Origin of the sequence: Streptomyces sp. NPDC058335 (genome assembly GCF_042723915.1) — a bacterium.
GTDB lineage: Bacteria > Actinomycetota > Actinomycetes > Streptomycetales > Streptomycetaceae > Streptomyces.
In genome coordinates this window covers 340052-441664 of sequence record NZ_JBHXHX010000008.1, presented here as the reverse complement: position 1 = coordinate 441664, position 101613 = coordinate 340052, and the positions used below count along the sequence as shown (strand labels likewise).

The following is a 101613-nucleotide window of genomic DNA, read 5'->3' as shown; positions in this document are numbered from 1 at the left end:
CTGCCTCCTCGGGGGGGGGTTCTTCCTCCCCGCCGGGCCCTCTGCGTTTGCCGTTGCCCCGGCGGGGGGGGGCGCCCCCCCCCCCCCCGGCGGGCCCCCCCCCCCACGGCGTTCGCGCGCCCTCAACGGGAGCTGGTTTCCGTGGCAGGGTGGAGCGGGCAAGCCACAGGGGGCCGACTGCAGAGGGGGAAACGTGACCGTCGTCTGGATCAACGGCGCGTTCGGTGCGGGAAAGACGACCACCGCACGGGAACTGATCGACCTGATCCCGAACAGCACGCTCTTCGACCCCGAGGTCATCGGAGCGGCGCTCCCGCAACTGCTGCCGCCCAAACGACTCGCCGAGGTCGGCGACTTCCAGGACCTGCCGATCTGGCGCCGGCTCGTGATCGACACCGCGGCCGCGCTCCTCGGCGAGCTGGGCGGCACCCTCGTCGTCCCCATGACGCTGCTGCGCCAGGAGTACCGCGACGAAATCTTCGGTGGCCTCGCAGCCCGCCGGATCGCCGTCCGGCATGTGCTGCTGGCCCCGGCGGAAACGATCCTGCGCGAGCGAATAGCCGGGCGCGAACTCCCGCCCGACCTCCCCGACGCCGAGATACGGGTACGGCAGTGGTCGTACGACCACATCGAGCCGTACCGCGCCGCCCTCGTCGGCTGGCTCACCGCCGACGCCCACCCCGTCGACTCCAGCGACCTCACCCCCTACCAGACCGCCGTCCGGATCGCGGAGGCCGTCGGCAGCGGGTCGGTGGGCGCCTGCGACATCGTCCAGACCCCCGAACCGACCGCCGAGACGCTGGCCGCCGGGGTACTGCTCTTCGACGAGCGGGACCGGGTGCTTCTCGTCGACCCGACCTACAAGCCCGGCTGGGAGTTCCCCGGCGGTGTCGTGGAGCCGGGCGAGGCGCCCGCGCGCGCGGGTATGCGCGAGGTCGAGGAGGAGACAGGCGTCCGGCTGGACGACGTACCCCGGCTGCTCGTCGTCGACTGGGAGCGGCCGATGCCTCCCGGATACGGCGGACTGCGCCTGCTCTTCGACGGCGGCAGGCTCGACTCCGCGGCGGCCGAGGGGCTGTTGCTGCCCGGCCCCGAACTGCGCGGCTGGCGCTTCGTCACCGAGGAGGAGGCCGCCGACCTGCTGCCCCCGGTCCGCTACGAGCGGCTGCGCTGGGCGCTGCGGGCGCGTGAGCGGGGCGCCGCGCTCTACCTGGAGGCAGGGGTCCCCGTCGGCTGACTTCACGCGGCCACGGCGCGGCGCAGTTCCTCCGCCGGGTACGGGGTCGACCGGCTCTCGTCCCGCAGCCGCCGCTCGAAACCGGACATCACGTCGGCCACGCGCGCGTGGCGGACCAGGAGAGCGGCGGTCGCGTCCGGGATCCCCTCGGGCCGCAGACCCTCGGAGCAGGCGCGCACGAAGGCCGCGCGTTCCTCGCCGCGGTATCCGTGGAGGTCGGCGGCCAGCCACTTCATGAGGTAGGCGGTGGTGTAGTCCCGGTGGCGGTCCAGGAAGTCCCGTTCCCGCCCGGTGAGCCGGAAGCGGGCCGAGAGGGCGAGGCCGTGGTCGGTGAGGTAGAGCCGCCGTCGGTGAGGATGTTGCGGAAGTGGGCGTCGACGTGCGTGAGCCGCCGCTCGCGCAGGAAACCGGTCAGCGCCGTCAGCTCCCGTTCCACCAGGGCGCAGGCGGCGTCGGCGTCGTCCGTGCGCAACCGGGCGCTCAGCCAGTCGTGGAGGGTGGTCGGGAGGTACTCCAGGAGCAGCGTGAGGCGGGCCGGTGCCGCGCGCAGTGCCTCGGTCCGCGCGCGCAGCGCCGGGTCCCCGCCCCAGTAGGCCCCGCCCGGTCCGCGTCGGCCAGTTCCGCGTACAGCGGCTCCGGTTCGGCGGGCAGCACCCGCCAGTGGTGGGTCAGGGAAGGTTCGGGAGCCGGCCGGACAGGACCCAGCCGGCGGTCATGGTGTGCACGGCCGGTTCCCGCCACGCCGTGGCGCCGGGGCTGGGGATGTCACCGATGCCGTAGTGGCAGAACGGCGGCGGGCCGGACAGGTTCGCCGTGGACCGGGTGCGGCCGGGAGCGAGTTCGGTGTCCGTGACCCGGACGCGCTTCACGAAGACGGGCCGGCCCTCCACGTCGACCCGCAGCGCCCCGTCCGCCGACGCCGGTGCCGAGGGGCACTCCGGTCGCCACGAGAGCCGCCGGCTCGCGGTCGCTCAGCAGGGCGAGGGTGGTGGCGAGGGCGTGATGAGCGGTGAGACGCGGGGACAGGAACATGATCCCCATCCTCAGGGCGTGGGGGGATGGCTGTCAGCCGCTTCGCGCAGGGCGGCCGAGGCCCGCTCGGTCACCGGGTCGCCGTGGCCGAAGCAGGCCACCTCCGCGTCGAGGGCGGCGAGCCGGTGGAGTGCGGCGACGGTCAGGGACCGGTCCAGGTTGAACACGCCCGGCATCACCGACCCGTCGACGGGCGAGGCGGCGACCGTGTCTCCCGTGAACAGCACGCCGTGGTCCGGCAGATGGAGCGCGATGCTGCCGTCGGTGTGGCCGGGCACGTGGATCACGCGTGTTCCTCCGCCGAGGGCGAGGACATGGCCGTCGGTCAACTCCGTGATGACGGCGGGAGGTTCGACGTCACGCACGGGCAGGTGTCGCAGCGCGGCGGCGTGCAGCGGGCGTTCCCACTCCTCCAACACCGGTTCCGGGGCAGGGACTTCGCGGCGCAGTACCGCCGCGTCCGCGGTGTGCGCCAGCACCTCCGCGCCGGTCAGGGCAGCGAGTTCGGCCGCGCCGCCCGCGTGGTCCTCGTGGAAGTGGGTGAGCACCACCCGCCGTACGGCCGCCGGATCGTGCCCCAGGGCGGTGACCGCGTCGGCGATCGCGCGGCCCGAGCCGGGGGGTCCGGCATCGACGAGCGTCAACTCGTCGGCGTCGCGCCAGAGGTAGGCCTGGCCGACCGGGAAGCGCAGCAGGTGCAGACGGGGGAGGAGCGCGATGACGTCCATGGGACGACCGTAGAGAGGGCCCCGCCCGCCGGGCGAGGCCCTCTGCCGAGAGCAGAGCGTGCGGCTCAGCTCGCCGCGTACGTGCGCAGGAACAGGGCCTCCGCCACCGACAGGCGCTCCAGTTCCTGCGGGGACACGCTCTCGTTGACCGCGTGGATCTGGGCCTCCGGCTCGCTGAGACCGATGAGGAGGATCTCCGCGCGCGGGTAGAGCGCCGCGAGGGTGTTGCACAGCGGGATGGAGCCGCCCTGGCCGGCGTACTGCATCTCCTGGCCGGGGTAGGCCACCGCCATCGCCTCGGCCATCGCCGCGTACGCCGGGCTGGTGGTGTCGGCGCTGAACGGCTGGCCCTGACCGATCTGCTCGGTCTGCACCCGCGCGCCCCACGGCGTGTGCGCCTCCAGGTGGGCCTGGAGCAGCTTCGTCGCCTCGGCCGCGTCCACGCCCGGCGGCACCCGCAGGCTGATCAGCGCACGGGCGCTCGACTGCACCGACGGGGTGGCGCCGACGACCGGCGGGCAGTCGATGCCGAGGACGGTGACCGCCGGGCGGGCCCAGATACGGTCGGCGACCGTGCCGGAACCGATCAGTCCGACACCGTCGAGGACCTTGGCGTCCTCGCGGAACTGCTCCTCGTCGTACTGGAGTCCCTCCCACGCGGGGGCGTCGGTCAGGCCGTCCACCGTCGTCGAGCCGTCCTCCGCGCGCAGCGAGTCCAGCACGCGGATCAGCGCGCCCAGCGCGTCGGGGGCGGCGCCGCCGAACTGGCCGGAGTGCAGATTGCCCGCGAGGGTGTCGATCCGGACCCGCATCATGGTCATGCCGCGCAGCGTGGAGGTGACGGTGGGCAGACCGACCCGGAAGTTGCCCGCGTCGCCGATCACGACGGTGTCGGCGGCGAGCAGCTCGGGGTGTTCCTCGGCGTACCGCTCCAGGCCGCCCGTGCCCTGCTCCTCCGAGCCCTCGACGATCACCTTCACATGGACCGGCACCCCGCCGTTCGCCTTGAGGGCGCGCAGGGCCAGCAGGTGCATGATGAAGCCGCCCTTGCAGTCGGCGGTGCCCCGCCCGAACCAGCGGCCGTCGCGCTCGGTCAGCTCGAAGGGCGGGGTGACCCAGCCGGCCTCGTCCAGCGGCGGCTGCACGTCGTAGTGCGCGTACAGCAGAACCGTTTTCGCGCCCTCCGGTCCCGGCAGGAAGCCGTACACCGACTGCGTGCCGTCCGGGGTGTCGAGGAGGGCCACGTCCTGGAAACCCTCCGCGCGCAGGGCGGCGACGATCCAGTTCGCCGCGGCTTCGCTCTCGGTGCGCGGGAACTGGTCGAAGTCCGCCACCGACCTGAACGCCACCAGTTCGGTGAGCTCCGCCTTCGCCCTGGGCATCAGCGAGGCGACGGTCTCGGCGACCGGATTCGACGACATGGGCACGCTCCTTGTGGGTGCGACGTTGTGCAGATGGGTGTTGCCGATCCTCCCACAGCCGACCGTGGCGATCTCGGTCGTAGGATGCGGGGGACAGGTGCGGCAGGCGGCTTGATCGGGAGCAGTAGACCATCGTGAGCAGCGAGAACTCTTCGGCGGACGACGTGCAGCGGGTGTGGGACGTCGTCGTGGTGGGCGCGGGACCCGCGGGGGCTTCGGCCGCCTATGCGGCGGCGGTCGCGGGGCGGCGCGTCCTTTTGCTGGAGAAGGCGGAGCTGCCCCGCTACAAGACGTGCGGCGGCGGCATCATCGGTCCCTCCCGTGACGCCCTCCCACCGGGCTTCGAGCTGCCCTTCCAGGACCGGGTGCAGGCGGTGACGTTCTCGAACAACGGACGCTTCACCCGCACCCGCCGCTCCCGGCAGATGCTGTTCGGGCTGATCAACCGGCCCGAGTTCGACCAGCAGCTCGTCGAGCACGCCCAGAAGGCCGGCGCCGAACTGCGCACCGGCGCCACGGTCACGCGGGTCGAGCAGCACGGCTCGGCCGTGCCCGACCGGCGGACGGTCGCGGTCGTCCTCCAGGGCGGCGAGGCGGTGCTGGCGCGGGCGGTCATCGGCGCCGACGGCAGCGCGAGCCGCATAGGGGCACACGTCGGCGTGAAGCTCGACCAGGTGGATCTCGGCCTGGAGGCGGAGATCCCGGTGCCCGAGACGGTCGCCGAGGACTGGAAGGGCCGGGTCCTCATCGACTGGGGCCCGATGCCCGGCAGTTACGGCTGGGTGTTCCCCAAGGGGGAGACACTGACGGTCGGGGTGATCTCCGCGCGCGGCGAGGGCGCCGCCACCAAGCGGTACCTGGAGGACTTCATCGGCCGGCTCGGCCTCGCCGGCTTCGAACCGAGCATCTCCTCCGGCCACCTGACCCGCTGCCGCGCCGACGACTCGCCGCTCTCGCGCGGGCGGGTGCTGGTGTGCGGGGACGCGGCGGGCCTGCTGGAGCCGTGGACCCGCGAGGGGATCTCCTTCGCGCTGCGCTCGGGCCGGCTCGCCGGCGAGTGGGCGGTCCGCATCGCGGAGGCGCACGACGCGGTGGACGCCCGCCGACAGGCCCTCAACTACGCCTTCGCGATCAAGGCGGGCCTCGGTGTGGAGATGAGCGTGGGCAAGCGGATGCTGGCCCTCTTCGAGCGGCGTCCCGGCCTGTTCCACGCGGCTCTCACCGGCGTGCGCCCGGCCTGGCGGGCGTTCACGGACATCACCCGCGGCCGGACGACCCTCGGCGAACTCGTGCGCTCCCACCCGCTCGCCCAGCGTGCCCTCAACGCGGTGGACCGGCGGCAGGCGGCCGCGGGTGCGGGCGCGGACACGGATCGGGCCGAGGAGGCCGGTTCCTGAGAAGCCCGTCCGGCCCCGTGACGGACGGCGCGGGCCGGTTCCCGGCGCGTCCGGCCCCATGCATGCTGAGCGGGCCGGACGACGCGGGTCACCGGCTCTGGGTGACGGTGATCCGGAACACCGGGTGGTCGGGGGCGATGCGGCGCAGGCCGGCGTCGGGGGAGTCGGGGCCGACGCCGTTGAAGAAGACGCCGACCTCCGCCTTCCAGTGCTCGGGGTAGGCGCGCAGCAGCGGCACCGTCTCGTCGTCGTCGCCGACCTCGGCCGCGGTGGACTCGTCCACCTCTCTGCCGAGGTGCAGTTCACCTCCTCCGATCGCGCGCATGTTGTGCGTCCACTGGACGTGCCCGCCCGGCGCACGAGGTACTGCTGACCGTCGACCGTCAGCAGGTTTCACCGGCGTGGCCCGCCACCGACCGCTCTCGCGGCCGCGCACCGCCAGGTCGCATGGTCGAGGACCGCGAGCCGTTCTTCCCCGATGCGGTGACGGGGCTGGCCAGGGGAGTGGGGCTGGAGTAGGGGAATCGATCCCAGGGCGGGATCACGGCTGCTCCGTGCGTCCCGTCGTACTTCACGGGGAGTACGCGCGACCACCTCGTCCGGCCGACGTCCGTCCTGGCCGGAGACGTCTAGCGTGGCGGGCATGGACGAGCAGCGGGTGCGCGAGCGTGGCGGACCGGTGCGGTGGTGGCGGCACGGTCCGCCGTGGCCGGGACACCGCGAGGACGAGGAACAGGGCAGCCACTGGCCTTGGCGGTCCACCGTCCTGCTCACCGCGTTCGTGCTCATCGGCTCGAACTTCGCCGCCCACGAACAGCAGGGCGAACGTGCGGCGCTCGATCCGTTCGCGCGTGTGCTGCTGCTCGTCGCCGCGGGCCTGCTGCTGTGGCGGCACCGGCATCCGGTGCCCGTCGTGTTCGGCACGGCCGCCGTCACCGCGGTGTACCTGGGCGTCGGCTACCCGTACGGGCCGGTCCTGCTGACCGTCGCCGTGGCCTGCTTCGCCGCCGTCGTCGCGGGGCACCGACGGGCCGCCTGGACGGCCCTGGGCGTGCTGTGGGCCGCACACCTGCTGGTCGCGCACTGGCTCTACCGGTGGCTGCCGCCGTCCGGGGACCGGCCCGCCTCCTTCGCCCAGGAGATCGTCGTCGCCACCTGGGTCGTGGTCATCGTCGCCGTCTCGGAGCTGGCCCGGACCCGGCGCGAGCAGTGGGCCCGGGAGCGGGCCGAGCGCGCGCAGGCCGCCCGGCGGCGGGCCGACGAGGAGCGGCTGCGTATCGCCCGCGAGCTGCACGACGTCCTCGCCCACAGCCTCTCCGTCATCAACGTGCAGGCGGGGGTGGGCCTCGCGCTCCTCGACTCCGATCCGGAACAGGCGCGCACGGCGCTCACCACGATCAAGTCCGCCAGCAAGGAGGCGCTCGGCGACGTGCGGCAGGTGCTCGACACCCTGCGCACCCCCGGCGACGCCCCGCGCGCCCCCGCACCCGGCCTGGACCGGCTGCCGGAGCTGGTGGACCAGGCGGCGCGGGCCGGGCTCACCGTCGACGTGACGGGGAAGCCGCCCCCGCTGCCGCCCGGCACGGACCTCGCCGCGTTCCGCATCGTCCAGGAGGCCCTGACCAATGTCGTACGGCACTCGGGGTCCCGCCACGCGCGCGTGCACCTCGATCAGGCGGGCGGGGCGCTGCGGCTGAGGATCGACGACGACGGGCCGGCGGTCGGCACGGACGCGGGCGGCAGCGGCAACGGCCTGGCCGGAATGCGGGAGCGGGCCGCGGCGCTGGGTGGCACGATCGAGGCGGGCCCGAGGGACGGCGGCGGCTTCCGCGTGGTCGCCGTCCTGCCGTCGACATCCGGGCCGGAGCGGTGAGCCGCCCGCTGCCGTCCCCCACCGACACCGAGGAGGTCCCGGTGATCCGCGTACTGCTGGCCGACGACCAGTCACTGGTCCGCGCCGGGTTCCGGGCGCTGCTCGACGCCCAGCCGGACATCGAGGTGGCCGGGGAGGCCGCCGACGGCGAGGAGGCGGTGCGGCTCGTGCGCGGACTGCGGCCGGACGTCGTCCTGATGGACATCCGGATGCCGCGCCTCGACGGACTGGCCGCGACCCGGCGGGTCACCGGCGACCCTGCCCTCGACGACGTCAAGGTGGTCATGCTCACCACCTTCGAGCTCGACGAGTACGTCTTCGAAGCGATCCGCTCCGGCGCCTCGGGCTTCCTGGTCAAGGACACCGAACCGGAGGAACTCCTGCGTGCCGTACGGGCGGTGGTGGCGGGGGACGCCCTGCTGTCGCCCGGGGTCACGCGGCGGCTCATCGCGGAGTTCGCCGCCCGTTCCAAGGAGCCCGCGGCCGCCCCCGAGCTGGCCAGGCTCACCGAGCGGGAACGGGAGGTGATGGCGCTCGTCGGGATCGGTCTGACCAACGAGGAGATCGCCCGCCGTCTGGTGGTCAGCCCGCTCACCGCGAAGACCCACGTCAGCCGCACCATGGTGAAACTGGGCGCCCGCGACCGGGCCCAACTGGTCGTACTGGCCTACGAGACGGGGCTGGTCCGGCCCGGCTGGCTCGGCTGACCACCGGGGCGTCCGGTCTCGCCGTCGGTGCGGTCGGTCGTGGCGTCGGTGTGGCCGCCCGTGCCACCGATGGGCCAGGTCGTGGCGTGGGTGTGGCCGGTGGTGTTGTCGGCGGTGCGCCCGGGAGTCGTGGCGGTGGCGCCGGCGGTCGGCGCGGCCGTGGTGCCGGTGTGGCCGGCCGTGCGTTGCTCAGGGAACCGGATCAGCACACTCACCACCCGGACGGCGAACACCACGGGCGTGACCGTGAGTCCCACCCGCAGGAGCACCTTCTCGACGGCGTCCGGGAGTTCGAACAGCAGTGCCGGCCCGGCGACCGCCCCGAACAGCACCGCCGCCGCGAAGGCCGCGCTGAGCACCGCGTACCCGATCTCGACGGTGATCGCGTCCCGTTCCGCCTGCGTGCGGCGTCCCCCGTAGCCAGTCATGCGGGGAGTCTCACAGGAGGGCGCCCGGCGGGCAACAGCCGGCCGGGCGCCCTCCGGAGGCGTCCCCCTAGTCGCGGACGGGAACCCGTTCCGCGCTCGCCTCCTCCACGGTGGACTTGGCGACCAGGACCGAGCCGCGGGTGCGGCGGGTGCGCAGGCCGGGGAGGGTGATCAGGAGGCCGAGGGCGGCTACGCCCGTGACCACCATCAGACCGGGGCGGTAACTGTCCAGTACGGCCTGCGGGGTGGGGTCGGCCGGGGCGCCCGCGGTCACCACCGCCGTGACCACGGCCAGGAAGATCGCGCCGCCGACCTGGACGGAGGTGTTGAGCAGGCCGGAGACCATGCCCTGCTCGTGGTCCGCCACACCGTTCGTGGCCTGGATGTTGAGCGAGGGGAAGACCAGCGCGCAGGCCGCGCCGATCAGCAGCATGCTGGGCAGGATGACCGCCGCGTACACCGGGTCGAGGTCGACGCGCAGGAACAGCGCGTAGCCGACGACCATGAAGGCGAAGCCCGTCACGATCAGCCGAGGGGTGCCGAACCGGTCCACGACCGAGCCGACCTTGGTCGAGGACAGCGCCACCAGCGCACCCGCCGGCAGGAAGGCCAGCGCGGTGTGCAGCGCCGACCAGCCCAGCAGGTTCTGCATGTACATCGTCGCCAGGAACTGGAAGCCCACGTAGGAGCCGAAGAACGCCATCGCCCCGAGCTGGGCGCGGATCTGGCTGCCCGAGCGCAGCACGCCGAGCCGGATCAGGGGGCCCGGCGAGCGCCGTTCGACCAGGACGAAGACGGTCAGCAGGACGGCGACGGTCAGGAAGGACAGCAGCGTGCGGACCGAGGTCCAGCCGGCCTCGGGTGCCTGGACGACGGTGAAGACCAGCAGCAGCATCGACGCGGTGCCGAGGACGGCGCCGGGGATGTCGTACCCGCTGTGGCCCTGTTCGCGTTCGCTGCGCGGCAGCAGCTTCAGGCCCACCACCAGGGCGACCAGGGCTATCGGCGCGGGCAGCAGCATGGTGAGGCGCCAACTGGCCTCGGTGAGCAGGCCGGAGAGGACCAGGCCCATGGAGAAGCCGGTGGCGGCGCAGGTGGTGTAGATGGAGAGCGCGCGGTTGCGCAGCGGGCCCTCCGGGAACGTCGTCGTGATGATCGACAGGCCCGCCGGGGCGGTGAAGGCCGCGCTCAGGCCCTTGATGAACCGGCTGGCGATCAGCAGCGGACCGGAGTCGACGAGGCCACCGAGCAGGGAGGCGAGCGCGAAGACACCGAGGGCGACGAGGAAGACCTGGCGGCGGCCGAGCAGGTCGGCCGTGCGTCCGCCGAGGAGCAACAGGCCGCCGTACCCGAGGATGTAACCGCTGACGATCCATTGCAGGGTCGAGGTGGACAGGCCGAGGTCGGAAGCGATGGACGGCAGGGCTACGCCGACCATCGACACGTCCAGAGCGTCGAGGAACATCGCGGCGCAGAGCACCAGCAGCGTGCCCCACAGCCGGGGAGTCCAGCGAACCGCCGAGGACGGGGTCGCGGGGGAGGGGAGCGGAGAGGTCATGCCGGAGACACTACATGCGCATGCATTGGATGCAAGGGCATTTAATTCCAGTGCAATGATTCAGGTTCTCTGCTACGGTGCCGCCATGGCGGCGGACAAGGTCGAACGGGCGCTCGTGGAACAGTGGCGGGAGATGCTCGCCCTGCACGCCCGCACCCAGTGCGAACTCGACCGCGCACTGCACGGACACGGCCTGTGTGCCAGTGACTTCGAGGTGCTCGACGTCCTCTCCGGAACCGCCCCGGCCGGCGCGTGCGACTTCCGCGTCCAGGAGATCGCCGAGCGGGTCCATCTGAGCCAGAGCGCGCTGTCACGGCTGATCGCCCGGCTGGAGAAGGACGGCCTCGTCGAGCGCTCGATGTGTTCCGAGGACCGCCGGGGAGTCCGGGTGGCGCTCACCGACAGAGGGCGCGTGCTGCACGGCGAGGTGCTCCCCGTGCAACGCTCGGTGCTCACACGCATGCTGACCGACTCCGACTGACCGCGCGTCAGCTCCAGGTCACGGCAGACCTCTCCCGCCACAGCCGCGCCAGCGAGACGTCTCCGCTGACGGCGGGGTACGGCAACCGGTTCCACAACGACAGATAGAGCAGCGCCGCGGGTCCGGACACCTCGCAGTCCGCGTCCCCCTCGCCGCCACGCTCCGTCGCCGGCGGCTCCGCGGACAGGCGTACGGTCCACACCGCGTCGTCCGCGTCCGTCGCCCGCACCCGCAGCACACGACGCTCCTCGGTGCGCACCTTGCTCTTGGGGCGGGCGTGGAAGCCGCGCAGCAACTCGTCGATGCCGTCCGCCGCGAAGTCGCGGGGAAGCGCGGCCGCGATCTCCTCGGGTGCCACTCCGCGCGCCGACTCCGCGTCCACGCGGTGGACGGCCGTCTCGTGCGCCTGGCGCCTGGCCCAGAACGCCAACGGCGAGGGCGCGGGCAGGAAGTGCCAGCACTCCACGTCCGCCGGCGCGGAGGCGAGCGTGTCGACCAGCCGTCGGTGGCCCGTACGGAACCAGTCCAGCAACTCGCCACCGTCGAGGTCCGGGAGACCCTCTCCGGGCTGCGGCGCGGTACGCCCCTCGGCGACGAACGACGTCGCCCACCGGTGCACCATGCCCGTGTGCCGCAGCAGGTCCCGGACATGCCAGTCCGGACAGGTCGGGACCTTGGCCCCGGGCCCCGCCTCGCCCGCCGCGGCGGCGAGGGACCGGCCCTCCTGATCGAGGATCCGGATGAACTCGACGGTCTCCATGCGGGTGAGTGTGCCCGATGGAGTGCGGTCGAGGCGAAGGGAGGTGCCGGTGCCGGCGGGGGCCGAAGCTCCTCCCTCGTGGGCGACCGGCGTCATGACCTCGGCCAATGCGCCACAGCGCACGGGGCCGTGGCACTCGCCGTGCCGACTGCCGTCCGGCCTTGGCCCGATCACGCTCGGCGGATGAACCCCGGCCCCGCCAATCCTGCCGGGACGGCACCGACGCCGATCAGCGCGACCACGAGTCACGACGTGCCGCGTCATGACCAGCACCCCGGCGATATGCGGCCAACCCGCCCTGCGCCCCCGGCCGGACGCCGTGAACTCCCTCCTGAGGGAACACGAGACCGCGCGCGTCGTCCCGTTCGCACGCCGACGACTCACCATCCGCCTCCGCTGCGCGAGCGCCTGGACGACGACCTGATGCGGTGCGGCCTCCACCGGTTCCGCGCCGGACTGCCGGAGCCACCCGGCGAAGACCCCGTCCGGTACTACCGGTACATCTCCCCGTCCTTTCCTGAGTCCCCCTGACCGCGCCGTCCGCTCCTCATTCGCTCGCCGTGTGCCGCATGGTGAGGCCGATCAGTGCCGCGATCGCCGCCAGTGCCGCGACGCTGGTGAGAGCGGTGGGGAGGGAGAACCAGTCGGCCATGAAGCCGATGGCGGGCGGGCCGAGGAGCATGCCGCCGTAGCCGAGGGTGGAGGCGACGGCCACGCCGGTGGGGCCGGCGAGGGTGCCCGCGCGTTCGACGGCCACCGGGAAGAGGTTGGCCAGGCCGAGTCCGGCGACGGTGTAGCCGACGAGGGCCGCCCAGGGGACCGGGGCGAGGGCGCCGAGCAGCATGCCGACGGCCGCGACGGTGCCGCCGGCGACCACCGTGCGGGTGCGGCCCAGCCGTTCCAGGAGGGTCGTGCCGGTGAGCCGGCCGACGGTCATCGCGAGCGCGAAGCAGGAGTAGCCGGCGGCGGCGAGGCCGGGGGAGGCGTCGAGGTCCTGCTGGAGGTGCAGGGCACCCCAGTCGGCGAGCGCCCCTTCGCCGTAGGCCGTGCACAGGGCGATCAGGCCGAAGACGACGACCAGGCGGCGGGTGCGGGCGGTGAGGCGGGTGGGTTCCGCGGGGCGCGCGTCCGCACCGGTTCGGGAGGCCGTGCCGGCGGGTGCCTGGCGCAGCAGTGCGGGTCCCGCCAGTGCCGTCACCAGCAGGCCGATGAGGCCGAGGCCCAGCAGGTGGCGGGTGGGGGAGAGGGAGCCCGCGACCAGTCCCCCGAGGCCGGCGCCGATCATGCCGCCGAGGCTGAACGCCGCGTGGAACGTGGGCATGATCGGCCTGCGCAGGGCCGTGACCAGGTCGACGGCGGCGCTGTTGAAGGCCACGTTGATCCCGCCGTAGGCCGCGCCGAAGAGGAGCAGTACGCCGCCCAGCGCGGCCGCGGAGTGGGTCAGCGGGGGCAGGGTGACGCTGAGGGAGAGCAGGACCGCGCAGACCACGGTGACGGTGTGGCTGCCGTACCGCCGACAGAGGCGGCCGGTGATCAGCATCGTCACCACCGCCCCGGCGGAGACGCCGAGGAGGGCCAGGCCGAGGCCGCTTGCGGAGGCGCCGGTCTGTTCCTTGATGGCGGGGATGCGCACGACCCAGCCGGCGAACACGAAGCCGTCGAGGGCGAAGAAGACCGTGAGGACGAGACGGAGCCGGCTCAGGGGGTGGCCCTGCCCGGCGGTGTGCGAACGGGCTTTGTTTATTAGCGGCACAAAATCAGGCTAAGCGGAACACCTTATCCCGGCAAGGTAGTTGATGCGTACATGCTTGCGGAACCTTCACGCCTCGCTCACCGGATCCGCTAGTTGCTTAAGTCAATCAAAAACCTCTACATTCAGGGGCGTCGTGCACACCGCATCCCCCGACCGGAGGCCCGGCCCCATGTCCCATGCGCACCCCCGACCCGACCGGACGGGGGAGGGGCCCGCCCCGCGTCCCGGCCTCGTCGCCGTCCTCGCCTTCGGCGGGATCGTGGTCTCGCTGATGCAGACCCTGGTCATCCCGATCGTCCCCGAACTGCCGAGACTGCTCGACGCCTCGGCCTCCGACGCGGCATGGGCGGTCACCGCCACCCTCCTCGCGGCCGCCGTCGCCACCCCGGTGACGGGCCGCCTCGGAGACATGTACGGCAAGCGCCGCATGCTGCTGCTCAGCCTGGGCCTGCTGGTCGCCGGATCGGTCACGGCGGCCCTCAGCGACACCCTCGCCCCGATGGTCGTCGGCCGTGCCCTCCAGGGACTGGCCTCCGGGGTCATCCCGCTCGGCATCAGCATCATGCGCGACGAACTCCCCGCCGAACGGCTCGGCTCCGCCACCGCGTTGATGAGCGGCTCCCTCGGCGTCGGCGGTGCGCTCGGCCTGCCCGCCGCCGCGCTGATCGCCGACCACTTCGACTGGCACATGCTCTTCTGGACCTCGGCCGCGCTCGGCGTCGTGACCCTCGTGCTCGTGCCCGCCGTCGTGCCCGAGTCGAAGGTGCGCACCGGTGGGCGGTTCGACCTGATCGGTGCCCTCGGAATGGCGGCCGGACTGGTCTGCCTGCTGCTGGGCGTCTCCAAGGGCGCCGACTGGGGCTGGACCAGCGGCACCATCATCGCACTGTTCGCCGCCGCGGTCGCCGTGCTGCTGCTGTGGGGCGTCTTCGAACTGCGTGTCGCCCAGCCCCTGGTGGACCTGCGGGCCACCGCCCGCCGACAGGTGCTGGTCACCAACCTCGCCTCGATGGCGTTCGGGTTCTCCATGTTCGCGATGTCCCTGGTCCTCCCGCAGCTCCTGCAACTGCCCGAGGCGACGGGTTACGGCCTCGGCAGGTCGCTGCTGGACGCCGGCCTGGTCATGGCCCCGACGGGCCTGGTGATGATGGCGACGGCCCCGGTGTCCGCCGCGATATCCCGGGCACGCGGCCCGAAGACGACCCTGATGCTCGGCGCGGTCGTCGTGGCCCTCGGGTACGGGCTCGGCATCGTCATGATGGAGGCTGTCTGGCAGCTCGTCCTGGCCTCCTGCGTCATCGGCGCCGGCATCGGCTTCGCGTACGGCGCCATGCCCGCGCTGATCATGGGTGCGGTGGACCCCTCCGAGACGGCCGCCGCCAACAGCCTCAACACCCTGATGCGGTCCATCGGCACCTCCACCGCGAGCGCCGTCGCCGGCGTGATCCTGGCCCGGATGACGACCCCCTTCGGCACCGTCGCGCTGCCTTCCGAGAACGGTTTCAAGGTGGTCATGGCCGTCGGTTCGGGCGCGGCCGTGCTGGCAGTTCTCGTCGCCGCGTTCATTCCGCGCCGACGAACGGGCGACGCCACCGAATCGGCAGCGGCGCGGGAGAGCGCCCTGGAGCCAGATGCTCCGCAGGCGGGCGCTGTGGAGCCGAGCGGTGTGGCGCCGGTCGCCGCCAGGAGTGCTGAGCAGGCCGTCGGCGCAGCCGTCGCCGTACCGCTGGCGCGTGCCGTCGCGGAGCTGGTGGCGACGGTTCCCGGACTGGCCGAGGGCGGGCCGGGCGGCGGTGGTCATCCGGTGCGCGGCCGGGTGCGGGGCGCGGAGGGTGCGCCCGTCGGAGGTGCCGCGGTCACGCTCATCTCCCTGGGCGGGCGGCAGTTGAGCCGCGCGGTCGCCGCACCCGACGGTTCCTATGCCGCCGAGGCGCCCGCGGAGGGAACGTACGTACTGATCGTCTCCGCCGACGGTCACCAGCCGCAGGCGACCACGGTCGTGGTCGGCGGCACGCCGGTGACGTACGACGTGCTGCTCAGCGGGAACAGCGGACTCGCCGGTGTGGTGCGGTCGACGGACGGCGGCGCGCCCGTCGCGGGGGCGGTGGTCATCGTCGCGGACGTGCGGGGCGATGTGCTGGCCACCGCGCAGACCGACGGCGTCGGTGAGTTCACCGTCACCGACCTGGTGCCGGGCCCGGTGACCCTCGCCGTCAGCTCGCCCAAGCACCGGCCGCTGGCACTGCCCGTCGAGATCGGCGGCACGGGCGTCACGCGGGTGGCCGTCGAACTGCGGCCCGGCGCGCAGGTGCGGGGCACCGTGCGAGGCGCGGGCGCGCCGCTCGGCGACGCCCGGGTGACCCTGGTCGACGCCGCCGGCAACGTCGTCGCGACCACGACCACCGGCAGCGACGGGGCGTACGCCTTCTCGGACCTCGACAGTGGGCCCTACACGGTCATCGCGACCGGCTATCCGCCGCGTGCCGCCGGGATCAGTGTCTCCGGCGGCGACGTCGACGGCCACGACCTCGAACTGGCGCACCCGGCCGACGAGGTCCTGTTTCTCCGCTCACGACCGGAGCCGTATGAGGCCGTTCGTGAGGACCACTTGTGAGCAGGGAGACAGGCCCTGGTTCCCCCGGCCGACCGGTTCACCTTCGCCGCGGAGACGGTCTCAGAAAATGCCCTGGCCCGGAACCAGGATCCCCTGCGGGTCGTACGTCTGCTTCGCGGCCTTCAGTGCCGGCCAGGCCGGGCCGAAGTGGGTTCGCCAGTCCGCTCGGGTGAAGGGGATACTGCCGACGGGGTACTGGGTGCCGCCGGCCGCGGCGGCGGCCTCGTAGGCGGAACGGTTGGCGGCCAGGCGGCCGTCGACGGCCGCGGTGTCGTCGGGCGGGGTCGCGCCCAGGATGTCGAAGAGGTACGACACCGGCTCGTCCGAGGTGCGCAGCAGCGGGGTGGTGAGACGCTCGCGCAGCAGAGGGTAGAAGAGGATGACGCCGGGGCCGAGGTCGGCCGGGGTGAGCGCATCCAGGAGCGGTGCGCTGACCCCGGCGGCGCACGTGCCGGGGATCATGAGGTTGAGCCACGGATGCGCGTACGTCCAGAGGCCGGCCCCCTTCAGCATGGCGACGAGAGGGGCCAGCCGGTCGAGGAAGTCGTGGTAGGACCGGTCCTCGTACCGCACGCCGGAGGGCGTGTGGCGCAGGCCGCGCAGCAGCGTCGCGTCGTCCGGGGCGGGGCCGACCGGGGAGCCGTAGGCCACCGCCTCCAGTGTGTAGACGCGGAAGGCTCCGGCGGCGTCCGAAGTGACCTGGCCCTCGACGTAGTCGAAGCGGCCGTCCTGGACGAGGAGGCGCTGGTCGTCGAGGAAGGTTTCCAGGTCGTCGTAGGTCAGGTGGTAATGGCGTACGGTCTCGGGCGCGGGCACCAGGCGCAGGGTGGCCTCGACGATGATCCCGCACTGGCCGAGGCCGGCCAGGACGGCGTGGAAGAGGTCGGGGCGGCGGGTCGGGGAGCAGCGGACCAGCTCGCCCGCTCCGGTGACGACCCTCAGTTCGGTCACGTTGTCGACCTGGGCGCCGTGCCGGTGGGTCTGGCCGCCGAGGCCGCCCACGGACAGGGTGCCGCCGACGGACAGTTCGATGTAGTCGGTGAGGACGGGCGGGGTGAGGCCGTGGGCGAGGGTGGCTCTGGCCACCTCGCTCCACCGTGCGCCCGCGCCGACGGTGACGGTGGTGCTGTCCGGTCCCACCGGACCGATGGCCGCGAGGGGCGCGGTCTCGACGACCAGGCCGCCCCGCACCTGCGCCTGCCCGAACGGGGCGTGCCCCTGGCCGCGCGGCGCGACCGGCACGCAGTGCTCGTGGCAGAACCGGACCATGGCGACGACATCGCGGACCGAGCCCGGCCGGAGGACGGCCGCGGGGCGGTGGTGCACGATGTGCCCGTAGTCGTCCGACGCGGCGCTGAGCGAGGCGTCGTCCCTGACGAGCGTGCCGTCCAGACGCGGGATGCCGGCCAGTCGCGCGTCGGTCTCCGCCGCGTCCGAGGCCCAGGCGCGGGCGGCCGGGTCGAAGCCGACCACGGTCGCTCCGGTGACCGTGAGTCCGCGCAGAACGGTACGTCTTGACGGTGTGCGGGACATGCGCACTTCCACCTCTCTACCTCCACGAAGTCTTCAAAATCGTCAGATCTTGAAATCCCCGACAGGGTAGGGGAGTTCGGTCCGTCACGTACGGTGTTTCGCCGGTGATCCCGTGTGTTCCTCCGCGCACGCCCGGCGCGGTCACACCGCGATGACCCGCATCCCGGCCTCCTCGAACCGCCGTACCGTCCGCGCGTCGGCCGCCGCGTCCGTGACCAGCGTGTCCACGGCGTCGGCCGTGCAGATCCGGGCGAACGCGCGGCGGCCCAGCTTGCCGGAGTCGGCCGCGACGACGACCCGTACGGCGCGCTCGCACAGCAGCCGGTTGACCGCCGCCTCGGCCTCGTCGTGCGCGGCGGCACCGTGCGTCACATCGAAGGCGACGACGCCCAGCACCGCCACATCCAGCGTGATCTGCCCCAGCACACCGTCCGCGAGCGGCCCCACCAGCTCGTACGACTGCGCCCGCGCCACCCCGCCCGTCACCACGATCTTGAACTGGGGCCGCACCGCCAACTCGGCGGCGATGTTCAGGGCGTTGGTGACCACGGTCAACGCCGGGGCGCCGGCGGCCAGATCACCGCGCACGGCGAGCGCGCGGGCCACCTCCGTGGTCGTCGTGCCGCCGGTCAGCCCCACCGCCTCGCCGGGCGCCACCAGTTCCGCCACCGCCCGCGCGATGCGCTGCTTCTCCGAAGCCCGGCGCGCGGTCTTGTACCGCAACGGCAGCTCGTACGACACCCCGTGCACGACCGCGCCGCCCCGCGTACGCACCAGCATCTGCTGCTCGGCGAGCTGGTCGAGGTCCCGGCGGATCGTGGCCGCCGACACCCCCAGCTCCGCCGCCGTCTCCTCGACATCCAGCCGGCCGCGCTCCACGAGCAGGTCCAGCAGCGTCTTCCACCGGGTGTCGCGGGACATGGAGACTCCGTTCGCATGCTTGAAGTTGCTCGAAAGGTGGCTCTATCTTGCATGAACCATCACCGTCGGGAGGGTGGGACATGACCCACGTCGAGGACGAGCTGACCGGCCAGCCCGCGTGCTGGGCCCGCGCCGCAACCGAAGTCACCCGGTTCCACCGCGAGTTGCCGACCAAGGGCGAACGCGTCGCGTTCGTCGGATGCGGTACCTCCTACTTCATGGCCCGGTCCGCCGCCGCCCTGCGAGAAGGCGCGGGCCACGGTGAGACCGACGCCCACGCCGCCTCCGAGTTCCCGTACCACCGGGCCTACGACCGGGTCGTCGCCCTCACCCGCTCCGGCACCACCACGGAGGTCGTCGACCTGCTCACCCGGTTGCGCGGACACACCCGCACCACCGCGATCACCGCCGATCCCGGGACGCCCGTCATGACCTCGGCCGATCACACCGTGGTCCTCGACCACGCCGACGAACGCTCGGTCGTGCAGACCCGGTTCGCCACCACCGCGCTCACCCTGCTCCGCGCCCACCTCGGCCTGCACACCGACGCCGTGGTCGCCGACGCCCGCACCGCCCTGGCCGAGCCGCTGCCCGAAGGGCTCCTGGAGTGTGGGCAGTTCACCTTCCTGGGCCGCGGCTGGGCCGTCGGGCTGGCCGACGAGGCCGCCCTGAAGATGCGGGAGGCTGCGCTCGCCTGGAGCGAGGCGTACCCCGCGATGGAGTACCGCCACGGCCCCATCAGCGTCACCACCGAAGGTACGGCGACCTGGATGTTCGGCGAGGCGCCGGACGGGCTGGCCGAACAGGTGCACGCCACCGGCGCGTTGTGGATCCAGGGCGCCCTTGACCCCCTCGCCGAACTCGTGCGTGCCCAACGCCTCGCCGTGGCGGTCGCCCAGGCCCGCGGCCTCGACCCGGACCGGCCGCGCCACCTCACCCGATCGGTGATCCTCGCGCCCTGAAGTGCCCCCTTGCCCCCTGTATCCCTTGCCTTCTGCATCCCTTGCCGCCCGGAATCCCTGAACGAGCCCGCTGCCCCCGCATCCGCAGCACTCGGAGCCCCGCCGCCTCTCCGGACGAGGAGACCCCGTGCCCCTCACCACCACCGGTGCCCTGGTCGCCAGGGCCCGAGCGGCCCGCACCGCCGTCCTCGCCTTCAACATCATCACCCTCGAACACGTCGAGGCGGTCATCGCCGGCGCCGAGAGCGCGGGAGTGCCCGTCGTCCTCCAGGTGAGCGAGAACGCCGTGAAATTCCGTCACGGCCGCCTCCGCCCGCTCGCCCGCGCGGCCGTTGCCGCAGCCGAAGGGGCCGCCGTACCCGTCGCGTTGCACCTGGACCACATACGGACCGGCGCCCTCCTCCAGGAGGCGGCGGACGCCGGCTTCAGCTCCGTGATGTACGACGCCTCGCACCTCCCCTACGACGACAACCTTGCCTCGACCCGTGCCGCAGCCGACCGGGCGCACGCGCAAGGGCTCTGGATCGAGGCGGAGTTGGGGGAGATCGGTGGCAAGGGCGGGGGACCCGCGCGCGGCGCCCACGCGCCCGGAGCCCGCACCGACCCCGCCGAGGCCCGCGCCTTCGTGACCGACTCGCACGTGGACGCCCTCGCCGTCGCCGTCGGCAGCGTGCACGCGATGACCACCCGCACCGCCACCCTCGACCACGAACTCCTCCAGCGGCTGCGGGCCTCCGTGGACGTTCCGCTCGTCCTGCACGGCTCCTCCGGCGTGCCCGACACCGAGCTGAGGGCAGCCGTCGCGGGCGGCATCACCAAGGTCAACATCGGCACGGCCCTCAACCAGGCCATGACCGGAGCGATCCGTGACTACCTCGCCGCGCACCCCGACGAGGTCGACTCGCGCGGCTACCTCGCCGTCGGACGGGAGGCGATGGCGCACACCGTGGAGCGGATCAGCAACCGGCTCAACCCCGCTTGACGGCCTTCAGCACCACGAACTTCGGGTCACCGGCCACCAGTCGGCAGTTGCCGAACAGGCGCCGCAGCTTCACGTGATACCCGAGGTGCCGGTTGCCCACCACCCACAGTTCGCCGCCCGGCCGCAGCACACGCCGCGCCCCGGTGAACATCCGCCAGGCCGTGGCGTCCGTCGTGGCCTGGTGGGAGTGGAAGGGCGGGTTGTTCAGCACGAGATCCACACTGTCGTCCGCCACCCCCGCGAGCCCGTCCCCGACCCGGAACTCGCCGTGCCCCGGCACCCCGTTGGCCCGGTACGTCGCCTCCGCCGAGGCGACCGCCTGGAACGACTCGTCCGTGAACAGCACCTCGGCCTGCGGGTTGGCCAGTGCCACCGCCGTCCCCACGACGCCGTTGCCGCAGCCCAGGTCGACGACCCGCTGGGCGCCCGCCGTCGGCGGCAGATGCCCGAGGAGGAACCGGGTGCCGATGTCGAGCCGGTCCGCGCAGAACACCCCCGCGTGGTTGACGACCGGCCGACCGGACAGCGGACCGACGTCGGCGGGGAGGTCGTAGCCGTACGGCCACGGGTTGGCGGGACGTTTCAGCGCGGGCTCGGGAGCGCAGAGGATCAGCCGGGCCTTCTGCTCGGCGAGGGAGGTGCGGGTGGGGCCGAGGATCCGCTCGAACAGCTGGAGGGTCGAGGTGTGGATCTCCTTGACCATGCCGGTGCCGACCACGACCGTCCCCGCGTGCACCGAGGGCGCCAGCCGCAGCAACTGGTCCTCCAGCAGCGCGAGGCTCTTCGGTACCCGTACCAGCAGCACGTCGACGCGCTCGGGCGGCGGGTCCTGCGTGGTCAGCAGCCGCACGGAACCGGGCTCGACACCGTTGCGGGCGAGGTTCGCCCGGGTCGCCTCCTGCCCCAGCCAGGAATCGGTGATCTGCGTGGGCCGGTGCCGGGCCAGCGCCGTCACCAGAGCGCCCCAGCGGTCACCGAGCACGACGACCGTGCCGGACAGCGGAACGTCCTGCTCGGCCAGGTGGCGCAGCAGATACGCGTCGGAGGCGTCCCAGGCGCGCAGCCTGTCACGCGGGTCCTCGGGGTTGCGGGCCAGTGCGACCTCGCCCCACGGCGTCGTCATACGGTCGTTCATCGTGGGTCAAGGCTAGCCCAGCCGCAGCTCAGACCTGGTGGGGCAGGATGGTGCCATGGACACCGAGCTGTTTCCCCGGGAACGCGCGGAGGTCGCGCCGGGCGCCCTGCACCTGCCGGACTGGCTGGACCCGCCCGCTCAACGGGAGCTGCTGGCGGCCTGCCGGGACTGGGCGCGCCCGCCCGCCGGACTGCGCACCGTCCGCACACCCGGCGGCGGCACCATGACCGCCCGCCAGGTCTGTCTAGGCCTGCACTGGTACCCGTACGCCTACGCCCCAACGGTCGTCGACGGCGACGGCGCCCCCGTGAAGCCCTTCCCGGCCTGGCTCGGCGAGCTGGGCCGGCGGGCGGTGACCGACACGCTCGGCCCGGAGGCGGCCGGACGGGCGGCGTACGACATCGCGCTGATCAACTTCTACGACGGCGACGCGCGCATGGGCATGCACCGCGACGCCGACGAGAAGTCGGACGCCCCCGTGGTGTCCCTCAGTCTCGGCGACACCTGCGTGTTCCGCTTCGGCAACACCGAGACCCGTACCCGCCCCTACACCGACGTCGAGCTGCGCAGCGGTGACCTGTTCGTGTTCGGAGGACCCTCCCGGCTCGCCTACCACGGCGTCCCGCGGGTGTGTCCCGGGACGGCTCCGGCCGGGCTGGGCCTGACCGGCAGGCTGAACGTCACCCTGCGGGTCGGCGGCTTCCCCGACGCCACCTGGAGCCCCGGACCGGGACCGATCCGATCCGAACGAAACGGCCTGACGGATCATGGGAGACTCGCCCTCATGAGCGGCAAGGCGGACCCCCGGCCGGCGGGGGAAGGGACCACCTCGAGAGCGCGGTTGGACCGGGGGCGCGGTGCGCTCGGCCCCGCGCTGGAGCTCGTGCACACCGGGCGGGCGCCGACCCGTGCGGTGCTCACCGCCGAACTCGGGGTCACCCGTGCCACGGCCGGCGCGGTCGCGGCGGAACTGGAGGCGCTGGGGCTGATCCGGGTCGACGCGCGGCCCGGCGCCGCCGCCGGCTCCCAGGGCAGGCCCTCCCACCGCCTCGAGGTCGACGAGGACGGCCCCGTCGTGCTGGCCGCCCAGGTGCACGCCGACGGCTTCCGGGCCGCACTGGTCGGCCTCGGCGGGCGGATCGTCGCCACGACCCCCAGCTGCGAGGCCGTCGACGCCGACCCCGCCAAGGTGCTCGGCGCGGCCGTGGACGCCGGGGCCGACCTGCTGCGCCGGACCGGCCGGCGCTGTGTGGGCGCCGGACTCGCCGTGCCGTCCGCGGTGACCGCACCCGAAGGCCTGGCGCTGAACCCGCTCCACCTCGCCTGGCCGGCGGGGGCGCCGGTACGGGAGATCTTCTCCGAGCGGGTCCGGGCGGCCGGCGTCGACGGTCCCGCCTTCGCCGTCAACGACGTCAACGCCGCCGCCCTCGCCGAACACCGGCACGGTGCCGGACGCGGCGCCCGCGATCTGCTGTGCGTGGCCACCGGGCACCGCGGGGTCGGCGGCGCGCTGGTCCTCGACGGGCGCCTGCACACGGGCAGTTCCGGCCTCGCCCTCGAAGTCGGGCACCTCACCGTCAACCCCGAGGGCCGCCCCTGCCACTGCGGCAGCCGCGGCTGCCTCGACGTCGAGGCCGACCCCCTGGCCCTGCTCAGCACAGCCGGCCGCGAGCCCGGCCCCGAGGGTTCCCTGCTCCAGCAGGCCAACGAACTGATCCGCGAGGAGTACGCCGACCCCGTCGTCCGTACGGCCGCGGAGGCCCTGATCGACCGCCTCGGCCTGGGCCTCGCGGGACTGGTGAACATCCTCAACCCCGACCGCATCATCCTCGGCGGCCTGCACCGCACCCTCCTGGACACCGACCCCGACCGGCTCCGCGTGGTCGTCGCCGACCGCAGCCTGTGGGGCCGCAGCGGCGGCGTCCCCATCCTCGCCTGCTCCCTCGACCACAACAGCCTGGTCGGAGCGGCGGAGCTGGCCTGGCAGCCGGTGCTGGACGATCCGCTGGCGGCGCTGAGCGGCAGATAGCGGGGGAGCGGCCGCCGCTTCGGCCGCGCGACCCCGCGGAAGTCCTCCATCGACGCCGTCAGCCAGCCGTCGCGGCCGGCGCCCGGTGCGTCGTCACCCGCGAAGTGGCGCGCCTGGTCCGGCGCGAGTTCGGTCCGTCGGGCGGGCGTGTGGGACACGCCGGCTCGTCGACGCTCCAGCCCTCGCGTCCGGCGTACGACGTGACACCGTCGACAGGGTCGTGACGGACCATCGGCACGCCGACCGGTCGTCCGACCACGTCACCGTGATGCCGGTGGCCTGACCACGGCCCGCGTCTGGACCTTCCTCGTCGACACCTCCGAGTGGGAGGGCGACTACGACGATGTCGCCGACACCTCCTTCCCGCAGGGCGGCGGCCCGCGGCTGACCGACGGCCTGGCCTTCGGCTTCGGCACCTTCGGCTTCCCGCCCCTGGACGCCCACGTCGTCCGGCTCCGGGCGCCCGCCGAGGGCGTCCCCGGGGGCCTGTCCTGGACGGCGAAGCAGGACGGCGGCCCGAGGAGCGGCTGGACGTGCTGCATGCCTGGCTGGTGGAGGACCTGCCCGGTGGCCGCGTGCACATCCTGACCCAGGAGACGCAGATCGGCGCGCCCGCCGCCGCCCTGGCACAGTTGCGGCCCGATCCGATGCTCAACGGTCATCAGGCATGGCTGGACGGCCTGGTGCGTGCCGCGTCGAAGTGACGCCGCCTCGTCCCGTACCGTCCGAAGTACCCCCGCTCGATGGATCAGGAAGTTGACGTCATGACCGACAAGCTGACCGTGAGTGTGCTGGGCACCGGCATCATGGGTGCCGCGATGGCCCGCAACCTCGCCCGCGCCGGACACACCGTCCACGCCTGGAACCGCACCCGCGCCAAGGCCGAGCCGCTGGCCGCCGACGGCATCGCCGTCGCCGACAGCCCGGCCGACGCCGTCCGTGACGCCGACGTGGTGCTGACCATGGTCCACGACGGGCCCGCCGCCCTGGAGGCCATGCGTGCGGCGGCCCCCGGACTGCGGGCCGGCACCGCGTGGGTGCAGTCGACGACCGCCGGAGTCGACGCCGTCGAGGACCTGGCCGCCTTCGCCCGCGACCACGGCCTCGTCTTCTTCGACGCGCCCGTGCTGGGCACCCGCCAGCCCGCCGAGGCCGGTCAGCTGACCGTGCTGGCTGCCGGACCGGACGCCCACCGCGCCGCCGTGCGGCCCGTTCTGGACGCCGTGGGCGTCCGCACGGTGTGGACCGGCGAGGACGGCGCGGCCGGCACCGCCACCCGCCTGAAGCTGGTCGCCAACAGCTGGGTGATCGCGGCCACCGCCGCGGCCGGCGAGGTACTGGCCCTGTCCAAGGCCCTCGACGTCGACCCGAACGACTTCTTCGAGCTGATCGCCGGCGGTCCCCTGGACATGGGCTATCTGCGCGCCAAGTCCGCACTGGTCCTCGAAGACCGGCTCACACCGCCGCAGTTCGGCGTGGCGACCGCGGCCAAGGACGCCCGTCTGATCGTCGAGGCGGGCGCCAAGCGCGGTGTCCGGCTGGACGTGGCCGCCGCCGGCGCCGACCGCCTGGAGCGCGCCGTCGTCCAGGGCCACGCGGACGAGGACATGGTCGCCGCCTACTTCGCCAGCTTCGAGGACCAGCCGCCCGCCTGACCGGCCGGCGAGCCGTGTCCCGCCCCAGCCCCCGAGGAGGAGCCGCATGTCCAAGCCGCCACTGCCGCCCGAGGCCGTCGCACTGCTGAACCGCCCGAACCCCTGCGTGATGGCGACCCTGCGTTCCGACGGCACCCCCGTGTCCACGCCCACCTGGTACGTGTGGGACGACGGCCGGGTCCTGATCAGCCTCGACGAGAGCCGGGTCCGGCTGAAGCACCTGCGCCGCGACCCCCGCGTCACACTCACCGTCCTGGACGGCGAGAACTGGTACACCCACGTCACCCTCATCGGCCGCGTGACCGAGCTGCGCGACGACGAGGGCCTTGCCGACATCGACCGCATCTCCGCGCACTACACCGGCAACCCCTACCCGGACCGGGTCCGGGCCCGCGTCAGCGCCGTGATCGAGGTCGACCGCTGGCACGGCTGGGGCGCGATGAAGGACAGCGACCAGCCGTCCTCGTGACGGGACGGCCCGGCCGCAGCGTCACGCCGGTACGGCGCGGCGCGGCCGGGCCACCAACTCGCCCCCGCAGTTGGGCAGACGTGCCCCATGGCCTCGGCGCACGGCACGCAGAAGGTGCACTCGTAGGAACAGATCCGGGCGGGTGCGTCGTGCGGCAGGGCCGCCGTCGTACAGCGCTCGCAGCGGTCGCGCATCTCCAGGGCCATGGCCGGGCGCTCCTCGTGGACGGCGTGTCGGGTCGCAGCCCATCCTCGGCGCGCCCGCCCCCCACGGCAGCCGCGCGGCGGGCCGGAGATCGACACGATCGGGCCATGGCCCCCCTCTGTCGGGCAAGGGCTACTTCCACCGCACGCCGAAGGCCCGCCCGGGATTCTCCGTCAGCATCCGCCGCACGACCTGCTCGCCCACGGCGACGGCGAGCCGCGGAGCCACCCGCCGCAGCAGATACGGCATCCCGGGGCCGCCGTCGACGGAGCGGGCCCCGGCGGTCGTGGTGTCGCCGCCCAGGAGCAGCCGGTCGCCGAACCCGGCCTCGACGAGGGCATGTACGGCCTCCGGCATCCGCCAGTCGGTGGCGTGATGGGCCCGCGACGGACCGTCGAAGGCCAGATAGCAGCCCGTCGCGGCGGCCTGCCGGTGCACCACGCCGTCGGGGGAGCGGTTGAGGTGTCCGAGGACCACCCGGTGCGGCGGCACGCCCAACGCCCCGCACAGCAGGTCGAGTACGTCCAGCGCGCCGGTGCCCAGTTCCAGGTGGACGGCGATCGGCGCGCCCGTCGCGTGGTGGGCCTCGGCCGCCGCGGTCATGGTCCGCCGGGCGTACGCGTCCAGGCCGTGGAACCCGCCCGCGACCTTGACGAACCCGGCCCGTACCCCCGACGTGCCGATGCCCTCGGTCAGTTCCGCCACGAACACCTCGGCCGGCCGCCCCCGCAGTCCCGCGCGCGTGGCCTCGTCGTAGTGCGCGTCCTGGTGCAGTCCCGTCGCGGCCACGAAGTGCACCCCCGACTCCCGTGACAACGACGGCAGATCGGCCGCGCGCCGCCCGAGCCCGTACGGCGTCCACTGGACCACCGCGCCACCGCCCTCGGCGCGGAACGCGGCCAGCTCGGCACGGGCCGCAGGCACGCTCCGCAACTCCTGGCCGGGCAGCAGCGCACTGCCGAAGAAAAGGTGGTCGTGCGCGTCGCACACGCCCAGCCGCTCGGGCGGCACGTCCCCGAGGACCGTACGGACGGTGGTCACCACTGGCGGCCGGCGGGCAGGGCCGAGCGCCCCGGCGCCGACAGGTGCAGCACCTGGAACAGGTCCCCGTCCGCCTTCGGCGTGCCGTGCTCCCACAGCGAGAAGTGCACGGTCTCCCACCGGCTGGTGTCGACGGCCGCCGCCGCGAGGACCGCCCCGTCCTGCCGCGCCAGCCGCCCGGCCTCCTCGGCCGCCTCCCGCGCCACCTCGGCGTGCACCGCCCCGTCCGGCACCGGCGCACGGCGTCGTACGGCGAACAGGGCCGGGGAACCGGCGGCGGCGCCCTCCTCGTACGCCAGGCCCGTCCACTGCCGTACCGCAGGACGCCCGAAGTCGTCGCTCAGGCCCTGGAAGGGGCCGCCCCACAGGAAGGCGTTCATGCCCTCCGTCGTGTTCCACAGGTAGAACGGCGCGTACTGGCTGACCGGCGATCCGTGCACCCCGCGCTCGCGCAGCAGGTAGGCCTTGACGCCCAGGCCCTCCCAGTCGTCCAGGAGGTGTCCGACGCGGGCCACGCGCGCGCGGACGATCCCGGTGTCGTAGTCGGCGGGCAGCGTCAGCTCGTACTGCATCGCGTGCATCGGGACTCCTCAGACGGTGGGGTGGTCCTGGGGGCGGAGGAGGGAGAGCAGGCCGCGGACGCCCGCGTCGAAGGCGGCGGGCGAGCCGGACGCGCGCGCGAGGACGTACCCGCCCTGCACCGTCGCGAGGACGGCCGCCGCGATCGCCTCGCCGTCCAGCTCCGGCCCGAACTGGCCCTGCTCCTTGCCCTCCTCGACGATCCCTGCGATGCGCTCGCGGATCGCGTCGAGGGTCTCGTCGACCGGCGCGCGCAGCTCGTCGCTGGCGATGACGTCCGGGTCCATCGTCAGCCGGCCGACGGGGCAGCCGCGCAGCACGTCCCGCTCGCGGCGCAGATAGGCCTCGATGCGCTCGTACGGGGTTCCGGGCCCGTCGAGCACGCCCTGGGCGGCAGCCCGCAGCTCCTCGGCGGTCCGCCGGATCGCCGCCAGGGCGAGGTCCGGCTTCCCCGTGAAGTGGTGGTACATGCTGCCCTGCCCGGCGCCGGCGCGCTCCAGGATCGCCTTGGGGCTGGTGCCCACATAACCGCGCTCCCAGAGCAGCTCCCGGGTGGACTCGATCAGTCTCTCCGCAGTGCTCACAGCCCAACTGTACATACTAGTAGTTACAGAAATCGAGCACGAGTCGAGCACGCGGGGAGCAGCCGGCACGCACGCGCGTACTCCCCGGGAGGTAGCCGTACTGCCGCTGCCCGTACGACGACCCGACCCCCCTCCCGGCGGGAGTCTCGAGGCATCACCGGAAGACCTACCTGGGAGATGACCCGACATGCAGACCCTGGCGAACTGGGACGGCGGCCCCGGCCCGTGGATCCTGTTCTTCCCGCTGATCTGGGCCGCTGTCGTGATCGGCATGGTGACCCTCCTGCGCCGCACGGTGTGGCGCGGCCGCCGTGGCCCCTGGGCCGCCGACCTCCGCCCGAAGGGCGACTCGCCCCTCGCGGTCCTCGGCCGCCGTTTCGCCTCCGGCGAGATCGACGAGGACGAGTACTGGCGCCGGCTGTCCGTCCTGGACGAGCAGTTCGGCCGCGGGGCGGGTGCGTGATGCCGACGGCCACCACCACCCGGACCGCCGCCCGGGACACCGACGCCGTGAAGGTGTACGGAGCCGGCCACACCGCCGTACGCGCCCTGGACGGGGCGACCGCGGCCTTCCCGGCCGGACGGCACCCTCATCCTCGCCGTCCACGAGCGCACCCGTGAACCAGGCGTGCCGCGTGCCGTCGGCCGGACCCGGTCCCAGCCGCGGGCCATGCTCCGCCGGGAGTCGGTCCTGGTCGCCGGGTTCGGCACCACGGGCGCCTGCTGCTCGGCACCTTCCTCGGCGGGGTTCTCGTCCGGGCCTCCGACGGGGCGAGCGACAGCGCGTTCGCCTTCGCACTCCCGCCCGCACAGCTCGCCGTCGGGGCCCTGGTGGGCCTCGCCGCGGGCGCCCTGGCGGGCCTGCGCCCGGTCCGGCGCGCTGCATGCCCGGACGTACTGCGGGCCGTCGCGACGGAGTGATCCCGGTCGCGAAGGGCGGCGCCGAGCGCCCAGCCGCGTACATGACCCCGCCGCACGCGCGGATCACCACGTCGGTGACTCCGCCGTACGGCAAGGGGATCACCGCGCGGTCAGCCGACGACGGCCGGCCGGGCGGGAGTATGTGCGGGGCTGAGGTCGCCGACCGTCACGACCTCCGGGAACAGCCGGTCCGCGGCCAGCCGGCGTGGAGGCCGAGCCGTCCGCTCAGGTGCCACGACCGCCGCCGGAAGCGTGAACCAGACGACCTTGCCGGACTCGCCGTCCGGCCGGGCGCCCCAGTCCTCGCTGACCGCGGCAACCATGGCGAGCCCTCGCCCGCAGGTGGCGAACGAGTCGACCGCCTCGATGTCGTCGACCTCCGGAAGCCGGGGGTCGTGGTCGCGCACCGAGACCGTGAGCCGGTCGAGGAGCAGTTCCAGCTCCACGGTGCACGTCTTGTCGGGCTGGGCGTGCAGATGGACGTTGGTCAACAGCTCGGTCACGCCGAGTGCCGCCCGGTCTATGAGGGGATCGAGATGCCAGTAGCGCAGTTGCGCCGATACGATTCTGCGGACCTGGCCGATCCGCGACGGCAGGGCTTGGAGCTCTACCGTGCAATGCCTGCTTGGGTTACTGATCACGGCTGCGACTCCCCGACTTGAGGTCCGGAAGAACACGGAGTTCGGATCGATCGGAGCAGTACGTCTGCGCTAGGGCGGCCGCCTGCTGTCATGGCCGGCGGGCTGGTTCGCAGCGTTATCGCCGGTAAACCCAGAGTGACGTGAGACCAGCGTGGCGCAAGGGGCGGGAGAGCGCAACTCGCGGTGGCCGTGCGGCCACTCCGGGTCCGGTCGGCTGCCCGGCCCCGCAGGAAACGCGGCCCTTCGGCCCGCAGCGCCTCGACCGCCCTTCAGCCCTTGCGGCCCGCCGCCCTGCGCACGGCCTCGATGAACCGGCGTGCCGCGGGCGGCCCCGGCTCACCGGGTGCCGGGTCGTGGTCGCCGAGGGTCAGCAGGTACCGGTTGCCGTTGAGGTCGGCCAGCGCCCGGTCCTCCGGGGCGAACCAGGGCCGGGAGGCGCGTACCGCCTGCACCGGCGCGCTGTCGATCTCGCTGCCGTAGCTGGTGAGCAACTCCAGCCTGCCGTCGTTGATCCGGACCTGTCCGGCCCGGGTGAGCGAGCGCAGTCGCTTCCCGATCCGTACGCCCTTCGCCGTGAACTCCGGCTCCGCCATCCCCGCCCCCTTGCGCGTGGGTGTGCCGGCCCGTGCTACTGAGTGGGCCGGAAACCAGCTCGTGTCGTGTCCCAGTGTGCGTCCCCTTGCGGGGTGTCGTGATCAAGTGTGGATCGTCCCGTGCGGAACCTCCGTCCCGCCGGGTGCAGTCTGCCCGCGCAGGGCGTCCGGCACCAGTACGCACGACGCACGGTCCGGGGCGGCCGGAGCACTCGCGCGAATGCGCCCCCCCGTCGGCGGGCCCTCCGTCCCCAGGTCCTCCTTTGGGGCCCTCAAAGATGCGTTTATGCAGGTGAGAAGCGTGTGAAAGGTGCCTATGATCGAGGCTCCGGCCGTGTGAGGCGCCGCCGGAGCCCAGCACGAAGGAGCCCGCCGTGACCAGCCCCCAGCAGACCCGGACCGGCGTGACTCTCGACGTCGACCGCAGCGATTCCGCCTACCGCCGCTGGCTGAAAGAGGCTGTCCGCAAGGTCCAGGCCGACGCCAACCGCTCCGCCGACACCCACCTGCTGCGCTTCCCGCTGCCGGAGCGGTGGGGCATCGACCTCTACCTGAAGGACGAGTCGACCCACCCCACCGGCAGCCTCAAGCACCGGCTCGCCCGCTCCCTCTTCCTGTACGCCCTGTGCAATGGCTGGATCAGGCCGGACCGCCCGGTGATCGAGGCGTCCAGCGGCTCGACGGCCGTCTCCGAGGCCTACTTCGCCAAGCTGATCGGCGTGCCCTTCATCGCCGTCATGCCCCGCACGACGAGCCCCGAGAAGATCCGCCTGATCCAGTTCCACGGCGGACAGTGCCACTTCGTGGACGACTCACGGAAGATGTACGAGGAGTCCGCCCGCCTCGCGACCGACACCGGCGGCCACTACATGGACCAGTTCACCTACGCCGAGCGGGCCACGGACTGGCGCGGCAACAACAACATCGCCGAATCCATCTTCCGCCAGTTGGAGTCGGAGCGGTTCCCGGAGCCCGCGTGGATCGTCGCGACGGCCGGCACCGGCGGCACCTCCGCGACCCTCGCGCGCTACGTCCACTACACCCAGCACGACACCCGCATCTGCGTCGCCGACCCCGAGAACTCCTGCTTCTTCGAGGGCTGGACCACCGGCGATCCGGACGTCACCTGTGACTGCGGCTCACGCATCGAGGGCATCGGGCGGCCCCGTATGGAGCCCAGCTTCGTGCCCGGCGCCGTCGACCGGATGATGAAGGTCCCGGACGCCGCCAGCATCGCCGCCGTCCGTGCCCTGGAGGGCGCCATCGGCCGCAAGGCGGGCGGCTCGACGGGCACCGGCCTGTGGAGCGCGCTGAAGATCGTCGCCGAGATGGTGGCCGAGGGCCGACAGGGCAGCGTGGTCACCCTGCTGTGCGACCCGGGCGACCGCTACCTCGACAAGTACTACTCCGACACCTGGCTCGCCGAACAGGGCCTGGACATCGGCCCGTACAGCGCGGCGATCGACTCCCTGCTGGCGACGGGGGTCTGGGCGGACTGAGCGGGCACGCCGTCAACCGCTGCCCGGCCGCTCCTCACGCCCGCCCGGCGATCCGCCGGTCCAGTCGCGTCACCGCGTCCCGAAAGCTCCGCCCCATGCCCGGCCGGGCCAGCCGCAGCACCCCCCGGAAGGCCGCCGTCCCGTCCGCGGCGAACGTCCACCGCACCCGCGTCCCCGAACCGGCCGGCGCCAGCCGCCACTCCTCGACGAGGGCCCGCGTCCCCGGCGCGTTGGTGACGTCGACCCGGTAGGCGTACGCCTCTGGTTCCTTCGCCAGGAGGACGGATTCGCGGAACCGCGTCCCGCCCCTGAGCCGTACGTCGCGCCCCGCACCGTCGTCGACCGGCCGCGCCGACGTCACCGCGGGGAACCATGCGGCCCACCCGGCCACGTCCTCGGCCAGTGCGTGGAAGACCTGCTCCGGTGCCGCGGAGACCTCCTCCACGAAGACGAGCCGTACCGGCGCGGTGGTGAGGAAGCCGAGTCCTTCGGGACGCAGACGGTGAGCCATGCGGGCAACTCCTCAGGACCGAGGAAACGGGTGCGTCACCCTAACCGGCGTCCCGTCAGATGTCTGCACCGTCGGCGGGCTCTCCGGCGACGACCAGTCGCCGCAGATGCTCGGAGATCTCCGCGCGGGCCGCGCCCGGCAGCCCGGCGTCCGTCACCAGCGTGTCGACCTGCTCCAGCGCCGCGAACGAACTCAGCCCCACCACACCCCACTTGGTGTGGTCCGCGACCACCACGACCCGGCGCGCCGACTGCACCAGCCGCCGGTTGGTCTCGGCCTCCGCCAGGTTCGGCGTCGACAGACCGGCCTCGGCCGATATTCCGTGCACGCCGAGGAACAGCAGGTCGAAATGGAGCGCCGCGATGGCCTGGTCGGCGACCGGGCCCACCAGTGAGTCGGACGGCGTGCGTACTCCGCCGGTCAGCACGACCGTGGCCGCGCCCTGCCGGGGACCCGAGGAGCGCTGCGCCACGTGGAAGACGTCGGCCACCCGCACCGAGTTCGTCACCACGGTCAGATCCGCCACGTCCACCAGCTGATGGGCCAGCGCGTACGTCGTCGTACCGCCCGACAGCGCGATCGCGCTGCCCGGCACGACCAGCTCCGCGGCGGCCCGCGCGATGTCCTCCTTGGCGCTCAGCTCCAGGCCGGACTTGGCTTCGAAGCCGGGCTCGTGAGTGCTCGCCTCCACGATCGGGACCGCACCGCCGTGCACCTTCTCCAGGACACCCTGACGGGACAGCGCGTCGAGGTCGCGGCGCACCGTCATGTCCGACACGCCGAGCTTGCGGGTCAGCTCGTTGACCCGGACACCGCCCCGGCGCCGGACCTCGTCCAGGATGAGTGCGCGCCGCTGCTCCGCGAGGAGGTTCTGATTCTCACTCACGTACGCTCCGGTCCTCTCGACTCAAGCCGATCCACTCCGTCCGACACGCCCCCGCACCTGCCCCGACAAGGGCATTCTGCCGGTCGGCGGCGGCGCGGGCGTCCCATCCTCGCACGGGCCACCACCGGCCGTGCCACCACCCACCCGTCGCGCGCATGTCACGCCGGCGACACCCGACGGTCCCGTTCCCCACACGGAACGGGGGAGATTCGGTGACAACGGGTGTGCGCACATCGCTCAGCGGCGATCCTTGTGCCGCACGCACACAGAGCGACAGCGCGTCACGGGGGAAGTGCCAGAACAGTGGAACGTGCGCAGGAACGAGCCCAGACCGGCCCGGCGGCCGAAGCCGCCCTGGAACTCCTGGTCCACGGCGTGGGCGGAGCCACGCCCGAGAAGATGCTGAACGATCCGCGCACGGTGCGGATCACCGGCGACGACACGGCCGCCGTGTACCGGCGCGAGGACGACGTGGACGCCGAGGCGGCGGACGCGGCGGCCGGCGGCCCGGGGGACCGGCCGGTGCCCGAGGCGTACGTCTGGTCCAACCTCACCTCCGGCAACGGCACCCGCGCCCTGTGGCTCCTGCTGCTGCCGTTCATGGTCGTCAACCTCGCCCACTGGATGCGCCCCGCCGCCCGGGAACGCACCCGCACGGTCCGCCTGTACGGACTGCTGGTGCGGCTCACCGGCCTGACCCTGACGGTCCTGCTCGTCGCCGCCGCCTGCGAGGTCGCCCTGGACCTGACGGCCTGGCAGTGCGCGGGCACGCGCGCGTGCGCCGAACGGCACTCCTGGCTGGGCTTCCTGTCACCGGCGGTGTCCGACGGCGGCTGGTGGAGCCTGCCCGGCCGCCGCCTCGCCCTGGCGGCCGTCGTCCCGACCGCCCTCACGGTCCTGCTCTGGTACCTGTCCCACCGCACCTGGCGGGCGTACGAGTCCCAGGAGCCGCCGAACGGCGGGACGGAACCGGAGGACGTGCTCGGCCACACCGCCCTCGGCCGCCCCGGCTTCTGGTACGGGCGCCGCCTGGTCGCCCGGCTCCGCGCGGCCCACACCGCGGCCGGCCTGCTCACCGTGGCCGCCGCCGTCGGCACCGCCGCCGCACGCCAGGACCGCGCGCCCGGCGGACCCGCCCTGCTGGACGTCCTCGGACGGGCCCTGGAGGCCGCCCTCGCGGCCGGCGCGCTCGCCACGGTCTGGGTGGTGTGCCGCCGGGGCCGCAGCGAACACCGCCTGGACCGCCGCCTCGACGCCCACCTCGTACGGCGCCTGCCCCTGGCCGCCCTCGTCCTGCTCGCCCTCACCTCCGTGTACGCCGGGTGGGAGCGCCCCGAGTGGCGGTCGGCCGGCCGGCTCCCGGGCGACGTGACCTTCGGCGGGATCGCCCTCCTCCAGGGCGCGCTGGTCATCGCCCTCGCCGTCGTCGCCTCGACCCTGTACCGCGGGTCCGGGAGCGATCCGGACGGCCGGGCCGCCCTGCACGGCCTGGGCGGACCCGCCGTCGCGATGCTCGCCTGCGCCCTCGGCGGCGTGATGTCCGGCGGGGTGTCCCAGCGCGTCTCGGACTGGTTGGACGGCACCGGGACCTACCTCGCCGGACCGCCGGTACTGCTGACCTGGCAGGCGTCCGTGATCCCGGCGCTGCTGATCGTGCTGCTCGCACTGTGCGCACTGCTCGCCCGCGGAGCCCTGCGGCTGGCCCGCGCCGAGCGGGTCGCGGTGGCCCACGAGTACGGCGCCGAGCCCGGCGACCCGGCCCGCACCCAGCGCATCGCCCGCGCCCGCGCCATGGCCACGCTCACCGACCGGGCCCCGCTCCTGGTCGCCGTCACGTCCACCGCGACCCTGCTGCTCGGGGCCGGCGCGCTCGTCGGCGCCTTCGCCACCGGCAGGACCCCCGACCGGGCCGCCGAGGACGCCCACCCCTTCGTCCACGGCGCCGCCCAGACCGGCCAGGCACTCGGCTCCTGGCTGATCGGGCTCGGTTTCATACTCTTCGTCACCTGGGGCCGACGCGCCTACAAGGACGCCTCCGCGCGGCGCACCATCGGCATCCTCTGGGACGTCGGCACCTTCTGGCCGCGCGCCGCGCACCCCTTCTCCCCGCCCTGCTACGCCGAGCGCGCGGTGCCCGACCTGACCTGGCGCATGGCCACCTGGACCCGCGCGACCGGCGGACGCCTCGTGATCTCCGGCCACTCCCAGGGCAGCGTCCTCGCCGCCGCGGCGGCCTGGCAGCTCAGCCCCGCCGACCGCGGCCGCGTCGCCCTCCTCACCTACGGCTCCCCGATCGAGCGCCTCTACGGCCGCTGGTTCCCGGCCCACTTCGGTCCGGCCGCGCTGCACGCCCTGCACGAGGACATCGACTGCTGGCGGAACCTCCACCGCCCCACCGACCCCATCGGCGGCCCGGTCCGGCTGTCCGGCGACGACTGCGGTCCCGAGGTCGACCGAGCCGCCCTCGCCGACCCGCTGGCCTACGGCCGTACCGAGGCGCACCCCCTGCCCTCACCGATCCTCGGCCACTCCGACTACCAGGCGGACCCGGCCTTCGCGGAGGAACGCGAACGGCTGCTGTCCCGCCTGCACCCGGAGGTTCCGGCGCAGCGCGCGCAGGCCGGGGGCTAGCCGGGCAGTTCCGGCAGATCCTCCGCGTACAGGAGGGTCAGGTCGTCCGTGCTCGGGTCCGGGACGTGGGCGACGCGGCTCGCGTGGCGCTCCACCATCGCCTCGAAGGTCTGGCGTGCGGTACGGCCGTTGCCGAAGGCGGCCCCCTTGGGGATCTCCGTGAAGTACTTCAGGAGGGCCTCCGCGGTGCCCGGTGCCAGCCGGTACTCGTGCTCCTCGGCCTGCTGCTCGACGATCCGCAGCAGTTCGTCGGGGCCGTAGTCGCCGAAGGTGATGGTCCGGGAGAAACGGGACGCCACACCGGGGTTGACCGACAGGAACCGCTCCATCTCGGCCGTGTACCCGGCGACGATCACCACCACGGCGTCCCGCTGGTCCTCCATCAGCTTCACGAGCGTGTCGATGGCCTCCTTGCCGAAGTCGCGCCCGGCATCCTCCGGCGAGAGGGCGTAGGCCTCGTCGATGAACAGCACACCGCCGCGCGCCCGTTCGAACGCCTCCTGGGTGCGGATCGCGGTGGAGCCGATGTGCTCGCCGACCAGGTCGACGCGCGACACCTCGACGAGGTGGCCCTGCTCCAGGACGTGCAGCGCGGCGAGGATCTCGCCGTAGAGACGGGCGACCGTCGTCTTGCCGGTGCCGGGGGAGCCGGTGAAGACCAGATGCCGCTTGACCGACGCCGCCTTGAGGCCGGCCAGTTGCCGGCGCCGGCCCACCTCGATCATGTCGGTCAGCGCCCGCACCTCGCGCTTGACGCTCTCCAGGCCCACCAGGGCGTCGAGTTCGCCCATGACGTCCTTGGGGGTACGCGCCTGCCGCTCGGGTTCGGCCGCGGCCGGCCGCGCCTCCGGCACGGTGGCACGCTGCTGGGGTAGCGCGCCGAGGAGCCCCGGCGAGTCGGGCGCCGCTTCCACGGCCGTCTCCCGCGCGCCCGGCGCCGGTACGCCGGCGCTCTCGTCGCTCGTGCAGTCCTCGATCACGGGTCCGGAACCGGCCGCGGCGTCCGCGCCGGCGTCCGCGAACTCGTACCCCCGGCGCGCGCAGCGCTCGGTCCGGCACCTGCGCAGCGTCGTACGAGAGCCGTCTATGACGTGGAAGCCGTAGCCGCCGCTGTTGGTGACCCGGCAGTTCAGGAAGCTGCCGCGGCCGCCGGCCGACACATAGAAGCCCGCCTCGGCGGGGGAGTCGACGGTGCAGCGCTCCACGGTGGGGTCGGCGCCCTTGGTGACGATCACGCCGGTCTGGGTGGCGTCCACGGTGCAGTTGTTGAGGGTGCCGCCGCTGCCGTGGTCGCGGAACCAGGCGCCGGTCGCCGCGTCCCGGATCCGGCAGTCGTCGAGCTGGGCGGTCGCGCCGTCGCTCACCGACACAGCCGTGTTGCGCACTTGGAAGAGGTCGCTGTCGACGACGTCCGCGCGCGAGCCGCGGTCGAGGACGAACAACGCGTCCGGCACATCGTGCACGCGGCAGGAGTCGAGGACCACGGTGGCGCCGTCGCTGACCCATACGGCCGGGTAGTCCCCGGTGCTGTCGAAGATCTCGCACTGGTTGGCGTCGACGCGGGTGCCCGGATCCCACACCGACAGGCCGTTGCGCCCGAACTGACGCACCGTCGTCCGCGTCAGCGTGAGGACGGAGCGCGAGCGAAGGTCGACCGCGTTCTCCGGGATGTCGTGGATACGGCAGTCGGCGAGGGTCAGCACGGCGTCCGTGTCGAGCGTGACACCGTCGGCGGTGGTGCGGTGCACATCGCAGTCGGTGAGGTGCGCGGTGGCGCGGGCGGTGATCTGCACGCCGCTGCCCCGGACCTCGTAGACCTCGCAGCCCACCGCCTCCAGCGCGGAGTTGTCGCCGGTCGCGCTCAGGCCGGCCCCGGAGGTGTGGTGCACCCGGCAGCGCTCCAGCCGCGGGTGGCCTCCGCCGCGCACGGCGACGCCCGCCTGCCCGGCCGCGACGACCTCGCACTCCTCGAAGACTCCGCCACCGCCGTCGACCACGGCGATGCCGATGCCCGCCGGGTTGTCGACGGTGCACCGCCGGACCGTCGGACGCGCGCCGCCGCGCACCTCGACACCGGCCGCGGACCGCGTGACGATGCGCAGGTCCAGCAGTTCCGGGGTGCCCTCCTCGACGAGCACCGCCGGCGCCGCCGCGTCCTGGCCCTCCACGTGCAGGTCCTGCACCACGGCCGAGGCCCGCACGGTCAACGGCACGCCGTCCAGGGGCGCGATGCGCACGGAACCGGGGGAGCCCTCGGGACCGCGCAGGGTCACCGCACGCTGCACGACGAGGTTCTCCCGGTAGGTGCCCGGGGCGATGGTGAGGACGTCGCCCTCGGCCGCGGCCTCCAGGGCGGCGGCGAGCGACGCGTACTCACCTGTGCGGCGCCGCCACCTCGATGTACCGGTGTGCGTCACCTGGACCGTGCCCTGTGCCATGGCGTTGCTGTGCCCCCACCTCGGTCTGTGCTGATCACTCGGTCGTCTGCGGGGCGCTCCAGCCGGGTCGCACCCCTACGGCTCCCTCGCGCGCGGGTCGATGCCGAATGCTCGGCCGGTCCACCGTAGCGTGCGCACGGGCGGTGGGTTGACCAGAGACGGAAGGCTGTCAGCTGCCGGTGCCGGTGCGGCCCCAGTCCGGGCCCGCGCGGTCCCACGCCTGGTCCCAACGGGCGTACCGGCGGCGGAGCATGCGCCGGACGACGAGTCTTCGGACTCCCTCGACGAGGCCCGCGGTGAGCAGTGCCGCGCCGAATCCGGCGAGGACGGCGTGGGTGGTCGCGGTGGCGGAGTCCAGGGGGCGGGCCACCAGACGGCCGTGCGTGTCCGTCCACAGCGGGAAGTGGTCGCCGCGGCGGGGGGACTTGAGGCCGGCGAGGACCGCGCCCTGGTGCGGGGTGCCGTCGGGAGCGGTCCAGTCGGCGAGGACGCGGGTGCGGCTCTCCCGCCCGGAGGCGGTCTCGGGATCCGCCTCCAGCAGTGAACCCTGCAGTTTGCGCACCACGGTCGCCGTGACCTGGTGGCGGGAGTGGCGCTGCTCGCGGACGGCCTGCTGCAACGTGTCCTGCGCGAGAGCGCCGACGAGGGACCCGAGGACGGGTGCCACCAGCAGGATCAGGAGCAGGGCCGTCAGCGCCACCCAGGCCTCGACCAGATCCGTCGCCCGACGCAGCGGATTGTGCCGCCAGCGCCAGAGTCCACCGATCGCTCGCACCACCCGCACCCCCTTCCCGCTCCGTGATAACCCCCCGTGGAGCCGTTCACGCGCGGGTCCGGGCGAAGAGAGAGCCAAATCACCTGCGGCCGGGTCCTCTCATGAACGGCTCACGAAAAGCACAACGGCCGGAGAGCGGGCGGAGGTTCCCACGACGGCACGGACCGGGAGCCCCGCCGGAAACCGGGGCATGACCTGCGGACTAGCCGACGATCTCGACCTGGTCGCCGACCCGGACGGTGCCGCGGGAGAGGGGCACCAGGTTCTGTCCGAACACCAGCTTGCCGCCGAGCCGCCGGTGCCGGCCCAGCGTGTGGAGGGGCTCCTTGCCGCGTTCCGCGGTGCTCTGGTCGGTCGTGGTGACCACGCACCGGCCGCACGTCTTGGCGACCCGGAAGCCGACGTCGCCGATGGTGAGGCGTGACCAGCCGTCCTCGGCCCACGGTTCCGTGCCGGCCACGACCAGGTTGGGGCGGAAGCGGTTCATCGGCAGCGGCCCCTCCGCGGCGTGCTCGCCCCGCGCGATCAGCGAGTTGAGGGCGTCGAGCGAGGCGGCGGAGGTGACCAGCAGGGGATACCCGTCGGCGAACGTGACGGTCTCGCCGGGCAGCCCGTACTCGGGATCGACGGCGCGGCGCGTCGCGGGGTCGTCCATGTGCACCAGACGCACGTCCGCGCCGAGATACGCACTGCACCAGGCGTGCGCGGCCTCGTCGGCGAGCACGCCCTCCACCTTGTCGCGGAACATCTCCAGCGACACCGTCCCTATCGGCTGCGGCACGGAGACGGTCAGCGGCTCCCGACCGGGTGCGGACAGACGGACGCCGCCGCCGGGCAGAAGCTCGGCGGCGGCGCGCGCGAGGCGCGGCTGCTGACGTTGCGTGACGACCCTTCCCCCGTGGTCGATCAGCGCCCAGCGTCGGTCTCCGGCCAGCCCCCAGGGCTCCACCACGGCCTCCCGGGGCGACTGCCCCCGGAACGCCTTGACCGGATGAACGTGAATCGACAGCAGTTCCGCATTCCCCATGGCCTCATCCTGCCAGGTGGCAGCGACTGTCCCCGGGTCGGCTCAGTAGCCGCGGTACTGCTGGTTGTTGTACGGGTCCTGGTACTGGGGCGCGGCGGGCCGGGGAGCCGCGGGGCGCATCGCGTCGTACCCCGTGCCGGGTGCGGCCGGGCGAGGCTGCTGCTGCATCTGCGGGCCGGGGTAACCGCGCGGCGCGGTGGCCTGCGGCGGGATGTACGCGGCCGGCGCCTGCTGGAGCGGGGCGGGCTGCTGCACCTGCGGGTAGCCGTAGGCGTACGGGGACGGGGCCGCCGGGAGGGCGGGCAGTGCCGACGGCAACGCGGGCAGGTTGCCGCCCGTGTCGTAGGCGGCGGGGACCCGGATCGGGGCGATCTGCGGGGCGCCCCGCTCGGCCACGAGCGAGTCGTAGATCGGGGTGTCCGGGAAGGAGGCGGAGTAGTAGCCGCCGCCATAGGTGGAGCGGGGGGAGGTCATGGCACATAAGTTAAGCCCACGATGTGCTGGTTGGGGAGACCGATAAGAGGGTTGTTTTCCGTGTCGGCGGTGACTCCGGATACCCAATGCGAGCGAACTTGGCAAAAAGGGGCGGCAATTACGGTCCAGATCGTGTAAAGGCCGAGCTCCCGGCGGGTTACCGGCGGTTGGGCAGGGATCTTCCGGCGCCGTGGATGGGAGTTCGCGGTCCGGGCGAATAGGTTGACGAGTAGACAACCCGAAGGGCGCCGGAGCGTGCGGTCCGGCCGGTCACAGGTGATGGGGGCGGACATGTCCATGCCGAAGGGATCCAATCTTCCGGTGCCGACGACGGCGCTGCGGGTCGAGGTGGGCCGCCGGTCGGGACCGGGCGTCCCCGACGCGGACGCCTCGGCCCTGCTGCTGGTCGGCGGAAAAGTCCGTTCGGACGCCGACTTCGTGTTCTACAACCAGCCGGGGCACTCCTCCGGCGCGGTCCGCCACGAGGGAAAGCAGGACACGGGCGGCAGGGTGACCGACACCCTCATCGTCGACCTCGCGCGCGTGGAGCCCGCGATCGAGACCGTCGTCCTGGCCGCCTCGGCGGACGGCGGCACCTTCGGGCAGGTGCCCGACCTCGCCGTCGAGGTACGGGACGCCGGAGCCAACACGGTGGTGGCCCGGTACGAGGCCACCGGCGCGACCGTCGAGACGGCGTTCGTGCTGGGCGAGTTCTACCGCCGCCAGGGTGCCTGGAAGTTCCGCGCCGTCGGCCAGGGCTACGACAGCGGCCTGGAGGGACTCGCGACCGACTACGGCATCACCGTCGACGAGCCGCAGCAGGCGGCACCGCAACCGGCCGCCGCACCGACGCCCCCGTCCGCCGTGCCGCCCTTCCCGGCCACCGTGCCCCCGCCCGTCCACACCACGCCGCCCGCGCCACCCGCCCCGCCCACGGCCCCGGTCCGCCTCACCAAGGTGACGCTCACCAAGGCCGCTCCGTCGGTCTCGCTGACGAAGCAGGGCGGCACCTCGGGCGCCCTGCGCGTGAACCTCAACTGGCAGACGCACCAGCAGTTCTCCGGCTGGGGCAGCAAGCGCGGCAGGGCGGTCGCGCGGCACAACGACCTCGACCTCGACCTGTGCGCCCTCTTCGAGCTGGCCGACGGACGCAAGGGAGTCGTGCAGGCCCTCGGCAACGCCTTCGGCGCCCTGCACCAGCCGCCGTACATCCTTCTCGACGGCGACGACCGCACGGGTGCGGTGGCCAGTGGCGAGAACCTCACGGTCAACCTCGACCACAAGAACGACTTCCGGCGCATCCTCGTCTTCGTCACCATCTACCAGGGCGCCCGCTCGTTCGCCGACCTGCACGCCACGGTGACCCTGCAGCCGCAGTTCGGCGCCGCGATCGACTTCTCCCTGGACGAGTGCACCGTCCCGTCGACCGTGTGCGCGCTCGCACTGATCACCCGCACCGGTGACGACCTCGTCGTCCAGCGCGAGGCCCGCTATCTGGTGCCCGAGCGCGGTGTGAGCCCCCAGCGGACCGTGGACCACGCCTACGGCTGGGGCATGAACTGGACACCGGGCCGCAAATAGCCCGCCGGACGGGCCGGGTCAGCCCTCGTCGGCCACCGCGTCCGGACGGGCGTAGGTGCGGCCCTTCCACGCCGCGCCCCGCCCCCGGTAGTGCTGCACCGCGGAATCCACCGTCATCAGGAGATAGAGGAAGGCGGTGAACGGCAGCAGCGGGGCGAGCCACAGCGGCTGACGGTAGTAGCGGAGCATCGGGACGTACGTCCCCGTCATCACCAGCCACGCGAGGCCGCCCGGCAGCGCGACGGCAGGGATTCCGAGGGCGAGCCCGCCGAGCAGTGCGAGGGGCGGCACCAGATAGACCAGGGCGAGGCCCAGCACCGTGCCGAGCAGCAGCAGCGGATTGTGCCGCAGTTGCGCGTAGGCGCTGCGCGAGACCATCCGCCACAGGTCGTACAGCCGCGGGTACGGGCGCACACTGTCCACCCGGTCGGCCAGCCCCAGCCAGATGCGGCCCCCCGACCCCTTCACCGCCCGCGCGAGCGCCACGTCGTCGATGACGGCGTGCCGGATGGCGTCCGGAACGCCGGCCCGTCCGGCCGCCGCGGTCCGCAGCAGGACGCAGCCGCCCGCGGCGGCGGCCGTCCGTGCCCCGGGCCGGCCGATCCGGCGGAACGGATAGAGCTGTGCGAAGAAGTAGACGAAGGCCGGCACGACCAGCCGCTCCCACACGCTCTCCACCCGCAGTCGTGCCATCTGGGACACGAGGTCGAAGCCCCCGGTGCGCGCCGCCGCGACCAGCTCCCGCAGACTGTCGGGCGCGTGCGCGATGTCGGCGTCCGTCAGGAGCAGATACTCGGGTTCACGCGCGCGTGCCAGCGCGATGCCATGGCGCACCGCCCACAGCTTCCCCGTCCAGCCCGCCGGCGGCTCTCCCGGCGAGTCCACGGTCAGCGGCAGCCCGCCGTTCCGCCGGGCCAGCTCGCGCGCCATTTCCCCGGTGCCGTCGGAGCTGCCGTCGTCGACGAGGAAGACCTCCGCCCGTCCCGGATAGTCCTGCGCGAGCAGCGAGGGGAGGCTGGCGGGCAGCACCGCCGCCTCGTCGCGCGCGGGGACGACCACGCAGACCGACGGCCACTCGCCGGGCTCCTCGCGCGGGGGCAGCCGGACATCCGTGCGCCAGAAGAAGCCCTGGCAGAACAGCAGCCACAGCCAGGTGGCGAGGGAAACGGCGGAGATCCACACGACGGCGCTCACGCGCGCAGTCTGCCCCACCGGACCGGGCCGCAAGAGCACATCGTCTATCGTGGCCGGGTGAAGATCGCGCTCATGGACTCCGGAATCGGGCTGCTGGCGGCCACCGCCGCGGTACGGCGCCTGCGACCCGACGCGGATCTCGTGCTCTCCCTGGACCCCGACGGCATGCCCTGGGGCCCGCGCACGCCCGAGGACCTCACCGCGCGCGCGGTCGCCGTCGCGGAGGCCGCCGCAGCCCACCGGCCCGACGCCCTGATCATCGGCTGCAACACGGCGACCGTGCACGCCCTGCCCACCCTGCGCGCCCGCCTCGAACCGGGCATCCCGGTGATCGGGACCGTCCCCGCGATCAAGCCCGCAGCGGCCGGCGGCGGCCCCGTCGCGATCTGGGCCACCCCCGCCACGACCGGCAGCCCCTACCAGCGCGGTCTCATCGACGACTTCGCCGGCGGCGTCACCGTGACCGAGGTGCCCTGCTGGGGCCTGGCCGAGGCCGTGGAGCACGCGGACGAGGCGGCGATCGACGCCACGGTCGCCGCGGCCGCCGCCCTGACCCCCGACGAGGTGACGACCGTCGTCCTGGGCTGCACCCATTACGAACTGGTCGCCGAGCGCATCCGCGCCGCCGTCCAGGGCGCCGGCCGCCCGCCGCTCGTCCTGCACGGATCGGCCGGTGCCGTGGCCGCCCAGGCACTGCGCCGCATCGGCTCCCGCCCCGAGCCCGGGGCGCGGGCCCTCGGCGCGGTCACGGTCATCCTCAGTGGCCGGGAGGGCGCGCTGCCGGCGCCGGCGCTCGCCTATGCGGAAGGCCGACTGCTCCAGGAGACCAGCCCCGTCCGGTGACCGGAGATCACCGGACGGACGGGCGCGGTCCGCTCGTCGTCCGGCCGGCCCAGTCACCCTGCGCGACACGGTACCGGCGGAGCGAAACCTGAGTAACCTCATAAATATGAGGGACCACCACCCCCACGAGGAGACCGCCCCGCATCCCGACGAGTGGCACGGGCGGGCCACCAACCGGTTCCAGTGGCTGCTCGCGCTGGTCGGAGCGGCCTGCGTGGCGCTCGGTATCGAACTGGCGGTCGTGTCCGCCTGGACGTCCGCCATCGCGCCGCTCGCCATGTCCGTGGTCGGGTGCATCGCCGCCGGAGTGCTCGTCCTGTTCGGCACCCTCGCCTTCGTCCATGTCGACCTCAAGCTCGACAAGGAGTCCCTCGAGGTGCGCTGCGGGCACATCGGTCTGCCGCGCCGCCGCATCCCGCTGTCCCATGTCGCCGGTGCCGACTTCGAGCCGCACGTCACCCCGCGCCACTGGGGCGGCTGGGGCTACCGCTGGCGCCCCGACAAAGGCACCGCCGTCGTCGTACGGCGCGGGGAGGGCGTGGTGCTGCGGCTCTGGGACGGACACACGTTCACGATCACGGTGGACGACGCCGAGTCCGCCGTACGGGTCATCAGGGCCCGGCTGCGGCAGGGCACACCCGACGTGACGCAGAGCCCCTAGGTCTTCAGGCGGCCGGACGGCCGTCGGGGGAGCGCTGGGCCGCCCTTCCGGAACGGGGTGTGACCACGCCCGGCGCCGGTTCGACGGCGAGGGGGCGGGCCGTGGCCAGACCCGCCAGCAGCCCCGCGCCGACCGAGACCGTGGTGAAGCTCAGCGCGTTGCCGACCGCGGCCACGGCAGCCAGACCCGTCAGCGCGGCACCCGCGCTCAGCACCACCGGTGTCGGACGCACGGCGCGCCACAGGGCGAACAGCATCCAGCAGAAGGCCGCGGCCAGCAGCAGCACGCCGACGACCCCCTGTTCCGCCGCCATCTGCAGCGGCGCGGAGTGCGGTTTGCCGTCCGAGAGGGTGGCCTGCGCAGCTGTCGGGCTCAACTCGCCGAAGCGTCCCGGCCCCACGCCGAGGCCGACGTCGTGCCGCGCCAGGTGCAGGGCGTCGCGCCACAGGCCGATCCGGCGGGGCGTGAGCTGGTCCTCCAACGAGGAGGCGAGTCCGCCGGGCAGCGCGCCGCCCGCCGTCGCCCAGGTCAGGCCCGTGACGGCGGCGGCGGTCAGAGCCAGCCCCGCCAGGCCGCGACCCCGGTGGGGCATCCGGCCGGCGGCCAGAGAGCACAGCAGGACGGCGCCGCAGGTCACCATCGCTATGGCCGACCCCAGCGCGGCCCCGGCCACCGCCATGCCACCGGCCAGCAGACGCAGAGCGAGCCGCGGCGCGGGCACGGGAGTGGCCCAGGCCGCGCAGCAGGCGGCTCCGGCCGACAGGGTGAGCACCGCCGCGGTGGCGCCCGCGTGGCCCAGCGGAGTGACGGTCTCGGGTCCAGGGACGAGCCGTGGCAGGGCCACCGTCAGGGAGAGCCCGGCGAGCGCCGCCGCACAGGGTGCCGCGACAGGCAGCAGCACTCCCAGGATCCGCCCCGCCGCGTAACCGGCGGTCACCGCCAGCACCGCGAGCAGGACGCCCTCGGGACGACCGCCGTTCACGGCCGCGGTGACCAGGGACCAGGTGGCACAGGCCGCGAGCACCACCACACCCACGGCGTCAGAAACGATTCGTCTCTCGCCGGGCCCGTCAGGAGCGGACTCGCCGTCCGCGGACGCCATCCCCCTGGACCCCACACCGTCCCCCGAACCCGGTCGCCCCACGACCGTGAAACCCTCCCCGGCCGCCCCACGCGACAGGAGCACTGCCACACCGTAACGGCTGGCGGGCGGTTTGGGCACGAGTCGTGCGGGCGGTACCGCGGACCGCCGCGCGGACCGTGCTGTCGGCCAAAAGGTGACCCGCCGTACACTCCCCGAGTGACCGTCACCGCAACTTCCGTGGACCGGCAGGACCAGCCGGAGCCCCCGACCGCGCCGCCGCGCGGCGCACGGCTCCTGCGGCTCGTCCCGGCAGCCACCGCGGCGCTCTCCGGAGTGCTCCTCTACGTCAGCTTCCCGCCGCGCACCCTGTGGTGGCTGGCCCTGCCCGCCTTCGCCCTCCTGGGCTGGGTGCTGCGCGGCCGTGGCTGGAAGGCGGGACTCGGCCTGGGATACCTCTTCGGCCTCGGCTTCCTGCTGCCGCTGCTGGTATGGACGGGCGTCGAGGTCGGCCCCGGACCGTGGATCGCGCTGGTGGTGATCGAGGCGGTCTTCGTCGCGCTGGTCGGCGCGGGCGTCGCCGCGGTGTCGAAGCTGCCCGCGTGGCCCGTGTGGGCGGCGGCGATCTGGATCGCCGGTGAGGCGGCACGCGCGCGCGTGCCTTTCCGCGGCTTCCCCTGGGGCAAGATCGCGTTCGGTCAGGCGGACGGCGTCTTCCTGCCGCTGGCCGCACTGGGCGGCACCCCGGTCCTCGGCTTCGCGGTCGTCCTGTGCGGCTTCGGCCTCTGCGAGGCCGTCCGGCTCGGGCTCCGCTGGCGCCGTACGCGCGAGGTGCGGCGATCGGCCGCCGCGGTCGCCCTGATCAGCATGGCCGTCCCGGTTCTCGCGGCCGTGGCCGCCCGCCCGCTGGTCAGCGACAAGGCGGAGGACGGTACCGCGACGGTCGCCGTCATCCAGGGCAACGTTCCCCGCCTCGGACTGGACTTCAACTCCCAGCGCCGGGCCGTCCTCGACTACCACGTGCGCGAGACGGAGCGGCTGGCCGCCGAGGTCAAGGCCGGCAAGGTGGCCCAGCCCGACTTCGTGCTGTGGCCCGAGAACTCCTCCGACATCGACCCCTTCGCCAACCCGGACGCCGCCGCCGTCATCGAGCAGGCGGCCGAGGCGATCGACGCGCCCATCTCGGTCGGCGGCGTCGTGGAGCGCGACGGCAGGCTCTACAACGAGCAGATCCTCTGGGACCCGGAGAAGGGCGCCACCCAGACCTACGACAAGCGGCAGGTCCAGCCCTTCGGCGAGTACCTCCCGATGCGCTCGCTCATCGGCGCCATCAACGACGAATGGACCTCGATGGTCCGCCAGGACTTCAGCCGGGGCAGCGAGCCCGGCGTGTTCGACTTCGGCGACGCCAAGGTCGGCCTCGCCACCTGCTACGAGGCGGCCTTCGACTGGGCCGTGCGCGACACCGTCACCCACGGCGCGCAGATCATCTCCGTGCCCAGCAACAACGCCACCTTCGACCGCAGCGAGATGACCTACCAGCAGCTCGCCATGTCCCGCGTACGTGCCGTCGAGCACAGTCGGACCGTCACGGTGCCGGTGACCAGCGGGGTCAGCGCGATCATCATGCCGGACGGGAAGATCACCCAGAGGACCGGCATGTTCGTCGCGGACTCCCTGGTCCAGAAGGTCCCGCTGCGCTCCTCGCAGACCCCCGCGACGAAGCTGGGCATCCTCCCCGAGATCGCCCTCCTGCTCGTCGCCGCGGGCGGGCTGGGCTGGGCGATCGGAGCGGGGATGCGCGGGCGGCGCGCCGGTGGCGTGTAGCCGTACGCCCGCCGAGCGCGTCCCCCACGCGCGCGGTGTCGCCGGACCGGCTCGTTAGGGTCGGTCCATGGCTACTCCTGACTTCATCCGCGAGATCCGGGCCGCCGCCGGCCACCATTTGCTGTGGCTGCCCGGGGTCAGCGCCCTCGTCTTCGACGACGCTGGTCGCGTACTGCTGGGCCGTCGCTCGGACACCCGCGAGTGGGCGGTGATCGGGGGCATCCCCGACCCCGGCGAGCAGCCGGCCGTCTGCGCGGTGCGGGAGGTCTTCGAGGAGACCGCGGTGCGGTGCGTCGTCGAACGGGTCGTCCTCGTCCAGGCACTGGAACCGGTCACGTACGACAACGGCGACGTCTGCCAGTACATGGACATCACGTTCCGCTGCCGTGCCGTGGGCGGCGAGGCCCGTGTCAACGACGACGAGTCGCTGGAGGTGGGGTGGTTCGCGGTGGACGCCCTGCCGGACCTGCACGAATTCGCGCTGTTCCGGATCAAGCAGGCCCTGTCGGACGAGCCCACATGGTTCGAGTCCATGAGTTCCAGCTGAAGTATGGGGGCTGACCACATGGGGTGAGGTCCCGGCGCTGCCTAGGGTCGAGACATGACCACGCCCCACGCCGCCCCTGGTCCCTCCGCCCCTTCCCTCTCCCTGGACCTGCACGGTCGAACCGCCCTCGTCACCGGCGCCGCCGGTGGAATCGGCCGCGCCTGCGTGCTGCGGCTGGCGGCCGCCGGGGCCAAGGTGCGGGCGGTCGACCGCGACGCGACGGGCCTGGAGACACTCGCCGAGAGCGCCACCGGTCTGCCGGGTCTCGTCGAGCCGCACGTCCTGGACCTCACGGACCTCGACGCCGCCGAACTCGCCGCCGCCGGCACCGACGTCCTGGTCAACAACGCCGGCCTGCAACTCGTACGGCCGCTGGAGGAGTTCCCGCCGGACGTCTTCCACACGGTGCTCACGGTGATGCTGGAGGCGCCGTTCCGGCTCATCCGCGGCGCCCTGCCCCACATGTACGGGCAGGGTTGGGGCCGCATCGTCAACGTCTCCTCCGTGCACGGACTGCGCGCCTCGCCCTACAAGTCGGCGTACGTGGCCGCCAAGCACGGGCTCGAAGGACTGTCCAAGACGGCCGCCCTCGAAGGCGCGCCGCACGGCGTCACCTCCAACTGCGTGAACCCGGCCTACGTCCGCACCCCCCTGGTGGAGAAGCAGCTCGCCGACCAGGCGCGGGCGCACGACCTGCCCGAGGAACGCGTACTGGCCGAGGTGCTCCTGCGGGACAGCGCGGTCAAGCGGCTCATCGAACCGGAGGAGGTCGCCGAGGCCGTCGCCTATCTGTGCGGCCCGCAGGCGTCCTTCGTGACCGGCACCTCCCTGGTCCTGGACGGCGGCTGGACCGCGCACTGACCTGCCGGGCGAGCGGCGGGTCCGGAGTTTTCCACAGGCCTGACGGGCCGGCCCGGTCATGAGGAATCCTGTGAGCATGTCCCGCGATCACGTGGAGCCGGTCGAGCGCTCCGTCAGCGATGCCGAGGCCGCCGTGCCCCGCTCCGAGGCGGCCCCCGGCGTGCCCGGTGGTGCCGAGGCGCCGTTCCTGGAACTGCTCGCCCGGGGCGCGTCCGCCGAGGCCTACGAACGGCCGGTGCTGCTCGCCCGCGCCGAGGGGCTGCCCGCCGAGCGGATCGCCGCGCTCGAACACGCCAAACTGCTCGCCCTGCGGGTGCGCTCCGAACTGGAGGGCCGCCGCCGACGGGAGGCCGAGCTGTCGGCGCTCTTCGCGACGGCCCACGACCTGGCGGGCCTGCGCGACGTGGACGCCGTCCTCCAGGCCATCGTGCAGCGCGCCCGTTCCCTGCTCGGCACCGACGTCGCCTACCTCAGCCTGAACGACCCGGTCCGGGGCGACACCTACATGCGGGTCACCGAGGGCTCGGTCGCCGCCCGCTTCCAGCAGCTGCGCCTCGGCATGGGGGAGGGGCTCGGCGGCCTGGTCGCCCAGACGGCCCTCCCGTACGTCACCGACGACTACTTCCGCGACGACCGCTTCCGGCACACCACGACCATCGACGCGGGTGTGCACGACGAGGGCCTGGTGGCCATCCTCGGCGTCCCGCTGATGCTGGGGGCGAACGTCATCGGGGTGCTGTTCGCCGCCGACCGGCGCGCCCGCGTCTTCGAGCGCGAGCAGATCGCCCTGCTCGGCTCCTTCGCCGCCTTGGCCGCGGCTGCCATCGACACCGCCAACCTGCTCACCGAGACCCGCTCGGCCCTGGCCGGCCTGGAGCGCGCCAACGAGATCATCCAGGACCGCAGCGCGGTCATCGAGCGCGCCTCCGACGTCCACGACCGGCTCGCCGAACTCGTCCTGCGCGGCGGCGGGGTGCACGACGTGGCGGCGGCCGTCTCCCAGGTCCTGGCCGGCGCCGTCGAGTTCACCGAGGCCGGCGCGGCCCCGGCCGGGGCCCTGGAGACCTCCCGCGCCGAGGGCCACGCCGTGCGGCACGGGGACGACTGGATCGCCGCCGTCACCGCGGGCGGCGAACTGCTCGGCGCCCTCGTCCTGCGCGGCCACCCCGGCCTCGACCCCGTCGACCAGCGCACGCTGGAGCGCGCCGCGATGGTCACCTCCCTGCTGCTGCTCGCCCGGCGCTCCGCCGCCGAAGCCGAACAGCGCGTCCGCGGTGAGCTGCTGGACGATCTGCTCGACGCCCGCGACCGCGACCCGCGCGTACTGCGTGAGCGTGCCTCCCGGCTGCGCGCCGACCTCGACGCCACCCATGTCGTCCTCGCCGCGCGGCTGGAGGCCGGCGCCGCCGACGCCGACCAGGAGGCGGCCGCTCGACGGCGTCTGTGGTCCGCCGCCTCCCACCTCGCCGCGACCCGGCACGGCCTGGCCGCCGCCCGTGACGGCGGCACCGTGCTGCTGCTGCCACTGGCACCGGGCGACACCGCGACGGAGCTGGCCCACCGCACCGCCCGCCATCTCGGCACCGCCGTCCACGAGGCGGTCACCGTCGGCGCCTCCGCCCCCGTCCAGGACATCGCCACCCACCCGGACGCGGTGGTCGCCGCCTACGAGGAGGGCCGCCGCTGTGTGGAGGCCCTGCGGCTGCTCGGCCGCTGCGGTGACGGGGCGGCCGCCGACGACTTCGGCTTCCTGGGACTGCTGCTCGCCGGCGACCGGGACGTGGCGGGATTCGTGGAGCGCACCATCGGCGAGGTCGTCGCCTACGACGCACGGCGGGGCACCGATCTGGTGCGCACCCTCGACGCGTACTTCGCGTGCGGCATGAGCCCGGCCCGCACCAAGGACGACCTCCACGTCCACGTCAACACCGTGGCCCAGCGCCTGGAGCGCGTCGCCCGCCTTCTCGGCGAGGACTGGCAGAGCCCCGCCCGCGCCCTGGAGATCCAACTCGCTCTCCGACTGCAACGGTTGGCGTCCCGAATACCGAGCTGACCCCCGCACTCCCTCAGGGGCACGGGGGTCGCCGCGGGCACGGGCGGGGATCAGACGACGCGCGCGTCCTCCGGCCGGGCCGCCTTGTCCGCCACCTCGTCGGCGGTGTCGATGTCGGCCAGGTCGCGGTGGCGGGTCTCCTTGGCCACGCCCACGGCGACGATCGTCAGCAGGGACGCGGCGATCACGTACAGGGCGATCGGGGTGGAGCTGTCGTAGTCGGCCAGCAGCGCGGTGGCGATGAGCGGTGCCGGAGCGCCCGCCGCGACGGAGGCGAACTGGGCTCCGATGGAGGCTCCGGAGTAGCGCATCCGGGTCGCGAACATCTCGGAGAAGAAGGCGGCCTGGGGCGCGTACATCGCGCCGTGCAGCACCAGCCCGACGGTCACGGCAAGGATGAGGTTGCCGAAGCCGCCCGTGTCGATGAGCGAGAAGAAGGGGAACATCCACAGGCCGATGCCGACCGCGCCCACCAGATAGACGGGACGGCGGCCGACCCGGTCGGACAGCGCGCCCCAGGCCGGGATCACCGCGAAGTGCACGGCGGAGGCGATGAGTACGGCGTTGAGGGCGGTCTGTCGCGAGACGCCGGCCGAGGTCGTCGCGTACACGAGGATGAACGCGGTGATGACGTAGTAGGAGATGTTCTCCGCCATGCGCGCGCCCATCGCGACGAGCACGTCACGCCAGTGGTGCCGCAGCACCGCCACGAGCGGCAGCTTCTCGGCGGCGGTCGCGTCCGATGCCTTGCGGGCCTCGGCCTGGGCCAACGCCTCCTTGAAGACCGGGGACTCATCGACCGAAAGACGAATCCACAGACCGACGATCACCAGCAGACCGGAGAGCAGGAACGGTATCCGCCAGCCCCAGCTGCCGAAGGCGGCGTCCGACAGTACGGCGGTCAGGAAGGAGAGCACTCCGGTCGCGAGCAACTGCCCCGCCGGCGCGCCGGTCTGCGGCCACGAGGCCCAGAACCCGCGCCGGCGCGCGTCCCCGTGCTCGGACACCAGCAGGACGGCCCCGCCCCACTCACCGCCGAGCGCGAAGCCCTGCACCAGCCGCAACACGGTCAGCAGGACCGGAGCGGCGGACCCGATGGTCGCGTGCGTGGGCAGCAGCCCGATCGCGAAGGTCGCCCCGCCCATCAGCAGCAGACTGAGCACCAGCAGCTTCTTGCGCCCGAGCCGGTCCCCGTAGTGCCCGAACACCAATGCCCCGAGCGGGCGCGCCGCGAATCCGACGGCGTACGTCAGGAAGGACAGCAGCGTGCCGACGAGCGGGTCGGAGCCCGGAAAGAACAGTTTGTTGAAGACGAGTGCGGCGGCGGAGCCGTACAGGAAGAAGTCGTACCACTCGATGGTGGTGCCGATGAGGGAGGCGGCGACGATGCGCTTGAGACTGGTGGGGGCTGGTGGAGCGGTCGCGGGGGAGGACATCGGTACCACTTCCTGGCGGTTGGCGGGGACGTTCGGTGTCGCCATACCGTAGGAATCCGCAGGTCAGGCGCACATGTGGCGGGGCAACATAGTTCGAGGGTTGGCTATGCGTGCAGCCACCATGCCGGCTCGTGGAAAGGCGGTTCAGGGGATCGGTGGTGGTCGAAACGAGTGCCGTCCGGGACGCGTAGTTCAGGGTGATTTGACGGTGCGGTGCTGACTCCCGTGCTGGTTTGGTGCTGACTACGCTCCGTTGAACTCGGACATCTTGGGGCTGATCGGCTCAGGGCCGTTGCGCGGTAGGCGACCGCGCCGGCCGCGACGGCGGCCGCTGGGGCGCGGCTGGGTGTGGTGCGCGTTCGTCCAGCACACCGGAAGCACGCCCGCGGCACGCGGATCGCACCGAAGTTGAATGTCCGTATTCAGTAGCTCTGTTACTCGATGCTCACCCACACAGGAGTGAGCGGTAGGCTGTTTCCGCTGCTCAGGCAGCCTGGCGGTCGCCCTCCGGGGCGACCGAGGATCGCAACTAGTCCTGCACCCGCCGTTGACCGCTGTCGCTATCGGATGTCATGAGAAGGCGAAGTAGGCGGCCTCCGAGCCGTATCCGACAAGGAATCCGCAGTCCGTCGCCCTGATGGTGCTTGCCGGGAAGGGCAGGTGGCAGCGGCCCAGTGTGCGTCCGTCGCGGAGGTCCAGAGGTCGGCGGTGTTGTCCTTGCCTGTGGTGACAGCCAGGGGGACGCCGTCCTCGGTGGTGATCGCGGCGAGGGCCCGGCCGGGGAGGTCGGTGAGGGTGTGGAGTTGACGGCCGGTTTCCAGGTTCCAGACGATGGCGGTGCGGTCGTTTGCGGCAGTGACGGCGAGGGGAGTGCCGTCTGAGCTCACGGTGGTTGCGATTGCTTTGATTTCCCGGGTGTGGCCGGTGAGAGTGTGCAGGCGCTCCCCGGATACCGGGTTCCAGACGATGACGGTGCGGTCGCTGCTGCTGGCGGTAACGGCCAGCAGGCCATCCCGCGCAATTGTTGTAGCTACTGCAGTGATTGGGCCGTTGTGGGAGTCGAGGGTGTGCAGGAGTTCGCCGGTCACCGGGTTCCAGACCCTGGCCGTGCGGTCGTAGCTGGCTGTTACAGCCAGGGGAACGCCGTCCTCACCTGTCGCCGTCTTTACGGCCAGGATCCACTCGCCGTGACCAGTGAGGGTGTGCAGGCGTGCGGAGTGGGCGGTGTGGCGCGTGGCCCACGGGGGGACGGGGAGAGATGAGGCGCCGTCGACGCCGATACTTGCGAGGGTTGACGCCAGGTGGGGATGTCGCCAGCTGGCCGCGTCGAGCGCGAGAGGACTGCGGCGGACCTGGGGCTGGTACCGGTCCGGATGGTGGGTGGTGGTGGTGCGGTAGATGTGCGCGCTCAACCGGGCCTGTTCGCTAGCGGCGTGGTGGAGGTGGGGGGTGAGAGTGTCGGGGTCGGCGTGGACGAGGAACGCCCTGAGTCCTCGCTACGAGCGTGATCCCCGCAACTACCTGGCCTTTCTCGGACTCGCCGCCGCCCTGTGCTGCTACAAACGACGCGTCCGCCTCACCACATAGGACAACGGCTCACCACCTCGTCACCGAAGCACGATGGCGCCTCTGGGACCTAGGCCCACCACCCCGCCAGCTCACCGCGCACTGCCCGCACACGCCCGTCTGTTGGCGCTACGACCCCCAGGACCCGGCAGAGCCTCGACAACCGCGACGGCTACCGCGCCTGCAGCGTACGCGCGGATCCCCGCCAGACCGATGAACCGAACGCGAGCACGCCGTCGGCTCGCACAGGTCGTGCACATCCATGCCGACGCCTCGGCGGCTGTCTGGGTGAGACTGTGCAGGCCGGTGTCCAAGGGTTCTGCTCGTCGTTCGATCAGGCCGTCCTGCTGAACGCCACAGGATGGGGTAGCAGGATTCCGGAATGGTCTCCTCCTACGAAAGTGATGGTTGTTCCCATGGCAGAGGCACGAGACGTCGTTGAACTCATTCTCCTGGACCACCGGAAGATGGAAGATCTCTTTCGCCTGATGCGCAGCGTCGAAGCCGACAGGGCTGCCGCGCTGCGGGAATTCTCCGATCTGCTGATTGCGCACGCACTGGCGGAAGAGGCGAAGGTCTATCCCGCCCTCAAGCGCTACAAGAAGATCGACGACGAAGAGGTGGAACACGGCGAGGAGGAGCACGAGGAGGGCAACAAAGCACTCCTGGAACTCCTGGAAGTCGACGAGGTCGGCTCCCAGGAATGGGACGAGAAGTTGGAAGAGCTCGTGCAGGCCGTCACCCACCACGCCGACGAGGAGGAGCGCACCATCCTCAACGGGGCGCGCGAGAACGTGGCCATGGAGCGCCGCAAGGAGCTGGGCGAGGCTTTTTTGGAAGAGCGCGAGCGTCAGCTGAAGGCAGGCTGTGGTTCTGTCGACAACGTGCGCCGCATCGTCGGTTCCTGACCGCAACCCGTGCTCCGCCCCGGGACAGGCGGCGCTGGCAGGACGGCGGCCGTCACCTTCCGGTTCCCGCGCAGTTCCTTTTCGGGTGCAGGGCGACGGCCGTAGGCGGGCCTGGGCCCTGACGGCTGCGACCGACTCGCGCGCGTGACCTGCTGTCTGGCGAGCGGCCGGTGCGGGGTGTCGGGTGGCTGGGGTCCGGTGGTTTGGAGGCGCAGGTTCCACTGCTTCACCGGGCCCCAGCTATGAGGCCCGGTTCCCGGGAAGGTGGTGGTTACACCGTTTGCCCGGAGAGGTGTGCTGATTCGGGACATGCCTGTGGGCCCCGGATCTGTCCGGGGCCCACAGGCATGCTGCTGCTTGGTGGGTTACCAGCGATACCAGCGGCCCTTGCGGCCGCCCGTATCCGCGGAGCGCATGACGAAGCCGAGCAGCCAGACGACCAGCACGATGACGGCGATCCACCACAGTGCCTTCAGCGCGAAGCCCGCGCCGAAGAGGATCAGGGCCAGCAGAAGAACGAGAAGCAGGGGAACCATAGTTATCAACCTCCGTCGCTCTCGTGCCCGGCGAATGTAAAAACACACGGTCGATTTCCCTGGTTTCTCCGCCGTGCTTGCGGGCACTGGACCCAGTTTCTCCACGGTGTTCATCTCACCGCCGGGCTGGTGGGCGGCTGTCGCTTCGGTCGAGATCCGCGCACAGTGGCCGCAGGCACCGCTGCACCTCCCCCGGCCTACGCACAACGCCTCTTCGACACCCGCGACCAGGGCGCCGACGACGGGGAGTTGCGCGGCATCATCGCAGAAGGGTTCAAGGACATCTACTTTCAGGACGGCGGGGTCCGCTCCCTGGGCCTCAGCGACGTCGAGATCAACGACATCGACTATCTCGACCTGGATTTCTGACCTGTGGGAGCGACTGGGATTCCAGGCCCGGCGATTGAGCCGCAGCGCGACAGGTGGCACATAGGGGGCTTGTTGTCACCAAGATCGCAGCAGCGTGTCGGGGGACGACCCCGCTCGGTCTGCTGCGCGAGCTGCGGCTACCGGCGGCAGCGTCCTTCAGCTTGTAGCCGGAGACACTGGTCGGCCGGGATCACCGAGATCAGGCCCTTCCGGTAGGTCGTCCGCCGGCGTCTGCCACCGCGACACCGACCAGTCAAGCTCCGCTGACGCAAGATGCTGCCAGAACGTCCGGGAGCCTCGGACCTGCTCTGTGATCACTACAGTGGCATTCATGCACCGATCACGAATGTACGCGCTGATCGTGGACGCTCCCGAGCGGGAAGCTTCGGCAGCAGCCCGGTTCTGGTCGGCGGCTCTGGGCGTGCCTGCCTGTGTCGACTCGGCAGAGCCCCAGTTCACGTCGCTGGTCGGCGCTGTGGACGGACTGGCTACCGTGATCCAGTCGGTTGCTGATACGCCGCGCATGCACATCGATATCGAAACCGACGACGTTGAGGCCGAAGTCGACCGCCTTCTGGGGCTCGGTGCCACCGAGGTGTCTCGTTGGCTTCAGTGCCATGTGCTGCGGGCACCGGGCGGACACCTGCTGTGTGTCATCCCCGTCCACAGCGATCCGGATCTCTTCGCGGCGACCGCGCGGACCTGGAAGTGACCTGTCCGACGCTCCCTCGTCTGCTGCCTGGTGGAGCTGAAGGGCGCGCTCGTCCGATCGGGAGGAGCCGCAGCCGGTGACAACTGCCGCGCTGTCCGAACGGTGGTGACCAGCAGCGTGCTGACCCGGTGCCAACCACCGTGCCTCGCCGCCGGCGAACGGCAGATGAGCCGCTCTCTTGGGTGACAACCATCCTGCTTCGGCTCATCGATCACCTGGTGGAGGGGATCTGCGCATGCCTGCATCCACGGCCTCCCGTCGCGCCTACCGTGGCGGGCGGTTGATGCGTTCCTCACCTCCGGACGTGAGGACACCGGCTTCGTGGACCTGGAGGAGGTCCGGAGCAGGCGCCGGTGACCGGTGGGCAGCCGTACGCGGTCCGGCTCTCCCGTAGGCTGCGACGGTGCTCGCCGAACTGCCCAAGCATGCCGAAGAGATGGTCTGGGACGTTCTGGACGCCGCGGCAGGGTAGCCGTGGGGCGTCCTACAGTGGGACGCTGGCGACCCCGAGAGCGAAGACGAGCGCATCGCGTCCGTCGGCCGGCTGTCCGTCATCTACTTCGCCAACCGCACCCCACCTGTCCGTGCTGGACATAGTCTGGCTCGGGCCGCGCTCGGCAAGTGCCTGGACGTGGCCTCCGGCGGCCCTCGCTCGTCGGGGAGGAGACCGGTCCACCGGGAACCCTCCCCGCTTCGCAGACATGGGTGAGCCCATGCTGCATGGAGGACGCCGCCGAGCTGCGCCAAGCTCTGCGCGTCGACGGCCGTTGCTTCAAAGGGGGGCCCTGTCGTCTGCTGTGCGGGGCGGCGCGATGCATGTGTGGAGGGCTGCTAGGGCTGGTCGCGGGTTTGTGATCAGGGGGGTGGCGTCGCCTGCTGCTGATCGGCAGGGATCGGCGGGCGGCCCCAGTCCAGGACGTGGAGGCCTGCGCTGTGGACGAGACCAGCGTCGAGTTGGAGGAGCTGGATGGGGGAGTGCCCGTGTCTGCGCAGCCACCTGAGGTGGTGTTGCTGTTCGGCTTGGCTCAGTGTGTGCCAGTGGTCGTGCTGGATGCCGGGGGCAGGGCCGGGGTTCTCGACGGGCCCAAGCGCGCACGAGGGTGGTTTCGTCTGGTGCGTTGTGCAGGGCGAGGAGGGCCCAGGCGGTGTCGTACGCCAGCGTCGGACCGTGTCGGGCCATGAGGCGGCGGGTGCGCAGCTGGCGTACAGGGGCCAGGAGCCAGCGTGCGGTGTGGAGGTTCATGCCGGTGTGCTCCCGGGATTGTGAGGGCGGTGCCGGAGGACGGCGGCGGTGGCCAGGTGGTGGTGGCCGAGGGCCGTGAGGGTCTGGACGAGGGCTTGGGCGAAGACCTCGCGCTGCTGCGGGCGTGCAGGGTGGTGACGAGGTCGTCGGTGAAAGCCGGAATCACCGCGCAGGTCGTCGTCCTGCCCCGCCTGCGGCGCAGGCAGTCCCTTCAGCGCCTGGGCCAGGTCTCCGAGGTCGTTGAAGCGGTCGGGGAACTGGGCCATCCACCACACGCGGCGTAGGCCTGGGTCGGCGAGCATCCGCTGCAGCTGGCCAGGCGGTGCAGCTCCTCGCCGTGCTCGAGGTCTGCTGCCTGATGCCGACGGGCATGTTCCTCGGCCAGGGCGCGGTCTGTGGCCGCGACGCTCAACTCGGCCGTGCCGCTGACCTCCAGCCCGGGTGTGGGCAACCGCCTTGTGCCAGGCAGGCGTTGGTGGTGTCGTGGGCCGCTGCGAGATCCGGAACGGAGTGCCGGCACCGGATTCCCGCGGCCTGCCGGCGCAGGTGCTCACGCGCCGGCATCGCCGGGTCGCCGGTATGCGTCCACTGCCAGCTTCCGGTGATGCGGACGGTGAAGCGCCCACTGCTGATGCGGCTGGCCATCCGCTCGTCGCTCAGCACGAGCGAATGAGCCGTGCCCGCGCCTGTCGCATCCGGTGCGGGCTGGGCCGCGGTCTGCTGCGCCTGCGCAGCAGACTCACGCCGTCACGGTGGCGCCGTCACCGCCGGACCGCGCCACGGCGCTGGGGCTGGCAGGGGAGGCCACCTCGGAGATCAGCTGGGCGAACAGCTGTGCGCGCCGGGGCCGTCCCAGGTCGGATTGTCGGGCGAGCCCACCAGCAGTCTGGAGGGGCCTTCTGGCCCAGATAGCCGCGCAGCACCTGCGCTGCCAGGGGCAGGACCTGGTTGTCCTGGAGCTTGGGCGAGTCCAGCCAGGCCGCCAGATGCCGGTACGCCGCCTGCGCTGCCGTCGCTTGCCCCGGCCGTGATGGTGGTTCTCCTTCCGCAGCCGTGGCCGACCGGAGGGCCGGCCGTCACCGGGAGGCGGTTTGGCGGCCGCGTCCGCCGAGCAAGATCAGGAGGATGCGTTCGGCTCGAACGAGGAAGCGAAGCAGGGGGAGGCGTGTTGTCCCCCGGTCACGAACAGGAGCGCGCCGATTCCCTCGGCGACGCTTGAGGAGGAACCGTGGCCGTCATACCCATGACAGAGATCGACATGTTTGCGACCTCGGACCGGACCACTCGCTACGAGCAGTATCGGCACCTGCGGGAGCTGGGCGGCGTCGTCCGGCTGCGCGAACCGGACGTGTACGCGATCACGCGGTACGACGAGGTGAAAGCCGCGCTCGCCAACCACGACGCCTTCCTCTCGGGCCAGGGCGTGGGATTCGATCCCGATGTCAACCAGATCATGCGGGGCGTTACCCTCGTCAGCGACCCTCCGGAGCACGACGTGCTGCGCTCCGTCGTCGGGGCGGGGCTACGGCCCGGACCCCTGCGGGCGCGCGCCGAGGAGATCGCAGGCAAGGCGCGCGACCTCGTCGCCGAAGTCGTCGCCCGGGGCGAGATTGACGGCGTGACCGAGTTGGCCCAGGCGATGCCGATGCTGGTCATCCCCGACTACCTCGGACTGCCCGAACGCAATCGCGAACATCTCTATGCGTGGGGACAGGTGGGCAACGACCTGCTGGGCCCGGTCTCCGAACGCACCCCGCACAACATGGAGATGACACGGCGTCTGTTCGAGTTCGCCCACGAGCTCGCGGCGAACAGGGAACTCGCGCCCCACAGCCCCGGTGCCGCCATGCTGGAGGCGGCCGATCAGGGCGTCATCGCCAAGGAGAAGTGCCCGCTCCTCCTCGTCGACTTCATCGGGCCGTCGCTGGAGACCACGGCCGCGGCCATCGGCCATCTGCTCGTCCTGTTCGCCGAGCGTCCGGACCAGTGGGCCGCGCTACGCGCCGAGCCCGCTCTGGTGGCCTCGACGATCAACGAACTGCTCCGGCTCGAGACTCCCGTGCGGGGCCTCACCCGCGTCGCGGCGCGGGACACGGAGCTGGGCGGGGTGACGATCCCGCAGGGCGCCCGGGTGTGGGCGCTCTTCGCCTCCGCGAACCGTGACGAGCGGAAGTGGGAACGCGCGGACGAGTTCGACCTCCGCCGCAATCCCCTCGACCATCTCGGGTTCGGACACGGCGCGCACAACTGCGTCGGCCAGGGCGTCGCCCGCATGGAGTTGCACGCCCTGATCCACGTGCTGCTCGAGTCCGTGGAGCGTTTCGAGTTCACCGGCGATCCGGTGATCGCGCAGAACACGATCCTGAACACGTACGCCGAGGTTCCCGTCCGACTCGTCGCGAGCAAGGCGATGTGACGGGCGGCTTTGCCGCTGTGGGTGGGGCGAGCCCGGGGGAGGCGCCTGTCCGAGACCCCTCCCCGGAAGACGGGTCCGGCGCGAGGATCCGTTCAGCGGATGTGGCCCACGCGAGCCGGCTCGGAGGACGTAGGCGTCGCACAGGCCTCGCACGGCGGGCGGCACGGGCGACCGGTGAGACCATCCGCTCGTCGTGCTGGTCGACGCCCCGATGGGGGCCGCCGCCTTCGCACCGCTGGCCGAACTGCTCGCCCCTGACCACACCGTGCTCACCACCGACCCACGCGGCATCGATCGCAGCGAACTCGACGACCCCGAACAGGAATGGACACCGCTGCTGCGCGCCGAGGGGAGCCGGGTTCGCCGTCTGCTGGTTCCCCCTGCTCGCCCCGCTCCCCGCCCCAGCCCTCCTCACCCTGGCGATGCTGCCAGGGAGTCTTGTTCGTCCCCCTGCTGACCGTGGCCAGCCTGACCGTCACCTCACTCGCGCCGCCGGGGACGTCGACCGAAGCGATCGGCTGGATGTCCAGCGCGATGCGGCTGGGGCTGGCCGGCGGCACCGCCCTCGCAGGCCCGCTCGGCGGCCACTAGCATCACCGACTCTCACCATTACCGACCCCAAGCCCAGAGATCACAGCAGAATCCAGCCCGATGAGGCCTCCTCCTGCCGGGTGGCTCATGTGAGAAGTGATGCGGGCGCGGGGGCGAGGCGTGGTCCGAGCAGGAGGGCGGAGCCGAGGGCGGCCAGTAGCGGTATGGCGAAGTGCGGCCGCCATCCCTACCCGGTGCCGCGTGTACGAGGAAGCGCAGCAGCCGACCTCGACTAGAAAGGCCCGACCGCAGACACAGTGTGACGACACCGCCCCCGGACCAGGCCGACAACCCCGCCGACAGCCGCCCGTGCGCTCGTAGGATCCGCCCGTAAACCGCAGGTCACCACGCCACTGCGGCCGTGGTCGGCAGCCCGACATCACCTCTACGCCCCCCAGTCCACGCCCCACAGCAGGAAGAAAGAGAAGGGTGGGGGCGGGGCAGGGCCCAGGCGTCGGGCGAGGGGATCGGGGCGCGTTTTCAGCTGGTTGCGCGCCGGGCGGGCCACCGCGCCCATGCCGCCGTCAGTGCGGCGTTGACATGTGGGGGACGTCGGCGGGGGAGAGTCGGGGTGGGCATGATGGAAGCGTGTGGGGTGGCGCCACCGGCCGGCAGCGTCGCGGGCGGCGTCGACGCCGACCTCCACGGCCAGTTCGGGTCGCGTACTGCGCCCGCCGCGCACCCGACGTCACCGGCGACTGGCTGTACTTCCAGTGGCCCAGGGCCGACATGAGCACGCGGTGCGGCAGCGGTGGCAGCCGCAGGTCCGCAAGGGCTGGCAGCGGCAGGGCGCGACCGCGGGATCACGGTGGACACGAGGGCCCGGTTCGGGTGCACCGCGCCGGTCGGCACGACCGACGACGGACGGTTCCGGCGACTCACCGTGCACCTTCCCCGGCGTGCGCGCAGCGCCTGTTTGACGCCCGCGATCAGGGCGCCAGCGACCAGCAGATGCGTGACATCGTCGCTGAAGGACTTGCAGGAGATCTGTCCCCGAGGACCGATAACACCAGCCCCTTGACCTGGGACCTCGAGTTGGCGGCAACTCGATCCTCCCCTGGTCTGCGGGTGGGGAGGCGACCTGACGGAGATGCTGCAACGCGCAGTGTCCCGCACCATTCCCATTGCTGCCGCCTGGGAATGGGGCGGGCTCGACTACCTCCTGGATGACCAGGATCGGTTCAAGAACAGTGACCTGCCAGCGCCTACATCCACCGTCGAATCCGAAGGGCCCGGTGGAAGCGTGGAGTCTGGCGAATACGTGGTGGACTGGGGGACTTGGCGAAGTCACTGATGAAGCACCACGCCGACGAAACAGATCGAAGGATGACTCGGCAAGATCCAGGATGCAGTGAAGTCCCTGTCAGACAGCTACAGCTGGCCAGCGCCCCTGCCATTCGGACCGAGCACGAGCACAGGAGAGACCTGATACGGCAGCAGAGGGAAGCAGGCAGCAACAACGGCCGACCGCCAGTTCCCCCCTCAGTCCGCCGCGGCCGACGGGTGAGGCAGTCGGCTCAGAATGTCCGCGTACAGCCGTTGCGGGTGCAGAACCCCCCGGCCAGCGGGGTGACGTTCTCGTCGTACATCGCGATGTAGACCCGCTGGACGCCGCCCGGCAGCGCGATCCTCAGCGGTTCACTGAAGGACTGGTTCGGCCCGCCCGCGTACGCCCACGGGCTGCAGATGGCCTTGGTCTCCACGTTGCCGTTCGCCCCCCAGAAGCAGACCATACGGGCGCCGCTCGCCGCGTGGACGGTGCCGGACACGCTGGCGGTGTACCCGTCGGTGAAGTGGATCGTTCCGGTCGTGGTGCTGTTGCCGTAGCCCATGCCAAAGGGCATGTTCACGGCGTTCGCGGTGGCTTGCGCCGGGGCGGCGAAACCGATGGCCGCCATCACGGCCACAACCATCGCCATCAGGGGCTTGCGCATGACTCTTCCTCTCCGTCGGACGAAATTGGAGCGAACAGGAGCTTCCGTCGTGCTACTCGTGACCGGCCGTGAACATGCGATCTCCAGGATGGGACGAGCCGGTTGCGGCTTCACATTCTGGGCGGGTCGACCACCTGCGGCCTACCTCTTAAGTCACGGCTTAAAAGGGGCGGAACGGCAGGCGTGGCGCAGCGACGTCCAGCTGCCGCAGCCGGGCAGGCGGTGACGGGGCGGCTCGCCGCAGGCAGCTCGGCGCGAGTGTCCGCTGGCACCCGGGCAGGGCGGCACTACGCTCACCGGACTGACGCCGCGGCGCCCTCGGGCCTCAGGGTTCCGTCAGGACGCCGGTGCGCAGCAGAGCCAGGCCGAGGGGAGTGATGAGGTGCAGCACGGACCCGCCTCGGCGGCTGGTGGTGATGAGGTCCGTGTTCCGCAGCACGGTGGCGTGCTGACTGGCCGCCGCGGCGGTGACGTTGAGGCGGCGGGCCAGTTCACTCGTCGTGCAGCCTTCTGCTGTCACGTGCAGAGCGGCAGCTCGCGTGCGGCCGAGCAAAGACTCCAGGTTCCGCACGGCGCAGCCGTCTGTGTCCGCCGGTCCGGTACCGGTCAGCGGCCGGCGCAGAGCCGGAACGGTCAGCCGGGGTGGCTGGGCGGTATCGAGCGGGTCCCACAGCAAGCTCACCGGGAGCTTCGCGAAGACTGTGGGCGTGATGATCAGCCCCCTTCCCTGTAGACGCACTTCGACTCGCCGCGGGTAGGGAGCCTCGAGCACCGGCGGACGCCAGCGCACCAGCGGTGCGCAGATCGAACGCAGCAGCAGATCGATGCCTCCCTCCAACATCAGGTTCGCGCAACGGGTGGTCAGCGCGACCAGGTCGGACCGCCCCTGGCGCCAGTAGGGCTCCACGGTCAGCCGATGGCAGGCCCGCACGGCCTCGGCGAGCTCCCGCCGCGCGTCGCGGTCACCCTCGGACACCCGTCTGGCCCATGGCACGTGCCCTGGGCGGAAGTCGAGCCCCTCGAACTCGCGCCGCAGCCGAGACACCGGGGCGTGCAGCAGGTTGTCCACGGCGTGGTCCACGGAGGGCACATCACCCATCAGGGCCAGCAGATCAAGCCCGGGACCGCGCACCGGAATCAGGGACGTCAGGGGGCGCGTGTCGGCTCCCAACCGGCCCGCGACCGCTGACCGCCACGAGCGGAGAAGAGGAAGCTCCTGGCTCTCTCTCAGCAACTCCAGGCTGTAGTAGACCTCCGCTGCGACGCCGATCGTTGCGGCCACCCGTGTCCGGGCGAGGTCTTCCGCCGTGAAGTGAATGCGTAACACCTACCGGCCTCCTGCCACCGAAGTAGAGCGCGTGAGCACATGCCAGCATGCCCCAAACCGTTTTTCTGAACCGGCGTTGAGGGGGAGGCCGCCCCTTCATCAGGAGGGGTGGAAGCCGCAGCAGATTGTGGGCGGGGCAGTACCAGCTCGGTGCGCTACCGACGGACAGCCGGTCTTGCGGCACTCTTCGACGCCGTCTTCGCCGAGACGGTCCCCCTCACCGGCGACGACCTTCCCGGTTATGCCGTCCGGCTCTACGACGCCTACCTCGTCCGCCCTGAACTGGTCCGCCTGGCCACCTGGGCCCGACTGGAACGGACCCCCACCGGCGACCTCTACCACTTCATGCCGGGCCACTGTGCACAGAAGATCCAGTCGATCGCCGACGCCCAAGCCAGGGGCCTCGTCGATCCCGGCATCGCGCCGGCCGACGTGCTAGCCATCGTCACCACCATGGCGATGACCTGGTCACCGGCGAGCCCTATGTACACCGCACACAAGGACGAACGCGAAGCCGCCCACAAGGCACGCCGCACCGCACTCGCGCTGACCGTCCAGCGCGCCGACCCCTTGTGCTGAGCTGGTTGAAGCAGCGTTCGACGATGTTGCGTCGACGGTAGGTGCCCCGGTCGAGGACGGACGGCCCGCCGCCGCGACTCTCGCGGTTGCGGCGGTGTCCCTCACTCGGTCCCGCTTCTCGGAGATGGAGGGCGACGTCACGCTGACGCAATGTTGTGATCGTTTATCACCCAGCAGGTCTTTGTTCGTTCGTGTTGTGAAACTTCGCTTTTCGTGACCGTACGCCCCCGTTGACGCGTTCGTGACAGGACCCTACCTTCCAGGGGAAAGCGCTTGCCCAATCGCTCGGTCGCCTTCGAGCAGCTCAGTCGACTGAAAAGGCGCGTTCAAGTCGTGATCAGCAATCCCTTTAGAAAGAGCTATCTCATGCGATTATCCAGAAGCTCAGCGTGTCGGCCCGGGCTGGTCGCCGCTGTGCAGATCGGCTTCTCCCGGACCTCGGCCTCTTCTGGCTCTGCCTCCGCGCGCCGTCCGCCTCTTCCGTCGCCCACCCCTCCGCGACGTCGGACGACGGCTTCGCCCCTCTCCCGTGTGCCTTCCGGCATCGACGCCGGAGGCGTTTCCTTCCGCAGCGTCAACAACCCTGCCCCCGTGGGGTCCAGCGGCGGCCTGTGTCACCTGGGTGCGCATGACGACATTCCCGTCGAAGGCAGCCGTCCCATCGAGACCGGGGTCCGGTCGGTGAGCCGCACACGTACTGCCCCTGCACCACGCACCGGGCGGCCGAGTCCCCGGCCGCCGTTCCGGCCGGTGCCGGCCCTGGGTAGATCTGAGGAGCAGAAGCGATGACGACAGAACGCCCCTCCCTCACCCGTCGCGGCCTGCTCGCGGGCACCACCGCCGCCGTGGCCGTCGCCGCGCTGCCGGCCACGGGAACGGCGAGCCACGCGCGGGCGGCCGCGCCCGCCGCGGCGCGGCGGACACGAGCAGCCGCTGCCGCGTCGAGTGCCGACGGTTTCGCGGGCGTCCCCGCGCTGGGCCTGTCCGGCACCACCGGCGGAGCCGGCGGCCCGGTGGTCACCGTCACCGACGCCGACACGTTCCTGGACTACTGCGACCGCAACGAGCCCTACGTCATTCAAGTCTCGGGAACCCTGCGCATCAGCAGCAAGCAGGGCGTGCGGTCGAACAAGACCATCGTCGGGCTGGGCACCGACGCGGAGATCACCGGCGGTGGCCTGGACATGTACCGCAGACAGAACGTGATCATCAAGAACCTGCGGTTCACCGGCGCCGACGACGACTCCCTCAGCATCCAGCAGTCCTCGCACCACATCTGGATCGACCACTGCACCTTCAGCACAGGCGCGGACGGTCTGATCGACATCGTGCGCGGCGCCGACTACATCACCGTTTCCTGGAACCACTTCCGCGACCACAGCAAGACCATGCTGATCGGCCACTCGGACGCCAACGGCAGCCAGGACCGGGGCAGGCTGCGGGTCAGTTTCCACCACAACTTCTTCGACGGCACGGCCCAGCGCCATCCGCGCGTCCGCTTCGGCGAACCCGTGCACGTCTACAACAACTACTACCGGAACAACACCCTTTACGGCGTGGCGTCGACCGAGGACGCGGGGGTGCTGGTGGAGGGCAACTACTTCGAGAACGTCGCCCACCCGATCTACTCGGGCTACGACGAGAGCGGACCCGGCCGGGTGGTGGAACGGAACAACGTCTACGTGAACTGCGGAGACCCCGAGACGCTCGGCACGGTCGTTGAGCCACGCACCTTCTACCCCTACACCCTCGACGCCCCTGCGAACCTCCCCGCGATCGTTCCCGCCGGCGCCGGCGCCGGCCGGATCTGAAGGAGACCTCGGTGTCAGAAGTCCGTCCCATCACCCGCCGCGGCCTGCTCATGGGGACCGCCGCCACCACGGCTTCCGCCGCTCTGCTGACCGTGGGAGTGGCCCCCGGTGCCCGGGCCTCGATCGCCTCAGCACCCGCCGCGGACACCACTGCACACCGGCTCGTCGCTCTGGCGGCACAGCGTGCCGACGGCTTCGCCGGTGTCAGCGCGCTCGGCCTGACCGGCACCACGGGCGGTGCCGCCGGGCCCACCGTGACCGTGACCACCGGCGCCCAGCTCGCCGACTACGTGGGCCGCAACTCCCCCTACACCGTCCTGGTCTCCGGCCGCATCGAGATCGACGGCATGATCACGGTGGTGGCCGACAAGTCGGTCCTCGGCGTCGGCTCCACCGCCGAGATCACCGGCGGAGGTCTCCAGCTCGGTTCCACGACCCGGCCCGGCAACAACGTCATCATCCGCAACATCCGCTTCACCCACGCCTCCGACGACTCCGTGAGCGTCACCAACCGCGCCCACCATGTGTGGATCGACCACTGCGACTTCTCCCAGGGGTACGACGGACTGCTCGACATCAAGCGGGAGTCGGACTACGTCACCGTCTCCTGGAACCACTTCCACGACCACAGCAAGACGTGCCTGCTCGGTCACAACGACAACTACACGGCCGACCGGGGCAAACTGCGCGTGACGTACCACCACAACTTCTTCGACGGCACCGACCAGCGCCACCCGCGCGTCCGGTTCGCCGAGCCGGTGCACGTCTACAACAACTACTACCGCGACAACCGGCTCTACGGTGTGGCGTCGACCGAGGACGCGGGGGTGCTGGTGGAGGGCAACTACTTCGAGAACGTCGCCCACCCGATCTACTTTGGCTACGACGACAGCGGTCCGGGCCGGGTGGTCGAGCGGAACAACCTGTACGTCAACTCCGGGGCGCCGCAGACGCTGGGCACGGTGATCGAGCCGCGCACCTTCTACGCGTACACCCTCGACGCCCCGTCGACCGTCCCCACCACCGTCCCGGCCGGCGTGGGTGTCGGCAGGATCGGCTGAAACCCAGGAGGCTCACGATGCACCGCAAAGGCACGCTCCTCGTCACCGCCCTGGCCGCGCTGACCGCGACGGCCGCCGCTCCCTCACCTGCCCCCGCCTCCCCGCCCGTACTGGCGGAGTCGGCGCCCACCGGGTTCGCGAGTGTCACCGCATGGGGCCAGAACGGCACGACCGGCGGCGCGGGCGGTCCGACCGTGACCGTCTCCAGCGCCGCCGACCTCATCGCCGCCGTCAAAGCCGAGGGGCCGAGAGTCGTCCGCGTCAACGGCATGATCACGCTGCCCTCCGGCATGTACGACGTCAGCTCCGACAAGACGATCGTCGGTGTCGGCGCGGGTTCCGGTATCTCCGGCGGCGGCCTGAACATCGGCCTCCCCGCGAGCGACAGCGTCACGTCCCCACCCGTGAACGCCGTGCACAACGTCATCGTCCGGAACCTGACGTTCAAGAACGCCAGCGACGATTCCATCAACATCCAGATGTTCTCGCACCATGTCTGGATCGACCACAACGACCTGTCCGCAGGCTACGACGGGCTGCTCGACATCAAGCGGGGCTCCAGCTACATCACCGTCTCCTGGAATCACACCCATCACCACGCCAAGAACATGCTCCTGGGCCACTCCGACAAGAACGGCGCCCAGGACATCGGCCGACTGAAGGTGACCTACCACCACAACTGGTACGACCGCACCCCGCAGCGCAATCCGCGCACCCGCTTCGGAGACCCGGTGCACATCTACAACAACTACTTCCTCGACAACAGCGACACCGGCCCGGCCTGCAACGCCGACTCCGGCTGCTTCGTCGAGGGTAACTACTTCGACGACGTCGAAGAGCCCATGACCAACAGCTATTCGGGGCCGGAGGGCAACATCGTCGAACGGAACAACGTGTTCGTCGGTGACACCGGAGAACCGGTCACGGGCGGCAGCGTCGAGGACCCGGCGGACTACTACGACTACACAGTCGACGACCCGCAGACCGTCAAGGACGTCGTGATGCGGGGCGCGGGCCCGGGCACCGTCGCCCTCTAGTCTTCCGAGTCAGGAATTCTGTTCAGATAGCCGGCGAGACGTTCGAGGATCTCGTCTGCGGTCGGGGCGCAGTACGCCTCGAAGGAGTTCGCCCAGGTTTGCGAGGACCTCGGTGTGATCAGATCGCGCGGCGCGGTGGGCACCAGCGCGGACAGCGCCCCCGCGGAATCGCTGAACGCATCCCTGAAACGGGAGACGCTGCAGGGAAAGAAGCGGTGGAACGGGGCGCGCGAGGCCCGGCTCGCGGTCTTCCGCTGGGCGACCCGCCACAACACCCGAAGAAGCCACTCCCGCCTCGGCCAGATCAGCCCGATCGCCTTCGAGCAACGATCAACCACGCTGGCCACTGCCGCATGACAACCGGTGTCCACGATCAAGGGTCAAGGCCCGCAGGCTCACTGTCACCGTGGCCGAGGGTGCATGCATTGGACTTGACCAGCTGAATACCGATGCCACCGAAGCCGGTTGAGGCAGCCAGGGGTTGTCAGTGTCTGGTGGCAGGATCACTTGCATGGTTTTCGTACGCACGACTCCGCCGCGGCCCGTGGACGTGACCGCGGTCTTTCCCGAGCTGGCGCCGTTGGCGCGTCCTGCGATTCGGCTGCACCCTCGTCCCGGGTCGCCTTCGGTCGGGGAGAGCTCGGTCGGGGGACCGTTGCTGTGGCCGACTGAGGAGCCGTGGCCGCACTGCGAAGCCTCGCACCTGCACCGTGACAGTGGGTTTCGCCAGTCGCCGGCCGAAGTGCGACTCATGAGGCGCATGCGGGCCCGGTGGCACGGTGATCACGGTGGTCCTGGGATAACGCCCGAGGAGGAGACGATCAAGGAGCGGAACGCCGCGATGCTCGCGGAGCGACGCGACGCCGGCCCTCCGTTGCCCGCGGACTGCCCGGTCCCCATGCTGCCCGTGGCCCAACTGTATCTACGCGACGTACATCTGCTTCGGCCGCCCGGACAGGCCGATCTGCTCCAGGTTCTCTGGTGTCCTTACGACCACGATCCGGATTACAAGCCGTCGACCGCGCTGTTCTGGCGGTCCGCCGCCGCGGTCGTCGACATCCTCGCCACACCGCCGGAGCCGTACGAGGTGAACTATGAGGGTTATGTGCCGGATCCGTGCGGGCTGGCACCGGAAGCAATCACCGAGTACCCCGACAGCCTCGATCTGAGCCCGCAGATGCGGCTGATGGTGGAGGACTGGAGCAGGTGGCAGGCAGCCGGCGCCGACGTGGACAGCTCCTACGCGGACTGTCCGCGGGACTTCTATGACATCCATCTGGCAGACGCGCCCGGATGGAAGGTCGGCGGCTGGCCTCCATGGGGCCGCACCGACCCCAACCCCCGATACTGCACTGTCTGTGATGCACAGATGGTCCCGCTGCTGACCATCGCCTCCTTCGAATGGGACGGCGGTGACGCACACGGCTGGGCACCTTGCGAAGACCAGGACGCCGCCAACGCCGCCAACACCGTCGGTCATTGCTGTGGCCAGAGCCCCTCGCAGCCGACCAAGGTCGAAGTCGGCAGCACCGACAACATGCAGATCTACGTTTGTCCGACCTCTCCCGAGCATCCGCACACCGACCTGATCCAATGAGCCATCGGGCCTGTCACACACCCTTCGCAGTCGGTGGCAGAGATGCCGCCGCGTCAGGGTGTGTGACAAGCCGTTTGCCTCACTGGTGCCAGCCGGACCGCTTCGACCAGTCCCCATCACCACGTCATCCGGCCATGCCGGTGACAAGTACCGGACCTCGGCACAACGCCGACGCCAGCCCGTCCCCCGACCAGTGGCCACGCTGAAAACGCTCACTGAGCCACATCGGAACTGCTCGTCCGGCGGTTCCAGCGACCCCGGGGCAGGCCAAAGTGGTCCAAGGGTGACAGCCATCACGGTGCCGTCGTCGCCGAAGGAAACGGGACCCCACAGCGGGGCCGTGGTGCTGGTCGGGTAGGTGTCGCGTAGCTCGTACGCCCGGTTCCGGTATGCCTTCACCTGTCCTTTGGCCAGCAGGTCGTACGACCAACGGCCGTCGTTCGATGCTGTGGCGCGTCATCAGCCGGGCCTGGTGTGCGCCCGGACCAGGTGACCCTCAAGGCCCCTGTTGCGGCGGTGTGTGCCGTATCACGACCCCAAAGTTGGCCCAAGTTGTCTGCATCACAGCGGAAATGTCCCATTGGCGTCCATGCTCGACAGGGACAGCGGCTCCCGAAGTGGAGCCCGACGTGATGGGCGCGAGGTTCCGAAGTGGCCCATGACGCAGCCTTCGTGACGTTCCTCCTTGTTCCGCTGGAAAGGTGCCCATCATGGCCGCTTACCTCTGTCCTCCTGCCGTGATACATGGCGAGCACGCCGTGGAGACCAGCCAGATCGTGGCGGAGGTGCGCGACCGGCACCCGCACGCCGCGTGGGCCCCGCGGATCGACGGCATCGCGGCCAGTACGGGCATCGAGACCCGCGGGTGGATGCTGCCGCTGGAGACCGCCGCCGCGCCCGGCGACGGCGGCGCCCTACAGGGTGTCGGCATCGGGCCCGCCCAAAAGGCGCTGGTACGCGGCGGGTTCACCCAGCAGGACGTGGACCGCGTGATCGCCGCCCTCGAGGCGATACCCGCGCCGCAGACCGTCCAGGAGCGCACCGCGCCGGCCTGGGAGGCTGTGCAGTCGTACGGGGAGCGTGCGGCGCGCGGGGCCCTGCAGATCGCCGGCCTGGACGCCGCGGACGTCGACTGCCTGATCACCAGTCACTCCACCACACCGGCGCTGCCGGGTCTGGACATCGCCCTGGCCAACAGGCTCTCGCTCCGCAACGACGCGATGCTGCTGCCGGCCACGCAGTGGGCCTGTGTCGCGGGGACCCGCTCCCTGGCCCTGGCGGCGGATCTCGTGGCCGCGGACCCCGAACGAGTGGTCCTGGTCGTGATCGCGGAGGCGCTGAGCACGACCTACCAGCCCGCGGACGACACCCTCGAGTCCCTGATCGTCCGGTTGCTGTTCGCGGACACCGCGGTCGCCGCGGTGGTCACGGGCCGCCCGACGCGCGAGTCGGTGCTGCGACTGGACGCCGCCTGGCACCACACCCTGCCCGGCACCCACGACCTGCACCGCCTGGAAACGCGCGCGGACGGCACCCACTTCGTGATGGACCGGCGTGGGCCGCGCGCGGTGCAGGAGACGGTCACCGCCATGTGGGAGTGGCTGCGCGTCCGTTATCAGGACGACCCCGACTCCTGGCACCCCGACGTGCTGCTCGCGCACCCCGGCGGTACCCGGGTGCTGGAGTACATGGAACAGACGATGCCCGACGCATGGCCGTCGGGGCTGCTGGACTACAGCCGGGACAGCTACACCAGCGGCAACCGCGGAGGCGCCGCCGTGTTCGACATCCTGAGGCGGGCGTACGACGCCGGGCAGAAGCCGGGCGATCGCGCCGTTCTGTACGCGGCGGCGCCGGGCCTCACCGCCACCGCCCTGGAAGGGGAGTGGCTGTAGCGGGAGCGCGGGCCGTCCGTACCAGCGAACGGGCCGCCCGCATCGCCGGTACCGCTGAGGGCGCCGTACGTACCCGTCGGCTGACGCGCACGACGCCCCGACCCTCACCGCACTCGCGTACGCCGGCCGCGGCCCCGCCCCGCAGCCGCGTCACCTGGCGACGTGCGCCCAGACCACCTTGCCGGTGTCCGTCCACCGCACTCCCCACCGGGTGGTGAGCCTGTGCAGGATGTGCAGGCCGCGCCCGCCGTCGTCGAGGAGGCCGCCCCGGCTCAGACGCGGCCTGCCGTTCCCGGTGTCGCCCACCTCGCACAGCAGGCCGTGACCGGTCCTGATCAGTCGTACCGTGATGGGACCGGCGGCAAAGCGCACCGCGTTCGTGACCAGCTCGCTGACCAGCAGCGGCACGTCGTCCAGGGTGCGGCCCGTGGTGTGCCACTGCCGCAGCAGCGCGGAGGCGTGCGCGCGGGCACGGGCGGGCGCGTCGTCGCGGGCGGGCAGCCGCCAGGTCGCGGTGTCCTCCTTGCGGTAGCCGATCAGGCGCGCGAGCAGCAGGGTCACGTCGTCGTGCTGGCGCACGGGCGCCAGCACGGAGACGACGTGCCGTGCGGCCTGCTGCAGGGCGTCCCAGGGGTGCACCGTGGACACGGCATCCGCCAGCCTGCTGATGCCCTCGTCGATCGACAGGCTCCGGTCCTCCACCAGACCATCGGTGTAGAGGGCGAGCAGGGAGCCCGGGGGCGCGTCGAACGTGTGCACGTCGAACGGCTCCCGCAGCGCGAACTCGGCGCCCAGGCCGGGGTGAGGGCGGACCGCGAGCGGGCCCGCGTGCCCGTCCGCAAGCACCAGGATCGGGGGAAGGTGACCGGCGCTGGAGAGCGTCAGGTGGTGGCTGACCGGGTCGTAGAGGGCGATGCAGCAGGTGGAGCCGAGGGCGCTGTAGCCGGCAGCCAGCCCGGACTCCGCGTCGTCCAGCAGCGTCACGGTCTCGTCCAGGTGCTCCAGCACCTCGTCGGGGGCCAGCCCCGCGGACAGCAGCGCGCGGGCCTCCATGCTCAGCTGGCCCATGGCTGCCGCGGCTCCCAGGCCGTGCCCGACGACGTCACCGACCACCAGCGCGGTACGGCCGTCCGGCAGCGGAAAGCTGTTCACCCAGTCGCCGCCGACGCCCGCGCTGTCGGGGGTGGCGGGCTGGTAGACGCTGGCGATCTCGAGGGTGTCGCCGCCGCTCCGGGGCAGCAGCCGGCGCTGCAACGCCAGCACCTGCGTGTGCTCGCGCTGATGCTGACGGGCCAGGTCGACGTGATGGGCGGTCCTGGCCACCAGTTCCTGGAGGTCGAACAACTCGCTGTCGCGGAAGGGGCGGTCCGCCCGCCGCCAGACCTCCGCCACGCCCAGCACGACGGGTGGCGCGCCGTCCAGGACCAGGGGTATGCACGCCACACTCGCCGACCGGTCGCCGGGCACCAGAGCACGGATCACCCGCGGACTGCCGAGCAGCCGCTCGACCGCCTCCCGGTCGGGTACGACGATGGCCTGCGGGGCGTCGTCCCGCCGTACCGCCTGTGCCAGCAGGCGACTCGCGTCGCTCGGAAGGTCGTCGCCCGGAGTCACGTAGCCCGCGGGCCACGCCCGGTCCGGCACCAGGGCTGCCCGCCGTAGCCGGATGCGCCCCTGCGCCCGTTCGGTGACTCCCTCGCCCGTCCACACGGCGAAGTCGAGGTCGACGGCGGCCACGTCTCCCCACGCCAGCAGGGACTCCGCCAGCGACTGCGCGGTCTCGCCGATGTCCAGCGAGGTGCCGATCGCGGTCTCGGCGGCGTACAGATGCAGCCTCCTGGCCATGGCGATCAGGGAGACGGTCAGGCCCTCCTGCGGCGCCGCGGCCGGCAGGATGCTCATCGAGACCACCAGCTCCGACCCGTCGCCGCGCCGCAGTCGCTGGATCCGGGCGACGTGCGCCTCACCGATCTCCAGTACCTGTCGCAACCGCCGTGTGACCGTCGGTACGTCGCCGGGGGGCAGGAGATCGGCGAAGGCACTCCCGGCCACGGCGTCCAGACCCGCGAACACGGGGGCGTCCAGATTTGCGCGGGTGATGCGCAGATTCCTGTCCAGGTTGACCACGCCCAGAATCTGGTCCTGCCGGTCGGCCGCCGGGTTGTCGGGTCCGCCCCGGCCGGTGGTGCGGTCGCCCCGTGCGTCGGCCGGACCGGCGCCCGCTGCCGCTCCGCCGTGCGGGACGTAGCGCCCCAGGGCGCTGCTGACCAGGTCGAACGGCGAAGAGGACGAGGGGGAGGGCGTGGAGTCCATGCGGCTCTCTCAGCAATCCCCGGCGCAGCGCCGGGGCCGTACTCGGACCCGTGCGACGGGGCCCCGAGCTCCCTGACCGCACACCCCATTGAATAACACCAGGGGTCGCTTCGCCCACACCAGCGGATCGCGCGGTGAACGCCGACGGTGAGGAAATGCCGCGGCCGGTGGGGGCCGCGCTCACCTTGCCGGTGTCGAGGTCTGTGCGGGCGGCCCCGTCCAAGGGGCAGGTGGCCAGTCGGCCGCAGGGCCAGTGCGCTACGCGGAGTGACCACGCTCGGCGCCTGTCACAGATCCGCCGCCGGCCAGACGTGCCGGCAGCCCCACGCGGTGTGACGGCGGCGCTCGTGTGGTCGCGGTGGCGTGGGCCCGGTGGGTGCTCTCGTGGATCGGCGCGTTCTCCGGCCTACTGGCTGTCTGGCTGACCGACCCGCTGGAGCGGCACGTGATCAACATCCTGCACCGGGAGGGCGACACCCATGGCGCGCACACGGACGACTACCCCCTGGCCCTGGTCCTGTTCACCGAAGCACCCGGCGACCCCGCGGATGGCGGCCTGCTGCAGTTCACTCCTCGCTCCCACGATCTGAACGGCCTGGAGACCGCCGCCGCGCGCCACGCGCACCACCGGCCGGGCGACGGCTACCTCCTGCGCGCGGCCACCACGGCTCATCGGGTCACCCCCCTGCGCCGGCCCGGTCTGCGCCGCGCCGTCATGAACTTCGCCTACACCATGCCGGACCGGCAGCAGGCCAGCCAGGACACCGTCCTCGCGACGACCGACGGTGTCGGCCGAGCCGTCGGCGGAGCCACCTGCGCAGGAGGTCGTAGTCGTATCCCTTGTCGGCATGGAGCTCGGTCGGGCACCCCGGCGAGGGCCGCGGCCCGAGCGGGCGGGCGGGACGCCGCGCACGCGCGGATCCAGGCCGAGGCCGTCGTGCATGTCGGCGCCCTTTCGATCCGCACCCGCCGGGCCGGACAACGGTGGCAGCTGTCCGCCCCAGCCGCCACGAAACGGTGTCGGCCGGTCAGAGGCCGGGCATGCAACGAGTGGTCAAGGCGGTGATGACGAGGGGGGCAACCGATGACGTCGCATCTCGGAGCGGGGGCGCTGGTCCTGTTCTGCTACGTCGATGTCATCGCGGTTCTCGCGATCGGAGACTGGATCTCGCATGTCGGTCTCCTTCTCCTCTACGGCGGCCCGATCGCTTTCGTCGCCGGGTTCTCAGCCTCAGCTCTGCATGACGCCCACCTGCGGAACGCGAAGCGCGACGCGGGCCGATAGGCACTTCCGGGGCCGGCTCGGGGCACGCTGTGCGCCATGGTGAGGGCGCAGACGCCGTCCACACACCGGCGCTCCAGGCGGCCGCGGGAGATGGTCTGCGCCAGGCCGACCATCCAACAGGCGGGGCAGCCGCGGAAGGCGACCAGGGCCAACGGGGCCGCCAGCAGGGTGGCCGGGCCGACGACGGGCACCAGGGCGATCGAGCCGATGATCAGCCCGAAGCCGATGGCGCCGCGCGCCAGGTGGCGCGGAACGGAGCTGCTGGCGAAGTTCCTCCCGGGCGCCGCGGAGTGTGCCGTGGGCCGGGCCTCCGCGGGCTTCACCATGCTGACGGTGTTCACGGTCGAGGGTCCCCTCCGCCTGGTTGGCCGATGGCACGGTCAGGTGATCTGTCGGGCGCTGCAAGTGAGTGACGCAATGCCGCGCGTGCTCTGTGCAGTCGCGATTTCATGGCGGCGTCGCTCAGACCGAGCGAACGGGCGACGGTCTTGCCGGGCAGGCCCTGTATGTCCCGCATGATCAGGACGTCCCGTTGGTCACGGGGGAGGGCACCGACCGCAGCCGCGATCCGCGCAGCCTCCAGCCTGTGCAGCACCGCGTCCTCGGCGGACCGTTCCGCGGACGCCTCCGGTTCGGCCGACGCCTCGTCGCTCCGTGAGACGAGCAGCCGTACCTGCCGGAGGCATTCGTTGCGCACGATCCGGAACATCCATGAGGCAAGCGCACCGGTGGCCCGCAAGGTGCCGATCTTCCGGTAGAGGATGATCAGCGCCTCCTGCGCCGCGTCCTCCGCGTCCTGCCGCGAGGCACACAGCGAAAGGGCGAACTTGCGCACGTGAGGCTGCGATTCCGTGACCACCGTGGTGAGCGAAGTGACGTCGCCGTCCTGAGCTGCCCTGATCAGCCGCTCGTCCGGCCAGGATGACCGCTGGTTCATGTGCCGCCCATCTCCTGAAGGCGCCCCGCGCGGGCGCTGGTCAGCCTCGGCTCCTGTAGCGCCGCATCAGGTGCCGGCTGCACGCGCCCACGAGCAGGGCTCCGATCACTACGAGGCCGGTGACCATCATTGGTGTTTCCTCCCGGTTCCGCCGGCCCGTTCGGCCGGTACACGGATAAGAGGCGGCGAGGTCCGGGGAGGATTCACCTCCGGCCGGGGTTTCTTCGAACCGTGCACAGCCCCGCTCGGGGCTGGTTGCGGAAGGAACAGGAGGGGGAGCGAGGGTGATCCCCCGTCAGTCGCGGGCACGAGTGTCGGGCGTCACTCCGTCGGCGTGCCGAGCCGAAGCCGGTTGCCGTCAGGTTCGCGCAGCTCACGCTCACGCGCCCATGGAGCGTCACGCACCTGCACGCCGAACTCGGAGGCGATGGCGTCGACATCACGCATGCGGAGGTGGAGCAGCGGCGTGGGCCGTCTGCCGGCGCTTCCTGTCTGCGGTCGTGCGCCACTGGGTCGGTGACATTCCGTAGGCCTTGCGGAAGGCACGGTTGAAGTGGGAGGGGCTGGTGAATCCCCAACGGGCGGCCACCGCGGAGATCGTGAGGTGGGCCGCGCCGGGACGGGCCAGCTCGGCGCTGCATCCTTCGAGCCGTCGTTGGCGTACCCAGCCGATGACCGTGGTGCCCTGCGCGTGGAAGAGCTTGTGCAGGTAGCGCAGCGAGATGTGGTGCTCGTCGGCGATCATCCGGGGAGAGAGTTCGGGCTCACCGATGCGGGTCTCGATGGAGGCCTTGATCCGGTCGAGGATTGTTTCCGCCCCTGACACGGACACGGCACGCGGGTCCGTGTCCAACAGTTCTTCGGCCAGAGTGGAGAGAAGATCCGCGAGGGTGCGGGCGAGCCTCTCGCGCACGAGTGGCGAGGCGGTGCCGATCTCCCGCGCCAGCCCGGACAGGAGCGGCAGTATCAGCGCGGTCGGCCCGTCGGGTGTCTCGCCGATGGCCCTCGCGGTGAGGCGGCGTACCTCCGGCTCGCCCAGCCTCAGCATCGGACGGGGAACCATCAGGACACGAGCCCGATGAGGCTCCGGCAGGACAAGGGTGAACGGTCGGCTCGCGTCGTAGAAGGCCAGGACTCCAGGCGCCAGCCGCGCGGAGCGGCCGTCCTGGGACAGGACGGCCGACCCCTCCAGCTGGATGCGGGCGAAGATGTACGCGCGGCCGTCCGTCGCCGCGCCCTGTGGGGTCCGGACGACCTTCACCGGGTCGGACTGCTCGGTCGCGACCTGAAGCGATCCCAGCCGGTCCGCCCTGAGGAACCCCTGCCAGGACCCCGTGTCCTCGCGGACGCCGAGATCCAGTTCGACGTAGGCCTTCGAAAGTGCCTGCTTCCAGGCCGTCATCCTGTCCGCGGGCCTGACTGTCTCCGTGGACAGGATCGTGTGCGGCACATCAGCCGTCAGCGGCGCGTTGCTCGGCATGTCATGCCTCCTTCTCGATGGAGCGTCCGCCCCGTGCGTGTTGCAGCCACTCGGTGGGAGACGTGCCGTACTCCCTGCGGAACGCCCGCCCGAACTGGGCGGTGCTGGTGAATCCCCAGCGGCGTCCCACGCCTCCCACGCCGAGGCTCCGAGTGGTGGTCCGTGTCAACTCCCTGCGACACTCCCGCAGACGGAGCTCGCGGATCCAACGGCTGACCGTCGTGCCCTGCCCCTCGAACAGGCGGTGCACGTAGCGCACGGAGATGTGATGGGCCCGTGCGATGGCCTCGGGAGTGAGGTCCGGGTCCGCCAGATGCCAGCGAATGAACGCGTGGATGCGCAGCAGCAGGACCCGGTCGGCGCCGGGCAGCCGGGCCGGCGCCGTGCCGAGCTGCTGCGCGGCGGCAGCGGCCAGCAGGTCCACGGCACTGCCCGCCAACTGCTCGGCGGCGGACCGGGAGTAGGAGTCGGACGTGTCCGCCAGACGCGACATGAACGGCGAGAGGAGGGCCGCGAGCCCGCCCTCCGGGCGCATCGGCCGCGCCGTGACCTGCCTGAGGTCCGCCTCCGACAGCCCCAGGCGGCTCCGCGGCACGGCGAAGATCTTCAACTGGAACCGTTGCGGAAACCGTGTACGGGAGGGGCGAATGGTCTCGAGGAACGCGACATCACCCGGTCGTAGCTCTGTGGCGCGGCCATCCTGCTCGACCTGGGCGAGGCCCCGGGTGAGTACAGCGGCCCACACCTCCCGGCCGTCACCGCGGGCGATGAAGCGAGGGGTCCGGTGGACCACTCCCGGATCGCATTCGACGGTGGTGATCCCGAGGTCACCGAGGTGGTCGGCACGCATGGTGGCGGCGTACGTCCCACCCTCCGCCGAGATGTCCATCCCCACCAGCTGCGCGAGGACGGCGTCATGCCAGAAGTCCAGACTCTCGCTCAGGGGCACGGTGCTCGTGCACAGCACCTGACCCCGATCTCGCCTCGCGGCGACGTCTCGGCCGCCGTCGGAGGCCGCCGGGAATGAACTGATGTTCGCTGACATACCGGCCAGCGTGCCTGGCGAGCGGCGGCGCACGCATCAGTCGGCCGACTGGTCCTGCTCACCTGTTCAGGTGTCCGCCCAGGAAAGCACTGCCCAGCATCACGGCCGCCCGCGTCGGCGGGCTGTCGCGCAGCGCGGTCAGCGACACGAAGTCGTGGATGGTGCCCAGGAACCGGGCGGCGGTCACGGCGACACCGGAACGGCGGAGCCGGTCCGCGTAGCGCTCTCCCTCGTCCCGCGCCACGTCGGCCTCCGCCGTGATCACCATCGTCGGCGGCAGCCCGGCAAGCTCCGCCAGGCCGGCCCGCAAGGGCGACGCGGTCGGCTCGTCCTGCCGCCCGGAGCGGCCGGCGTACTGCTGCCAGTACGAGCGCAGGGCTTCCCGGGTGAGCAGATACCCCGTGGCGAACTCCTGCTGTGAGGGGCTGTCGCAGTGGGCGTCGGTCAGCGGGTAGTAGAGCAGTTGCGCGCGGATGCTCGGGCCGCCGCGCAGCTTCGCCATCAGGGTGAGCGCCGTGCCCATGGTGGCGCCGGCGCAGTCTCCGGCGACCGCCAGCCGGCCGGCGTCGAGGCCGAGTTCCCCCGACTGCCGGACCGTCCAGTCCATCAGGGCGTAGCACTCCTCGACGGCCAGGGGATAGCGGGCCTCGGGAGTACGGCTGTACTCGGGGACGACCGCGGCCACGCCCGCGCCGCGCACCAGCTCACTGATGAGCCAGGCATGGGTGTGTGCGTCCCCGAGCATCCACCGACCCCCGTGGATGTAGAGCACGGTGGGGAGCGGGCCTGTCGCGCCGGCCGGCCTGAAGATCCAGAAACCCACCAGCCCGGAAGGTCCCACGGGCGCCACGTGGAAGGCGGCGTCCACCTCGAAGTCGTCGACGACATGGATCTGGGACTCCCGCAGCGCCTGCCGGCCGTCGTCCGGTCCCAACTCGTGCAGGAAGGGAGGTACTTGGGACGCGTGGACGAGCCGCTGCACCAACGGATCGAGGATCACGGCCGGCCGCGGCTCTCCGCCGGCTTCTCCTTCGGGGCCCGGCCGCATCCGGTTCGCCTCTCGCTCGGCCCCTCGGGGGTTCTGATTCGTCGCATGTCACCTGTCGCTCAGCAGGTCCCGCAGCTGGTGGCGACTGCTGATGCCGAGCTTGGGATAGACGTTGTAGAGGTGCGAGCCGACCGTGCGTGGCGAAAGGAAGAGCCGTTCGCCGATCTCGCGGTTCGACAGGCCGTTCGCGGCCAGTCGTGCGATCTGCTGTTGCTGGGCGGTCAGTTCGGCCAGCCGATCGGGTGAAGCGGGAGCGTCGGCCACCCCGGCCGCGCGCAGTTCGCCGCGGGCCGACGCGGCAAGGTGGGGGGCGTCGAGCCGGGCCGCGACCTCGACCACCGCGGTCAGCTGTGCGCGGGCTTCCAGAGGCCTTCTGCGCCTGCGAAGCCAGATCGCGTAGTGCAGACGAGCCTGGGCCCGCTCCAGCGGCCACTTGTCCGCCTCCGCGTTGACCAGGGCCAGCCGGAAGTGGTGCTCGGGGTCGGCATCGTCGTCGACGAGGGCCGCCGCATGATGCATGAGGAGCGTCATCCGGGTGGTCGGCCGGGGGCCCTGACGCTCTCGCACGTCCCGGAGGATGCGCGCCGCCTCCTGCTGCCGGCCGATGCGCTGGGCCGCGGCGGCGAGTTCGCTGACGCAGCGCGGCGAAAGGAAGGGATCGAGGGGGGAGCAGTCCTCCCCGAACAATGCCCGCAGGTGCCGGAAGGCGCCGTCCGCGTCCCCGAGGACCATCGCGGTGAGGCCGCAGGCGCGCAGCATTCTGGCGTGGGTGGACCGGTTCTCGTCCAGACTGACGGAGCGCCAGTGGGGCCCGGTGAACGGGACGTCGGGCATCGACTCGCCACGGAGCGCGCGGAGGGTCACGTGCAAGGCTTCGAGGTCCATGTCGACACGGGGCAACCGGTGGACGGCGGCATCGGAACGGCCCTCCTGGATCACCATCTCGGCCTCGGACCACCGTCCGATGCTGACGAGGGTGTCCACCTGGGCGGCGAGCGTCCATGCACGGGGGCCCAGGGTTCCCTGTGCGCCACGTAGCGCGCCAGCCTGCCGGTATTTCTCCGCGCACAGGTCCGACTCGTCGGCGTTGTAGGCGACCCAGGCGGTTGCCAGCAGGCGGGCCTGCCGGTCCCCGCCGTCCAGGGGTCCGGAGCGCGGGGCGGTCAGTCTCCGCAGCGTCCTGCCGGCATGCGCGGCCGGATCGATGCCCACCGACACGGCGGCTTCCAGGGACGCGAGGACCTCGGACCCGGCCGGCTCGGGAAAGAACCCGCCCTCCTGTGCGCACTGCTTCTGCTCGGCCCGCGCCGCCCGTATCGCGTGGTCGAGAAGACGCGGCAGCTGAAGCCGATGCTCGGGCAGCCCGGACTGGCGGGAGATCCCCATGGCGATCCCGGCCAGCGCGAAGGAGGTCGTGGCACTCCTCGGGGGTGTGCGCTGCCATACGTCCACCAGCAGGTCGAACGCCTCCTGCTGGAACGAGAGAAGCGACAGTGCTCCACTCATGGCGCAGGCCGCGACGCACCGCAGTTCCGGGTCGGTGTTCACCTGGGTGAACTGCCCGTACAGATCGCGTACCCAGTCCGGGTCGCCGAAGTCGCTCGCTGCTACCAGTGCTTCGGCGAGGCGCCGGGCCCGGTCGTGGTCGCGGGCGCTGAAGCGGGCGGCCTGCTCCAGCACCTTCGCCGAGGCGAAGGGGTCTTCGGCCCGCTGAGCCGGGGTGGCGGCTTCCTCCAAGGCCGCGGCCACCGCCTCGTCCGGGCCGATGGCTGCTGCGGCCAGGTGCCAGGCTCGATACGCGGCGGTCTGGCCTCCTGCGGCGGCGAGATCCCGGTGGGCCTGCTGCCGCAGCTTCGCGGCGTGCCGGTGATACGCCGCCGTGCGGATCAGCGGATGGCGGAACGTGACACGGCCGTCCGCGATGGTGATCAGATCGGCTTCCTCCGCAGGGACCCACACCGTGAGGTCCTGGGCGCCCAACGCGGCCATGACGGTCGTGAGCTCCTCCTCCCGCAGGGCGGCCGCGGCGTACAGCAGCGCGCGCCGCGTTCCTTCCGGCAGTGCGCCCAGGCGTGCGGAGAACATCTGCTGGATCCGCGAGGTCTGCCGCAGTTCCGCACCTGTCGGCGCCGGCCCGGTCCCGCCGCGGGTCGCCCGGCTCAGTTCGACGACCGCCAGCGGATTCCCCTTCGCCTGCCGCAGCAGGTCCAGCCGGACCCTGCCGGTCGGTGCGCCGGGCTGCGCGTCGAGAAGCCGGGCCGACGCCGCGAGGGACAGCGGGCCGAGCGACAGGACGGGAAGATCCGCGGGGATCCCGGCGGGGGGAGCCTCTCCGCGTACGGTGAACAGCATGGCCACGGCCTGGTTCGCCAGGCGTCGCCGCACGAAGAACAGGACGTCCAGAGAGTCGCGATCGCAGTCCTGGAGGTCGTCCACGGTCAGCAGGACCGGGCTCGCCCGGGTGATGCGCTCCAGGAGTGTCATGACCGCGGCGCGCAGCGACTGCCCCTCCGGCGGTCCGGCTTCCGGAGCCGCCCCGAAGGCCGTGCGAAGCGCCACGCGCTGGTGCTCCGGCAGCGCGTCGACCTCGCCGAGCACCGGGAGGAGAAGCTGGTGCAGGGAGGAGAACGCCGGTGGTTCCTCGGAGCCCCAGCCCTGCGCCGACAGGACCCGGGTCCGGAATTCCCCGGCTCTCTCCTCGGCGACCCGGAGCAACCGGGACTTGCCGGTTCCGGCCTCTCCGAGCAGCAGCAGAGCCTGGGGGCGGCCACCGCGTACGTCGATGCACCGCAGGATCCGGTCGACTTCGGCCTCCCGGCCGATCGCCGACATGACACGCGGTCGGGAGCCGACGGGGTCCGTTCCTTCGGCGCAGGCTGCCGCGGACCTCACCTCGATCTCCGTCATCGCACTCCGTCCACCGAGCCCCGGACAGGACCGCCACGCTCGTACTGATGCGCTCGCGGCCGGTCGACAAGGGCGCTGTGCCCTCCTGCGTGGATGCTGCCAGGGAGCCGGACCGCACGCTTCTGTCATGTGACCAGTCATGCTCGGGGCGGGCCTGGCAGGATGGCAGCAGGGCGATGAGCAGGGAATTCGCTTCCACCCCGGTTCGCCGGGCGCACGGCTGACGGACAAGGGAGAGCATGGACCTCGGCGCGGACCAGGCACGCACGCCGGAGATCCTGGGCAGGGACCGCGCACTGGCGCGGATCGCTCAGCTGATCGACGACGCTGACGGCAGCGGCCCGAAAGTACTCGTGCTGACCGGCGAGCCGGGGGCGGGGAAGAGCACCCTCGTGGAATGGGCGACCTCGCAGGCCACGGCCCGCGGCCGACGCGTGCTCCGGGTGCGAGGCTGCGAAGGCGAGCAGGACCTCGGACTCGCGGGGATGCATCAGCTGCTGCGCCCGGTCCTCGCCGGTGTCGATCGGCTTCCCTCGCGGCAGCACGACGCGTTGCGCCGCGCGTTCGGTACGGACGACACCGACGAGCCGCAGTCGCCCGACCCGCTGATGATCCGGGTCGGCGTGCTGACGCTGCTCTCGGACGCGGCGACGGAACGCCCGTTGGTGATCGTCGTCGACGACGCCCAGTGGCTGGACGTCGGCTCGCTGGACGTGCTCGCGTTCGTCGCCCGGCGCCTCGAAGGGGAACGCGTCGCCATGGTCCTCGCGGCACGCGACGACGCGGTGCCGGCGCGCTTCGACCGCGACTTCCCGCATCTGACCGCAGGACCCCTGGACCGGGCCGCGGCGGGGCTCCTGCTGGACAGACAGCCGCATCCGCCACGGGGCAGGGTCCGGTCCCAGATTCTCCAGCAGGCGGCCGGGAACCCGCTGGCCCTCATCGAGCTCACGCGAGCCTTGGGCAAGACCCCGGGCAGTCGGGGAATCGGCTCGATCGACTCGCTCTCGCTCCCCCTCACCGCTCGGCTGGAGCGCCTGTTCGCCGCCGATCTTCCCACCCTGCCCGAGGCCACGCGCCGGGTGCTGCTCCTGGCGGCGGCAGCCGGTACCACCCAGCTCTCGGACGTTCTCCACGCCGCCCCCGACGTGGACGGGCCGCAGGTGTGGGGGCCCGCCGAGGAGGCGGGGCTGGTGCGCGTCGAGGGCGGCCAGGTGCAGTTGTGCCATCCGCTGGTGCGCTCCGCCGTCTACCAGGCCGCCTCCTTCGCCGAACGCCGTGCGGCCCACCTGGCGCTGGCCGCCGCGCTCGCCGACGAACCCGACCGTCGTGCCTGGCACCTGGGCGCAGCGGCACTCGGCCCGGACGAACAGGTTGCCGGAGCTCTGGCCCAGAGTGCGGAACGCTCCCGGCGGCGTGGGGGATACGCGGCCGCGGCCACCGCGCTGGAGCGCGCCGCGGAACTCACCCCGGACCCGGAACTGCGTGCCGGACGCCTGCTCGCCGCTGCCGCGTCGGCCATGTACGCGGGCCATCCGCAGTGGGTCGGTGAGATCGCGGCCCGGGTCGACAGCCTGACGGACGACGCCCGGCTCACCGCCGAGGCGTCCCTGCGCGGCGGGTGGTCCCTGGCGGTGACCCTCCGGCACGACGACTCCCTGGCGTTCCTGCTGCCCGTGGCCGAGTCCATGGCCACCAAGGCACCTGCCCTGGCGCTGGACGCGCTGGCAACGGCATCGACGCCCGCATACAACTCCGGCGACCCCTTCTACCGGACCGAGCTCGAGCGCATCGGCGGCCTCATGGCGCCGCGGCCGGACAGGAGCGACTGCCTCTGGACACGGGCGGTCAGCAGCCCGTTCGCGGACCGGAAGGAGATTCTGAAGAACCTGACCCACGCGGTCGACACTCTGCGGGACCCTTCGCTGGCCGAGTTCGTCGTGCTCGGCGCCGTGGCCTGGATCCTGGACGAGACCGACCTCGCCGTACGCCTGCTCGGTCAGGCCATGGACCATCTGCGACGAGCCGCGACGGCCGGCGCCAACGCCACCGCGGCGCAGGCCCACGCCCTCGCACTGTTCGAGAGCGGAGCATGGACGGCGGCCCGGTCCGCCGCCGAGGACGCCTTCTGGATGGCGGCGGAGGCAGGCGCGGACAACGTCACCGTGGGATCACCCATCCTGCAGGCCACGTTGCGCGCCGTTCGCGGGGACCACGCGGCCGCGCGTGCGCAGGTGGGCGATGCCGTGCGTGGTGTCGACCTGCGCAAGTCACGCAGCCTGTACGTCCGTTACTGTCATGCGCTCGGTATGGCGGCTCTCGCGGAGGGCGATCACCACGCGGCGTACGAGCAGTTGCGGCGGACCTTCACCCAGGACTTCCACCCCGCACCGGTGCACTACCACGCTTCGTACTACTACCTCGCCGATCTGGCCGCCGCAGCCGTCCGCGCCGGCCGGGCGGACGACGCCCGTGCCGTGCTCCGCGCAGCTGAGAAGAGCCTGGGAGCGTCCCGCTCCGCTCGGTTGGACGCGATCGTTCATCGCGCCTCCGCCCTGCTGAGCGGTCCCGGTGAGGCGGAAGCCCACTTCCGTGCGGCGATATCCGGGCCGGCCGGCGTCCGATGGCCTTTCGAATACGCCCTCGCGCACCTGGACTTCGGCGAGTGGCTGCGGCGGCGGCGACGGTCAGCGGAGGCGCGCCCGCTGCTGGGCACCGCCCTCGAGACCTTCGAACGCCTCGACGCACGCCCCTGGATCGAGCGCACCACCGCCGAACTCCGCGCGGCGGGCGTGGCCGTGGCGGACTCCGCGGCACCCGAAGCCGTGGCCGACCTGACGCCGCAAGAGCTGCAGATCGCCCAACTGGCCGCGGAAGGCCTGACCAACCGGGACATCGGTGCCCGGCTCTATCTGTCTCCGCGCACGATCGGCTTCCACCTGCACAAGATCTTCCCCAAGCTCGGCATCACCGGCCGCGCACAACTGCGCGACGTTCTCGGCCACATGCCCCGTTCGGACTGACTCGACCGGCCGCGGAAGCATCCGCGGGCTCGGCCACGCGCACGGGTTATCTGCGCCCACCGTCTGCCTTCAGACGGCGCGAGCGGGAGCGCCCTCCGCCCGACCCGCTGCCGGGCCGGTGAGCTGGAGGGCGCCCGTGTCTACTGCTTGATCTCCCAGTCCTGTGAGCCGTCCCCGGCCGCGTTCTGGAGGGTGAGCGGTGCGTCGGCGGACGCGCCGGTCAGGTAGAGGCTCGTGTTCCTGACCGACTGGAGCCGGTAGTAGCCGTCGTCGGTCCTGACGAGGTTCCAGCTGCCGGTGCTGCTGTCGTCGACCCACTGGCCGATCCGCTGGCCGGCCGTCGCGTTGCCGGTCCAGATGGCCGCCGCGCGACCGCCCGACTTGTTCAGCAGGGTGACGCCGCCGTTCGGCCCGGTCACGACGTGCCAGTACTGGGTGTCCTTGTTCGCGGTCGCGCCGGGGTCCTCCAGCCGGACGTCGGGCACGTCCCCGTTGCCGATGTTGGCGTCGTTCGTGCGGCCGCCGGTGCCGATCACCTGGCCCGTCCGCCGGTTCACGAGCCGGTGGTAGGGGCCGTCCGAGTGACCGAGATCGACCTCGGCGTAGGCGATCTGCGACACGCCCTGGTTGTTGAGGATGGAGATACGGCCGGTGCCCTCGACGTACTGGAGGTTGCGGCTGTATCCGGCCCGCGAGGTCGTCTGGTACTCCTTCCAGACGCCGTCACTTCGTCCGCTCTCGTTGACCCACACGTTGCCGCTGCCGGCGGCGTTGTAGACCAGGCGCCCGTCCGGGAGGCGGATGACGACGGGGCTGCCTCCCGTCGCGAGGGGACGCGAACCGCTGTCGACCGGCAGGGAGGTGACGGCCTCACCCGTGGCGGAGCCGCGGTAGAACCTCAGCGGGTCGTCGGCGACCACGTACCGGGTGTTGGCGCCGCCGCCCCAGTACTCGAGGGTCAGCAGCCACTTGCCGTCCGCCGTGCGGACGACGTTCGTCATGCCCGGCCGCCCGCCGCCGATCTCCGTCTTCCCGCCTCCCATGTCCTGGGTCGACCCGGCGACGTCCACGACGGGGGCGCTCCAGCGGGCGGCACGCCCGTCCCAAGTCCTGTGGGCGAGGATCTGCCCGTGCGAGTCCGGGGCGGTGTCGTTCGCGGGGTCGAGCCGCGGGACGCCGGTGACCGGGTCGAAGCCGACGTAGTCGTTCTCGTCGGAGTAGAAGCAGACCAGCCGGCCCTTGTGGACCATCAGGTACGGCTCCCAGAGGGGGTCCACCTGCCGGTGGGTGTTCGCCGCCGCGATGTTCTGGCCGACCGCGCCCGCGCTGCCGCCCTGCCATCCACCCGTCGCGATGACGTTGACGACCTGCCAGGTCCGGCCGTCGTCGGTGCTGGAGTACAGGGCGATCGCCATGTCCGCGCGGTCGCCGTCGTTGGACGGCGTCCAGTTCGGATCGGCTGCCTTGTGTTCCGTGTAGTAGGCATCGTCCCCCGACACGACACTCGCCAGGAGCAGCGTGCCGGCCTTCAACATCCCGACCTGCTGCGGAAGGACGTAGAGGTACGGGTTCGTCCAGTTGCTCGTGTACTTCGCGTACTGCGGGTCGCTGGAGAGGTACGCGGGTGCCTTGACCTCGGACAGCGGCTGCCATGTCGTCCCGTGGTCGTCGCTCTTGTACACCGGGAGGGTCTGTCCGTCCGCGCTGCCCGTATCCGCCACGACCGTGGACTTCTCGAACGACGCGACCAGCCGCCCGCTCGGCAGCTGCGCCGACTTGGGGTAGACCGCGCAGTTCCCCCGCCCCTTCAGACAGGGCTCGTTGCCGAGCTGGTAGACGGTCCCGCCCGTCGGGGCGTAGGCCTGCGCGGTGCCCATGGGTATCGCCAGCAATGCGGACGCCGCGACGAACGTGCCCATCGCTTGCCCTGCTCTTCTGTTCTTCATAGCCCCTCCTCTGGGGGTGGCCGGGTGATGCCCGGCGGTCAGGAGACGAGTACGCGTACGTCCCAGGCGCCGAGGTCCAGTGGTGTGCCCGCGGGGACGGAGGTGCCGTCGAGCGCGTCGGAGAGGTCGACCGGGGCCTGGATCCGGGCCGGTTCCCAGCTCCAGTTGTGGACGATGTGGACGCGCCTGCCGTCGGGGGAGGTGCCGGTCGTGGCGGTCACGGAGGCCGGGAGGTCCTGCCACGCGCTGCGGGGGGCCGGTGCCGTCCAGCAGGCCAGGGCGCGGGCGAGGTCGCGGCCGGGGACGGTGCCGACGCAGGTGACGCGGCCCGAGCCGTGCGGGCGGGTGGTGACCGCGGGCCAGCGGCCGAAGTGCGGGTGGTCGTACGACACGAGCACGTCGGCGTCGGTGACGGTCAGGCCGTCCGCCCAGAGCGTCGCCGTCGACCCCTCGGGGAGGTCGAGCGGTCCGCCGGGCGCCGGCCGCACCGGGATCTCCATGTGCAGGTTGCTGAACTCGTCGTAGGAGACGCCCGCGGCCTCGGTGAGGCGTCCGGGGGCCGCTTCCCGCCGGGCGCGGGCCTCGTGGTCGGCGTAACCGGTGCGCGGGCCGACGACCAGGTGGCCGCCCGCGTGGGCGTAGGCCGCGAGCCAGTCGAGGGTCGAGTCGGCGGCGAGGTACAGCGCCGGGACGACGAGGACGGGATGGCGGCGGACGGCCTCCTCCGGGGTCAGACCCTCCCTTTCTCCGCGCGGGTCGTGCAGTTGGCGGGCGTGCACGATGCGTACCTGGCGGCCGGCCTCGAAGGCGCCGCGGTAGAAGGGGTCGAAGATGCGGTGGTAGGCGGCCGGGTCCGGTTCGCCGTCCGGCTCGGCGAGCGGCGGATACTTCTGCATGAGCCACTTGCTGGGCGTCGAGTAGACCATCGTGATGTCGGCGTCCGGTTCCAGCCCGGCGACGAGCGCCCCGGCCGTCTCGAACTCGCCGCCCAGCCGCGCGAGTTCGGCGTAGGTACGCCCTGGCTGCCCGGTGTGCGGGAGGACACCGCCCCAGTACGTCTCCGCGCCGAAGTGCAGCGTGTTCCAGTGCCAGTACTCGATCATGCGGGCGCCGCGGGCGACCAGCGCCCAGGCGGCCTGCCGCCACTGTCCGTCGTACGCGGGGCGGTTGTCCCAGGGGAAGCCGATGGAGCCCGCGTTGGTCTCGGTGACCAGGAACGGCTCCTGGCGCGAGGAGAACATCCAGTCGGCGGTCTGGTACAGCGCCGGAACCCCCGTGGTCTGCCAGATCTGCCGGTGGGCGTCGGGCGTGCGGTCGGGCAGCAGCAGACTGTCCTGCATGCCGTAGTACGGGTTGCCGGAGGCGATGTCGAGGCGGTCGGTCAGCTCGTCATCCTCCACGGCCGGCCGGGTGTAGGAGATGCAGGTGGTCACGAAGTGCTCGGGGCGGGCGTACTCCCGGACGATGTCGGCCTGCCAGCCGATGAACTCGGTGACCTGACGGGCCTGGAACGCGCGCCAGGCGACGTCGTACTGCGGCTGCGCGTTGCCGTCCGGCGTCCACAGGTCCGCCCAGGTGGACAGGCGGTGCGACCAGTAGACCAGCCCCCACTCGCGGTTGAGGGTCTCGACGTCGCCGTAGGTCTCGCGCAGATGGTCGACGAAGCGCTGGAAGACGCCGTGGTTGTGCAGGAGTTCGTTGCCCGGCTCGTTGTCGACCTGGAAGCCGATCACCGCGGGGTGGTCGGCGTACCGGGCGACGACCTTGCGGATGACCCGCTCGGCGTGGAAGCGGAACGCGGGGTGGGTGAAGTCGACCTCCTGCCGGGCACCCCACCCGATGCGTTCGCCGGTGCGCCGCTCGCCCGTGATCTCCGGGTACTGGCGGGCCAGCCACGGTGGCACGGCGTACGTCGGTGTCCCGAGGACGACGGAGATGCCGCGCTCGTGGGCGCCGTCGAGGACGGGCTGGAGCCAGTCCAGGTCGAACCGCCCGCTGGAAGGCTCCCAGGTCGACCACACCGACTCGCCGACCCGGATGACGGTGACATGCGCGTCGGCCATCAGGTCGAGGTCGGTCTTGAGGCGTTCGTCGGGGCACTCGGTGCCGTACGGGGGCCGGTACTCGTGGTAGTACGCGGCACCGAAGAGAACGCGGGCGGGCAGATCCGCCATGAAGGGAACCTCCGGGAGAAAAGTGAGGGGAAGTGACGGGAGACGTGAGGGCGTTACTGCTTGACGCCGCCCGCGGCCAGCCCGCTCTGCCAGTACCGCTGGAGCAGCAGGAACGCCACGACGAGCGGGATGATCGAGAGCATGGAGCCGGTCACGACCAGCGCGAGCATGTCGCTGCTGGAGCCGGCCCCGCCGTTCTGCGCCTGCGCGGCCCAGGACGACAGGCCGACGGTGACCGGGTACAGGTCCGGGTCGTTCAGCATGATCAGCGGCAGGAAGTAGTTGTTCCAGGTCGCCACCAGGGTGAACAGCAGAACCGTCACCAGGCCGGGACCCAGCAGGCGCAGGACGATGCGGAAGAAGATCCGGGCCTCGCCGGCGCCGTCGATCCGGGCGGCCTCCAGGAGGCTGTCGGGGACGGCGTCCTGGGCGTAGATGCGCATGAGGTACAGGCCGAACGGGTTGACCAGCGAGGGCAGGATGACGGCCCAGGGCGTGTTGACCAGGCCCGCCTGGGCGAAGAGCAGGTAGGTGGGGATCGCCAGGGCGGTGGTGGGGACCATGACGGCGCCGAGGACCAGGTTGAAGGCGGCCCGGTCGCCGCGGAAGCGGAACTTGGCGAACCCGTACCCGCCGGCGGCGGCCAGCAGCGCCGCTCCGAGGGAGCTGACACCGGCGTAGATCACCGTGTTGAGCAGCCAGTGCGCGAAGACGCCGTCGTCCTGGGCGAAGGTCGCCCTGATGTTCGTCAGCAGCTGCGGGGCGTGCGAGAACCACAGGCCGAAGCTGTTGAACAGGTCCTGCGTGCTCTTGGTCGAGGCGATCAGGAGCCAGAACAGGGGGAGGAGGAAGTAGGCGAGGACGGCCAGCATGGCGATCGTCAGCGGGGTGCTGCGGCGGGGCGCGCGCTTCCTGGCGGGCGCGGTGCTCACCGGCTCCACCGCCTTCAGAGCGACCGTGGCCGCCGGGGTCGACGAGAGCACCCCCTGGTCGAGCGGAGCCGAGAGCTTGGGGGAGGTCATGGGGTCCTCCTGCGGTTCGCGGTGAGCAGGACGGCGTAGGAGGCGATCACGATGACGAGACCGAGGAGGAAGGACACCGTGGCCGCGTAGTTGACCTGCTGGCCGGTGAACGCGAGGGAGTAGGCGTACAGGTTGGCGGTGTAGGAGCTGCTGATGACGTCCGGGGCGACCTTCATCAGCAGGTTCGGCTCGTTGAACAGCTGGAAGCTGCCGATCACCGAGAACAGCAGGGTCAGCATCAGCGCGGGGCGGAGCGCGGGCAGCTTGATCGACCAGGCGGTGCGCCAGGCGCCGGCCCCGTCCATGGCGGCGGCCTCGTACAGCTCCGGGGGGACCGTGCGCAGGGCGGCGTACAGGATGATCATGTTGTAGCCGACGAACTCCCAGGTCACGATGTTCGCCAGGCTGCCGAGCATCCAGCCCTCGCTGAGGAAGTCGGGCACCGGCAGGGACAGTTTCCGGCTCAGCTGGGCGAACGGTCCGAAGTCCGGTCCGTACAGATAGCCCCACATGAGGGCGGCGACCACGCTCGGCACGGCGTACGGGATGAAGATGCCGAGCCGGATCACGCGCGCGAGGCGGAGCAGGCCGCTGTCGAGAGCCAGCGCGAACGCCAGCGCCAGCAGCAGCATCAGGGGGACCTGGATCACGAAGAACAGGGCGACGCGTCCGAGGCCGTGCAGGAGCTGGGGGTCGCTCAGCGCCGTGACGTAGTTGTCGAGGCCGACGAACGCCGTTCCGCCGATCAGGCGTTCCTGGAACAGGCTGAGGTAGGCGGCGTAACCGAGCGGGGCGAGGAAGAGCAGGAGGAACAGCACCATGAACGGGGCGACGAACAGGGGTCCCGCCGTACGGCGACGGCTCATCTCAGCCGCCCTTCACGGTGAAGCCCTGGCCCTTGGCGTACGTGGTGAGCCGTGACTGCCAGGTGCCGAGCGCGCGGACGGTGTCGGTTTTGTCGGCGAGGGACTTGCCGACGGTCTCGGTCCAGTCGGTGGCCGCCTGGTCGAGGAACGGGGGCCACTGGAAACCGGAGTCGACCGTGGAACCGATGTCGGCGAACAGCTGGTTGACCTTCTGGCCGCCGTAGAACGACGGCGTCTGGCCGATGAACTCGGCGTCCGTGAGCAGGGCCTTGGTCGCCGGGAAGAAGAACTGCTCGGTGGCGAACATCCGTGCGCTGGCCGGGTCGCTGTTGAGGAACTGCGCGAACACGGCCGCCGCTATGGGGTTCTTGCTCGAGCGGATGACCGCGGTGGTCGAGCCGCCCCAGTTGCCCGAACTGGGCTTGGCGGGATCCCACTGCGGCAGCGGGGCCGCCCGCCACTTGCCCGCGGTGGCCTTGGCGGAGCCGGAGAGGAAGACCGGTCCCCAGGCGGCGGTGATCCAGGTGGCGTACTTGCCCTTGTTGAGGGCGGCGTACCAGGCGTCGGTGAAGTCCGGCTCGACACCGATGACCCCCTCCTTCGCGAGCCCGCCCCAGTATTCGCCGAGCTTCCTCGACGCGGCGTCGTCGACACTGATGGTGATGTCGCTCCTGCCGGAGGTCGCGTAGGGCTTGGCGCCCGCCTGCCACTGGAGGCCGTGCCAGGCGGCGGGCTGGTTCGCCGCGAGGTTGGTGAGGTAGACGTCGGGGTCCGCCTTGTGCAGCTTGCGCGCCGCCGCCGCGAACTCGTCCCAGGTCGTGGGCACTTCGATGCCGTGCTCGTCGAAGATGTCCTGCCGGTACAGCATGCCCATCGGGCCGGTGTCCTGCGGGATCGCCCACACCTCGCCGCCCGGTCCGCTGACCTGGCTCCACGTCCAGTCGACGAACTGTCCCTTGAGTGCCGCGGCGCCGTACGGTCGCAGGTCCAGCAGGCTGTCGGTGATGGTGAACGTCGGAATGGCCTGGTACTCGATCTGGACCATGTCCGGGGCCCCGCTGCCGGCCTTCAGCGCCGTACGCAGCTTGGTGTACTGCGGGGTGCCCTGGCCCGCGTTGACCACCTTGACCCTGACGGCCGGGTACTTCTTCTCGAAGAGCGCGACCTCCTTGGCGATGTCGGGGACCCAGGTCCAGAACGTCAGCTCGGTCGGCGTCCGCATCGCCTTGTCGATGTCGGCCTGGCCGACCGGCTCGGTGGAGGCGGGGGAACCGCCGGAGTCGCCGCCGCACGCGGTGAGGGTGGCGCCGAGCGACAGGGCGCCCGTCGCGGTGAGGAACAGACGACGGCTCATCTGGGAAGGGCTGGGCTGTGACGCGGAAAGGGGCATGGTTGAACTCCCGCCGGTGGCATGGGTGGCAGGCACGCCGGGCGAGGGCGTGCGCAGGATGTGAGGGAGGGCGCGGTCGCGACGACCGGGGCTCGAACGCCGGCGGTCGGGTGCGGGTCCGGGGCGGATCCGGCACCGACGGGCGTTCTACGGGGAGCGGAGGCGGAGGTCGCGGCCGATGAGGAGGACTGGGGTGGAGCCGAGGCGGATGCCGAAGCCTGGCTCAGGGGCCTCTGCCGGATCCGGGACGGAGCTACGCCGCCTGGCAGGGGCCGTCCGCGGGAGCGGGACGCCACCGGTACAGCGGGCTCGGCGTGCGCGCACGCGCCGGGAAGAAACTTCGCCGTCCGGGTCGATCCGGGGTGATCAATGGTGGCTGGGCGGGCCTCCGTCCGGGAGCGGGGGAGGGGACGCGTCGCCGCGGGAACGGGAGGGAGTACGCCGTCCGCGAGCCGGGGTCGTCCGGTTCGGCGGGGGCGGGGGCGGGGGCGCGGTCGAGGCGCGGACGACGAGATCGACCGGTGGGTCGCTCGACGGCAGAGGATCCGCCTCCGGGTTCTCGACGGCGTGCACGAGACGCTTGAGTCCTTCCTGCGCCACGGTGTCGAACGGTTGCCGCACCGTGGTCAGCGGAGGAGTCACATAGGCGGCGACCGGGACGTCGTCGAAGCCGACGACGCTGATGTCCTCCGGCACCCGTCGTCCGGCCTCCGTCAGCGCACGGATCAGGCCGATCGCCATGTCGTCGTTGGCGGCGAACACCGCGGTGACCGCGCCGTCCTGGGCCAGTTCGCGTCCCGCCCGGTACCCGGACGCGGCCGACCAGTCGCCCTCGACGACCGGCGGTGCGTCCCTGCCCTGCGCGGTCAGCGTCGCGTGCCACCCCTCCAGGCGGTCCCGGGCGGCGAACCACCGCTGCGGACCGGCGAGGTGGTGGACCGTCGCGTGACCGAGCTCCAGAAGGTGTTGCGTGGCGGTCCGGGCCATCAGATCGGCCCCGTCCCCCGCGGTCAGCAGCGTGGGCGCGGCGACCGCAGAGGGGGCGCCGAGGACGAGGACCGGTACGTCGACGCGGAGGGACACATCGCTGTCGGCGCCCTCCTCGTCGATCGGCTCGGAGATGACGATGCCGTCCACGCCCTGGTCGAGGAGCGAGTCCACGGCACCGGCGATGCCCGCGGGATCGCCTTCCATCGTGTTGACCACGCGGAGCGCGTAGCCGGTGTCCCGGACGGCCCGCTCGACGCCCATGAGGAGTGAGGCGGGGCCGTACAGGGCCGTGCCCAGCGTGACCACGCCGATCGAGCGGGTCCGTCCGGAGGCCAGCGCGCGGGCGGCGTTGTTGCGCCGGTAACCGAGCTGCTCGGCGGCTTCGAGGACCCGTCGGCGTACCTCGGCGGAGACGTACTGCTCGTCGTTGAAGACCCGCGACACCGTCTTCTGCGAGACCCCGGCCAGCCGGGCCACGTCCACGCTCCGCGGCGCCGCGGCGCTTCCGCCCCGCCCTGTCCCTCGCGTCATGGTGTGTCTCCCGATGGCCGCACGATCGAGCCGATGATGTCAGACGCCGACTGGCTGACTGCGCAGTCATGTCTGCGCTGTCATGCCGACGGGGACATGTCTACGCAGTCATGCGGACGTCGTCAAGAGATCGGAACGTATCCGTAACGAGGCGGACGCTCCCGGCCCGGCCGCCCCGCGGCCCGGCCGACGCGCGATTGTCAGTGGCCGGTGTCACGCTGAAACGACACAGGATCTGCGAAAGGGAACAGCTGTGATCACGACCGACCTCACTCCCGGCTCCCCCTGCTGGCTCGACCTCGGGGCCCCCGACGTCCGGGCCGCCGCGGCCTTCTACGGCGCGGTGCTCGGCTGGGAGTACGAGTCCATGGGCGGCGAGGGCGAGGAGATGGAAGGCGGGATGTTCAAGAAGGACGGCAAGACCGTCGCCGGGCTCGGCAAGCTGTCCGAGGAGGGCGCTCGCTCGGCCTGGATGGTCTACTACACCGTCACCGACGCGGACGCCACCACCCGGGCGGTGGAAGACGCCGGCGGCACCGTCCGGGTGCCCCCCAGGGACCTCGGTGAGTGGGGGCGGATGGCCCAGTACACCGACCCGTCGGGCGGCGAGTTCGCCGCCTGGCAGCCGGGGAAGAACGAGGGCTTCGAGCTGGCCGACGAGCCGGGCTCACTGTCCTGGACCGAGCTGTACACGAGCGACGCCGCCGCCGCGCGGCGGTTCTACGGCTCCGTCTTCGGCTGGCAGTTCAGCGACATGGAGATGCCGGGCGGCGGGGGCACGTACACCCTCATCACGCCGGCCGGGCTGACCGAGGACCGTATGCAGGGCGGACTGATGCAGCTCGGCGAGGAGGACCTCTCGCTGACGAACGGACGGGCGTACTGGCACCCGGTGTTCGCCGTCGCCGACTGCGACGCCGCCGTAGCCGCGGTCACCGGGAACGGCGGCAGCGTGCAGATGGGACCGGTGGACGCGGAGGGCGTCGGACGCCTCGCCGTCTGCCTCGACCGGTCGAAGGCCGACTTCGTGGTGCTCACCCCGTCCTCCCCGAGCTGAGCCCTCTCCGCTCCGGACGGCAGCGGGACGCACAGCAGCGCCGCCGGACCCCGGTGTACTGCCCAGGCGGGCGGTGAAGGCGATCCCCGCGGCGCACTCGCCGGCCGCGCACTGCCCCTTGAGACGTCCGACGGCGAAGTCGCCCCCGGCGCCGCCGGCCGGCCGGTTGTCGGACGGGCCGAACCAGACCGTACGGCCCGTGCGGCCCAGGGCGACGCGTGCGGGCGCGCACAGGGCCGCCGGCACCCGGTCGCCCCGGCGGCTGTGGCCATGAGGAACTCACCGGCGGGGCAGCCGGTCAAGTCGTCGTCACCCATGCCCTCGTGGCCCTCGTCGTCGACCGGCCCGGCGGCGTCAGGCGGCCGGCCGGACCAGGCCGTACTCGTGTGAGGCGCCGACAGTGTCACCCAGGGACTGGAGCGGGGTCGCAACGTTTGCCCCTACTTCCCCTGGAAATAACCCTGTTGGGCCTCGGGCCGGGAGCCGCTGCAACACCGTCACACCGGCCGGGCCGATGCCCCGCGGACGACCGGACCCCGGAAGGGCCGCGCTCCGGATCGCCCTGGGAAGGGAGGAGCGTCGTGCCGCAGTCCGACGACGAGTGCCCTGCCGTTGTTCAAGGACAGCTCGCCCGCGACGGTCCCCACCCCGCCCGGCCTCGCGGACGCCGCCGGGCCGGGGCCTGGTGGACCCTGACCGCCGGGCTGGCCGCCCTGGTCGCGGGCGTCGCCCTGGCTCAGGGCCTGCTCATCGCCACGGGACTGGTCCTGGCCGGCATCGGCGTGCAGTTGTTCGACGCGCGGAGCGACGCGGCGGGTGGACGGCCCGGTCGGCCGCCCGGTTGAAGGTGCTTCCCCGTTTCCCGTGCCGAGGGCCGTGGCGCCGTCGCACTGGGTCGGGGAGGCTGACTGCGTGCGGCGTCGTTCCGTCCCCACACGTTCGTCGCTGCGCCCGGATGCGGGCTGGGGGGGCTTATGTGCTGATCGTTGCGATGGTCGCGGGAAATCCCGGAGTGCCCTCCCGGCCCGGTACCGCCCCTCGAGTCAGTCGACCGGCCAGGTGTGCGCCGGGGCGTTGAGATGCATGTAGTCGATGTACTGCCGCGTCATCCGCCGCAGGGCCTCATGGCGGTCGGCGCCGGGGGCGGCGGCCAGGTGATGGAACATCTCCTTCTGCCAGACCGCGCCGTTGCGGGCGGTGACGCACCGCTGCTCGATGATGCCGAGCAGGGGCTCCCGCCAGGCCGTGTCCATCCCGGACAGCTCCAGGCCGCGGTGCGCCAGCGGCAGCAGGCGCCGCAGGACCAGCTCGGGCACCGGCACCTCGCCCATCCCCGGCCAGTACAGGCGCGCCTCGATGCCGTGCCGCGCCGCCATGTGCAGGTTGTCCTCGGCGGCGGCGAAGGACATCCGCGACCACACCGGCCGTTCCTCGTCCACCAGGGCGCGGGTGAGGCCGTAGTAGAAGGCGCCGTTGGCCAGGGTGTCGGCGACGGTCGGGCCGGCCGGCAGCACCCGGTTCTCCACCCTGACGTGCGGTGTGCCGTCGGCGACTGCGTAGACCGGGCGGTTCCAGCGGTAGATGGTGCCGTTGTGCAGGGTCAGCTCGGCCAGCTCGGGGATGTCACCGCGCTCCAGCGTCTCCGTCGGGTCCTGCTCGTCGCACAGCGGCAGGAGCGCGGGGAAGTAGCGCAGGTTCTCCTCGAACAGGTCGAAGACGCTGGTGATCCACCGCTCCCCGAACCACACCCGCGGCCGTACCCCCTGCACCTTGATCTCCTGCGGCCGGGTGTCGGTGGCCTGCTCGAACAGCGGGATACGGGTCTCGTGCCACAGCTCCCTGCCGAACAGGAACGGCGCGTTGGCGGCCAGCCCGATCTGCACCCCGGCGATGGCCTGTGCCGCGTTCCAGTACGCGGGGAAGTCCTCCGGGGAGACCTGGAGGTGGAACTGGGTGCTGGTGCACGCGGCCTCCGGGGTGATCGTGTCCGCGTAGGTGCGCAGCCGGTCGACGCCGTCCACCTCGATCCGCAGGTCCTCGCCCCGGGCCGCGAAGACCTGGTCGTTGAGCAGCCGGTAGCGGGGGTTCTCCGACAGCGCCGACTCGCCGATGTGCTCCTGCCGCAGCGTGGGCAGGATCCCCACCATGATCAGCTGCGCGCCGACCGATCGAGCCCGCTCGTCGGCGTGGTTCAGGGCGGCGCGGATCTCGGACTCCCACGCGTCGGGGCCGCCCTCCGTCAGCCGGCGGGGCGGCACGTTGATCTCGAGGTTGAACCGGCCCAGCTCGGTGGCCCAGGCGGGGTCCGCGATCGCCTCCAGCACGTCGCTGTTGCGCATGGCCGGCTCGGCGGCGTCGTCGACCAGGTTCAGCTCGATCTCCAGCCCGACCCTGGGCTGCTCGGAGGCGAACCGTGCCTCGCGCAGCATCTGGGCGAACGCGTCGAGGCACTCCTGCATCTTGATCCGGTACCGGCGCCGGTCCTCGCGGGTGAAGACCATCGCCGGAACGTCCCGCCCCATGGGGCCTCCCGGAGGTCCGGGTCTGTCCTCGGACAGCTGTCACGTCCAGCGTCGCACCACCGGGCGGCCCCGACCACGTGAGCGAGGTGTGGAGCGAGATGCCACCCCGGTGTCAGGCCCAGCCGAAGCGGCGGTCCACGAGCGCCGTGAACTCCTCCAGGGTCAGCAGCGCGTCCCCGTTCTGGTCGGCCGCGTCGAACAGCGCGGAGGCGGCGTCGGCGTCCCCCAGGGCCCAGACCGGCAGATCCCCCGAGGCGGCGAGGGTGGGCCCCTTCGTCCGCAGCGCGGTGATCACCTCTTCGCGGGTCAGCGTCCCGTTCGCGTCGAGATCGAGTGCCTCGAACAGCTTGCGCGCCTTGTCGCTCATGGTGATTTCCCGTTCATGATGCTTGCTGGTCCCCGTCGGCTTCCCGTTGCCCGTCGGTTCCTGTTCCCCGTCGGTTCCTGTTTCCCGTCGCCGACGGGCGGGGAAGGCCCCCGGCCCGCTCCCGGAGGAAGACGCTCACGCTCCCCTCCGGGTTCCCCGCCGCCGGCACCGTACCCGGTCACGGCTTGCGGGCGAGGCCTCCGTGCTCGGCGATGATCTCCGGGGCGGACGCGGAGGGATCCGGACGCCAGAGGGGCACGGAGACGACGCCGGGCTCGATCAGCTCCAGCCCGTCGAAGAACGAGGTGATCTCCTCGACCGTCCGCAGGTTGTACGGGACGGCGCCGCTGGCGTTGTAGGCGTCCTGAGCCGCCTCGAAGACGGGGTCGACGCCCCGGGAGCCGTCGTTGATCGAGAGGTAGCTGCCCGACGGCAGGGCACCCATGAGACGGGTCACCAGCTCACGGCCCTGCTCGTAGTCGGAGACATGACCCAGGATGTTGCTCAGGATGAGGGCGGTGGGCCTGCTGAGGTCCAGCGTCTCGGCGGCCGCCGCCAGGATGCGGTCCGGGTCGAGGACGTCGGCGTCGATGTACGCGGTCGCGCCCTCGGAGGTCGAGTAGAGCAGCGCGCGTGCGTGCGCCAGGACCATCGGGTCGTTGTCGACGTAGACGATCCGGGCCTCCGGCGCGATCCGCTGGGCGACCTCGTGGGTGTTCTCGGCGGTCGGCAGGCCGGTACCGATGTCCAGGAACTGCCGGATGCCCGCCTCGGACACCAGGTGGGTGATGTTGCGGCGCAGGAAGGCCCGGCTGCTGCGGGCGATGGTGACGATGCCGGGGAAGACGGCGGTGTAGGCGTCGCCGGCCTCCTCGTCGACGGGGTAGTTGTCCTTCCCGCCGAGCCAGTAGTTCCAGATCCGGGCCGAGTGCGGCACCGAGGTGTCGATCTTCTGGTGCACCGACGATCCGGGCGTCGTCGCTGAGTCGCTCATGGGTGGCGTCCGTCTTTCAGCCGAGGCGTGCAGGTTCCACCGCACAACGTACGTCCCAACGGCCACGCCGTGCACACCAGTTCACCTCTTCGAACGACCCGGTTCCGCGGGGCCCCGCTTCGAGCGCGTGACGTGCGGTGAAGTCGGGGGCCGTGGGTGGGGGGCCCGGTGTCCGCGCCGGCAACTCCTGTGCTGGACTGGGCGCATGGAAGCGCGGGTGGTCGGAGTCGACATCGGTTCGGTGGCGCGGGGCCGGTTCGCCTGGGCGGCGATCGACGCTCCGGCGCCGTCGCTCGCCGGGCAGGGGAGCGATCCGGAGACGGCGGTGCGGGCCCTGGCCGAGCGCCTGGCCTCGGGTGGCCGGGCGGCGCTGGTCCTGGAGGCGCCGATGTCGGTGCCGGTCCCGGCGGCCGACCGGGCCGACGGGTGGGCGGCGCTGGGCCGGGCGCGGACCGGTGAGGGGAACCGAGCCTGGTCGGCGGGCGCGGGCGCCGGGGCCCTGGCCACGGGAATCGCGCAGGCCGGATGGCTGCTGGCCCGGCTGGCCGGGACGGTTCCCGGTGCGAGGGCGACCACCCGGCCGGACCGGTGGGCCGCACCGCACGGCCCCCGGCTCCTCCTGGCCGAGGCGCTGGTGTCCGGCGCGGGCAAGCCCGTGCCCACGGCCGGTGACCCGCACGCGGCCGACGCCGAGGCCGCGGCCCGCGCCCTTGCCGAGCGACTGCCCGACCTTCCCCGGATCGCCACGGACGTCCGGTGCGCCCCGCACGGCTCGCTCAACCTCCTTGCCGCAGCCGCGCTGTGGGCGGGTCTGGACCTTCCGGGTGACGAACTCCGCACGGACGTCATGGTGTTGCGCGCCCGGCCGGCCTGGCGGATCCCATCAGGTCAATCGTCCCGGACCCTTGACTCGTAACCCGCCAGTGGCGATCCTCGTCGCATATCTTGCGCGGTCATGACAATCCCGTGTGGGTCGTGGGCGTCCCCGGATCCCTGGCGTCCCGGCTCGTCGACCGCGCGCTCCCGCCGACCGAGGGACGTGGGCAGTGACCATCGCTGGACGCCCGTACCGCAGACACCGGCAGATCACCGTCGTGTCGTTGCTCCTGCTCGTGCTCTCCATGACCTTCGGGCCGACGCCGAGTTCGGCCGCCGGCGCCGACTGGTGGAACCCGACCGCGCGGCCCGCGCCCGACTCCCGGATCAACGTCACCGGTGAGCCGTTCACCGGCACGAACGCCCAGGGGGAGGTGCGCGGCTTCGTCGACGCGCACGACCACCTGTTCGCCAACGAGGGCTTCGGCGGCCGGCTCATCTGCGGCAAGGTCTTCTCCGAGGCGGGTGTCGCCGACGCGCTCAAGGACTGTCCCGAGCACTACCCCGACGGCTCCCTCGCCGTCTTCGACTACATCACCAAGGGCGGCGACGGCAGGCACGACCCGGTCGGCTGGCCCACCTTCAAGGACTGGCCAGCCCACGACTCGCTGACCCACCAGCAGAACTACTACGCCTGGGTGGAGCGCGCCTGGCGCGGCGGCCAGCGCGTGCTGGTCAACGACCTCGTCACCAAC

87 protein-coding genes and 9 pseudogenes (1 of these 96 running past the window's edge) are annotated in these 101613 nt (G+C 72.0%); 45 read left to right on the top strand and 51 right to left on the bottom strand.

Annotated elements, in window-relative coordinates; all coding sequences use genetic code 11:
* The first annotated feature begins 193 nt into the window (after positions 1-193).
* A complete protein-coding gene (locus tag ACFWJX_RS18790) occupies positions 194-1237 on the top strand; it encodes an NUDIX domain-containing protein (RefSeq protein ID WP_383243997.1) in 1044 nt (347 codons plus the stop codon).
* Between the two features lie 2 nt (positions 1238-1239).
* Here ACFWJX_RS18790 and ACFWJX_RS18785 read toward each other — a convergent pair whose 3' ends face one another.
* From ACFWJX_RS18785 to ACFWJX_RS18765, 5 genes are all read right to left on the bottom strand, one after another.
* Complete coding sequence (locus tag ACFWJX_RS18785) at positions 1240-1473, bottom strand: hypothetical protein (protein WP_383243994.1); 234 nt, start codon at positions 1471-1473, stop codon at positions 1240-1242.
* Positions 1470-1709, bottom strand: a complete 240-nt coding sequence (locus ACFWJX_RS18780) for a hypothetical protein (RefSeq protein ID WP_383243991.1) — start codon at positions 1707-1709, stop codon at positions 1470-1472. Before ACFWJX_RS18780 ends, ACFWJX_RS18785 begins: the two co-directional genes overlap by 4 nt.
* A gap of 196 nt (positions 1710-1905) precedes the next feature.
* The gene (locus ACFWJX_RS18775) at positions 1906-2106 is read right to left on the bottom strand and encodes a hypothetical protein (RefSeq protein ID WP_383243988.1); all 201 of its coding nucleotides are present in this window, start codon (positions 2104-2106) and stop codon (positions 1906-1908) included.
* 174 nt (positions 2107-2280) lie between these two features.
* The gene (locus ACFWJX_RS18770; RefSeq protein ID WP_383243985.1) at positions 2281-2997 is read right to left on the bottom strand and encodes an MBL fold metallo-hydrolase; all 717 of its coding nucleotides are present in this window, start codon (positions 2995-2997) and stop codon (positions 2281-2283) included.
* Positions 2998-3062: 65 nt separating this feature from the next.
* Positions 3063-4418 (bottom strand): dipeptidase, encoded by a 1356-nt coding sequence (locus ACFWJX_RS18765; RefSeq protein WP_383243983.1) that lies wholly within the window; start codon positions 4416-4418, stop codon positions 3063-3065.
* 134 nt (positions 4419-4552) lie between these two features.
* Here ACFWJX_RS18765 and ACFWJX_RS18760 point away from each other — a divergent pair, with 134 nt between their 5' ends.
* Positions 4553-5815: a geranylgeranyl reductase family protein gene (locus tag ACFWJX_RS18760; RefSeq protein ID WP_383243980.1), complete on the top strand. Its 1263-nt coding sequence runs from the start codon at positions 4553-4555 to the stop codon at positions 5813-5815.
* Between the two features lie 88 nt (positions 5816-5903).
* Here ACFWJX_RS18760 and ACFWJX_RS18755 read toward each other — a convergent pair.
* A pseudogene (locus tag ACFWJX_RS18755) lies at positions 5904-6257 on the bottom strand (nitroreductase/quinone reductase family protein); the annotation flags it as partial.
* A gap of 201 nt (positions 6258-6458) precedes the next feature.
* Here ACFWJX_RS18755 and ACFWJX_RS18750 point away from each other — a divergent pair.
* On the top strand, positions 6459-7688 hold the full coding sequence (locus tag ACFWJX_RS18750) for a sensor histidine kinase (protein ID WP_383243977.1): 1230 nt from the start codon (positions 6459-6461) through the stop codon (positions 7686-7688).
* Between the two features lie 41 nt (positions 7689-7729).
* Entirely contained in the window at positions 7730-8395 is a 666-nt protein-coding gene (locus ACFWJX_RS18745; protein WP_383244053.1) for a response regulator, read from the top strand.
* Here the strand turns inward: ACFWJX_RS18745 and ACFWJX_RS18740 are convergent.
* Positions 8356-8823: a DUF6332 family protein gene (locus ACFWJX_RS18740; protein ID WP_383243974.1), complete on the bottom strand. Its 468-nt coding sequence runs from the start codon at positions 8821-8823 to the stop codon at positions 8356-8358. The two genes, ACFWJX_RS18745 and ACFWJX_RS18740, sit on opposite strands and share 40 nt — an antisense overlap.
* Positions 8824-8890: 67 nt before the next feature.
* A complete protein-coding gene (locus ACFWJX_RS18735) occupies positions 8891-10381 on the bottom strand; it encodes an MFS transporter (RefSeq protein WP_383243971.1) in 1491 nt (496 codons plus the stop codon).
* 85 nt (positions 10382-10466) lie between these two features.
* Here ACFWJX_RS18735 and ACFWJX_RS18730 point away from each other — a divergent pair, with 85 nt between their 5' ends.
* Positions 10467-10862, top strand: a complete 396-nt coding sequence (locus ACFWJX_RS18730) for a MarR family winged helix-turn-helix transcriptional regulator (protein WP_383243968.1) — start codon at positions 10467-10469, stop codon at positions 10860-10862.
* Positions 10863-10869: 7 nt separating this feature from the next.
* Here ACFWJX_RS18730 and ACFWJX_RS18725 read toward each other — a convergent pair whose 3' ends face one another.
* Positions 10870-11622 carry a maleylpyruvate isomerase family mycothiol-dependent enzyme gene (locus ACFWJX_RS18725; RefSeq protein WP_383243966.1) on the bottom strand — a complete coding sequence of 251 codons (753 nt, stop codon included), beginning with the start codon at positions 11620-11622 and terminating at the stop codon, positions 10870-10872.
* Positions 11623-11884: 262 nt separating this feature from the next.
* Between ACFWJX_RS18725 and ACFWJX_RS18720 the strand changes: the two genes are divergently transcribed.
* Complete coding sequence (locus ACFWJX_RS18720) at positions 11885-12046, top strand: hypothetical protein (RefSeq protein ID WP_383243963.1); 162 nt, start codon at positions 11885-11887, stop codon at positions 12044-12046.
* A 123-nt stretch (positions 12047-12169) separates the two neighbouring features.
* On the opposite strand, the gene ACFWJX_RS18715 is transcribed toward ACFWJX_RS18720, so the two are convergent.
* Positions 12170-13375: an MFS transporter gene (locus tag ACFWJX_RS18715; protein ID WP_383243960.1), complete on the bottom strand. Its 1206-nt coding sequence runs from the start codon at positions 13373-13375 to the stop codon at positions 12170-12172.
* A 169-nt stretch (positions 13376-13544) separates the two neighbouring features.
* On the opposite strand from ACFWJX_RS18715, the gene ACFWJX_RS18710 reads away from it, so the two are divergent.
* Entirely contained in the window at positions 13545-15989 is a 2445-nt protein-coding gene (locus tag ACFWJX_RS18710; RefSeq protein ID WP_383243957.1) for an MFS transporter, read from the top strand.
* A gap of 60 nt (positions 15990-16049) precedes the next feature.
* On the opposite strand, the gene ACFWJX_RS18705 is transcribed toward ACFWJX_RS18710, so the two are convergent.
* Together ACFWJX_RS18705 and ACFWJX_RS18700 are read right to left on the bottom strand one after the other, a co-directional pair.
* The gene (locus ACFWJX_RS18705; RefSeq protein ID WP_383243954.1) at positions 16050-17522 is read right to left on the bottom strand and encodes an FAD-binding protein; all 1473 of its coding nucleotides are present in this window, start codon (positions 17520-17522) and stop codon (positions 16050-16052) included.
* A gap of 141 nt (positions 17523-17663) precedes the next feature.
* Positions 17664-18443: a DeoR/GlpR family DNA-binding transcription regulator gene (locus ACFWJX_RS18700; RefSeq protein ID WP_383243952.1), complete on the bottom strand. Its 780-nt coding sequence runs from the start codon at positions 18441-18443 to the stop codon at positions 17664-17666.
* Positions 18444-18523: 80 nt separating this feature from the next.
* On the opposite strand from ACFWJX_RS18700, the gene ACFWJX_RS18695 reads away from it, so the two are divergent.
* Positions 18524-19405, top strand: coding sequence for an SIS domain-containing protein (locus ACFWJX_RS18695; RefSeq protein ID WP_383243949.1), 882 nt, complete (start codon positions 18524-18526; stop codon positions 19403-19405).
* Positions 19406-19532: 127 nt separating this feature from the next.
* Positions 19533-20387: a ketose-bisphosphate aldolase gene (locus tag ACFWJX_RS18690; protein ID WP_383243946.1), complete on the top strand. Its 855-nt coding sequence runs from the start codon at positions 19533-19535 to the stop codon at positions 20385-20387.
* Here ACFWJX_RS18690 and ACFWJX_RS18685 read toward each other — a convergent pair.
* The gene (locus ACFWJX_RS18685; RefSeq protein WP_383244051.1) at positions 20374-21510 is read right to left on the bottom strand and encodes a methyltransferase; all 1137 of its coding nucleotides are present in this window, start codon (positions 21508-21510) and stop codon (positions 20374-20376) included. The genes ACFWJX_RS18690 and ACFWJX_RS18685 overlap by 14 nt on opposite strands.
* A 67-nt stretch (positions 21511-21577) precedes the next feature.
* Between ACFWJX_RS18685 and ACFWJX_RS18680 the strand changes: the two are divergent.
* The 5 genes and pseudogenes from ACFWJX_RS18680 to ACFWJX_RS18660 all read left to right on the top strand — a co-directional run.
* Positions 21578-22201: pseudogene (locus ACFWJX_RS18680) on the top strand (alpha-ketoglutarate-dependent dioxygenase AlkB family protein); the annotation flags it as partial.
* A 105-nt stretch (positions 22202-22306) separates the two neighbouring features.
* Positions 22307-23551, top strand: coding sequence for an ROK family protein (locus ACFWJX_RS18675; RefSeq protein WP_383244048.1), 1245 nt, complete (start codon positions 22307-22309; stop codon positions 23549-23551).
* 533 nt (positions 23552-24084) lie between these two features.
* Positions 24085-24255: a hypothetical protein gene (locus tag ACFWJX_RS18670; RefSeq protein WP_383243943.1), complete on the top strand. Its 171-nt coding sequence runs from the start codon at positions 24085-24087 to the stop codon at positions 24253-24255.
* 60 nt (positions 24256-24315) lie between these two features.
* The gene (locus tag ACFWJX_RS18665; protein WP_383244045.1) at positions 24316-25206 is read left to right on the top strand and encodes an NAD(P)-dependent oxidoreductase; all 891 of its coding nucleotides are present in this window, start codon (positions 24316-24318) and stop codon (positions 25204-25206) included.
* A 46-nt stretch (positions 25207-25252) separates the two neighbouring features.
* On the top strand, positions 25253-25675 hold the full coding sequence (locus ACFWJX_RS18660) for a PPOX class F420-dependent oxidoreductase (protein ID WP_383243940.1): 423 nt from the start codon (positions 25253-25255) through the stop codon (positions 25673-25675).
* A gap of 21 nt (positions 25676-25696) precedes the next feature.
* Here the strand turns inward: ACFWJX_RS18660 and ACFWJX_RS18655 are convergent.
* From ACFWJX_RS18655 to ACFWJX_RS18640, 4 genes and pseudogenes are all read right to left on the bottom strand, one after another.
* A pseudogene (locus tag ACFWJX_RS18655) lies at positions 25697-25881 on the bottom strand (DUF1272 domain-containing protein).
* Positions 25882-26011: 130 nt separating this feature from the next.
* Positions 26012-26920: a phosphotriesterase gene (locus ACFWJX_RS18650; RefSeq protein WP_383243937.1), complete on the bottom strand. Its 909-nt coding sequence runs from the start codon at positions 26918-26920 to the stop codon at positions 26012-26014.
* The gene (locus ACFWJX_RS18645) at positions 26917-27501 is read right to left on the bottom strand and encodes a DUF4865 family protein (protein ID WP_383243934.1); all 585 of its coding nucleotides are present in this window, start codon (positions 27499-27501) and stop codon (positions 26917-26919) included. Before ACFWJX_RS18645 ends, ACFWJX_RS18650 begins: the two co-directional genes overlap by 4 nt.
* A 9-nt stretch (positions 27502-27510) precedes the next feature.
* Positions 27511-28098 (bottom strand): TetR/AcrR family transcriptional regulator, encoded by a 588-nt coding sequence (locus ACFWJX_RS18640; protein ID WP_383243931.1) that lies wholly within the window; start codon positions 28096-28098, stop codon positions 27511-27513.
* A 172-nt stretch (positions 28099-28270) separates the two neighbouring features.
* Here ACFWJX_RS18640 and ACFWJX_RS18635 point away from each other — a divergent pair, with 172 nt between their 5' ends.
* Positions 28271-28546, top strand: a complete 276-nt coding sequence (locus ACFWJX_RS18635) for an SHOCT domain-containing protein (protein ID WP_383243928.1) — start codon at positions 28271-28273, stop codon at positions 28544-28546.
* A gap of 123 nt (positions 28547-28669) precedes the next feature.
* Positions 28670-29004: pseudogene (locus tag ACFWJX_RS18630) on the top strand (FtsX-like permease family protein); the annotation flags it as partial.
* 110 nt (positions 29005-29114) lie between these two features.
* Here ACFWJX_RS18630 and ACFWJX_RS18625 read toward each other — a convergent pair.
* Together ACFWJX_RS18625 and ACFWJX_RS18620 are read right to left on the bottom strand one after the other, a co-directional pair.
* Positions 29115-29645, bottom strand: coding sequence for an ATP-binding protein (locus ACFWJX_RS18625; protein ID WP_383243925.1), 531 nt, complete (start codon positions 29643-29645; stop codon positions 29115-29117).
* 269 nt (positions 29646-29914) lie between these two features.
* A complete protein-coding gene (locus tag ACFWJX_RS18620; protein WP_383243923.1) occupies positions 29915-30238 on the bottom strand; it encodes a hypothetical protein in 324 nt (107 codons plus the stop codon).
* A 374-nt stretch (positions 30239-30612) separates the two neighbouring features.
* Here ACFWJX_RS18620 and ACFWJX_RS18615 point away from each other — a divergent pair, with 374 nt between their 5' ends.
* Positions 30613-31737: a PLP-dependent cysteine synthase family protein gene (locus ACFWJX_RS18615; protein ID WP_383243920.1), complete on the top strand. Its 1125-nt coding sequence runs from the start codon at positions 30613-30615 to the stop codon at positions 31735-31737.
* Between the two features lie 34 nt (positions 31738-31771).
* Here ACFWJX_RS18615 and ACFWJX_RS18610 read toward each other — a convergent pair whose 3' ends face one another.
* Together ACFWJX_RS18610 and ACFWJX_RS18605 are read right to left on the bottom strand one after the other, a co-directional pair.
* On the bottom strand, positions 31772-32248 hold the full coding sequence (locus ACFWJX_RS18610; protein WP_383243917.1) for an SRPBCC family protein: 477 nt from the start codon (positions 32246-32248) through the stop codon (positions 31772-31774).
* 55 nt (positions 32249-32303) lie between these two features.
* The gene (locus tag ACFWJX_RS18605; RefSeq protein ID WP_383243914.1) at positions 32304-33134 is read right to left on the bottom strand and encodes a DeoR/GlpR family DNA-binding transcription regulator; all 831 of its coding nucleotides are present in this window, start codon (positions 33132-33134) and stop codon (positions 32304-32306) included.
* 303 nt (positions 33135-33437) lie between these two features.
* Here ACFWJX_RS18605 and ACFWJX_RS18600 point away from each other — a divergent pair, with 303 nt between their 5' ends.
* Positions 33438-35765, top strand: a complete 2328-nt coding sequence (locus ACFWJX_RS18600; protein WP_383243911.1) for a hypothetical protein — start codon at positions 33438-33440, stop codon at positions 35763-35765.
* Here ACFWJX_RS18600 and ACFWJX_RS18595 read toward each other — a convergent pair.
* The 4 genes from ACFWJX_RS18595 to ACFWJX_RS18580 all read right to left on the bottom strand — a co-directional run bounded on the left by ACFWJX_RS18595 (position 35762) and on the right by ACFWJX_RS18580 (position 40479).
* Complete coding sequence (locus ACFWJX_RS18595; protein WP_383243908.1) at positions 35762-38203, bottom strand: right-handed parallel beta-helix repeat-containing protein; 2442 nt, start codon at positions 38201-38203, stop codon at positions 35762-35764. The genes ACFWJX_RS18600 and ACFWJX_RS18595 overlap by 4 nt on opposite strands.
* A gap of 169 nt (positions 38204-38372) precedes the next feature.
* Positions 38373-38978, bottom strand: coding sequence for a hypothetical protein (locus tag ACFWJX_RS18590; protein WP_383244042.1), 606 nt, complete (start codon positions 38976-38978; stop codon positions 38373-38375).
* Positions 38979-39180: 202 nt separating this feature from the next.
* Positions 39181-40005: an MOSC domain-containing protein gene (locus ACFWJX_RS18585; protein WP_383243905.1), complete on the bottom strand. Its 825-nt coding sequence runs from the start codon at positions 40003-40005 to the stop codon at positions 39181-39183.
* A 42-nt stretch (positions 40006-40047) separates the two neighbouring features.
* Complete coding sequence (locus ACFWJX_RS18580) at positions 40048-40479, bottom strand: DUF6643 family protein (RefSeq protein ID WP_383243902.1); 432 nt, start codon at positions 40477-40479, stop codon at positions 40048-40050.
* Positions 40480-40776: 297 nt separating this feature from the next.
* Here ACFWJX_RS18580 and ACFWJX_RS18575 point away from each other — a divergent pair, with 297 nt between their 5' ends.
* Complete coding sequence (locus tag ACFWJX_RS18575) at positions 40777-42060, top strand: TerD family protein (RefSeq protein ID WP_383244039.1); 1284 nt, start codon at positions 40777-40779, stop codon at positions 42058-42060.
* 18 nt (positions 42061-42078) lie between these two features.
* Here ACFWJX_RS18575 and ACFWJX_RS18570 read toward each other — a convergent pair whose 3' ends face one another.
* On the bottom strand, positions 42079-43272 hold the full coding sequence (locus ACFWJX_RS18570; protein WP_383244036.1) for a glycosyltransferase: 1194 nt from the start codon (positions 43270-43272) through the stop codon (positions 42079-42081).
* Between the two features lie 39 nt (positions 43273-43311).
* Between ACFWJX_RS18570 and ACFWJX_RS18565 the strand changes: the two genes are divergently transcribed.
* Positions 43312-44097 carry a glutamate racemase gene (locus ACFWJX_RS18565; protein ID WP_383243899.1) on the top strand — a complete coding sequence of 262 codons (786 nt, stop codon included), beginning with the start codon at positions 43312-43314 and terminating at the stop codon, positions 44095-44097.
* Between the two features lie 106 nt (positions 44098-44203).
* Positions 44204-44758 (top strand): hypothetical protein, encoded by a 555-nt coding sequence (locus tag ACFWJX_RS18560; RefSeq protein ID WP_383243896.1) that lies wholly within the window; start codon positions 44204-44206, stop codon positions 44756-44758.
* Between the two features lie 4 nt (positions 44759-44762).
* Here the strand turns inward: ACFWJX_RS18560 and ACFWJX_RS18555 are convergent, their stop codons facing one another.
* Entirely contained in the window at positions 44763-45860 is a 1098-nt protein-coding gene (locus ACFWJX_RS18555; RefSeq protein WP_383243893.1) for an O-antigen ligase family protein, read from the bottom strand.
* Positions 45861-46058: 198 nt separating this feature from the next.
* On the opposite strand from ACFWJX_RS18555, the gene lnt reads away from it, so the two are divergent.
* The 4 genes from lnt (at position 46059) to ACFWJX_RS18535 (ending at position 51127) form a co-directional block, all read left to right on the top strand.
* Positions 46059-47666, top strand: coding sequence for an apolipoprotein N-acyltransferase (lnt, locus tag ACFWJX_RS18550; protein WP_383243891.1), 1608 nt, complete (start codon positions 46059-46061; stop codon positions 47664-47666).
* 67 nt (positions 47667-47733) lie between these two features.
* Complete coding sequence (locus ACFWJX_RS18545; RefSeq protein ID WP_383243888.1) at positions 47734-48213, top strand: NUDIX domain-containing protein; 480 nt, start codon at positions 47734-47736, stop codon at positions 48211-48213.
* A 54-nt stretch (positions 48214-48267) separates the two neighbouring features.
* Positions 48268-49074 (top strand): 3-hydroxybutyrate dehydrogenase, encoded by an 807-nt coding sequence (locus tag ACFWJX_RS18540; protein ID WP_383243885.1) that lies wholly within the window; start codon positions 48268-48270, stop codon positions 49072-49074.
* 76 nt (positions 49075-49150) lie between these two features.
* Positions 49151-51127 (top strand): helix-turn-helix domain-containing protein, encoded by a 1977-nt coding sequence (locus tag ACFWJX_RS18535; RefSeq protein ID WP_383243882.1) that lies wholly within the window; start codon positions 49151-49153, stop codon positions 51125-51127.
* 50 nt (positions 51128-51177) lie between these two features.
* On the opposite strand, the gene ACFWJX_RS18530 is transcribed toward ACFWJX_RS18535, so the two are convergent.
* Both ACFWJX_RS18530 and ACFWJX_RS18525 read right to left on the bottom strand, forming a co-directional pair.
* On the bottom strand, positions 51178-52563 hold the full coding sequence (locus tag ACFWJX_RS18530; RefSeq protein WP_383243879.1) for an MFS transporter: 1386 nt from the start codon (positions 52561-52563) through the stop codon (positions 51178-51180).
* Between the two features lie 560 nt (positions 52564-53123).
* Positions 53124-53975 (bottom strand): WD40 repeat domain-containing protein, encoded by an 852-nt coding sequence (locus ACFWJX_RS18525; protein WP_383243877.1) that lies wholly within the window; start codon positions 53973-53975, stop codon positions 53124-53126.
* A gap of 73 nt (positions 53976-54048) precedes the next feature.
* Between ACFWJX_RS18525 and ACFWJX_RS18520 the strand changes: the two are divergent.
* Positions 54049-54150: pseudogene (locus ACFWJX_RS18520) on the top strand (IS5/IS1182 family transposase); the annotation flags it as partial.
* 395 nt (positions 54151-54545) lie between these two features.
* Positions 54546-55037, top strand: a complete 492-nt coding sequence (locus ACFWJX_RS18515) for a hemerythrin domain-containing protein (RefSeq protein ID WP_383243874.1) — start codon at positions 54546-54548, stop codon at positions 55035-55037.
* Positions 55038-55402: 365 nt separating this feature from the next.
* Here ACFWJX_RS18515 and ACFWJX_RS18510 read toward each other — a convergent pair whose 3' ends face one another.
* Positions 55403-55573: a DUF5670 family protein gene (locus ACFWJX_RS18510; protein WP_030933194.1), complete on the bottom strand. Its 171-nt coding sequence runs from the start codon at positions 55571-55573 to the stop codon at positions 55403-55405.
* 189 nt (positions 55574-55762) lie between these two features.
* Here ACFWJX_RS18510 and ACFWJX_RS18505 point away from each other — a divergent pair.
* From ACFWJX_RS18505 to tpg, 6 genes and pseudogenes are all read left to right on the top strand, one after another.
* Positions 55763-55942 (top strand): annotated as a pseudogene (locus ACFWJX_RS18505) (XRE family transcriptional regulator); the annotation flags it as partial.
* A gap of 346 nt (positions 55943-56288) precedes the next feature.
* Positions 56289-56654 carry a VOC family protein gene (locus ACFWJX_RS18500; protein ID WP_383243871.1) on the top strand — a complete coding sequence of 122 codons (366 nt, stop codon included), beginning with the start codon at positions 56289-56291 and terminating at the stop codon, positions 56652-56654.
* A 1272-nt stretch (positions 56655-57926) separates the two neighbouring features.
* On the top strand, positions 57927-58181 hold the full coding sequence (locus ACFWJX_RS18495) for a hypothetical protein (protein WP_383243868.1): 255 nt from the start codon (positions 57927-57929) through the stop codon (positions 58179-58181).
* Between the two features lie 944 nt (positions 58182-59125).
* A complete protein-coding gene (locus tag ACFWJX_RS18490) occupies positions 59126-60313 on the top strand; it encodes a cytochrome P450 (RefSeq protein ID WP_383243865.1) in 1188 nt (395 codons plus the stop codon).
* A 438-nt stretch (positions 60314-60751) separates the two neighbouring features.
* On the top strand, positions 60752-60904 hold the full coding sequence (locus ACFWJX_RS18485) for a hypothetical protein (protein WP_383243862.1): 153 nt from the start codon (positions 60752-60754) through the stop codon (positions 60902-60904).
* A 725-nt stretch (positions 60905-61629) separates the two neighbouring features.
* Positions 61630-61879 (top strand): annotated as a pseudogene (gene tpg, locus ACFWJX_RS18480) (telomere-protecting terminal protein Tpg); the annotation flags it as partial.
* Between the two features lie 542 nt (positions 61880-62421).
* On the opposite strand, the gene ACFWJX_RS18475 reads toward tpg, so the two are convergent.
* Both ACFWJX_RS18475 and ACFWJX_RS18470 read right to left on the bottom strand, forming a co-directional pair.
* Positions 62422-62838, bottom strand: coding sequence for a hypothetical protein (locus ACFWJX_RS18475; RefSeq protein WP_383243859.1), 417 nt, complete (start codon positions 62836-62838; stop codon positions 62422-62424).
* Between the two features lie 325 nt (positions 62839-63163).
* Entirely contained in the window at positions 63164-64120 is a 957-nt protein-coding gene (locus ACFWJX_RS18470; RefSeq protein WP_383243856.1) for an ArsR/SmtB family transcription factor, read from the bottom strand.
* A gap of 195 nt (positions 64121-64315) precedes the next feature.
* Between ACFWJX_RS18470 and ACFWJX_RS18465 the strand changes: the two genes are divergently transcribed.
* From ACFWJX_RS18465 to ACFWJX_RS18435, 7 genes and pseudogenes are all read left to right on the top strand, one after another.
* Positions 64316-64744: a hypothetical protein gene (locus ACFWJX_RS18465; RefSeq protein WP_383243853.1), complete on the top strand. Its 429-nt coding sequence runs from the start codon at positions 64316-64318 to the stop codon at positions 64742-64744.
* A 785-nt stretch (positions 64745-65529) separates the two neighbouring features.
* Positions 65530-66555 (top strand): polysaccharide lyase family 1 protein, encoded by a 1026-nt coding sequence (locus ACFWJX_RS18460; RefSeq protein ID WP_383243850.1) that lies wholly within the window; start codon positions 65530-65532, stop codon positions 66553-66555.
* An 11-nt stretch (positions 66556-66566) separates the two neighbouring features.
* Positions 66567-67616: a polysaccharide lyase family 1 protein gene (locus ACFWJX_RS18455; RefSeq protein WP_383243847.1), complete on the top strand. Its 1050-nt coding sequence runs from the start codon at positions 66567-66569 to the stop codon at positions 67614-67616.
* A gap of 17 nt (positions 67617-67633) precedes the next feature.
* Entirely contained in the window at positions 67634-68653 is a 1020-nt protein-coding gene (locus ACFWJX_RS18450; protein ID WP_383243844.1) for a polysaccharide lyase family 1 protein, read from the top strand.
* A 63-nt stretch (positions 68654-68716) separates the two neighbouring features.
* Positions 68717-69010 (top strand): annotated as a pseudogene (locus ACFWJX_RS18445) (integrase core domain-containing protein); the annotation flags it as partial.
* A gap of 154 nt (positions 69011-69164) precedes the next feature.
* Positions 69165-70250, top strand: coding sequence for a hypothetical protein (locus ACFWJX_RS18440; RefSeq protein ID WP_383243841.1), 1086 nt, complete (start codon positions 69165-69167; stop codon positions 70248-70250).
* 710 nt (positions 70251-70960) lie between these two features.
* A complete protein-coding gene (locus tag ACFWJX_RS18435) occupies positions 70961-72145 on the top strand; it encodes a type III polyketide synthase (protein ID WP_383243838.1) in 1185 nt (394 codons plus the stop codon).
* Positions 72146-72295: 150 nt separating this feature from the next.
* On the opposite strand, the gene ACFWJX_RS18430 is transcribed toward ACFWJX_RS18435, so the two are convergent.
* The 10 genes and pseudogenes from ACFWJX_RS18430 to ACFWJX_RS18385 all read right to left on the bottom strand — a co-directional run bounded on the left by ACFWJX_RS18430 (position 72296) and on the right by ACFWJX_RS18385 (position 83160).
* Positions 72296-74458 (bottom strand): SpoIIE family protein phosphatase, encoded by a 2163-nt coding sequence (locus ACFWJX_RS18430; protein ID WP_383243835.1) that lies wholly within the window; start codon positions 74456-74458, stop codon positions 72296-72298.
* Positions 74459-74864: 406 nt separating this feature from the next.
* Positions 74865-75131 carry a hypothetical protein gene (locus ACFWJX_RS18425; RefSeq protein WP_383243832.1) on the bottom strand — a complete coding sequence of 89 codons (267 nt, stop codon included), beginning with the start codon at positions 75129-75131 and terminating at the stop codon, positions 74865-74867.
* 68 nt (positions 75132-75199) lie between these two features.
* A pseudogene (locus ACFWJX_RS18420) lies at positions 75200-75431 on the bottom strand (IS5/IS1182 family transposase); the annotation flags it as partial.
* A gap of 218 nt (positions 75432-75649) precedes the next feature.
* The gene (locus tag ACFWJX_RS18415) at positions 75650-76069 is read right to left on the bottom strand and encodes a hypothetical protein (protein WP_383244033.1); all 420 of its coding nucleotides are present in this window, start codon (positions 76067-76069) and stop codon (positions 75650-75652) included.
* Positions 76070-76080: 11 nt separating this feature from the next.
* Positions 76081-76680 (bottom strand): RNA polymerase sigma factor, encoded by a 600-nt coding sequence (locus ACFWJX_RS18410; protein ID WP_383243830.1) that lies wholly within the window; start codon positions 76678-76680, stop codon positions 76081-76083.
* Positions 76681-77001: 321 nt separating this feature from the next.
* Complete coding sequence (locus ACFWJX_RS18405; protein ID WP_383243827.1) at positions 77002-77127, bottom strand: hypothetical protein; 126 nt, start codon at positions 77125-77127, stop codon at positions 77002-77004.
* Positions 77120-78160: a helix-turn-helix domain-containing protein gene (locus ACFWJX_RS18400; protein ID WP_383243824.1), complete on the bottom strand. Its 1041-nt coding sequence runs from the start codon at positions 78158-78160 to the stop codon at positions 77120-77122. Before ACFWJX_RS18400 ends, ACFWJX_RS18405 begins: the two co-directional genes overlap by 8 nt.
* Position 78161: 1 nt before the next feature.
* Positions 78162-79109 (bottom strand): helix-turn-helix domain-containing protein, encoded by a 948-nt coding sequence (locus tag ACFWJX_RS18395; protein WP_383243821.1) that lies wholly within the window; start codon positions 79107-79109, stop codon positions 78162-78164.
* Positions 79110-79263: 154 nt separating this feature from the next.
* Positions 79264-80205: an alpha/beta hydrolase gene (locus ACFWJX_RS18390; protein WP_383243818.1), complete on the bottom strand. Its 942-nt coding sequence runs from the start codon at positions 80203-80205 to the stop codon at positions 79264-79266.
* A 96-nt stretch (positions 80206-80301) separates the two neighbouring features.
* Positions 80302-83160 carry an AAA family ATPase gene (locus ACFWJX_RS18385; RefSeq protein ID WP_383243815.1) on the bottom strand — a complete coding sequence of 953 codons (2859 nt, stop codon included), beginning with the start codon at positions 83158-83160 and terminating at the stop codon, positions 80302-80304.
* Between the two features lie 239 nt (positions 83161-83399).
* Here ACFWJX_RS18385 and ACFWJX_RS18380 point away from each other — a divergent pair, with 239 nt between their 5' ends.
* Positions 83400-86183, top strand: coding sequence for an AAA family ATPase (locus ACFWJX_RS18380; RefSeq protein WP_383243812.1), 2784 nt, complete (start codon positions 83400-83402; stop codon positions 86181-86183).
* Positions 86184-86323: 140 nt separating this feature from the next.
* Here ACFWJX_RS18380 and ACFWJX_RS18375 read toward each other — a convergent pair whose 3' ends face one another.
* From ACFWJX_RS18375 to ACFWJX_RS18350, 6 genes are all read right to left on the bottom strand, one after another.
* Positions 86324-88129, bottom strand: coding sequence for an RICIN domain-containing protein (locus tag ACFWJX_RS18375; RefSeq protein ID WP_383243809.1), 1806 nt, complete (start codon positions 88127-88129; stop codon positions 86324-86326).
* 38 nt (positions 88130-88167) lie between these two features.
* A complete protein-coding gene (locus ACFWJX_RS18370; RefSeq protein ID WP_383243806.1) occupies positions 88168-90303 on the bottom strand; it encodes a beta-galactosidase in 2136 nt (711 codons plus the stop codon).
* Between the two features lie 53 nt (positions 90304-90356).
* Positions 90357-91325 (bottom strand): carbohydrate ABC transporter permease, encoded by a 969-nt coding sequence (locus ACFWJX_RS18365; protein ID WP_383243803.1) that lies wholly within the window; start codon positions 91323-91325, stop codon positions 90357-90359.
* A complete protein-coding gene (locus tag ACFWJX_RS18360) occupies positions 91322-92191 on the bottom strand; it encodes a carbohydrate ABC transporter permease (protein WP_383243800.1) in 870 nt (289 codons plus the stop codon). The genes ACFWJX_RS18365 and ACFWJX_RS18360 overlap by 4 nt, the downstream gene beginning before the upstream one ends.
* A gap of 1 nt (position 92192) precedes the next feature.
* Positions 92193-93545, bottom strand: a complete 1353-nt coding sequence (locus ACFWJX_RS18355; protein ID WP_383243797.1) for an ABC transporter substrate-binding protein — start codon at positions 93543-93545, stop codon at positions 92193-92195.
* 402 nt (positions 93546-93947) lie between these two features.
* Positions 93948-95102, bottom strand: a complete 1155-nt coding sequence (locus ACFWJX_RS18350) for a LacI family DNA-binding transcriptional regulator (RefSeq protein ID WP_383243794.1) — start codon at positions 95100-95102, stop codon at positions 93948-93950.
* Positions 95103-95355: 253 nt separating this feature from the next.
* Here ACFWJX_RS18350 and ACFWJX_RS18345 point away from each other — a divergent pair, with 253 nt between their 5' ends.
* Both ACFWJX_RS18345 and ACFWJX_RS18340 read left to right on the top strand, forming a co-directional pair.
* Positions 95356-96159 (top strand): VOC family protein, encoded by an 804-nt coding sequence (locus ACFWJX_RS18345; RefSeq protein WP_383243791.1) that lies wholly within the window; start codon positions 95356-95358, stop codon positions 96157-96159.
* Positions 96160-96740: 581 nt separating this feature from the next.
* Positions 96741-97004 (top strand): hypothetical protein, encoded by a 264-nt coding sequence (locus tag ACFWJX_RS18340; RefSeq protein WP_383243789.1) that lies wholly within the window; start codon positions 96741-96743, stop codon positions 97002-97004.
* Positions 97005-97202: 198 nt separating this feature from the next.
* On the opposite strand, the gene ACFWJX_RS18335 is transcribed toward ACFWJX_RS18340, so the two are convergent.
* The 3 genes from ACFWJX_RS18335 to ACFWJX_RS18325 all read right to left on the bottom strand — a co-directional run bounded on the left by ACFWJX_RS18335 (position 97203) and on the right by ACFWJX_RS18325 (position 100042).
* Positions 97203-98681: a glutamate--cysteine ligase gene (locus tag ACFWJX_RS18335; RefSeq protein WP_383243786.1), complete on the bottom strand. Its 1479-nt coding sequence runs from the start codon at positions 98679-98681 to the stop codon at positions 97203-97205.
* Between the two features lie 112 nt (positions 98682-98793).
* A complete protein-coding gene (locus ACFWJX_RS18330; protein ID WP_383243784.1) occupies positions 98794-99048 on the bottom strand; it encodes an EF-hand domain-containing protein in 255 nt (84 codons plus the stop codon).
* Between the two features lie 178 nt (positions 99049-99226).
* A complete protein-coding gene (locus ACFWJX_RS18325) occupies positions 99227-100042 on the bottom strand; it encodes an SAM-dependent methyltransferase (RefSeq protein WP_383243781.1) in 816 nt (271 codons plus the stop codon).
* Positions 100043-100247: 205 nt separating this feature from the next.
* On the opposite strand from ACFWJX_RS18325, the gene ACFWJX_RS18320 reads away from it, so the two are divergent.
* Both ACFWJX_RS18320 and ACFWJX_RS18315 read left to right on the top strand, forming a co-directional pair.
* Positions 100248-100958 (top strand): hypothetical protein, encoded by a 711-nt coding sequence (locus tag ACFWJX_RS18320; protein WP_383243778.1) that lies wholly within the window; start codon positions 100248-100250, stop codon positions 100956-100958.
* Between the two features lie 130 nt (positions 100959-101088).
* A protein-coding gene (locus ACFWJX_RS18315; RefSeq protein ID WP_383243775.1) for a discoidin domain-containing protein crosses the window boundary here: on the top strand, positions 101089-101613 show its 5' end (the start). 1536 nt of this gene lie beyond the right edge of the window; the window shows 525 of its 2061 coding nt (coding positions 1-525); it begins with the start codon at positions 101089-101091; its stop codon lies beyond the right edge, outside the window.

Bases quoted from the DNA above. Each gene is read 5' to 3' on its own strand.
- ACFWJX_RS18730 (WP_383243968.1), top strand. From the start codon at position 10,467: ATGGCGGCGGACAAGGTCGAACGGGCGCTCGTGGAACAGTGGCGGGAG.
- ACFWJX_RS18660 (WP_383243940.1), top strand. From the start codon at position 25,253: ATGTCCAAGCCGCCACTGCCGCCCGAGGCCGTCGCACTGCTGAACCGC.
- ACFWJX_RS18735 (WP_383243971.1), bottom strand. From the start codon at position 10,381: ATGACCTCTCCGCTCCCCTCCCCCGCGACCCCGTCCTCGGCGGTTCGC.
- ACFWJX_RS18370 (WP_383243806.1), bottom strand. From the start codon at position 90,303: ATGGCGGATCTGCCCGCCCGCGTTCTCTTCGGTGCCGCGTACTACCAC.
- ACFWJX_RS18410 (WP_383243830.1), bottom strand. From the start codon at position 76,680: ATGAACCAGCGGTCATCCTGGCCGGACGAGCGGCTGATCAGGGCAGCT.
- ACFWJX_RS18385 (WP_383243815.1), bottom strand. From the start codon at position 83,160: ATGACGGAGATCGAGGTGAGGTCCGCGGCAGCCTGCGCCGAAGGAACG.
- ACFWJX_RS18635 (WP_383243928.1), top strand. From the start codon at position 28,271: ATGCAGACCCTGGCGAACTGGGACGGCGGCCCCGGCCCGTGGATCCTG.
- ACFWJX_RS18555 (WP_383243893.1), bottom strand. From the start codon at position 45,860: ATGGCGTCCGCGGACGGCGAGTCCGCTCCTGACGGGCCCGGCGAGAGA.
- ACFWJX_RS18740 (WP_383243974.1), bottom strand. From the start codon at position 8,823: ATGACTGGCTACGGGGGACGCCGCACGCAGGCGGAACGGGACGCGATC.
- ACFWJX_RS18700 (WP_383243952.1), bottom strand. From the start codon at position 18,443: ATGTCCCGCGACACCCGGTGGAAGACGCTGCTGGACCTGCTCGTGGAG.
- ACFWJX_RS18770 (WP_383243985.1), bottom strand. From the start codon at position 2,997: ATGGACGTCATCGCGCTCCTCCCCCGTCTGCACCTGCTGCGCTTCCCG.
- ACFWJX_RS18675 (WP_383244048.1), top strand. From the start codon at position 22,307: ATGAGCGGCAAGGCGGACCCCCGGCCGGCGGGGGAAGGGACCACCTCG.
- ACFWJX_RS18475 (WP_383243859.1), bottom strand. From the start codon at position 62,838: ATGCGCAAGCCCCTGATGGCGATGGTTGTGGCCGTGATGGCGGCCATC.
- ACFWJX_RS18460 (WP_383243850.1), top strand. From the start codon at position 65,530: ATGACGACAGAACGCCCCTCCCTCACCCGTCGCGGCCTGCTCGCGGGC.
- ACFWJX_RS18440 (WP_383243841.1), top strand. From the start codon at position 69,165: ATGGTTTTCGTACGCACGACTCCGCCGCGGCCCGTGGACGTGACCGCG.
- ACFWJX_RS18750 (WP_383243977.1), top strand. From the start codon at position 6,459: ATGGACGAGCAGCGGGTGCGCGAGCGTGGCGGACCGGTGCGGTGGTGG.
- ACFWJX_RS18585 (WP_383243905.1), bottom strand. From the start codon at position 40,005: ATGGGGAATGCGGAACTGCTGTCGATTCACGTTCATCCGGTCAAGGCG.
- ACFWJX_RS18765 (WP_383243983.1), bottom strand. From the start codon at position 4,418: ATGTCGTCGAATCCGGTCGCCGAGACCGTCGCCTCGCTGATGCCCAGG.
- ACFWJX_RS18365 (WP_383243803.1), bottom strand. From the start codon at position 91,325: ATGACCTCCCCCAAGCTCTCGGCTCCGCTCGACCAGGGGGTGCTCTCG.
- ACFWJX_RS18330 (WP_383243784.1), bottom strand. From the start codon at position 99,048: ATGAGCGACAAGGCGCGCAAGCTGTTCGAGGCACTCGATCTCGACGCG.
- ACFWJX_RS18560 (WP_383243896.1), top strand. From the start codon at position 44,204: ATGAGGGACCACCACCCCCACGAGGAGACCGCCCCGCATCCCGACGAG.
- ACFWJX_RS18500 (WP_383243871.1), top strand. From the start codon at position 56,289: ATGTACGCGCTGATCGTGGACGCTCCCGAGCGGGAAGCTTCGGCAGCA.
- ACFWJX_RS18620 (WP_383243923.1), bottom strand. From the start codon at position 30,238: ATGGCGGAGCCGGAGTTCACGGCGAAGGGCGTACGGATCGGGAAGCGA.
- ACFWJX_RS18350 (WP_383243794.1), bottom strand. From the start codon at position 95,102: ATGACGCGAGGGACAGGGCGGGGCGGAAGCGCCGCGGCGCCGCGGAGC.
- ACFWJX_RS18785 (WP_383243994.1), bottom strand. From the start codon at position 1,473: ATGAAGTGGCTGGCCGCCGACCTCCACGGATACCGCGGCGAGGAACGC.
- ACFWJX_RS18575 (WP_383244039.1), top strand. From the start codon at position 40,777: ATGCCGAAGGGATCCAATCTTCCGGTGCCGACGACGGCGCTGCGGGTC.
- ACFWJX_RS18510 (WP_030933194.1), bottom strand. From the start codon at position 55,573: ATGGTTCCCCTGCTTCTCGTTCTTCTGCTGGCCCTGATCCTCTTCGGC.
- ACFWJX_RS18545 (WP_383243888.1), top strand. From the start codon at position 47,734: ATGGCTACTCCTGACTTCATCCGCGAGATCCGGGCCGCCGCCGGCCAC.
- ACFWJX_RS18645 (WP_383243934.1), bottom strand. From the start codon at position 27,501: ATGCACGCGATGCAGTACGAGCTGACGCTGCCCGCCGACTACGACACC.
- ACFWJX_RS18595 (WP_383243908.1), bottom strand. From the start codon at position 38,203: ATGGCACAGGGCACGGTCCAGGTGACGCACACCGGTACATCGAGGTGG.
- ACFWJX_RS18400 (WP_383243824.1), bottom strand. From the start codon at position 78,160: ATGCCGAGCAACGCGCCGCTGACGGCTGATGTGCCGCACACGATCCTG.
- ACFWJX_RS18705 (WP_383243954.1), bottom strand. From the start codon at position 17,522: ATGTCCCGCACACCGTCAAGACGTACCGTTCTGCGCGGACTCACGGTC.
- ACFWJX_RS18695 (WP_383243949.1), top strand. From the start codon at position 18,524: ATGACCCACGTCGAGGACGAGCTGACCGGCCAGCCCGCGTGCTGGGCC.
- ACFWJX_RS18335 (WP_383243786.1), bottom strand. From the start codon at position 98,681: ATGGGGCGGGACGTTCCGGCGATGGTCTTCACCCGCGAGGACCGGCGC.
- ACFWJX_RS18415 (WP_383244033.1), bottom strand. From the start codon at position 76,069: ATGGTGAAGCCCGCGGAGGCCCGGCCCACGGCACACTCCGCGGCGCCC.
- ACFWJX_RS18360 (WP_383243800.1), bottom strand. From the start codon at position 92,191: ATGAGCCGTCGCCGTACGGCGGGACCCCTGTTCGTCGCCCCGTTCATG.
- ACFWJX_RS18320 (WP_383243778.1), top strand. From the start codon at position 100,248: ATGGAAGCGCGGGTGGTCGGAGTCGACATCGGTTCGGTGGCGCGGGGC.
- ACFWJX_RS18375 (WP_383243809.1), bottom strand. From the start codon at position 88,129: ATGAAGAACAGAAGAGCAGGGCAAGCGATGGGCACGTTCGTCGCGGCG.
- ACFWJX_RS18685 (WP_383244051.1), bottom strand. From the start codon at position 21,510: ATGACGACGCCGTGGGGCGAGGTCGCACTGGCCCGCAACCCCGAGGAC.
- ACFWJX_RS18580 (WP_383243902.1), bottom strand. From the start codon at position 40,479: ATGACCTCCCCCCGCTCCACCTATGGCGGCGGCTACTACTCCGCCTCC.
- ACFWJX_RS18515 (WP_383243874.1), top strand. From the start codon at position 54,546: ATGGCAGAGGCACGAGACGTCGTTGAACTCATTCTCCTGGACCACCGG.
- ACFWJX_RS18540 (WP_383243885.1), top strand. From the start codon at position 48,268: ATGACCACGCCCCACGCCGCCCCTGGTCCCTCCGCCCCTTCCCTCTCC.
- ACFWJX_RS18640 (WP_383243931.1), bottom strand. From the start codon at position 28,098: ATGTACAGTTGGGCTGTGAGCACTGCGGAGAGACTGATCGAGTCCACC.
- ACFWJX_RS18710 (WP_383243957.1), top strand. From the start codon at position 13,545: ATGTCCCATGCGCACCCCCGACCCGACCGGACGGGGGAGGGGCCCGCC.
- ACFWJX_RS18380 (WP_383243812.1), top strand. From the start codon at position 83,400: ATGGACCTCGGCGCGGACCAGGCACGCACGCCGGAGATCCTGGGCAGG.
- ACFWJX_RS18430 (WP_383243835.1), bottom strand. From the start codon at position 74,458: ATGGACTCCACGCCCTCCCCCTCGTCCTCTTCGCCGTTCGACCTGGTC.
- ACFWJX_RS18530 (WP_383243879.1), bottom strand. From the start codon at position 52,563: ATGTCCTCCCCCGCGACCGCTCCACCAGCCCCCACCAGTCTCAAGCGC.
- ACFWJX_RS18435 (WP_383243838.1), top strand. From the start codon at position 70,961: ATGGCCGCTTACCTCTGTCCTCCTGCCGTGATACATGGCGAGCACGCC.
- ACFWJX_RS18665 (WP_383244045.1), top strand. From the start codon at position 24,316: ATGACCGACAAGCTGACCGTGAGTGTGCTGGGCACCGGCATCATGGGT.
- ACFWJX_RS18450 (WP_383243844.1), top strand. From the start codon at position 67,634: ATGCACCGCAAAGGCACGCTCCTCGTCACCGCCCTGGCCGCGCTGACC.
- ACFWJX_RS18325 (WP_383243781.1), bottom strand. From the start codon at position 100,042: ATGAGCGACTCAGCGACGACGCCCGGATCGTCGGTGCACCAGAAGATC.
- ACFWJX_RS18725 (WP_383243966.1), bottom strand. From the start codon at position 11,622: ATGGAGACCGTCGAGTTCATCCGGATCCTCGATCAGGAGGGCCGGTCC.
- ACFWJX_RS18355 (WP_383243797.1), bottom strand. From the start codon at position 93,545: ATGAGCCGTCGTCTGTTCCTCACCGCGACGGGCGCCCTGTCGCTCGGC.
- ACFWJX_RS18720 (WP_383243963.1), top strand. From the start codon at position 11,885: ATGACCAGCACCCCGGCGATATGCGGCCAACCCGCCCTGCGCCCCCGG.
- ACFWJX_RS18405 (WP_383243827.1), bottom strand. From the start codon at position 77,127: ATGCGTGATGTCGACGCCATCGCCTCCGAGTTCGGCGTGCAGGTGCGT.
- ACFWJX_RS18610 (WP_383243917.1), bottom strand. From the start codon at position 32,248: ATGGCTCACCGTCTGCGTCCCGAAGGACTCGGCTTCCTCACCACCGCG.
- ACFWJX_RS18535 (WP_383243882.1), top strand. From the start codon at position 49,151: ATGTCCCGCGATCACGTGGAGCCGGTCGAGCGCTCCGTCAGCGATGCC.
- ACFWJX_RS18425 (WP_383243832.1), bottom strand. From the start codon at position 75,131: ATGAGCCGTGGTGGCCGCGCGCAGGAGGTAGCCGTCGCCCGGCCGGTG.